The following is a 112,918-nucleotide window of genomic DNA, read 5'->3' on the forward strand; positions in this document are numbered from 1 at the left end:
TTGTCTCCACGGTCCGCGTCATCACTTCGTCGACGTAATGCCGTTCGAGCGGATCGACGCTGTATTCGCGGTAAATGTGGTAGCCGCGCCGCGCAATCTTCTCGGTCAGAATCGAGCGGCGCATGATCAGCACAGTCAGCCCATACGCGACCGCAGCGGCAGTCAGCAGCGGAAGCAGCGCGTTGGCGTCGCCGGTCAGTTCGAATGCGAAGACTGCTGCCATGACGGGCGAACGCATCATGCCGCCGAGCGCGGCGGCCATGAAGACGAGCGGCCAGATCGCGGGTTGCCCTCCGGGCATGTACGGCGCGACGACTGCGCCTACACCCGCGCCCATCATCAGCAATGGAGCCAGCACGCCGCCCGACGTGCCGGAGGCGAGCGCGATGACCCAGATCACCGCCTTGACCAGCACGATCGAGATCACCACGCCGATCGCCAGATGATTCAGCAGCAGATCGCCGATCACGTCATAGCCGACGCCCAGCGTGCGCGGCTGGCAATACCCGCCGATCCCCACTGCGATCGCGCCGAGCGCCGGCCACCACATCCAGTGGATCGGCAGCTTGCCGAAGAGGTCCTCGACCTTGTAGAGCGTCGTCGAGAGGCCCCACGACAAAGTGCCTGCGATCACCCCGGCAATGCTCGACGACACGAAGCCGATCGGGCCGAGGGGCAACGTGTGCAACGGAAACATCGGCCCGCTGCCGAGCAGCAGCGGGCGCGCGAAGCCGGCCACCGCACACGCGATCGCCACCGGCAACAGGCTGCGGGGCCGCAGCTCGAACAACAGCAATTCGATCGCGAGCAGGACCGCCGCGATCGGCGTGCCGAACACCGCGGTCATCCCCGCCACCGCGCCCGCCACGAGCAGCGCCTTGCGCTCGGCACTCGTCAGATGGAAGTGCTGCGCGATCAGCGAGCCGATCGCGCCGCCTGTCATGATGATCGGGCCTTCGGCGCCGAATGGACCGCCGCTGCCGATCGCGATCGCCGACGCCAGCGGCTTCAGAACGGCCAGTTTCGACGACATCCTGCTCTTTCCGAACAGGATCGCTTCGATCGCTTCAGGGATCCCGTGACCGCGCACCTGCTCCGAGCCATAGCGTGCAATGAGGCCCACCAGCAGACCGCCGACCACCGGTGCCACCACCACGAACAGCCCCAGCGTGTTCTGCGAAGGCGAGTGGTTGGCGGTGGAGATCGTCTGGAAGAAAAACAGGTTGGTGAAGAAGCGGATCAGATGCAGCAGGAAATCAGCCGCCACCGTACTCAACAGGCCGCCGACCGCCGCGATGGCGCTGATGCGCAGAAGTCGAATGTCCGCCGCGAAGTCGCCTCTGTCTTCGTTCGTCATGGTGTGTCCGGTCGCTGAAGATCGTTCGTTCTGCTCTCCGTCGACGCCGGATCGCTTTCACGCTGCGGATTCGCACGCCGCCGCGACGCATTGGCAATGGCGGCGCAGCAACACGCTCTATGCTGAATACCGGTTTGAAAATTGGCAAATGAATTATTATTTCTGATAACTGCAAAAAAAATGCACTGATCCGATGGATATCGACCTTGCACGAACCTTCCTCGAAATTGCAGACAGCGGCAGCTTCGTCGCGGCGGCCGAGCGCCTGCATCTGACGCAAACGGCGGTCGGCGCGCGCATCCGGTCGCTCGAAGAGCAACTCGGGCGAGCACTCTTCATTCGCAACAAGGCGGGGGCGCGGCTCACGCCGGCGGGAGAGCGGTTCGTCCGCTACGCGACCAGCCTGGTCCAGGGCTGGGAACGCGCACGGCAGCACGTCGCGCTGCCGCCGGGAAGAAAAGCGGGGATCAGCGTCGGCGGCGAGCCCAGCATCTGGCATCCGCTGCTCGCCGACTGGCTGGTATGGATGCACGACGCGTGCCCCGATGTGGCGTTGCGCGCCGACGTCGACGCCCCGAACCGCCTGCTCGAACGGGTCGAGGACGGCTCACTCGACCTTGCGCTGGTCTACAACCCGCCCCGGCAGTCGGGGCTCGTCTGCGAACTGCTGCTGGAAGAAAAGCTCGTGATGGTCACGAATGCCGCACACCGCCGGTTCAACCCGAAGCACTATGTCTACGTTGACTGGGGGCCCGATTTCGCCTCGAATCATCGCGCGGCGTTTCCGGATCACCCCAATCCGCCGGTCACCATTTCGTTTGGACCGCTCGCGCTGATCTATCTTTTGTCGGTGGGTGGAACGGGCTATTTTCGGGCAGGCACGGTGGCGCCGTTCCTCCAGAAAGGCGAGCTCTTTCTGGTGCGAGGCGCGCCCGCTTTTTCCCACTCCGCGTACGCGGTGTACGCAGCGCAATACGACGGCGACGTGCTGTCGCGCGCACGCGCCGGGTTGCGGATCGTCGCGAACCAGGCGAGCATCGGACCGACCCAACCCATCGGCGCGCGTCCGCGCCGCTCGCAGTCGCGGCGCGCCGCGCTGTCGTCCGCGCCTAAAGCGCGCTGAGCGCCCGGCGCGGCGCGGGTGCACCGCTATGCCTGGCCGGACTTGCGGGTCGGCAGGAAGCGGCGCTTGCGCGGCGAAACCGGGATGAGCCGCCGGAACCGCTCGCGCTTGTGCTCTTCCTCGAAGTGCGCAAGCGACGGCTTGATCAGATCGCTTCGCGACACGAGTCCGACCAGCGCAAGCGAACGGTGATCCGCCACCACCGGCAAGCGTTCGACGCCGTGCACGGCCATTCGCGTGGCAACCAGCCGGCATGTTTCGTCCGGCAGCGCATAGAGGGGTGGGTGATGGCGGAACATCGCGGCGAGTGTCGTATCGGGTCCGCCGGCGGGCGCGTCGCGACTGGCCGCGTCGAGCACCGCGCGATCGACCACGCCCACCAGCGCGCCGTGATCGACAACCGGATACGCACGACGCCGCTGCGACGAGTCGAAGAAGCGCGCGAGCGTTTCACCCACCGTTTCGCTCGCTTCGACCGACTCCACCGAGCGCGTCATCACTTCGTCCACGTCATGCCGTTCGAGCGGATCCACGCCGTACTCGCGGTAGATGTGATACCCGCGGCGCGCAATCTTCTCGGTCATGATCGAGCGCTTCATCAGGAGAATGGCCAGTCCGTGTGCCACCAGCGTCGCGGTGAGAAGCGGCAAAAGCGCGTTGCTGTCGTGCGTCAGTCCGAACGCGAACACGATGGCCGTCAACGGTGCGCCCAGCGTTGCACCGAGCGTCGCTGCCATGCAGACGAGCGGCCAGAGCGCCGGCTCGTTGCCGGGCAGGTAATGCGACAGCACGGTGCCGAGCCCCGCACCGAGCATCAACAGCGGCGCGAGCACACCGCCGGACGTGCCGGAACCCAGCGCGAACACCCACATGATGGCCTTGACCGTCAGCAGCGCGAGCGCGATCTGCAACGCAATGTGCTGATGCAGCAGATCGCCGATCACGTCGTACCCGACCCCGAGCGCGCGCGGCTGGAGCCACCCGCCGAAACCGACGACGAGCCCGCCGATCGCGGGCCACCACATCCAGTGCAAGGGCAGCTTGCCGAACAGATCCTCGATCTTGTAGAGGCCGGCCGACAGCACCGAAGCCAGCGCGCCTGAAAGCGCGCCTGCCACGATGCAGGACGCGAACGACTGAAAGTCCGCCGCGGGCGTCTGGAGCGGAAATAGCGGCCCCATGCCGAAAAAAGCAGCCCGCGCAAAGCCGGCGACCGCACAGGCCACCGCGACCGGGAGCAGGCTACGCGGGCGCCACTCGAACAGCAGAAGCTCCACCGCCAGCAGAACCGCCGCGACAGGTGTGCCGAAAACGGCGGTCATCCCTGCGGCGGCGCCCGCCACGAGCAACGTCTTGCGTTCGGCGGCGGTCACCTTCACGCATTGCGCGATCAGGGAACCCAGCGCGCCGCCCGTCATGATGATCGGGCCTTCCGCGCCAAATGGGCCGCCGCTGCCGATCACGATGCCGGACGACAGCGGCTTGAGAATCGCGACTTTCGGCGACATCTTGCTCTTGCCGAACAGGATCGCCTCGATCGCTTCAGGAATGCCGTGGCCGCGGATCTTCTCCGACCCGTAGCGGGCCATCAGGCCGACGATCAACCCGCCGATCACGGGAATCACGATGACCCACGCCCCTAGCGTGTTGTTCGCCGGCGAGCGGTTCGCGAACGAAAACGACCCGTAGAAAAACAGGTTCGTGAACAGGTAGATCAGGTTCAGCAGCACGAACGCCGCGAGGGTGCTGAGAAGGCCAATGCCGGTCGCCATGCCCAGCATCCAGGGCAAACGGGCGTTGAGAGAAAAATCGCGCTTGTGCGAATGACTGCTCATGACTATTCGAGGTCGACGTGTGGAATCCGGAAAGCACCCTGAAGCGATTTCAACTCGGCCCGGTGCAATTGCGCGAGCCGCGCCAGCACCTTCTCACCCGCGCGTTCGAGATGAACTTCGACCCGCCTGTGATCCGCGTCGCTCACCTGACGGCGCACGAGGCCGAGCGCCTCGCAGCGGGTCACGAGCGCGACGACGCCGTGATGATGCGCCTGCAGCCGCTCCGCCAGTTCGCCGATGCTCGCCCAGTCGCGTTCCGGATAGCCCTTCACATGCAGCAGCAGCAGGTACTGCAGCGGGGTGATTCCTTCGTCGTGGGCGGCCTGCTCCGAAAATCGCTCGAAGCGCCGCATCTGATAGCGAAACCCGGAAAGCTGCTCGAAGTCGGCGCGGGTCAGCGTACGGGCGGATTCGTTCATGGCGTTCGTCGATGCTGTCGGAGGTGGAATATATCATAGCGCGATATATCCGGCATATCGGCACGATCGCATCAGGCCCCTTCTTACATCACAACATGATATATACTGAAGTATCGGAGACATCTGCGGACAACGTGCCACACCTGCGCAATCCCGCTGCGTACCGGCGGAAAGGCAGGAGGAAAGAAGCGACATGTCGACCTTCAGACGAATGCTGTTGTGCTATGACGCCACCCACGAGGGTCAATGCGCGCTCAGGGAAGCCGGCGTACTCGCGCAGCGAATGGGCGCGCAGGTGCATGTGCTCTCCATCCTGAACATGCAGCAATGGACGCAGGGAGCCGACATCATGTCCGAGGTCCCGTTCGAGGCAGTCAACGACGCCGCACGCGCGTTGCTGGCAGAAGGCGTTCGCCGCCTGACCGAAAGCGGCATCCGTGCGGTCGGACACTTCACCACGGGGGATCCTCTGGTGCAGATTCCCCGCTTCGCAACCGAGTTCGACATCGACCTGATCGTCGTTGGCCATCGCCGCAGCTCGCGAATTGCGCGCTGGTGGTCGGGTGCGACAGACCGGCTGCTGCTCGACCGGGTTGCTTGCAGCGTGCTTGTCGCAACCGGCTCACAAGACGAAAGCGACGACACCGGCAGTCGCCCCGCCCCACCCGAACCCACCTGACCGGCGGGCTCGGTCCTCTTTCCATTCCGACGACATGCCCTACGCAACGATCGATTCCGTTATCGGCAACACACCCCTCGTTCAACTGGTTCGCCTTCCGGACGAATCCGTCCGGATGCGACGCAACGTCATCCTTGCGAAACTGGAGGGCAACAACCCGGCCGGCTCGGTCAAGGATCGGGCGGCGCATTCGATGATCGCCGGCGCGGAAATGCGCGGTGAGATTCACCCCGGCGACGTGCTGATCGAAGCAACGAGCGGAAATACCGGCATCGCCCTCGCAATGGTCGCCGCGCTGCGCGGATACCGGATGATCCTCGTGATGCCGGAGGACGTGTCCGTCGAGCGCCGCTGCAGCATGTCGGCCTACGGCGCGGAACTGGTGCTGACGTCCAGCAAGGGCGGCATGGAGCACGCGCGCGATGTCGCCGCGGAACTGGCGGCGAAAGGCACGGGCAAAATACTCAATCAGTTTTCGAATCCGGACAACCCGCTCGCGCATTACGTCGGCACAGGACCCGAAATATGGCGGCAGACGAATGGGCGCATCACCCACTTTGTTTCCGCAATGGGCACGACGGGCACGATCATGGGTACGGGCCGGTTTCTGGTCGAGAAGAATCCCCGCGTCGCGATCGTCGGCGTCCAGCCCGAAGAGCATGCGCGAATCCCCGGCATTCGCGCATGGTCGGAAGGGTATCTTCCCGCGTTCTACGAACCGGCGCGCGTGGACCGGATCGAATCGGTCAGCCAGAGCGCGGCCGAAGTCACCGCGCGCCGCCTCGCATCGATCGAGGGGATTTTTTGCGGCATGTCGTCCGGGGGCGCTTGCGCGGCCGCGCTCGCGCTTGCCCGCGAGGTTGAGGATGCAACGATCGTGTTCATCGTCTGCGACCGGGGCGACCGGTATCTGTCGACGGGCGCGTTTCCAACGTGATGCGGTGAGGCGCCGCGCGCCGCTGCGCCCCATGTCGCGGGCAAACAGCGCTTACCCGAGCGCGACGGACGACGAACGCAACGCGTCGGGCCGGCAATACCCACCCGGCACGCCGCGCTTCGACAACACCCACTGCCAGAGCTGATTTTCGCGGGCGCGAAACGATCCGGCGCAGGACAGCAGGTAGTACCGCCACATCCGGCAGAACCGCTCGCCCATTGCCGGCGCAAAGCGAGACCAGTTCTGCGCGAAATTCTCGTGCCACGCCATCAGCGTGCGATCGTAGCCGGCACCGAAGTTGTGCAGGTCTTCGACGACGAACAGTCCGTCCGTTGCATCGGCGATCGCGCCGATCGAGGGTATTTCGCCGTTTGGAAAAATATAGCGGTCGATCCACGGGTCCGGACGCGAGTCGCGGCGATTCTTTCCGATCGTATGCAGCAGGAACAGGCCGTCGTCGTCGAGGCAACGTCTTGCAACCTCCATGAACTGACGATAGTTATGGTGGCCGACGTGCTCGAACATGCCGACGCTCGCAATCCGGTCGAAGCGCTCGTTCAGCGTGCGGTAATCCTGGAGCCGGAATTCGACAGGCAGGCCCGCGTAGCGGCGTTCACCCCAGGCGGCCTGCTCGCGGGAAACCGTCACGCCGACGCATTGCACCCCGTAATGTTGCGCGGCATACCCCATCAGGCTTCCCCAGCCGCATCCGATGTCCAGCACGCGCATGCCCGGCTGCAACCGGAGTTTGCGGCAGATGAGGTCGAGTTTCGCCTCCTGCGCATCGGCAAGCGTCGTCGCGCCTTCCGACCAGTATCCACAGGAATAGGTCATCCGCGCATCGAGCATCGCCTCATAGAAGTCATTGCCGATGTCGTAGTGCACACGGCCCACCTGCCAGGCACGCGTCGCGCTTTGCCGGTTGAAGTAGCGATAGCGCAGCGCGGACCACATGAGACCGAACGGCTTGACCCGCTCGTCGAGGTGCGCGGCGAGCGCCTTCGCGAAGAACTCGTCCAGCCGCTCACATTCCCAGTGACCGTCCAGATAGGCCTCGCCGAGTCCGAGGCTGCCATGCGCCAGCGCGCGCTCCGGCACACCCGGCCGCAGAAAGCGGATGTCCCACGGCCGGTCGCCGCCGATGCGAATGTCGGCTTCCCGCAGCAACGCCTCCGCCTGACGATAGGCTCTCGACGGCCTCGCGCGCGAACCGCCGCTGGTTTTCGTGTGTCCGTTCACGTCGGTCAGCATGGCATTCCCTCATCGTCGAACTGCGGGTATGGCCCGTCGCCGGAAAAGACTTCGCTGCGCTTGCCCGTGGCCGGCCGGATTCTGGTGTGACGACGGGCTCGCAAGATAGGCCAAACAATATCATGTTGTGATGTATAATTGAATCGCCGGAGTTTCCGATTCCGGATCGCGCTGAAGTCCCTCACCGTGCCGGATCGGAGGGGAGGGAATGTCATGGTTATCAGCAACGACTTCGAAATCGGATACCTGCTTGTGGTATTCGCTCTGCTCGGAAGCATTCTGATCGGCGCGCTGCTCGGCGTACTCCACCTGGACAGCTGGCATCCCAATGTTATCGGCGCGGCGGCAGGCACCCTGCTGTGCGTTGCGCTGATCGAGGCACTGCCTGCGCTGATCTGAGACAGGTTCGCCCGGACACCCGGGCGAATGGCTCAGACTCCCCAGACAATGTTACCGCCCTCCGCCCGGGTGCTGCGCATCATCTCGAGAAATGGCCACGCCCGCTGCGCGAGGCCACACTGCGCCTCTTCGAGGTAGCCATGTGCGGCGCGCGCGGAATGCGGGCGCCGTTCCCGATCGTCCTTCTCCTCGCGGATGACGGCTTCGAGTCGTGCGATTGCCGCGGGCAAGTCCTCCTGACGCAATACGCCCACCGTCTGGAAATTTTTGCCCACGAGGCCGAGGAGAAACTGGGCGAGGTTTCGCTGCATCATGACATCGGGCGCGGCTGCCGAATGAAATTTGATGAATATATCGCAATCCTTAACATCTTGATTCCGGATTTCTCTCGCCTCTTTCAGGCGAGGTGCCCCGGCGGCACGCTGCGCAACGCCCGCTCGCGCGGACGCCGGCCTGCGATCGTCCGGCCGGGAGACCTCCCTCTATTTTATATCACTTCATGATATTTTAACAATCGGCTGGGCAAGGCGCGGGTCTGGTCGAACTGACGACGATCACGCATTCACCAGGCCGATACGCACCCGCCGGTTGTGGCGGCCCTTGTTGTCGATTTTCAGAATCCGGATCGGCCGCGACGCGCCGGTTTCGCCCAGATGCGTGCCGCCGCACGCCTGGCGATCGAGGCCGACGATGTCGACAATGCGGATCAGTCCGTCCGTCGTCGGTGGCGGGGCGACCGATTTCGAGCGGATCAGCCCGTGTTCGCCGCTTGCCTGCGCGAGCGGGAGATAGACGTCGCGTACCGGCAGGTTCTGCCGGATCGCGTCGTTGATCGGTCCTTCCAGCGCGCGCAGCGTGTCGTTGTCCGCGTCGGGCACGTCGAAATCCATGCGCGCGGTGCCGTCGTCGTTCATCTGCACACCGGTCACGAGGGCGCCATCGAACGCCTGAAACACGAATGCGTTGAGCACGTGCGTGCCGGTGTGCAACTCGCGCATCATCTGACGGAATGCGGTGTCGGCCACGGCTTCGACGGGGCCGCTGATTTCCGCTGCCGCGTCTGCCAGCAGAATCCACGTGCCGCCGCCTGCGCTTTCGAAGCCGGACACGGCCAGTTCGCCGCCGTTCCAGCGCAGCATGCCGCGATCGGGCAGTTGCCCGCCGCCGCCGGGATAAAACGGCGATACGTCCAGCAGCACGCGGCCCGGCCGCGCATCGACAACGGTCGACTCCAGACGGTGAACGTCAGGGTTCAGATGGTAGAAAGGGCGTGCGGGCATGATCGGTTCCAGAGTGATGTTGCTCGCAGTGTCGCGCGCCCCCCACTGCCGGTATTGGTCAAAATTGCGATCTGGAACGCGCACGCACCGCTGCCGTGTCCTCAGGCGGCGCTCCCGCCGTCCGCGCGCGCCGCCTTCGCGTACTGCAGCGGCGTAATGCCGTAGCAGCGCTTGAAGTATTTGCTCAATGCGCTCTGGTCATAGAACCCTGTGGCGGCGGCCACCCGCGCGATCGGCATCGCGCGGTGCAGCAGCGCGCACGCGTGTTTCAGGCGCGCCTGGATCAGATACGCGTGCGGTGTCATGCCAACGCCGCGCTTGAACAGACCGATCAGCTGAAACGGCGTCAGCCCCACGGCGGCGCTCAATGCTTCGAGGCGCAGATCCTGTGCATGACATTCGTCGATCAGCTCCGTGACGACCCGCAGCCGCTGCCGGTCGCGCGGGGCTACGCCGATGCGTGCGCCGCCGTCCCCATGACGCCGATAAAGCTGCCCGAACGTCGAGAACAGCAGTTCGCGCTCCCGGAACAGATCGCGCCCGTCCTCGATTGCGCGATGCAGCGCGAGAAAGCGCTCGACGAGATTCGCATCGTCGAACCGGTTCGTCATGAAGTACGGAACGCGCTCGATGCCGAGGCCGCGCGCCACCGCGTCGATGGCCGGCTGCGCGAGGTAGAACGAGCGGTATCGCCAGCGTTCGCTGCTGCCCATCCAGCCGGAGTGCGCTTCGGCCGGATTGAAGACGTACAGCGTCGACGCGCGCGCCTCCTCGACCACGCCGCGGCTCTTGATCACGGAACCGCCGGTCTCGGTGACCGCGATCACCAGCCCGTCGTGCGTATGCGGCGCGTAAGACTGCGTGGTGAAATCCGCGCACATGAGACTGAGCCCGGACGTATGCGGGTCCCACCAGTATCGGGCCAGATTTTTCGGATCGCTGCGTGACATCGCCTGATTTCTCCCGGCGGGTCCCACGCGCACCCGCGCCGGACGAACCGGACGCCGGTGCCGCAGGAGCCCTCGACAGGGGCAGTCTACCGCGCCCCGCTACCCGCGCGAATCGCGCGGCCATGATCGAACGCCGCGAGCGGGCATGCGTCCCGTGCTCGGTATTAACCCTGGCTGTCCGCCACATATGACAACGCTACCATTGCGAATTATTGTCCCAGCCTCATTTTTACCGTTTGATTTTTGCTTAGATGGTAACGTTATCAAAGGAGAAGCCGTTGTCCTCGAACCGCAAGAAGCCCGAAGCGCTGCGCAGCTACCGCTGGTACGGGGTCAACGACCTCCGTTCGTTCGGTCACCGTTCGCGCACCGCGCAGATGGGCTATCACGCCTCCGATTACATGGGCAAGCCGGTGATCGCCGTCGTCAATACGTGGAGCGAAATCAATTCGTGCCACACGCACTTCAAGCAGCGCGTGGAGGAGGTGAAGCGCGGCATCTGGCAGGCGGGCGGCTTCCCGGTCGAGATGCCGGTGATGACGCTTGCCGAGCCCTTCCAGAAGCCGACCACGATGCTCTACCGCAACTTCCTCGCGATGGAGACCGAGGAGTTGCTGAAGTCCTACCCGTTCGACGGCTGCGTGCTGATGGGCGGCTGCGACAAGACCACACCGGGCCTGCTGATGGGCGCGATCAGCATGAACCTGCCGGCGATCTACCTGCCCGCCGGCCCGATGCTGCGCGGCAACTGGAACGGCCGCACGCTCGGCAGCGGCTCCGACACGTGGAAATACTGGGCGGAACTGCGCGCGGGAAAGATCACCGAGGACGAGTGGAAGGGCATCGAAAGCGGTATCGCGCGCTCGCCCGGCCATTGCATGACGATGGGCACCGCCTCGACGATGACGAGCGCCACCGAAGCGCTCGGCCTCACGCTGCCCGGCTTCTCGTCGATTCCGGCGGCCGACTCGCGGCATGCGCAGTATGCGTCGCTTACTGGCCAGCGCATCGTCGAGATGGTGTGGACCGACCAGAAGCCCTCGGACATCCTCACCGCGAAATCATTCGACAACGCGGTGACCACCGTGCTCGCGATGTCCGGCTCGACCAACGCGATCGTCCACCTGGTCGCCGTCGCGCGCCGCGCGGGCATCGATCTGGGCACCGCGCGCTTCGACGAACTCGCGCGCATCACGCCCGTGCTCGGCAACATTCGCCCGGCCGGCCAGTATCTGATGGAAGACTTCTATTACGCAGGCGGCCTGCGCGCGCTGCTCGCGGAACTCGGCGAGCTGATCGACGGCACGCAGATGACCGTCAGCGGCGCGACCCTCGGCGAAAACATCGCGGGCGCGCAGATCTTCGACACGGACGTGATCCGCCCGCGCGACAACCCGCTCGTTGCGCGGGACGGCCTCGCGGTCCTCACCGGCAACCTCGCGCCGGACGGCGCGGTGATCAAGCCCGCGGCGATGGAAGCGCATCTGCTGCGGCACCGCGGCCCCGCCGTCGTGTTCAAGGATTACAACGACATGGCCGCGCGCATCGACAGCGAAACGCTCGACGTGAGCGCGGATTCGGTGATCGTGCTGCAGCACGCCGGCCCCGTCGGCGCACCCGGCATGCCCGAATGGGGCCAGTTGCCGATTCCGCAAAAGCTGCTGAAACAGGGCGTGCGCGACATGTTGCGCATCTCCGATGCGCGCATGAGCGGCACGAGCTATGGCGCGTGCGTGCTGCACGTCGCGCCCGAATCGTTCGTCGGCGGACCGCTCGCGCTCGTGAAGGACGGCGATATCATCGAACTCGACGTCGCGCAGCGCCGTCTGCATCTGCACGTGAGCGAGGCCGAACTCGCCGCCCGCAAAGCCGCGTGGACGCCGCCGCCGCGGCCGTTCGAACGCGGCTTCGGCGTGATGCATCAACTGCACGTGACCCAGGCGAACAAGGGCTGCGACTTCGACTTCCTCGAAGAAAAACTCACCGCCGCACCCGCCGGCACGGAACCCGAAATCCATTGACGCAAAGGCATCCGATCATGACTTCTCCTGCTTTTCCGGTCAGCGAGGCGACGCTCGAACAGCTTCGCCACGTCAGCACGGCGACGCTCACCACCCAGCTTTTCAAGCGCGGCCTGCGCAATGTCTTCCTGCAGGGGGTCGCCCCGCTCGTGAAGCCCGAGCCGGGCACGCCGAACGTCGTCGGTCCCGCGTTCACGCTGCGCAACATCCCGGCGCGCGAGGATCTCGACCACGTCGGCGTGTTCCAGGATCCCGATCATCCGCAGCGCAAGGCGATCGAAACGGCGCCGCCCGGCAGCGTGCTGGTGCAGGACTGCCGCGGCGACACGACCGTTGCGTCGGTCGGCTCGATTCTCGCGCTGCGCCTTGCCAAACGCGGCGTCGCCGGCATGGTGTCGGACGGTCCGGTACGCGACAGCGGCACGATCGCCGCGCTCGGCCTGCCGATCTGGTGCGCCGGCGCGAGCGCGCCGCTCAATCTGGCGAAGCATCACGCGGTCGACATGAACGTGCCGATCGCCTGCGGCGGCGTGCCGGTGTACCCCGGCGACATCGTCGTCGCGGACGTGGACGGCGTCGTGATCGTGCCGCACGAAATGGCCGAAGCGGTCGCCCGTGACGCGCTGGAGCAGGAGCGTCTCGAAGCGTTCATCACCTCGCGCATCGCCGAAGGCCGGCCGCTGCGCGGCACCTATCCGCCCGACGAAGCCACGCTCGCCGACTATCGCGCCGCCGGCGAAACGCCCCGCTAAGACCAACGGCCGCCGCCCGCGTGCGGCGGCCTCCACCATAACAACGCCCGCCGCCACGGCGGGTTCAGGAGACGTCGTGAATCAGACCCCTTCCGCCATCGACGAGTCTCGCCTCGTCAACCGCCTCGGGCTGCGGCTCATGCCGATGCTCGGGCTGCTCTATCTGGTCGCCTACATCGACCGCTCGAACATCGCGTTTGCGAAGCTGCAGATGCTCGGCAGCCTGCATCTGTCCGAAGTCGCGTATGGGCTGGGCGCGTCGCTGTTCTTCATCGGCTACCTGCTGTTCGAGGTGCCGAGCAACGTGATGCTGCACCGCTTCGGCGCGCCGCGCTGGATGGCGCGCATCATGTTCACATGGGGCGTCGTGACGATCCTGCTCGCGTTCACGCGCAACGCGACGATGTTCTACGTGCTGCGCTTTCTGCTCGGCGCCTCCGAGGCGGGCCTCTATCCGGGCGTGATCTACTACCTGACGCTGTGGTTTCCGCAACGCCACCGCGTGCGCATGCTCGGCTATTTCACGGTAGGCAGCAGCCTCGGCAACATGATCGGCGCGCCGATCTGCGGCTGGCTGCTCGACAAGGGCGGCCTGTTCGGCCTGCACGGCTGGCAGCTCGTGTTCGTCGTGACGGGCGTTCCGTCCGTACTCCTCGCGTTTGTCGTGATCTTTTTGCTGCCTGTCTCGCCGCGTACCGCCGCATTCCTGTCGACGGCCGAACGCAGCTGGCTCGTCAGTACGCTCGACGCCGAAAATGCGCGCACCCGGGCCAACCCGACAGCGCATGCATCGCTGCTGCGCGTGATCACCGGACCTCGCGTGCTCGGCATGGCGTTCTACTACATGATGCTGTCGATCTCCGTGTACGGCGTGAGCTACTGGCTGCCGACGCTCGTGAAGGGCTTCGGCGTCACCAATACGACCAACGGCCTGCTCAACATCATCCCGTGGCTCGTCGCGACGCTCGTGCTCGCCACGCTGCCCACGCGCCTGCGCGGCGGCAACCGCGCGGTCGTCGCGATGATCGCGTCGGCGCTGCTCGGCATGGTGTTCTTCCTCGCATCGGTGTTCCTGCCGACCAATACGCTGCGCTTTGCCGCGCTGTGTCTCGGCGCACCGTGCATGTACCTGCTGATTCCGTGCTTCTGGACGCTGCCGCCGAAGTTCTTCGTCGGCGCTAGCGCGGCAGCGGGCATCGCGGCCATCAACTCGCTCGGCAACATCGGCGGCTTCATTGCGCAGAACCTCGTGCCGATCGTGCGCGAAGCGAGCGGCAGCACGCGCGCGCCGATGCTGATTCCGGCGTCGTGCATGCTGATCTTCGCGCTCAGCTCGACGCTGGTCCTCTACTTCGGCAGCCGCCGCGGCGGGTCCGTCCAGCCCACACCCGTCACCGAATAATCCGTCGTCGCCGCGCGTCCGCGCGGTTTCGACGCCCACCGATGACAACGTTACCATCGGGCGCTCCGCCCGGTGGTGGCCGACGTCGACCCCGCGACCTGGAGACAGTCGCGTTCCCCCTGCGTGCGCCGGGCCCGATGCCCGCGCGCCGCACATAGAACGATGAGGAGAATACGCAGTGAAATACAGCCGGTTGATTCCATTTGGTCTGCTCGGGCTTGCGGCAGGCGTCGCGCACGCGCAGAGCTCGGTGACGCTATACGGTGTCGTCGATCAGGGCGTGAGCTATACGAGCAACGTGGGCGGCAAGAGCCAGTGGAGCATGGCGGGCGGCGTGCTGCAGGGCGACCGTTGGGGCCTGCGCGGCGCGGAGGATCTCGGCGGCGGGCTGAAGTCGATCTTCGTGCTCGAAAACGGCTTCGACGCGAGCACCGGCAAGGCCGCGCAAGGGGGCCTCGAATTCGGCCGCGAGGCCTACGTCGGCCTCGCCGACGCGCGGCTCGGCACCGTCACGCTCGGCCGCCAGTATGACGAGGTCGTCGAGCATGCGGGCATCTTCGCCGATCGCGCGGTGGGCGGCGGCTATATCGCCGCGCACCCGGGCGACATCGACAACTTCAACAACGCGTACCGCACCGACAACTCGATCCGCTACGAAAGCCCGAACGACAACGGCCTGCAGGCGGGGGCGATGTACAGCCTCGGCGGCGCGGCCGGCGACTTCACGCGCAACCAGGCATGGTCGCTCGGCGCAAGCTACGAGAACGGACCGTTCTCCGCGGGCGCAGCCTACATGAACGTGCGCAACCCGAACGTCAGCTTCTTCGGCAACAGCACGACCGGCACGCCGAGTGCGGCGACCTCGAACATCTCGTCGCCGGTGTACAGCGGCTTCGCGTCCGCGCACACGTATCAGGTGATCGCGGCCGGCGGCGCGTACCGGATCGGCGCGGCCACCGTCGGCGCGACGTACTCGAACATCCAGTTCATCGGGCTCGGCGACACGGCGCAATCCGGTGTGAACCCGTCCGGCTACAGCGGCTCCGTGCATTTCAACAACGCGGAAATCAACCTGCGCTACCGCTTCACGCCGGCATTCTCGATGACCGCCGCGTACGACTACATGAAAAGCGGCAGCGTCGCGGCGGCAAGCGGCGTGAACCCCGGCGCAACCTATCAGCAGGGCACGCTGAGCGCGGATTACCTGCTGTCGAAGCGCACTGACGTGTACATCATCGGCGTCTACCAGCATGCCGGCGGCACGGACTCGCGCGACGCGCCCGCGGTCGCCGCGATCAACGGGCTGAGCGCTTCGTCGAACGACCGCCAGATGACCGTGCACATCGGTCTGCGGCACCGCTTCTGACGCCGCGCGCGTGCGCACCTCGCACGGCGCACGCGCTTTCCCCCAGGCGGCGCCTTCGCGCCGCACCCGACCTCTCGACAAGGAGCATCATCCATGCGGATCACCGGCGACATGCTGATCGGACAATCGACTGTGCGCGGCACCGGGACAGTTGTGCACGCAATCAATCCGGCCACGGGCGAGCCGCTCGCCGAACCCGGCTTCGCGGCCGGCGACAGGAATCTCGTCGAGCGCGCGTGCGCGCTGGCGCACGCGGCGTTCGATCCGTTCCGGCACGCGCCGCTCGCCACGCGCGCGGCGTTCCTCGAAACGATTGCCGACGGCATCGCCGCGCTCGGCGATGCGCTGATCGAGCGCGCGCAAGCGGAAACGGGCTTGCCGGCAGCGCGACTCGAAGGCGAGCGCGCCCGCACGACGGGCCAGTTGAGGCTCTTTGCCCAGGTGGTGCGCGACGGCCGCTGGCTCGGTGCGACGCTCGACTCCGCGCTGCCCGCGCGCAAACCGTTGCCGCGCGCCGATCTGCGGATGCAGAAGATCCCGGTCGGGCCGGTCGCCGTATTCGGCGCCAGCAATTTTCCGCTCGCGTTTTCCGTCGCGGGCGGCGACACCGCATCCGCTTTCGCAGCAGGCTGTCCGGTCGTCGTGAAGGCGCATCGCGCGCATCCCGGCACGTCGGAGATGGTCGGGCGCGTCGTGCAGCAGGCGGTCGCCGCATGCGGCCTGCCCGAGGGCACGTTCTCGATGATCATCGGCGAAGGCGCGAGCGTGGGCGAAGCGCTCGTCGCGCACCCGGCGATCCGCGCGGTCGGCTTCACGGGCTCGCGTGCCGGCGGACTGTCGCTGATGCGCGTGGCCGCGGCGCGCCCCGAACCGATTCCGGTCTATGCGGAGATGAGCAGCATCAATCCGCTGTTCGTGCTGCCCGCCGCGCTCGCGCAGCGCACCGAGGCGATCGCGCAAGGCTTCGTGGATTCGCTCGTGCTCGGCGCCGGACAGTTCTGTACGAACCCGGGGCTCGTGGTCGCGATCGACGGGGCGCCGCTCGCGGTGTTCATCGAGCACGCCGGCAGCGCGCTGCGCACCCGGGCCGCGCAGACGATGCTCACGCCCGGCATTCACGACGCGTACACGCGCGGCGTCGAACGGCTCGGCGCGCAGGCGGGCGTCGCGCTAACCGCGCGCGGCGCGGCACAACACGGCCCCAACGATGCATGCGCGGCGTTGTTCGTGACGACGGCCGACACGTTCCTGTCGAATCACACGCTGAACGAAGAGATTTTCGGGCCGGCGTCGACGGTGATCCGCTGCGACGACGCCGCGCAGTTGCTGAACGTCGCCGCGGCGCTCGAAGGCCAGTTGACCGCGTCGCTGCATCTGGACGCCGGCGATGCGCACGACCTCGCGCTCGCGCGCTCGCTGCTGCCCACGCTCGAACGCAAGGCAGGCCGCGTGCTCGCGAACGGCTTCCCGACCGGCGTCGAGGTGGCGCATGCGATGGTGCACGGCGGTCCGTTCCCGGCGACGTCCGACAGCCGCGTGACGTCGGTGGGCGCCACCGCGCTCGAACGCTTCCTGCGGCCGGTGTGCTACCAGGACCTGCCGCCCGCGCTGCTCGCCGACGCGCTGCGCGACGACAACCCGCTCGGCCTCTGGCGTCTGCAGGACGGCCGGTTGACGCGGCCGCACGCCGCCACGGACGCCGGCTGACGCGGCGCCGCGACGCGGACACCACCCCGCATTGGCTACAATAGGTTCCGCTCGCCTCTCTCCCGCTCACGCCTATGCCGACCGCCAAGCGCACCGCCCCATCCGTCGATGTCCCGGATGCCCCCGCGATGCCGGCCGCCGCGCCCGTCAAACGCACGCGCGGCGGCCCGAAGGGTCTGCGCATCACCGACGTCGCGGCGCAAGCGGGCGTCTCGCCGATCACCGTGTCGCGCGTGTTCAACAACCCCGAGTCCGTCGCGCCGGAAACGCTCGAACGCGTGCGGCAGGTGGTGCAAAAGCTCGGCTATGTGCCGAACCGGCTCGCGGGCGGCCTGTCGTCGGCCCGTTCGCGCCTGATCGCCGCGATCGTGCCGACCATCGCGCACTCGCTGTTCTCCGAAACGATCCAGGTGTTTAGCGAAACGATGTCGCGCGCCGGCTATGAAGTGCTGCTTGCGCTGAGCGGCTACAGCGATGCGAACGAAGAAAGCCTGCTCGACGCGGTGCTGAGCCGCCGCCCCGAAGGGGTGCTGCTGACCGGCGTCGCGCACACGGATTCGCTGCGCGAGCGGCTGAAGAACGTGCGTATTCCGGTCATCGAGACGTGGGACATGACCGACGCGCCGATCGACATGCTGGTCGGCTTCTCGCACTACCAGATCGGCGAGGCGGTGGCGCAGCACTTTCTCGCGCGCGGCGTCAGGCGGCCGGCGCTGATCTCCGCGAACGACGCGCGTGCGCTCGCGCGCCGCGCCGGGTTTCGCGACCGGCTCGCGCAAGCGGGCATCACCGACGTGGCGGAGAAGCTTGTCGCGCCGCCCAGCTCCGTTGCGCTCGGCAAGGCGGCGCTGCCCGAACTCATGGAGCAGGTGTCCGGCATCGACGCGGTGTTCTGCGGCTCGGACCTGCTCGCGATCGGCGCGCTCGGGGCGGCCCGGCAACGGGGTCTACAGGTGCCCGCGCAACTGGCGATCTGCGGTTTCGGCGACCTCGAATTCGCCACCGAAACCACGCCGCAGTTGACCACCGTGCGCGTCGACGGCACGCGCATCGGTCAGAATGCGGCGCGCTTTCTGCTCGACCGGCTCGATGGCGCGCGAAGCCGCGGCTTTCTCGACGTGGGGTTCAGCATGGTCGTGCGCGAGTCCGCGTAGCGCGCCGTCAGCCGTGCATGCGCCCGCGAGCCGCGCGCGGCCCGGCGATACCGAAATGCGCCGCGAGCGTATCGACGACGTTTTCCGCCATGCCGCGCCGCGTTTCCTCGGTGGCCGAGCCGATGTGCGGCGTGCGCTCCGGCAGGGCGCCCTGCCGTCACGACACCTTGCCTGCCGTCCCCGCGGGAACAAGCCCGCCGCGCCCCTCACTTCACCGATACGTCGATATCGCCAAGGTACTTCTTCGCCAGCGCCTTCACCGTGCCGTCGGCCTGCAACTTCTCGATTGCGGTGTTCAGTTCGCTACGCAATTGCGGATCGTCCTTGCGAATGCCGAATGCGATCCCGCTGCCGAGAATCTGGTCGTCGCGAACCGGCTTGCCGACGAACGCGAAGCCCTTGCCGTCGGGTCGCGACAGGAAGCCGGTCTGGCCCGCCGGCGCAAGCACGAGCGTGCCGTCGAGGCGCCCCGACATGAGGTCGGCGTAGATCTGGTTCTGATCCTGATACGACACGACGCTCACGCCGCGCGGTTCCCAATGCACCTTCGCATAGGTTTCCTGGATCGAGCCCTGCAGCACGCCAATGCGTTTGCCCTTCAGCGATGCAGCGGTCGGTTCGAGGCCGCTGTTGCTGCGCGCGATCAGCTGGCTCGGCACACGGTAGATGATATCGGTGAAGTCGATCGCTTCGCGGCGCTTCGGCGTCGCGTTCATGGCCGAGTTGATCGCATCGAACTTGCGGCCTTCCAGCGCTGGAATCAGCCCGTCGAACGATGTCTCGACCCACGAGCAGCTCAGATGCGCGGTCGCGCAAACGGCCTTGCCGATATCGATGTCGAGCCCCTGAAGCTGTCCGTTCGGCCCCTTCGATTCGAACGGCGGATATTGCGCCTCAAGGCCGAAGCGCAGGGTGCCGCCGGCAGCGAGCGCCGGAACCGACGCGAGCGCGCAGGCCAGTGCGAGCAGAGTTTTGTGCAGTTTCATCGGGAGTCCCCCTGGTCGTTGAAATCGGGTTGCGGCTGCGAAGTCACGTCCGGTGGCGTCGCGAGGCGGCGATGTTCGAGCACCGGCAGCCGGCCGCGAACCTGGTCGAGCACGCTGCGCGAAAGCGTCGCGACGGCTATCCCCGCGCCGTCTTCGCGGCACGCCAGCACCTCGCCCCACGGTGCCACGATCATACTGTGACCGAACGTGCGCCAGCCGTTAGGATGGGTGCCGAACTGACCGGACGCGAGCACGTACGCCTGATTCTCCACTGCCCGCGCCCGCAGCAGCAAGGCCCAGTGCGCGAGGCCGGTGGTGTGCGTGAACGCGGCCGGTACCGCGATCACATCGGCGGCGGGCCCCACCCGGTACAGCTCGGGAAAGCGCAGGTCGTAGCAGACCGACAGGCGCATCGTCCCGAACGGCCCGCTTACGCTGCCCACCTGCGTGCCGCCGAGCATCGTGTCGCCTTCCGCGTGCTGCTCCGCGCCCTGGCTGAAGCTGAACAGATGGATCTTGTCGTAGCGCGCACGGCATTGTCCGGACGGATCGAACGTCAACGCCGTGTTGTACGCGTGCGTGCCCGCGTACGGACCGCCGTCGGGCCGGATCGGCACCGTGCCGCCCACGAGCCATGTTCCCGTTTCGCGCGCCAGGTGCGCCAGCGCCTGCTGGATCGGGCCGTCGCCGAAGGGCTCGGCGAGCGCGACGCGTGCGCGCTCGTCGGTGCCGATCCAGCAGAAGTACTCGGGCAGACAGACCAGTTGTGCGCCCGCGCGCGCGGCCTCTTCGACCCAGCGGCGCGCCTCGCCGAGATTGCGTGCGACGTCGTCGGTGCTGCTCATCTGCACGACGGCGGCTTCCACCGTCTCCTGCATCGGGTTCATGGGCGTCCCTTCATTTGCGTCCCCTGCATTTGCGTCCCCTTCATTTGCGTCCCCTCGTTGACGCCCCTCACGCGACCGTGCACAGGCGCCGTGCCCCTTCGACGAGCGTCGCATCGTCCTTCGAGAAGCTCAGGCGCACGAGGCCCGCGTCGGTGCCGTCCGTGTAGAACGCGGAGAGCGGGATCGTCGCCACCTGGTAGTCGCGGATCAGCCGCAGCACGAAGTCGCTGTCGCGCTCGTCGGAGAAGCCGCGAAAACGCGCGAGCATGAAAAAGCTCCCTTCGCTCGGCAACAGTTCGAAGCGCGATTCGCGCAATGCGTCCGTCAGCAGGTCGCGTTTGCGCTGGTAGAACGCGGACAGATCGAGGTAGCCCTGCGGCTGGGCGAGCGCTTCGGCAAACGCGTACTGCATGGGCGTATCCGCCGAAAACACCATGAATTGATGGACCTTGCGGATTTCGCTCATCAGCGCCGCAGGAGCGAGGCAGTACCCCACGCGCCAGCCAGTCACGTGATACGACTTGCCGAACGACGACACGATCACACTGCGCGCGGCCAGTTCCGCGTGGCACGCCATGCTGTGATGCAGCGCGCCGTCGAACACGACGTGCTCGTACACCTCGTCGGACAGGATCACGATGCCGGTGTTGCGCGTGAGCGCGGTCAGCCGCTCGATGTCGTGATCGCGAAACACGGTCGCGGTCGGATTGTGCGGCGTGTTGACGATGATCATCCGCGTTTTCGGCGTGATCGCCGCGGCGACTTCGTCCCAGTTCACGCGGAAGCCGTCCGCCGTGAGCTTGATCGCCACCGGCGTCGCGCCCTGCAGGCGCACGATCGGCGCGTAGCTGTCGAACGACGGCTCGAAGTAGATCACCTCGTCGCCCGGATGCACGAGCGCGCTGATTGTCGAATAGAGCCCTTCGCTCGCGCTCGCGAGCACGGTGACTTCGTTCGCCGGATCGTAGCGCGCGCCGTACAGCGTTTCGACTTTCGCGGCGAGCGCTTCGCGCAGCGCCGCAATGCCGGCCATCGGCGCGTACTGGTTATGGCCGGCGCGCATCGCGCGCGCGACGCCTTCGACGAGCGCTGCGTCCGGCGCGAAATTGGGAGCGCCCTGCGACAGGTTCAGGGCATCGTGCTGGGCGGCCAGCTGGCCAATCACGGTAAAGATCGTCGTGCCGACATCGGGCAGTTTCGAGCGGGCTTGCATGGCGCTCTGCATCGCATTTCTCCATCTGACAACGATGGCTGCGCAGCGCACACGTCGGGCGTCGCACCGCAGCCGGTATGCCGATTAGGCATCAGCCGGCGTGCGGTCACAATCGATTGTTTGTCATGCACCGCATGCAAATACGTCATGGCGAATGCAGCGGTATGTGCGAAGGCCGCTGCGGCGCGCGGATTTCGGGCGAACGCCCATGATGAAACGTGATGCCGCGACGCCCGCCGCGCGGCTCAGTCGTCCATCAGGCGCGCCTTGACCTTTTTGCCCTTCAGCTTGCCGGCGTTGAGCCGGCGCTGCGCATCGCGCGCGATGCCGCGCTCGACCGCGACGTAGGTCGAGAAGTCGGTGACGTTGATCTTGCCGATCTGCGCCGCCGCGAAGCCGGCTTCGCCAGTGAGCGCGCCCAGCACGTCGCCCGGCCGGATCTTGTCCTTGCGGCCGCCGAGAATCTGCAGCGTCGCCATCGGCGGCAGCAGCGGTCCACCGCCCTGGTCCGACAGCTCCGCAAGCGGCCGCCACTCGACTTCGCGGCCCTGCGCCTGCTCGATGCCGCCGACGCGGCCCATCTCGTCCATGCTCGCGAGGCTGAGCGCCCAGCCGTCCTGATCCGCGCGTCCGGTGCGGCCGATGCGATGCACGTGCACCTCGGGATCCGGCGTGACGTCCACGTTGATCACCGCTTCCAGCTGCGCGATATCGAGCCCGCGCGCGGCGACGTCGGTCGCGACGAGCACCGAGCAACTGCGATTCGCGAACTGGATCAGCACCTGATCGCGCTCGCGCTGGTCGAGCTCGCCATGCAGCGCGAGCGCATGAACGCCCTGTGCGCGCAGCACGTCGAGCAGATCGCGGCACTGCTGACGCGTATTGCAGAACGCGAGCGTACTGACCGGCCGGTAGTGGTTGAGCAGCAGCCCCACCGCATGCAGGCGCTCCTCTTCGCTCACCTCGTAGAAGCGCTGGCGGATCTTGCTGCTGTCGTGCTGGGCCGCGAGCTTGATTTCCTTCGGACTGCGCATGAATTGCCGGCTCAGCTTGCCGATTCCGTCCGGGTAGGTCGCGGAGAACAGCAGCGTCTGGCGCTGCGCGGGACAGCGGCGAACGACGCTTGCGATGTCGTCGAAAAAGCCCATGTCGAGCATCCGGTCCGCCTCGTCGAGCACCAGCGTCTTCAGACCGTCGAGCGCGAGGCTGCCGCGTTCGAGGTGATCCATGATGCGCCCCGGGGTGCCGACGATCACGTGCGCGCCCTGTTCGAGGCTCGCCGTTTGCGGGCGCATCGGCGTGCCGCCGCATAGCGTCAGCACCTTGACGTTCTGCTCCGCGCGCGCGAGACGGCGCACTTCCTGCGTGACCTGATCGGCAAGCTCGCGGGTCGGGCAGAGCACCATCGCCTGCACCGCGAAGTCGCGCGCATCGAGCCGCGCGAGCAGCGCGAGCGCGAACGCCGCGGTCTTGCCGCTGCCGGTCTTCGCCTGCGCGAGCAGGTCGTGACCGGCCAGCGCGAGCGGCAGGCTCGCGGCCTGGATCGGCGTCATCTCGACATAGCCGAGTTGTGCGAGATTGGCGAGAACGGCCTCGGGGAGGTCCAGCGCGGCGAAAGACGCCGCGTTTGTCGGTTGATTCATGCGTGAGAGGCTCGCGGGTACTTACTGGAAGGGCCGGCCTTCGATCTGCTCGTAGACGGCCGTGCCGTCTTCGGCGTCGAAACGCTCGACATAATTGCGCGCCCCGCACAGCGGGCAGCGGAACAGCAGCCCCTGCCCCTCGTTCTTGATGACGACGTCGGATAGCGCCCACTGCGCTTCACAGGACTGGTTTCTGCATTTGAACACGGTGTTTCTCCTACTTCGATGCGGTTATTCGGGTCCGCGCGGGTCCGCGCGCGCGTGCGCGCCGCTCACCCGAGGTGCGTGTGGCGCACGCGCGGCACGCTCACTTCCACGTCTGTCAGCCCATGAACGATTCCGCACTCGCCGACCGAGCGCTCGCTGCTGCACTGCTCGCGCAGCACGCCCAGTTGCGCCTTGAGCTGCGTGAGCTCCTCGATGCGTGCGTCGACGTGCGCGATGTGCTCGTCGATCAGTGCGTTGATGGCGCCGCAGCTGTCGTCCGGCGCATCGGTCAGCCGCAGCAACGCACGGATTTCGTCGTGCGTCATGTCGAGCGCGCGACAGTTGCGGATGAAGCGCAGCCGCTCCACGTGCCGCGCGGTATAGCTGCGGTAATTCGCTTCGGTGCGCCCGGTTTCCGGCAACAGCCCCTCTTTCTCGTAGAAACGGATCGTTTCGGTCGTGCAGTGGGCAATTTTCGCGAGTTCGCCGATCTTCATGGTGCCTCCGGCCGGGGCCTTGACCTTGTAGTGGCTTCAAGGTGTTTACTAGACCACAAATCCCGCCAGGAAGCCACCATGCGCTACACCCGCCATGAAAATCCCGCCGGCGCCCATGCCGGTTCCGCCGCGCCGCGACCCGTTTCGGGCTGCTGCGGGGAGCACGGCGACCACGCCGAAGCCGAGGCGCGCGGCCACGAATCCGCGCCGCTTGCGGGCGCGCATCGGCACGATCATGCGCACGCGCACGCCGGGGCGCATTCGCACGACCACGGCCACAACCACGGACACGACGCCTGCTGCGATACGGCTGCGGCCGTGCTCGCGCCGCTCGCCCCGGCGGCGCACGTCGCCGATGGCCGCGTACGCACGGCGATCCGCATCATGCAGATGGACTGCCCGACCGAAGAAGCGCTGATCCGCAAGAAGCTCGGCCAGATGCCCTCGGTGCACGCGCTCGACTTCAACCTGATGCAGCGCGTGCTGACCGTTGTGCACGCACCCAATGCGCTCGCAACGATCCTCGCCGCGCTGCGTACGCTCGATTTCACACCCGAACTCGCGCAGTCGGGTGCGCCACCCGCGCCCGCCGCGCCGCGCCGGCGCGTCCTGCCGCTCGCGATCGCCGCCTGTGCCGCCGCGGCGGCCGAGGCGGCAAGCTGGTCGGGGGCGCCCGCATGGCTGACGGCGATGCTTGCGATCGCAGCCATCGCCGTCTGCGGACTCGGCACGTATCGCAAGGGCTGGATCGCGCTGCGCCACCTCAACCTGAATATCAACGCGCTGATGAGCCTCGCGGTGACCGGTGCCTTGATCCTCGGCCAATGGCCGGAAGCCGCGATGGTGATGGTGCTGTTCACGCTGGCGGAGCTGATCGAAGCCCGCTCGCTCGAACGGGCGCGCCACGCGATCAGCACGCTGATGCAGCTCGCGCCGCCCCAGGCCACCGTGCAGCAGCCGGACGGAAGCTGGCGCACGCTCGACGTCGCGCAGGTCGCGCCCGGCCAGATCGTGCGGGTGAAGCCGGGCGAGCGGATCGCGCTCGACGGCGAGATCGTCGCCGGGCGGTCGAGCATCGATCAGGCGCCGATCACCGGCGAAAGCCTGCCGGTGGACAAAGCGCCCGGCGATGCGGTGTTCGCCGGCACGATCAACGGCGCGGTTGCGATCGACTTCCGCGTGCGCACCGCCGCCGCCGATTCGACGCTCGCGCGCATCATTCACGCAGTCGAGGCCGCGCAAGGCGCAAAAGCGCCGACGCAGCGCTTCGTCGACCGCTTCGCGCGCATCTACACGCCGATCGTGTTCGCGCTCGCGCTGTGCGTCGCGGTCGCGGGGCCGCTGCTGACGGGCGGCGCGTGGCACGCGTGGATCTACAAGGCGCTCGTGATGCTGGTCATCGCCTGCCCGTGCGCACTCGTCATCTCGACGCCGGTGACGATCGTCAGCGGCCTCGCCGCGGCCGCGCGTCACGGCATTCTGGTGAAGGGCGGCGCCTACCTCGAACAGGGACGGCGCATCGGGTGGCTCGCGCTCGACAAGACCGGCACGATCACGCGGGGCAAGCCCGTGCAGACCGATGCCGAAGCATGCTCCGACACGAGCCTCGCGCGCTGCCGGATCCTTGCCGCAAGCCTCGCGGCGCGCTCGGATCACCCCGTGTCGCAAGCCCTCGCGGCGGCCGCGCGTGCCGGGCGCATCGCGCCCGCGGACGTACAGGCGTTCGAAGCGCTGCCCGGCAGCGGCGTGCGCGGCACCATCGACGGCGCCGACTACTGGCTCGGCAATCACCGGCTCGTCGAGACGCTCGGCCGCTGCACGCCGGCGCTCGAAGCACGGCTCGACGTGCTCGAACGCGAGGGCAAGACGGTCGTGATGCTGATGGACGCGCAGCAGGTGCTTGCGCTCTTCGGCGTCGCCGATGCGGTGAAGGACAGCAGCCGCGCCGCGATCGCGAGCCTGCACGCGCTCGGCGTGCGCACCGCGATGCTGACGGGCGACAACCCGCACACGGCGGCTGCGATCGCCGGCGAGGTCGGCATCGATGCGGTGCACGGCAACCAGATGCCTGAAGACAAGCTTGCCGCCGTCGAAGCACTGATGAAGGACGGCGCGACGGTGGCGATGGTCGGCGACGGAATCAACGATGCGCCGGCGCTCGCCCGCGCGGACATCGGCATTGCGATGGGCGCGATGGGCACGGATACTGCGATCGAAACCGCCGACGTCGCGCTGATGGACGACGATCTGCGCAAGCTCGCAACGTTCATCCGGCTGTCGCGCGCAACGCACGGCGTGCTGGTGCAGAACATCGCGCTCGCGCTCGGCATCAAGGTGGTGTTCCTCGCGCTCACGCTGATGGGCTACGGCACGATGTGGATGGCCGTGTTCGCCGACGCGGGCGCGAGCCTGCTGGTAGTCGGCAACGGGCTGAGGCTGCTGCGCAGATAGCGCGCGGCAGCGTCGCGTGCGTCGCGTGCGTTGCGTGCGTTGCGTGCGTTACATGCGGCGACGCGCTCGCGCCCTCGCGCGCTCCGCTACGTCTGCGGCGGCAACGACGCTGGACCCGCGACGCCCGCCGCGTCGCCCAACACCGTGTCGCTGTCGTCTTTGAGCCCCACGCCGGTGAGCCCGAGGCGCCGCGCATGCGTGAGCAGATACTGCAGCTTGTGCGCGGCGGCCTCGTAGCCGAGGCCCTCGGGACGCACGTTCGAGATGCAGTTGCGCTGCGCGTCGTGACACCCCACTTTCGGCGCGTGCGTGATATAGATGCCGAGGCTATCCGGCGAACTGAGGCCCGGACGTTCACCGATCAGCATCACGACGAGCGCGGCGTGCAGCAGTTCACCTATCTCGTCGCCGAGCGCGACGCGCGCTTCGCGCGCCACCACGACCGGGCCGATGTGCCAGCCGTCGAGCCGCGGCCGTACCGCGAGCAGCAGCGGCACCGCTTGCCGCGCCGCGGCGAACGCCGACAGCCCGTCGCCGATCGCGAACACCACATCCGCCGGCTCGACGGCGCGCTGCGCGAGCGCGGCGCGGCTGTCGTCCGACAGGCGCCGGCCGAGATCGGGCCGGCGCAGATAGTGCTGACGATCGGGCGCGGCGCTGTGCACGTCGAGCGTCGCAAAAGCATGCGCGCGCAACTGGGCGTGCAGCGCGTCGACGTCGAGCGGCTGATGGACCGCGTCGCGCGCCTGCGCATGCGCGAGGCTGAACGCGAGCAGCGGCGCGGTCGGCACACTGTTGCCCGCGCGCCCGAGCGCAATGCGCGCATTCGTGAACTGGCGCAGCGCGCTCCACGGATTCGGGTCGAGATAATCGCGATTCATGCGTGCCCCATCCATTCGCGCGCGTCGGCGAGCAGCGGTTGCGTCGGCGAATGGCCGAGCAGACGCCCTTTCGTATCGGTGATCCGCATCGACTCCAGCCATGCTTCGAACTCGGGGGCGCGGCGCAAGCCGAGCACGTCGCGCACATAGAGGGCGTCGTGAAAGGACGTGCTCTGATAGTTCAGCATTACGTCGTCCGCGCCGGGCACGCCCATGATGAAGTTGATGCCGGCGACGCCGAGCAGCGTCAGCAGGGTGTCCATATCGTCCTGATCGGCCTCCGCGTGGTTCGTGTAGCAGATGTCGCAGCCCATCGGCACGCCGAGCAGCTTGCCGCAGAAGTGGTCTTCGAGTCCCGCGCGGATGATCTGCTTGCCGTCGTACAGATACTCGGGCCCGATGAAGCCGACCACCGTGTTGACGAGAAAGGGCTTGAACCGACGCGCAACCGCATACGCGCGCGCCTCGCAGGTCTGCTGGTCGACGCCGTGATGCGCGTTCGCGGAGAGCGCGCTGCCCTGACCGGTTTCGAAGTACATCACGTTGTCGCCGACGGTGCCGCGCCCGAGCGACAACGCGGCCTCATGGGCCTCTTGCAGCAGCGCGAGCGAGATGCCGAAACCGGCGTTGGCCTGCTGCGTGCCGGCGATCGACTGGAACACGAGATCCACCGGCGCGCCTTTTTCGATGGCGGCGATCGTGTTGGTGACGTGCGTGAGCACGCACGACTGGGTGGGCACCTGATAGCGTTCGCGAAACGTGTCGACCATGCGCAGCAGCGTGATGATTGCCGCGAGACTGTCGGATGCGGGGTTGATGCCGATCAGCGCGTCGCCGCAGCCGTACAGCAGGCCGTCGAGCATCGACGCGGCGATGCCTTTCACGTCGTCGGTCGGATGATTGGGTTGCAGACGCACCGACATGCGTCCCGGCAGCCCCACGGTGTTGCGAAAGCGCGTGACGACCCGCCGCTTGCGCGCGACGGCGATCAGGTCCTGGTTGCGCATCAGCTTCGAGACGGCGGCGACCATCTCGGGGGTGAGCCCGATGGCGATACGGCCGAGCGCGTCGGCGTCCGCGTCATCCGAGAGCAGCCAGTTGCGGAAATCGCCCACCGTCAGATGCGCGATTTCGGCGAACGCCTGCGGCGCGTGGCCGTCGATCACGAGCCGCGTGACTTCGTCGCTCTCGTAGGGGATCAGCGCCTCGTCGAGGAAACGCCGCAGCGGCACCTGGGCGAGCGCCATTTTCGCGGCGACGCGCTCCTCCTCGCTCGCGGCCGCGATGCCCGCAAGCTCGTCGCCGGAGCGCAGCGGGCTCGCGCGCGCCATCAGCGTTTTCAGGTCGGCGAAGCGGTAGGTGCGGGGGCCGATGGTTTCCGAGTAGGGCATCTTTGTCGCTCCTGCGGGGCTGCGGGGCTGCGGGGCTGCGGCGGGCGGGGGGCCCCTGGTGGAGCGTGGGCTCGGCGGGGGGATGGGTGGGTGCCCGCTTTGGGGAATGGTAATGGGTCAAAAAAGGGGAGGAGGAGGATCGAACGCCCGACCTTCGCATTGCGAATACGAGTCTATGCTATTCGTGTGTCATCCAAAGCGGCTAAACTCTCCTTGGGAGCATGTTATGCCTTAAACACGAAATTCCCGACAGGCCCAATAAATGTCACCCCTATAGAAAAATGGGTCTGTAAGTATCTCGACTTACAGACCCGGCGGTCTCTGTACAGAGCTATCTATGCCACCAACTATCAGCGGCTATTGAAAAGCGAAATCCATAAATTTCTCAGTTTATGCATCCGTTTTTCTCAGGTTATGAGTCCGTCTACTGTCGGGCGTCAGTATTAGTGAAAAACGATGGCCTGATTTTATAGGAATTTTTCACTAATACTGACGCGCTCCTTTCGCCCCCGCGTCACGAATGATGAAAAAACTCGGCGGACACGCCACAAAACGTGAAAATTCTCGAGGGTGGGTCGCTGAGGCCCGTGCAGCAAGGCTCTGACGAGCCTGCTCGCCTCAGAGCAACGGGCACCATCCGCGATACGCGTATGGAGTCCCGCCATGAATCCGGATCGGATTTGCGCTGCCTGCGGTGCAGCATTCACGCCACTCGTGCACGTTCCCGCGCAACGCTACTGCTCATCTAGGGCCTGCCAACTCGCCCGGCGCCGAGCTTGGCAGCAGCAACGGCTGCGTACCGATCCGGATTATCGCGAAAACCAGATCCGCGCGCAGGATGGCTGGAGCGCCAGGCATCCCGACTACTGGCGACTGTACCGCGAGACCCACCCCGCCTATTGCGAGCGCAATAACGCGATGCAACGCGTCCGGAACCAACGGCGCGATACAAGTTCGATTGCAAAGATGGACGTGTTACCCAGCGGACCGCCGCTTGCGTCCGGCTTCTATCTTCTCAGCAACATCGGCGGACCAATTGCAAAGATGGACGCGTGGACCGTACATATTGCCGTTCTGTCTGGGACTCCGGCATTTTCCGCGTGATTGCAAAGAGATGACGTGATTGATTCTGTCCCTGCTCCTGCTACCGTTGCTCTGTACCCGCTCGCATCGTCCGATGCTGCCATCTACTGCAACTGCAGCACCGGCGGACGTCGATAAGAGCCCCCGAACGCAATATTGCCGGGGCGACGCGGCGAGGAGTGGTTGCTGGCTGGAGCAGAATCGTGGACCTCGATTGCACAGGCGAATCGGTTACCGCGCAAACCCCATCGATGCGCGCGGCGGAGTATGTCCGCATGTCCACCGAACACCAGCAGTACTCGACGGAGAATCAGCGCGACCGGATACGTGAATATGCCGCGCACCGCGGCCTCGAAATTGTGCGGACCTATGCCGACGAGGGCAAAAGTGGTTTGCGCATCGATGGGCGCCAGGCATTACAGACACTGATAAGGGACGTAGAGGGCGGTACCGCAGATTTTCAGGTGATCCTCGTCTACGACGTGAGTCGCTGGGGGAGATTTCAGGATGCGGATGAAAGTGCCTACTACGAATACATCTGCCGGCGTGCTGGCATCCAGGTTGCGTACTGCGCAGAACAGTTCGAGAACGACGGATCGCCGGTTTCCACGATCGTCAAAGGCGTCAAGCGTGCCATGGCTGGTGAATACAGCCGAGAGCTGTCAGCGAAGGTCTTCGCCGGTCAGTGCCGCCTGATCGAGCTCGGTTTCCGGCAAGGCGGCCCTGCAGGATATGGATTGCGCCGGGTCCTCGTCGATCAGCATGGATTGATGAAGGCGGAATTGCAGCGCGGCGAACATAAATCCTTGCAGACTGATCGGGTCATCCTGATGCCGGGCCCGGAAAACGAAATCCGGATCGTCAATCTGATCTACAACTGGTTCGTTGAGGAGTCGCTGAACGAGTACGAGATCGCTGCCCGCCTTAACGCAATGCGCGTTCAGACGGATCTCGGGCGGGACTGGACCCGGGCCACCATCAGGGAGGTACTGACCAACGAGAAATACATCGGCAACAACGTCTACAACCGCGTTTCGTTCAAGCTGAAAAAAACGCGTGTCGTGAATCCCCAGGATATGTGGATCCGCAAAGAGGGCGCATTCCAGTCAATTGTTCCGAGTGAAACGTTCTATACGGCGCAGGGCATCATGCGGGCGCGCGCCCGGCGCTATTCGAATGAGGAGTTGATCGAACGCCTGCGCAATCTGTACCACAGCCGTGGTTTCCTGTCCGGTGTCGTGATCGACGAAACCGACGGTATGCCTTCGACCTCGGTCTACGTTTACCGGTTTGGCAGTCTGATCCGGGCATATCAAACTGTCGGATTCACGCCCGGCCGTGATTACCGCTATATCGAGACCAATCGCTTCCTCCGTCAGCTGCATCCGGAGATCGTGACCGAGACGGAACGCAAAATCGCTGAACTCGGCGGTAGCGTTGCCCGCGATCCTGCAACTGACTTGCTTACGGTCAACAGCGAATTCACCGCCTGCATTGTCCTCTCGCGTTGCCAGCCACATGACACGGGACACAATCACTGGAAGGTGCGGTTCGATACCAGCCTGCTGCCGGATATCACTGTGGCCGTGCGGCTCGACCACACGAATGCCGCGGCACTCGACTACTACCTTCTTCCACGACTGGATTTTGGTCAACCACGGATTCGTCTGGGCGACTGGAATCCGGTCGAATTTGAAAGCTATCGCTTCGATACGCTGGACTATCTGTATGGAATGGCGCAGCGTGCCCGCCTGAGGAGGGTTGCATGAACTCAGGTGCCCAGACCGGCGAAGTGCGGATGATCCCCATCGATCAAATCGACGTCATTAATCCACGAGAGCGGAATAGCCGTGTCTTCGAGGAAATCGTCGGCAACATCAAGGCCATCGGTCTGAAAAAGCCAATCGTGGTTACACCTCGGGAAACGGCAACCGGAGCGGAAAAATATCTGCTTGTCTGCGGCGAAGGGCGACTCAAGGCATTCCGCTCGCTTGGTGAGTCAACCATTCCTGCGCTCGTTGTCAGCGTGAGCGACGAAGACGCCTTCATCATGAGTCTGACTGAGAATATCGCGCGTCGTCAGTGTCGGCCACTCGAACTACTCGCCGGTATCCGGGAACTTCAGGATCGCGGTTACACCCCGAAAGTCATCGCCACCAAAACGGGCCTCACGATGCAATATGTGCAAAGCATTCTGACGTTACTCCGTCATGGCGAAGAGCGACTGGTGATCGCGGTCGAGAAAGGTCAAATCCCGCTGAATGCTGCGCTATCTATCGTGAGTGCTGGCGATAATGATGAAGCTATCCAGATGGCCCTTCAGGAAGCGTACGAGTCCGGCAATCTGCGCGGAAGGCAGCTCATGGACGCTCGCCGAATTATCGAACGTCGGAAGGTTCTTGGACGATCAGCCGGCCGCAACATGTCACGCAAGACGGCAGATATCACTTCGTCCAGCCTGATTCGCACCTATCACCGTGAAGTGGAGCGCCAGAAGGCCATCGTCAAAAAAGCCGAATTCACGCAGCAACGATTGATGTTTGTTGTCGGGGCCCTTCGGCAACTGTTCACCGACGAAAATTTCGTCAATCTCCTGCGGGCAGAGGGGTTGGCAACCCTGCCCAAATATCTGGCAGAACGCGTCTGGCCGAATGGGAGTCCGGTATGACAGGCATAGCCTTGGGATTCATACCCGAGCCGCTTTCGGTTCTGGTCACCAATATTCTGCCGTCACGTCGTACACCTGCCGGTACGGTGACCTCCCGAAAATTCAACCAGATAAAGGCGTCGATCGAAGAAATCGGACTGATTGAACCACTATCGGTCATGCCTGTCGATCCAACCTCGGGACAACATGTTTTGCTCGATGGGCACCTACGACTGATTGCACTCCAGGATCTGCACTTCGACACTGCGTCCTGCCTTATCGCGACGGATGACGAAAGCTACACCTACAACAACCGGGTCAATCGGTTATCGACGATCCAGGAGCATTTCATGATCAGGCGCGCAGTCGAACGCGGTGTTTCTCCCGAGCGACTGGCGAAAGCACTATCGCTCGATGTATCGCAAATTCTGAAACGCATGGCGCTGCTGGACGGGATTTGCCCGGAAGCGGCCGAATTGCTAAAGGACCGGCAGTTTTCACCGGAGCTAGTTCGAGCGTTACGCAAGATGAAGCCGACCCGGCAGGTCGAGTGCGTCGAACTCATGGTTTCGGCAAACAATGTCACCGTATCGTATGCCGAAGCCCTGCTCGTAGCGACGCCGGCATCCCGTTTGGTTGACGGGAAAAAGCCGCCGAAACTCACGGGTGTAGGCCCTGAGCAGATGGCGAAGATGGAGCGCGAGATGAGCAACCTACAGGGACAATACAAGCTTGTAGAGCAGACCTATGGACAGGACGTGCTCAATCTCGTGCTCGCAAAAGGCTACCTGGCTCGACTTCTCGAGAACGAAGCCGTTCATCAATATCTGCAGTCGCAACAAGAGGATCTACTGACCGAATTCCAGACAATCGTAGATACGATCGCGCTTGATCAATCCAATCTGGAAGTCATTACCTAAAACTCCCGTTGCTACAACGAGAGCGTGGCGTACCCGACTGCCGATGACCAAATCTGCCGCGTCGGTATTCCACGCATATCTCAGTATTTAAATTGCGGTGCCTGCCAAACCCGATCAGCGTGATCGTCCTCATCCGGTACGTCTGCGGTGATAACCGTCAGCGTCTTCCCATAGTCTCCGAGCCCAACTACCTCTTCCGAGGCTTCGATTTCGTCGTCGATATGGAACCACAAGCCCAGTTCGGTATCGTTGCTATCTTCGGCGGCAGAATCGATCTTCCCCGTATCTTGATTAAACTCCCTGGTCAATGAATCGCGGGGAAGGTTACTGCCTTTCTTCAGGTGGCGGTAGCCTTTAATTCCACGCATTGCCTGCGAGGAAAAGCAATAGTCAACCGTCGAGCCATGGCTGACGATGATAGCGACAGCGGCCTCCGTCAACTCAGCGTATCGGATGGCAGATGCCGTGAGCGAGGTTTGACAGTTGATCGCCAGGCCTCTCACTGCCGCCATTCCATCGGAAAATTGTGCGACAGCCGCCCCGAATAGGTGACTCGGCATGAGAAGGCCCGCAGCGAAATGATCAGCCTCTAATTCATACTGATCAGACGAGCCAAAGCCAGCCCGTGATTCGTGAACCTCTCCATTGCGGAACACCGCTTCTGGATGTCCCTCCAGAAAATAATGGCCGAGCTCATGAGCAATGCTGAAGCGTTGAAATCCTTCGCTCGTAATATGCGTGGCATATGCAATCGCGAATCCCTCTCCGGATCGGATGAGCATGCCCGATACACCTTGAGCGCTGGGTGGCTTGGCAACCACCTGTATATCCCGACTAGCCGCAAGCAATAGAACGTCAACTGGCAGTGTTAAGCCTTCATCCCGAACAATTTTTTCGGCGACTTGCTCAGCATCTCGTAGCTTGCGTTCTATCACGACCACTCCTCAGGAGCGATTTCGCTCCGCCAGTTGCTTGATCAGACTCTCTGCAATCGCCCTATCCGCCTCACTGAGTGATTTCACGTCGCGATAGAGCTGCTCATCCAGCGCCGTATTTCCGTGCAAGTCACCAGTCCTGCCGAGCAGGTAATCGGTGGTCACGTCGAGCGCCTTTGCGAGCGCACGCAGATTGTCGAAGGACGGCTTCCTGGTCCCATCCTCTTTCTCAAAGTGCGAAATCGAGGTAGCAGGCAGGTTACACAAACGGCCGAGCTCTGCCTGTGTGAGAGAGCGAATGTCTTCCCGGACATGGCGCAAACGCTGGGCAAACAGCGTGCGGCTGGAATCTTCCATTTGTCGAAAATGAAATAACTATGTTGACGAACTCGTAAAGTGTCGATAGAGTCAGGGGTAACTTGCCAAAATCGACAAGTTCAGTGTAGCACGAGAATTCTCCGTGGGGGGCCCATAGGCGGTTCTACCGGAATCCGGCGGCTTGCCAGGCTGTTGTGACCAAGGAGCGAGTTATGCCGACAGGCGATGTACGAAATAAGTTGCTCCAGATCGCGCGGTTGCTGGATTCGGGATCGTATCCAGTTGTCAAAAATGGCGGGCTTGTCGTGCCCGGGGAGCACGCCATTTCTCCTTTCGTCCTGGGCCAGGAGTTGCACCATGTCGAACCAGGAAAAAAGGGACCAAAGGCCCGAGCACGAACATCAGCACCGGGAACCGGACCACAAGAGCCATTCCCCGGGCGGGCATCACCATACGCCCGACCCGGGCCGCCAAATCCCGCCACATCGCTCTTCGTCCCAAACCTTCGGGACAAGTATCTGAACGAGCTTGGCACGATCAAGCGCGCTTACCCCGGTACGCAGCATTGGCTCAGTGACGATGGACTATGGCTTATCGTCGAGAGCTCGCTGCTACCGGGCTTTTTGCAGAAGGCGACTTTTGTTGTTGCAACGCACTTTGCTCGCGGATTGGTTCGTGCCTGGGGATTTTGGGGGACATCGATCATCGGATACGAATGGATTGGCCCAAGACATACAAACTTTCCGGACGGTTCGATCTGCGCATTTGAGCCAACCGACGGAACATGGACTGCCCATGGCTCACTAGTAGTACTACTTGATTTATATACGTTGTGGTCGGTAAGGCAACTGCACCTGCAGATTTTTGGACGTTGGCCGGGCTACCAATCTGTCCGCTACCCATATGAACGAATACTCGAGCTACGTGACGACGAGTTCTGCGGTTGTGGGCAAGGAAATCTTCAGTACGGGAAATGTTGCCAGCAAGAAGATCTAGCCTTGAATCAAGTTAACGAGGCTCTGCAATTTACGTGGTTCATGCGGGGTGGCATACGACGGCCACCATTATCAGTTATCGATTTTTTGAAGTATCGATCCCAGCTACCGGATATGGAAAAGATTTTTTCCTGAGAATCCCTGTACCGAAACTGAACGTCCTGGAGCTACCCATGCAACCGCCCGCCGCATCAAACATCGTAGAAGCTCAGCCTGATCGGCTTCCGAATGGCCTAACGAAATCTCAACTCAAGGCGTTGCGCCGGCTATTCACGGTAATTGTGATCATCATGGCACTGTGTCTCGCCGATTTCTATTGGCATTGGTCATCCTCGAATTGGCAAGGCTTATCACAAGGCGTATTCGGCGGAGTCATCGGAGTATTTCCATACGTGTACCGGTTGATGCTGGATGACAATTTATTCACGCTGACCGAGCATGGTAGTGCCCCTACGAAGGATGGAAACATTGCATACCTTCGGGGACGACTGACCATTGGTATTCCGTCCGGATTTGTTCTATCCGCTATCGCAGCATCTGTTTATCCTCATTGCACAGATGCCTGCCTCGTGGCGCTCGGCATCTTGGGCGCATCGTCTCCTCAGTTCCTCGAGAAGCTTGCGGACACCTTGATTGGTTTTCGGCGGAGAACTCGCTCGGAAAATAGGAAAGGAAAGGGGAAAAACCACTCTCAGCCGGGGGACGAAGACTCAGCGTGATGAATCCGAGCATCCGCCGCAGCGCCGGATCGAAATACTGGATCTGCTTACATAGGGACGGGGATAGCAGCGATGATGTCATCTTCTTTGATACCTAACTGCATCAGGGCCTGGCCGCGGGTCGCGGTCTCGAAGAGGAAGTAATGCAGGCCGTCCTGCCCCTGGTGCCAGGCCACGGCCGGACCATCCTGGGCCGAGCGAGCGCCCGCAAAAGCGTCGACGGCGATCTCGCCCAGCACGCCAATCCAGTCGGCGGCCACCGAGTCGGTATCCCAGATCGATTCGAGGCTGGGCGCGTCGACCGCCGCACGCGGCGCGGGCCGCGAGTAATCGCGCGTCACGATCAGGTCGATGCCCGGCAGCAGATCGCTGACGAGCAGCGGGCTCTCTGCCACCGCGACGGCCGTGTCGATTGCGGTGATCGCTGCCGTGATGCGCGAAGCCACTATCGGACCGAACGCCGACGGCCCGGATTCGGGCGAGACGTTCGCCAGTCTGGCGATCACGCGCTGGGCAATAGTGAGACGTTCGGCCGGCTGCATGAATTTCCTTGCAAGGTCTGATGTGTCGGCGGAATGAGTTTATGGAGCGAAGCCAGGTCGATTACGGCGTTGCTCATCAAGTTCGCCGGCCACAATCACATTACCGTTCTGGTCACTGATTCCGCGTAGCCCAACGCCAAATGCCCGGAAACCATTTTTCGCATCGGCTGCGCGGTAGTCCAGCCGCATCATGGTGATGCGCATGGAACGATTGCTTTACATTCAGTAGCTGCGCGAGTTCACGGATTGCCGTGAATCCATACGGGTGGCAATCCGGAGCCTCGTGCGTTACCAGGTTGTCAGCAGGTCCGGCTAACAGGAGTGCGTCATAATCGACCGGGAAGATCGTGCTTCGATGCTAGCGAGGAAGCCCGCCGCGCCATAGATTGTTCCGCCCGCACTGGGCAGCGTATTCCGCCTGGGTATGCACACAGGGTTGCTGAGGTGGTTCCCATACCTGTCTCCGAAAGATCCCTCCCAGTCCGGCTATCCGCACCCCGGCAACAGTGACAATGCGTCCATGCAGATTGCGTTCGGTGAGTCCGGATTCGAACACGTTGTCGAAATCGCTATCGCAATCTGTGTCGTGGTTGCCGTGGATCCACCACAGTTCGGTCATGTCGTGCACCGGACGAAGTACTTCGTCGAGTGGCGTGCGAGGTTGAAGATCGCCGAGCAGAACCACAGCATCAGGTCGATGCTGCTGCACGGCCGAAGCGATATGGCCAAAGCGGCCGTGCGTATCCCCGCAGAAAAAGATGGTACGGCTCACCTAGGCTTTCCTGTCACGGGTTGGTCGCCTCGAGCGAGCCATTCTGGAACATCGGCGAGATCGAGAATCGTCAGTTTGTTGCCAAATACCGCACCCGTATCGATATCAATCACGTTGCCGCGCTGGGCAACCTCGTAAGTGGGCGTATGGCCGACGATCACGGCCGCAACACCGTGGACGTGCGCGAATGACCCACGCCCCTTCCAGCGACGGCGATCCCATATCAGTTGTTCTCGCTCATACCCCGTGATCGAGTCGTTGGTGAGGCTCCACGTCAAGTCGTCCCATTCCTCGCAAACAGGTTCGGCGTGGACGATGCCAGCCCTGTCGTGCGTTGTCTCGATCTCGATCGCGTAGGGCAACGCGACGAAGCAGCTCACGATGCGTTGCATGCGCTCGCGCGCCTCGTTATCTGGCGCGCAGTACAGTTCAAGAAACCATTGTCCACCGTTGTGGACGAGTTGACTTGTGCTGCTGTCGTAATAGGCCCACTCGGCGATCGCCTGGTCGGGGTTTTCGCGCACGGCCTTGATGCGCCCATGATCGTTCTCGCATTCGCGGTCTGCAAGCCAGTCCAGAATGCCCTGCTCATGGTTGCCGCGTACTGCCTTGATCTGGTGACGATGGATTGCGTCCAGCACTGCGGGAGACTCACTTCCGCGATCAACCAGATCGCCGACGCTGAACAGCCTGTCACGCTCTGGATCGAAATCGAGTCTGACCAGTTCGGTGTCCAGCATCGTGAAGCAGCCGTGAATGTCACCGACCACGAAGTCACGGCCGCGTGAGTTGAGTGGATAGCGGTGTACTGGCTGATAAAAATCCATGGCGATCATAGTCCGTCACCGATCCAGAATTGATCGGGATGTGGCAGTCGTGGCAAGACCATCGATGGGCGTGAGAACGGCCTGTCAGACCAGTGATGTGGATTACGTTGCCGCTGAATCAGAACAGCACGCATACCCATGCCCTGCGGGCCAATATGGTCGTTGGTGAAACTGTCGCCGACCCACAGCACCGTGTCTGGAGAATCTCGTTCGGCACCCTCGTCGAGTTCTTGCAGTACCCAGTCATAAACGGCCGAATCGGGTTTCCTGGCACCGATCTGGAAGGACCAGCCGTATGCGTCCAGTTCATAAGGTAGCAGCTTGAGCAACGGTGCGGCGTAGGGTATCGCAAGGTTCGATCCGACCGCGATCTTGACGCCGAGCGCTTTCCATCCGCGTAGTACGTCCAGTACTTCTGGATACAGTTCAATGCTGGCCAGCTCGGCTGCCAGATCCACCTCTAGTTCGTCGATTGCTTCCTCGTCGTGAAAATCCAGTTGATAAGCCGCTTCGCGTAGCGTCAGTGGCTGGGTCATGATGAGGCGGATTGCCGCCGACGTATCGCCATACTGCCGCACCAGTCTTGCATAGGGATTGCGCTTGTCCCGAATCTCACAGAGCATGCCGAAGGCGTCGAACACCACCGCATCGATTGCAGTAATGTTCCGCATCGGCAGCCTGACTGCCTCACCCTGCAACCGATCCTGTAGCCATGCCGTGAATTCGATATGGGCCTGCACGGTCATCGCGCGACCTTTGGGGCCAAAGATTGACCGGTCACGCGGCCAGGCCTCAAGCCACGCGCGTGCAATCTGCTGAAGGGGGCCAGGCAGATCGCTGGGATAGATGAGGCTGTTTTCATGGTCGTTGTTCATGGTGTAGCTCGTATTCAGACGTCCACCAACAATGCCGGATTGAAATCCGGATTCAGATGCTTCGGCGCGTAGCCCCTCGGATTGCAGATCACGCGAGTACCGGAGGTTTCAGGTGTATCTGAAACCACATAGTCAAAGCTCGTGTGCATATGCCCATGTGCCCAGAGTTGAACCGTCGGCCCCATCAGCACCTCGAGATCCGATGCATAGGCGGGCGTCAGTTCATCGTCCCGGTACTCTTCCTCGACAGAGCGTGGCGATGGCGCATGATGGGTCACGACAACCGTCTTCCCGTCGAACGGTGTGGCAAGCATGTTTTTCAGCCACGCACGCGACTGCTCATGCCGGCGCACGGTGTCCGATGGGTAAAGCTTCCGGTACGACGATGTCGCACGGATTTTCCGGAAGTCGTTCATTGACTCCTGCGCGCGGCGCATGGACAGGACAGCCGAGACGTCGCTAACACCCAGATGAAAGTCGGTCCAGAGTGTGCTGCCAAGGAATCTGACGCCGCCGATCACGACAGCCTCATCTTCGAGAAAATGAATATTCGTTCCCTGAGCAGCCTGCCGCAGCTTGTCGAGCGTATAGGTGAAGTGACCGCCGTAGAACTCGTGATTGCCTGCCACCATGATCACGGGCTTGTCCTGATCGCCGACAAAATTTCTGGCCCATTCCACGCTGCGGTCCTTCGTATGAATGTCGCCAGCCAGCACAACGACGTCGGCTTCGGCGATGGCGGAAGGCGCGGCCGCAAGCGACTCAAACTCGTTATGCAGGTCGGACAGGATCAGGAGCTTCATTGTTGTTTCCGTTCTATTGAGACTTTCTTGCTTCCATCCAGGCGAGCCATCCCATCCGGTACGCGCGGGCGTCGACGAGCGCGTGATGTACACGGGGATCCGTCCGGTAATAGCGGGCAACCGTCTGGTCGTAGATCGTTGTGTCGATCAGGGGCCGCGGGTCGTAGTAGCGGTCCGACAGGCTGGAAGGTAATGGCGTACCCAGCAGATCAAGCAAAAATCGCCAGTCTGTTTCCGAGTCACAGGCAACCTGTACAGCGCGCGGCGCATCATCAAGCCAGGCGCGCAGGGCGGCGCTGGCTTCAACGTACGGGACGCGCGGGCCAGCGCAAAGCAGCAACACATCATGCAGCACGAACGCTGAGCAGTCTGCGACCGTCCACGTGTCGGACAGTTCGATATAGAACTCACGCGAGCCGTCCCCGGCGACCAGTGCGAGACTGATAAATCGCGGCTGGGCCTGCCGACGGCCCGTGTATTCCGTATCGAGAAAAAGCAGCATGGCTGTTTGTCTGGCTATGTCCTGGAGAAGGCAAACGCATTGGCGCGCGCGTCGTGCAGTGCATGGTGATCGCTCAGGCCGGTGTTCATGAAAAAGCGCTCTACCTCAAGGTCATCGAGCCGTTTCCAGATGTTCTCGGTCTTCCACGGCTTGGGCAATGGACCGCCGATCAGGTGCTCGAGCAACTTCAGATCGCCGTCGAAGTCAAAACACAGCACCGGCCGTGGTTTGGCAGGAACTCCTCCAAGCCACGACAGGACCTCGCGGCGCAGCTGATAAAACGGCATCGCACGGCCGGGTGGCTGGCCCAGTTGAGGCAGAACGGTTTGCCGCACGAAATCGCTGCACAGGGCGCGATTGAAATCAGTCACCTCGCCATAGAACTCCCGCCTGTCCTCGCCGACGATAGCGATGCTGATCAGCTGACAGTCGATGAAGGACGTAAATTCGGTATCAAGGAAGTAGCGCGGCGTCTGCGGATCTCGTGGGTGCGGCGCACCAAACTCGCGCCCGACAGGCGGTGTATCAAGCCACGCCTGAATGTCTGCGAGCGTCTGTCGACCTGTTTTACGCGAGTTGCTCATCAATTACTCCATCGTCTCCGGCGCACTACGAGCCTTACCGCAGGGCCATTGGGTCAAGCCCATGCCCAGCTACGTCTGTTAGGCAAAGTGGCTTCTCAACGCACGCAGACTAATATTTCATATTTTCTGGTATTAATCTACGGGAGTATTGAGGGAGCTTTCTTGTTCCGAATTGTGAAATTTAGGGTCTTAAGTGTGTGGATCTACTGCGTACAAGGGACACCGGCGTCGATACGGCCTAACATGTGCACAGGAACCACCAGGAATGACCGCATCGGAGTCACTTGTGCATCTGTACGCCCTTTCTCTTGACGTCTCTGAAGCACTCGCCGCTGCGAAAACGGGGGGCATAGTCTGCGCAACAATTCGCGCGGAAAACGGCACTTTTTTTGTCGAACTGGAACTACGCGATAACCGTTTTGCCGACCTCGTGGTTTCGAATGGCCGGGAGCGGCGCCTGTTCCGGGATCCAGGTCATGCCCTGAAGGTCGTCCGCGAAATCGGTATCACCAGTGGGCGGTTTGAACTGGAGGAGTGGGATACCAAGGCTCCCAAGGCGCCTGCATGGACGCGCCCAGATCAGGCCGAAGCGATGAAGACACGACACAGGCGCGCCGAGCAGGATGCCGAGTTCGAGGCCGAGATCCAGGCTGAACTGGACAAAGCCGACGATCCTGGTGTCCAGTGGGTTCCCCACGAAAAGCTCATGAACAAACTGGAACAGAGACTGGGCGCCATCGAGGTAGATGCCATGCTCACCGCGCTCAGTAAGTCCCGCTCATCTTCCCCACGGAAAGGCTCTGCCGAATGATCCGCGAGCAGTGCTGCAACAGCAGACGACTGCCTGGCACTTGATATCCGGGAAAGAGAGATGCCGCTCAAGGTTTTCATTGATACCGAGTTCACGGACTTCATCGACTGTCATCTGATCAGCCTCGGCATGGCCGCTGAGTCAGGGGAGGAGTTTTACGCTGAGGTCCCTTACCCCGACAAGGCATGCAGCGCATTCGTGCGTGAGGCTGTCATTCCCCTGCTGGGACGGATCCCGTACGCTGCGTGCGCTTTCGATGACCTGCGTGTGCGAATCATCAAGTGGCTGGAGATCGTCAGGCTCGGTGATGAAAACGTCGAAATCTGCTTCGATTACCAGACAGACTGGGATCTGTTCATTGATGCGCTCGACTACCGCGTTCCTCCGTGGTGCGCTCCGCTACCTGTAGCCAGCAACATCAATGAGTTGCTGCTCTACGATTTTCATCAGAAGCATGCGCTGCCCAGCCATCATGCGCTTTACGATGCACAGGCAAACCGGTACGCGTATCGTTCCCGGCCAGTTGATCAGCACCCACCCGTTCGCTGAATGAGCACGCACCGACGTATGGAAAAAAACATCGCATGGTCCAGTGCAGCAAGCCTACGCTTGCTGGAAATTATTGAGATGGTCAGCAAGACCCAGCCAGATAAAGCCTATGAACTGGGCAAGCTGATACACGCCAAGGTCGACGCGCTTGCGATTCAGTCTAACCGCCATCGCGCGGGCCGCATCACCGGCACGCGAGAAATGGCCGTGCGTCCTAACTATGTGGTGGTGTACCGGGTGACCGATGCGGAGGTGCAGGTACTTTCGATTCGGTCCGTGACTACACCGACGCCGAATTAAGACCTCCTATTCCCCCGCAGACTCGCGCATCATCATCTTGTAGTGAGGCAGGTGTTCAGACACACGGAAAATTTCCTTGAACACGTGCAGATGACGCTCTATGGATGAATCATCCAGCGCCAAATGGAGATCATCGAGGGTGCCGTGCGAGCCAGCGTTGACCCACGAGAAAAGTGACTTGCAGATGGGTTGATCTGCAGGCTCGAACTTCTCCCATATCCTGTTTAGATCCCAACCGCCCAAGATCTTGAAGTAGGTCTCAAGGATGCGCCTCAGGGTATTCTGAATTCCGGGAGCATGAGGCCCCGGGCGCCGCAACTCGGCCCACAGCATTTCATAGGAACTCGAGACCGGATTCCCATCGTGAAACTCCGCGCGTGAGCGTCCGCCGATTTTCCTCACTACCCAGAAGGTCTCGTCCGACAGGGAAACCGCGCCACGCCTCGTGTCAAAAGAAACTTCTTTGTGAAAGTGAACGTTGTGCGTAAGCACGAAGATCTGTTTGACCGGACTTGCGCCGCTTCGCATGGATTCGATCATACGATGGATCAAGCTGCTAACGATGAACAGCACATCGCTGTCGAGACTGGAAATTGGATCATCAAGTACGACGACCCGGTCGCTCTGCGTACCGGTTCCGCTTGATCCACCCAGCGTGAGGAAATAAAAATAGAGGAACGTGATGAACGTCCGTTCGCCCTCGCTTAGCGTCTTGCTTGCGCTGGATCCGTCAGCACGACGGAGACGATAGCGGTCACGAGTCCCGTCCCGCTCGATGGAAAAGCTATTAAAACCGTACGATGCCAGCAGCTTGTTGATGTCATCGACCGTCGGTTGCACGCTCGTTGTCTCTTTCTCCAGACCTTGAATCTGCGTTTCCACAGCCCGATGGCTGGCCTCCAAGGTCGAAATCTGTTCTTTCAGGCTCGCGATGGCCCGTTCGACTCCGGTGGCACGTTCGAAATGATTATCCAGATCCACCTTTAACTCGGTATCGACGATATATCGCCACACCTGCGTGGTCAGACGAGCCTTCTCGGTGGCCAGATTGGCAACCGTCGCGTTGTGCGACTGTATGAGCGTGTTCGCCTCGGACAGTGGTTCGACGGTAGCCGCTGTGGCATCCGCCAAACCCTGAAGGGCAATGGGGCGACTCGGTTCTCGGCGTTTGGCCGCGATCAAGAGCAGGTTAGCGTCAATGCGAGCCGCCGCGGCGTCTCGAAGCACCCGCAGCCTGTCCAGATCAACGCGCGAATGCTTGGCGTCGAGTGGCACACTCACCGCCGCCAACCAATTCCGTGCCTCCCGCTGATACGACTCCTCCAGTGCCGCGATTGCAGCCGTGTCGGCGAGAAACGTCTCGTCAAAATATTCCGATAAGCTGGCCTCAAGGGTAGGCGGCAAGGTTTGCTGGCAAAAGGGGCATTCGCCATCGCTCGCAGCCAAATATGGCTGGCCTTGCTTGACCCAATCGCTATTTCCCAGCTTCTCTATGAGTGCGGCAACATCTACATCCTTCTTGCCGACAACCACTTTTGCCAGGATGGGCGAAGCTTCAAGGGCGACCAGTTTTTGCGCCGACGGGATCGCTATCAGGCTCTCGGCGAAGCGCGACGGCCCGTAAACAGTCTTGGCTCGTTCGTGCAGATCATCAAGGCTCGCCAAAACAAAATCGGCTGCGGGTTTCGCCGCACGAGTCTCCAGCACTTTCCTGAGAAACCGGCTCTTGTCTCCACGGTAGCCTTCCAGCGCGCCAGCTAGTTCGCCCTCGTGCTTGATCTTCTGCTGCCAGCATTTTTGCTGGAGCTTCCTGGTCAATTCGGCCAGATCACCGAGCTTACCGCCCTCCACGTCGGGATCCGTGCCGCGCAACGTCGCGCGCCGATCCGCAATCTTGCCAATCACCTCAGCTAACTGGATTCTCAGTCGAGCGATCTCCTGCGCGGCTTCTACGCTACGCTTACCAATCGTAAATACGCCCTTGATGTCCTCACCGCCGAAATTCGCCTCGACGAAGTCGCGGTTATAGACGAGAGCCTCGAGTGGCAGCCCGCTTTTCCAGACAATGCGGCAACAACTATGGTGGGGGTTCCCCGGATCCGCAATCACCCGCGAAATTGTCGTCTTGCCAGAGCCGTTGGCGCCGTAAAAGTAGTTCACTTTTCTCAGCGCGCCCAGCGACTGCGCTTCCAGCGCGTAAGTCGCCACGTCAGACAAGTGGATTGCTTCGATCATGTGTGTCCCCGGGTGCACCTGACCGCAGCAAGCGGTGCTCTCGATTCTGGTTGCGATTGATGGTAACGATACCCGACTTTGCATCGTGACCTGAATCTTGGCAAGCCGACAATCGATTTGGCACGGTGCAACGTGAAGTCGCACCGTGCCCAGCGGCTACGCTCTCTTTTCAGAATACCGGGCCTCGATACTCCACCTAACGGCGGTCGCGATATCTACCGACCGGTAAAAGTACTGTCGTGCGCCGTCAACCGACGGCCCCGTTGCGGGATGAAAGCCGTGTCTGAATAGCCATCGGCAGGCTGCGCTCGGCGACGTTCGCTGATACTTCGCAAACGCCACCAGCGAAGTGTAGTCCCTCTGGAACTGCTGCAATCCGGTTTCCGAAACCAGCCGGATTGCCCGCCCGTTCAGATGGTGGTCGTAGCTCTCCAGCAAACCCGAACGAATGAGCTGGTAGGCGACCTCCTCCTTGACCGAAAGTCGCTGCGCCGCCACCTGTGCGGTCATCCCGTCCACTGGAAGACGCGATGCGTCAGCGACAGCCAGCTCCACGTCTGCCTTGCTTATGAGAAACGCCGACATCCCCCTCATCCCCGAGGCTCGCCCAACGCTTTTGATCGCTCCATCAAGCAGCGCACGCATGAATCCCGTGAACGTCGCATGATCCCGACATCGGTGCCTCAAGACATGTGCCAACGTCCATGTCGCAACCGGTTCAAGATCATCGCGTCGCACAACTGGCAGCCCCAACAGGCGATTGATCTCTGCCTTGGGAATGGCCCATCTGCCTTTACCATTCCGGCGATGCGGCTGGGTTCCGATCAACCCAGCCCCGATCAGGACTCGAATTCGCTTCTGGCTCACGCCCAGTTCCCGACTGGCGATACGTAGGGTGACGAGATTGCTCAACGTTCTCCGTGCAAGCTGGACACTGTACCGGTCGGAAATCGGAAACATGCGTCCCGCTGGGCTACGGATCAGATAACCCTTCAGTGTTCCCGCCTCTATAAGCTGACGAAGTGTTTCGCGCGAACACCTTATCTGCGCACGCATCGCCTTACCAGACATAACCGGAGATTTACGTTGGAGACGAAACGCACGATGTCGACCATCAATCGGACCATACCAGTGACCATCGAGAAATGATTCGAACTCACGGCGCATGAAGTCGAACTCTCGTCCCGGCAAATTTTTGTATAGCACGCGATACAGCGGCCCAAAGTGTCGACGAACACTTGTCCCCGCCAAGGTGGGGTCAAGGTATCGTTTCATGAGAGCGTGGAATCCATCTGGCCAGGGCAACAGGAGTTTTGTGCAATGCCTGATATAGTCCGTCGCGCGCTTCAGATCGGACAGCCCCGGGACACTCCCTGGTCGGCTCTGCGCATGCTCTGAAATTAACGGCGCCAGATGACTCAGCAATTTCAGCATGCCGGTGCCAGACAGACGAATTAGCGGTGATGCACGGCCAGTGGGCCCGGCTGTATGCTTATTCGCGCCGTCTGACGATGATTGGCAGAAGTTCATCAACGTGACCACGGCGTGCTCAGCCTCGTCGGCGCGCATTTCAGCAAGCAACCGGCCGCACCGGCATTTCCTGAATGGTCCAGTTTGCCAGGAATATGTAGCCCCACACGTATCGCATGAGTCTCGAAGCATCGCTCCGTGCTGCGGACAGGCGACAAACAGCTTGGCAGACCAGATCGAGCGCATATAGCCTGCCTCCCGAAGACAGGCGGGGCACCACCGCATCCGTTGCCGGTTGTGCCATATGCTATTTGCCGCGTCGTGCTTCGGGTACTTCGCCGATTTCTCGGCAATCCAGGCAGGCCACGGCTCGTACAATGCGCCGAGTCGATCTGCATCGATGCCGATTAAATTGGCTATGGCCCCGATATCAAGCGACATCTCGCCCAAGGCGCCCGGGATGAAGTTAAGGCCGCCACCATAGCCATTGATGTCCGCAACGCGACGCAGATATTCAGCCATGGTTTCGTCGCCACGCGGCTGCTCGCGAATTAACAGTTTTGCGGTCATCACTCGCCCTCCCGCGCACGGCCTGAGCGCGAACCACGACCACCGTCTGCGCTCCCGGTGCCACCACCGTGGAAAGGTTCTCCAAACTTGTCGAGCCGACGCCCACAAAAATCCCGATTGAATGGATTGAGTTTTCCGACGCCGAGCCTCCATATCTCGGCGGTGAAGGCAGCTTCCAAAATGGATTTATCGATCGGGCAATCACCGGCCTGAAATGAAATTTTCAACGCGCGCTCGAACAGCGGCATCAGATAACCCACCCGCCCATCGGTAGCGAAATACAAGTGTTCGACCACATCGTATGACTGGAGATCACACTTAAACCGGACTGGTAGTGCGTCACAGACGGTAGATACGAACTGACGAAACTCAATGAAAGACTCGTCCTGATCGATCGTCATCCGGTCAAGCATCAGGCTAGAGCTAAAACGTCGACGCAACTGCTCATTTGTATCGACGAGCGTTTGGGCTCGCGGAATGCCGACCAGTACAACCGGACAGGGGATCCGATCTGACAAATCCTTGATCCAGTCGCCAACCCCGTAGACTGTCGCCAACCGTCCACGATCATGGACATGCTGTAGTTCATCCAGAATAACAATAAGTACACCACATCGAATAATCAACTCGATCAGCCTCGCCGTCTTTGATGAATTGGTTCCGCGCGTAGGGAACGGATCCTTCATCGCTGTCAACAGTGCTTCAACGACGGAGCTGATGGTCGCCTGAGCTGGAATCGAGGCGTAAAGTATCGGTACCACGTCCTGTTCAGGTGTTATTACGCGTGGATGATCCGCTCGAACAATTTTGCAAACGGTCGTCTTGCCGCAACCTGTCTCACCATAGATGGCGAGATGATTGGCGAGCCCTGTTGACCGGTACATGTCAAGCAACTCAGAAACCCGCCCGTATACAGCGTCGAATTGCGGGAACATGATTGTCTCGCTGCGGAATTTCAACAACGCATCATGATGACGCGATGTAAATTGATAATTCTCGTCCATCACCGTCCCCATTAAATAATCTTGCGCTGAATGCGTGCGAACTTCTTTTCGGAAGGCGAAAGAACGGGGCGCGCCCTCGGGCGCGCCTTCGGTTGATTGGGCACAGCACCCATCTTGATGCCGGATGGTCTCTCCCCGCTCACCCCTGCGGTCTTTGCTGCTCTGCGGCGCAATTTCAATTTACTTGAACGTGCCATCTCATCCACCGCGTCGGATAAATCGATGCGAGCCTGCATCAGGCTGCTCTCTCTGTCCTTGTTATGCGCCTGAGCTCGGCGATGCTTCCTGACCAGCTTGTGCTGCTTGTGCCTCAATCCTTCAGCGTATTCGTGTTCGATGGCTGGAACCCGAATTCGGTCCTGCGATTCGGGTGGCCAAACCCAGATGGCTCCCAGGTCATCAGGATCCCATGTGACCCGGACTAGCACGCCTTCCCCGTACGCCCGAATGATTGGCAGAAGTTCATCGCTGACGTATCGCAGTCCATGGATAAATATTCCATCGTGGCGAAGACGTCGCTCGGCATTTAGCCCCAACGCCATAACAGTTTTCTCGGCACTCGGCGGTAACTCAAGCGTTACGCTCGCCATGCCTTCGTGCCATTTCTGCCACGGCGTAGTTTCGATACCGCTGTGCATCGTTTGGGCGTATATATCGAGGTTCCACTTTTCGAAAAGTTGGATGAACTCTCCAACAAGGCATACCGAGTGCTTAAGCGGATCGTAATCGCCCCGATCGGCAAGCTGAGAGAGACTGGCCCCCGGAATCTTGTGCGCCAAGCTGTGGTTCACGGTTTTTATATATCGTTCAATAGCCCCCTTGTGCTCGGGTGTTCTGGCAGGGCAGAACATGAGCTCGATCGCCAGATCAAAGCAGGCGGCCATCAGTGAATCGCTATGAAACTCGGCGCCGTTATCACAAACCAGTGTTTCCGGCCGTCCATAGCAAGGCCATTCATGATGAACCTGGAGCTTTGGCAAGTACGTTTTCGCGGGCTTTTTTGGCAAAATCGCATGACGGAGGGCGCGCATGACTGCCAGAATCGAAGTGTCGTCGTAGCTGACGTAATACCCGAGTAGCATGCGACTGAACTTGTCGATCAGCAGCGTGATGGTCGGTCGACCGCATGGCAGCCCCGTGTTCTCATCGATGAGAAACAAATCAAGCGGCGTGTGATCCACCTCGACACGCTCGAGGATCCGACTGACCGGGACTCCAACGTGCGTAATACGGAATCTCCGGTCTGCTTCTGCCTTTCCCTCCTTGAGAACCGTAATGTCGTACTCGTCGACCCGCTTGATAAGACGATGCAAAGTCTTGTCGCTGGGTAGCTTCAGTTGCTTTCCGTCGAGAGACGAACGGTTTTCTTGATTCAACCGCTTCGCCAGTCTTGCCTTCACGTCGGTGATCGACCAGCGCGGCGATACGGCGGCTGTGTCGCACAGGCTGGCCATCAGTAACTCAATCACCTGTGGATCCGTTCGCGGACCACGTGGACCACGACGGTCGTACCGTGGAACGAGACAACGCGGATCTCCAGAGTAGCGGTAGTCCCTATACCACCTGTACACAGTCGTGGGACTGGGCGGCGCGGGATCCGCAAATGCTGCGGCAATCTCGGCGATAAGCGGTGCGATTACCTTGGGTGTAAACGACGGGCGACCGCACGCGATCAGCCTGTCGACGTAATGCTTGCGACGATGCGCGGCCTTCTGGACCTTGGGGTCAAGCTCCGAAAAAGGACGACCATATGCTTGATGAGCGTAACGGCGATATTCTGCCGTACTGCCATTTTCGTCTCCCGCGACGTCGACAACGATTCGGTGGTCAACGTAGGCCTCAAGCAGCGCTTGCTTCTTCGTCACGTGCTGCTCGGCCGTTGCCACATTTTCGAGTGTGACATCGCCGCTTTCGAGGAGATGTACGATACGTACCTCGGCGCCGTCCAGCTTAAAAACCATGTTTTTTCGAAATGAAAAACCACGCATGATCTTTCTCCAGAGAAAACGTGATGGGGGTATCGTCAGTAATCGCGTCATCGAGAGGACACGTTGCGAGTCCATGCGTGAAGAGCGAGAAGAGAACATCGCTCCCCACGACGAGCCGCGCGTGGCCGGGGGTGTCAGGAATTCCGTGTTCAAGGCGGGGTTGAGAATCACACGGATGGCCGAACAAATCGATCCGCGTAGAGGATAGCGAATTGGTTCATGGCCGCTTTCCAGTCTTTTGCTGCGCGTCCCCAGTCGGCGGTGATATTCCGCAATGCCAGCCAGATGAGCTTGGTCGCGGCATCGTCGCTTGGGAAATGGCCGCGCGTCTTGATGATCTTGCGTAGTTGCGAGTTGACATTCTCGATGGCGTTCGTAGTGTATATAACCTTGCGAATGTCCGGGGGGAACGCGAAGAACGGAATCACGCGGTCCCAGGCGCTGCGCCAGGCAACACTGACTGTCGGGAATTTCTGACCCCACGGGCTTTCGGCAAAGGCATCGAGTTCGGCCTGCGCGGCTTCGGCGCTCGGCGCAGTGTAGATCGGCCGGATCGCGGCCGCCAGCGCCTTGCGGTCCTTCCAGCTCGCGTAGGCCAGGCTATTGCGAATCAGATGGACAATACAGGTTTGCAGCGTCGTTGCAGGAAACACAGCTGCCAGCGCCTCGGGCATGCCTTTGAGGCCGTCGGTCACGGCAATCAGAATGTCGCCAATGCCGCGCGTCTTCAAATCATTGAATACCTTCATCCAGAATTTGGCGCCTTCGGTGTTCTCGATCCACAAACCGAGAATGTCACGCGAACCATCGGGCAGCACGCCCAAGGCCAGATAGACAGCCTTGTTGCGGACCACGGCGTCTTCGCGGATCTTGACGCGCAAGGCGTCGAAGAACACGACCGGATACATCGGCTCAAGCGGTCGGCTTTGCCAGGCGGTGACTTCGGCCATGACTTCGTCGGTGACGGAGCTGATGAAGTCGGGCGAGACTTCGGTGCCGTATTGCTCAAGCAGGAAGCCCTGGATTTCCCGGACCGTCATGCCGCGGGCGTACATGGCGACGATCTTGTCGTCGAAGCCGGTGAAGCGTCGCTCGTGTTTGGGTATCAGGATCGGCTGGAAGCTACCGTCACGATCGCGCGGTACCTCGATACGGACAGGACCATGCTCGGTCAGAACCGTCTTGCCACCCCGGCCGTTACGCTGGTTGGTAACGTCGGCCGGCCTGGCCGCGCCAGTGGGATAACCGAGATGATGGTTCATCTCTCCGTTCAGCGCACGCTCGATCAGGGCCTTCTTGAAGGCCATCGTCGCAGCGCTAATGGTTTCGGCTGTCATCGGGCCGTTGCCGAACTGCTCAAGCAACTCGGCGGGAATCGCCGGCAGATCCGCCGGCTGGGCTTTAGGTTTGCGAGGCATAAACTCTCCTTGGGAGCATGTTATGCCTTAAACACGAAATTCCCGACAGGCCCGCGTGGCCCAACGTTTTTACTGATTCGCTCATGAGCCTTCGCAAGCTGCTGCACATCACGTCCGGTGTGACGCAGTACAAAGGACGGTCGCGTAGCAGCAATCCCAGATTCGTGAAACGAGGCTGTAACCGGATAACGTCTTCGGTAAGAACAACATATGGCCGTCCGACCTCGGTCATATGCTCCGAGATACGTTCGAGGGTTTCTCGTACGTTGGGGCGCGCCAGTTGCCTTTTGGATTTGATTTCAACGAGGATGAACTGACCATCGGTCGTTTCAATTTCGTAATCGGGTGTATATCGGCGCACGCGATCTTGATCGCGGTAATGAATACGCTCGGGCTGTGCAGCGTACGCACGGACGAACGGCGACATCTCGAAGAGGCGTAGAGCGGCTTTTTCCAGGAGATGCTCGAATACGACCATTCGGCCGTTCTTGAGGGAAGGGAAATAGCCGCGAGGCATTGAACCCGAGCGCGTTACTACCGTGCGCACAGGCCCGGAATCCGTCCGGCGACGGGTCTTCGAACGTCTTCGCTGAGCGGATCTCAACGTCGGCTGCTTGATGTTCAGTCTAAGTATCTTTTTGAGCTTTTCAGCCACATCCGTTCCTTTTTCAGACGTAAAGCGGCCCCCTCGATAAACGGGTATCAAGAAAGGCAGTGCATGGACGAGCGCGTCCCACGGACTCGACGAAAATTCGTCGAATCTCGATAGGCAGCGAAATTAAAGAAAAAGAGGGAGCTTGACTCTCGAGCCGAAAAGGAGGAGATTATGAATTGGCCATTCGTTGATCACCCCGATCTTCGGACCCGAAGAGCGCTGCAAGCCCCTCCAGGTTTGTGGCGCTTTTGGGTTTACATGGCTCTGCCTCCCTGATGAATGGGTTGAAGGTTGATGACAGCGGACTGCCGGGTTCTTGCGATAACCGTGTGCAGTGCCGCGATGGCCTCAATGTCTGTCGCTGTTAGGGTTACATCATTCGCGAGTGCTTTAAGCACCTCCTGCTTTCTCGCGAGGGTTCCCTGTGGCAAGCGGAGCACAAGCTGTGATGTCTGCGCGGCGTAAACCAGTTCCGCCGCCTGTCCGTCATCGAGCTCAAGTGCCAGGCATAGTGCATCGAGAAATTCAGCCCTATCTGGCGTTCGTTTTCCGGTCTCGATTGCGCTGACATATGTGTCGTCGATACCCAGCCTCTTCGCCAGGTCCTCCTGGAACAGTCCTAGCTGCTTCCTGCGATGGCGTATGAATTTACCGAGGGGGCTCATGGCGGCCGACGAGAATCCGTCAAGTTTTGAATCTGCTCAGGCTAATGGAACATGTCCTGCATTGCAAACTCGCACATGACATTTTTATTTGCTTCCGAAGCGAACCATTTTCAACATTTATTTTTCGATTGATTTTGATTGAAAAAAGAATATTTTTTCTTATCCTATCTTGAGATTTTCCTGAAAATTTGGGAGTTGACGATGGGGACGGCGAATCGAGCTCGCATATCTGCCTCGTTCGGGAAGCGCGTCGTGGATGACTGGTACATCCATCGGGATGCGCTCGACTATCTGGATGCCACCACCAAAGCGACTATCACGACCGCAATTGCGTCTGCGCCAGCTGCGGCTCGTGAACGTGGAAACGTTCTCAAGCTGAACCTCGACTCACTGAGGCTTTCTCTACTTCGATACGATGCCTTCTTTGAGGAGCCGTTCCCAATCTTGCAGGAGGCGTGGAGTTTGCCAACACCTGAGGACCGATCGGTCTCTTACCGCTCGTACCTGAACTCGCTTAACCCACCCGTTCTTCACCGCAAAGAGCTTCTTCTCCCCCCATCCCACCCACTGCGCCCAGCGTTTGAGGAGGTCACACGGCAGGCGGAAGAGCTGGGCTTGTTTGACGAGCCAATCAAGATTGGCTTTCGGGAAAATTGGCTGGATGTAGTAGCAAGCAAAGGTTACAAGATAGCCGATGGAACGTTCATACCGGTTGGCAATGTTGAGCCCGTGTCCAGTGATCAAGCAGCCGACGTTCTGGAAGATGCCCAGGTTCTTCGTCACCTGACTGCGCTCAGCAGAAACAATCTTTCCGCGCCGATGCAGCTACTAATTCGGCATGGATTCATATCGACCGGCAGAGCCATATTCGACTACGGATGTGGCAAGGGGGACGATGTTAATGAGTTGAGCTCACAAGGCTTCGCCATCTCAGGATGGGACCCTTTTTACGCTGCAAATAGCGAGATCCGGGGCGCGCAGGTAGTTAATCTCGGGTTCGTCCTGAACGTGATTGAAGATCCTGACGAAAGGCGGGAAGCATTACACCGTGCATTCAGTCTCGCCGATGAGGTGCTCGCAGTCTCGGTCATGCTCACAGGTAGCATCATGCCTGGCCGCCCATATCGAGACGGCGTCCTGACCAGCCGGAATACCTTTCAAAAATATTTTTCCCAGGAAGAATTTAAACAATATCTCCAGCGGGAGCTGGGTGAAGAAATATTTCTCGTCGGTCCCGGAGTCGGGTTCGTTTTCAAGGATAAAGACCTGGAGCAACGCTTTGTTGCCAATCGCTATCGCCGCCGAGACCTGGCAACCCGCGTTCTTCGGCTTCCGAACCGCATCACACCCACGCGAAGTCGCGCAGCCCGAACCACGGGCAAAACTCTGTCTGAGGAGGCCCGCAATTGTGTAGCAAGGCTCTGGAGAACAACTCTCGACCTTGGGCGCTCACCGGAACGCGATGAAATCGACTTTCTGCCAGAGCTGGAGTGCCATGTGGGCTCGTTGAGACGAGCACGACACATCATGGAGACGGCCTTCGATCCTGATCAGCTGAATTTAGCTGCTGCGGCCCGAACTGATGACCTACGTCTGTTTTTCGCGATGGGACATTTCGAGAGAAGGCCGCCATATAAAAGCCTTGAAATGCGCCTGCGGAGAGACATCAAAGCATTTTTCGCCGACTATCGATCAGCGCAGGCAGCAGGCATTCGCCTGCTTCACGAGGCCGCCGTCCCGGAAGCAATCCGGGCAGCATGCTGTGAGGCTGCCGAACAGGGCATGGGTTGGTTGGACAGGGAAGGGGCTCTGCACCTGCACATCTCGGTGGTGGATCAGCTTCCTGTGATCCTGCGAGCCTATGTTGGCTGCGGACTTCTTATTTACAGCGAAGCCAGTGAGGCGCAACTCATCAAGGTCCATTCGCAGTCTGGCAAGCTTACCCTGCTTGAATACGAGGAATTTGATACCTCCCCGCTGCCACTCATGAAGAGGCGAGTAAAAATCAACATCCGGAGGCAGGACTACGAGATCTTTGAATACGGTGGAGAATTTGAGAAACCACCTCTATATTACAAATCCCGTTATCTTAATGAGGAATACCCTGGATACGTCGAGCAGTTGGCGTTCGATGATAAGCTCATTCAGCTTCAGCTCTTCGATCCCAACGGGCACGGAATCTCGGCGCGCGCACTCACCGAGCAGCTCGAACTGTGCCGACGGACGATCCAGGGATTCGAGTTGCAACGAAGCAATACGATTCCGGCGCTAGATCAACCGTGCGGACAGAACTTTTGCTACCGAGATTTCATTGAGTGCGGACACACCCAGGTGAGTACCCAAACGGGAAACATCCCCCGGCAGCCAGAATCGTTTAATGCCCTCTACGATCTGGCAACCCGGATTCTTGATCCCCTCATCGGCTACTTTGGCGGCATCCAGTTGACATATGGCTTTTGCTCGCATGCGTTAGGCAAGCTCATCAAGACACGCATTGCTCCACCGCTCGATCAACACGCAGCTTATGAACGCGGTGCGACAGGAAAATTGATCTGCGACAGGGGGGGAGCTGCCTGTGACTTTATCGTTGCGGATGAAGACATGGAGGAGGTGAGCCGCTGGATCATGAGCAATCTGCCATTTGATCGGCTGTATTTTTATGGGAAGACACGCCCCATTCATGTCAGCTATTCCGACAACCCAGTTGGTGCAGCATATGAAATGAAGGAAACCGCTAACGGACGACGTATTCCTCGCCCGATGTCCCCAAACTAACGCCGACTGGCACACAACCCGCTCCGACAAGGGGGTACGTTACCCCGGGTCAAAGACCACCCGGCCGACTCAACAAACGTTTGTGTGTCGATAAACAAACTGCTAGAATCGCCCCCATCATGGCGGACGATTTCTCATATGTTTTCCCGGCGATCAGAGGGGTACAGGCGGGGCGTGAGTACTACGTCTCCATGTGCCCCATGCGGCTATTGCCGCGCCTCTTCCGGTTTGATGATGAAGAGCTGGTCCCTGAGCTCAGGGCGCAGCGCACGCTGAACAAAGCCCGTATCCCGGAAATTGTTCGGTACATCGTCGAAAACAAAAACAGCTACACCTTCTCCGCGATTACAGCATCCGTTGACGGAGGCATCGCGTTCAGCCCAATGGGGTCCGACTCCTCAACTTCATTCCGCATGGGAACGCTGTCCGTTTCCATGGATGCAAAGTTCATCGTGAACGATGGGCAGCATCGCCGTGCGGCGATTGAGCAGGCTCTCGCCGCAGCTCCAGAGCTCGGCGATGAAACCATTGCCGTTGTATTTTTTCTCGATCGTGGGTTGGAGCGGTGCCAGCAGATGTTCGCCGATCTCAATCGGTATGCGGTCAAACCTTCTGCCTCACTGGGTATTCTCTATGACCATCGAAGTGCCGCTGCAAGTGTAGCTCGGCATCTCAGCCTGACGTCCGATGTTTTCAAAAACCTCATCGAGACGGAACGTTCATCCCTGTCGGAACGATCCCGAAAGCTATTCACGCTGAGCGCATTGCATTACTCAATTGTGGAGTTGCTGACCGAGCATGAGCTTGAAGATTTCTCCGGCGCCACGAAGAAGTGCCTCGAATTCTGGAAGCTTGTTGGTGACCAGATCCCCGAGTGGATCTACGTACGGGAATCGAAAATGACCTCAGGTGAGGTCCGGCGTGATTTCATTCACTCACATGCGATCGTCTTGCAAGCACTGGGCCGAGCGGGCCGAGCAATTTTTGAGTTGCCCAAGCCCGATCTGGCAAAGCGAATCAAACGGCTGCGTACTATCGATTGGTCGAGAAAAAACGCTGCGACCTGGGAAGGTCGCGCCATGGTAGGTGGATCGATGGCCAAGTCAGGTCAGAACATCACTCTTACGACCAACGAACTCAAGCGTGTGCTCGGCCTGCCCCTCTCTGAGGATGAGACTACCGCTGAACAGGCATTGCTGGCTGCCAGACAAAAGCCCCAACGCAAAAGACCGACGGCAAAAGATACAACGTGACAACTCCTGCATCTGACATCATCAAAGAGATCCAGAATCTCTACCTTTCGGATCCGGTACCCTGGATTATTGGGTATAGCGGAGGCAAGGACTCGACCGCATCGCTTCAGCTAGTCTGGAACGCGATCGCAGCCCTGCCGAAGGAGCGTCGACACAAAACGGTTCACGTAATCAGTACGGACACGCTCGTTGAGAATCCAATCATTGCGGCATGGGTAGCGAATTCGCTCCTGTGTATCAAGCTGGCTGCGGCCAATCAGGATCTCCCGTTCAAGGCACATCGCCTGACCCCGGCACTGGAGAACCGGTTCTGGGTCAACCTCATCGGTAAGGGCTATCCGGCACCTCGCCCGAAATTCAGGTGGTGTACTGATCGTCTGAAGATCAGCGCGTCAACGCAGTTCATCCATGATCTGTCTGAATCAAGTGGCGAGGCGATTCTCGTACTCGGACAGCGTCGCGGCGAAAGCGCTGCCCGTGACAAAGTGATGGATCAATATAGCGGTAGTACGCGTGAGCGCCTGAGCCGCAATAAAGATCCCAAACTGGCACGCGTCTGGGTCTATCTCCCGATCGAAACCTGGAGCAGTGACGACGTCTGGGAATACATCATCACTGAGCCCAATCCATGGGGCGTCGACAATCAAGAACTGTTCAGCATCTACCGTGGTGCCACGGCGGATGCTGAGTGTCCTGTGGTGGTAGATAAATCGACGCCGAGTTGTGGTGACAGCCGGTTCGGTTGTTACGTCTGCACAATGGTCACGCAGGATAAATCCATGCAGGCCATGATTCAGAACGACGAGCAGAAGCAGTGGATGCAACCCATCCTCGTTTATCGGAACACCTATCTTGCAGTCAAAGATCGCCCGTTGCGCGACTTCCGCCGGATGAATGGTCGCCTGACGGTTTTTAAGGATGAGCTGGTACATGGTCCGTACAAGCAGGACTATCGTGCGGAACTGCTTCGAGAACTATTGCGAACTCAAAAGGAAGTCCAGGATGCTGCCCGCAATCAAGGAAGCGGGGCCATTGAGCTGATTTCCCTGGAAGAGCTCGATGAAATCCGTCGCATCTGGGTCGAGGAAAAGCGTGAGATCGAAGATCTTGTTCCTGTCGTCTACGAAGAGATCTATGGCCAGCCCTATCCGGGACGTGAGATTGAACCATTGCCTCTGGATCGTGCCGATCTCTCTCTTTTGAGAGAGGTCGCTAGCGAACTCGATCAAGATGCAGCGGAAGAGCTCTACAAGCTCACACGCTCGCTACTCGGTACTCAATTCCAGACGATGCAGACACAGAAGCGCTCCAAGCACCTCGACAAACTTGAAGAAATTCTCCAGTTCCACGCATTCAGGAATGAAGACGAGGCACTTGAGTTTGCGCTCGCTGACAGTGACTCGGATGCGAAACTGGCGGTGAGCGACACCGCACTGGAGAATCTGGAACCAGAGATCGCATCTGCCCAGGCAGATTCCACAGAATTTATAGACGAGCCCGTTAAACAGGCTCCTCTTCGCTCGTAATTTCCTGCCCATGGCAAAGATCACTTTTTCGAGTATCTCGATCGAAAATATCGGCCCGTTCCGAGATCGGCAGACGCTTGAGCTATCCGTTTCCTCTTCCCGCCCGGTCATTCTGGTTAAGGCGCTGAACGGAAGTGGGAAAACCACGCTGCTGACTGCGTTACAGATTGGGCTCTATGGTGCCGGGGCAATCAGCTCCGGACGCCGCGCTGAATACGAACAACTGGTTCAATCGTTGCAGCGAGCAGACGCCGCGGACAGCGCGGTGATCAGCATCGAGCTGCTCATTGACATCAGCGGCACTCGGCAGAAAGTAACGGTGCGTCGGGAGTGGCTGCGACGCAGTACTTTCATGGAGCGTTTCTCCGTTCTCGTTGATGGTACGGAGGACATGGAATTCACCGCAGAGTGGGGGCGATTCATCAGTGACATTCTCCCCGCGGAGCTCGTGCAGCTATTCCTCTTCGATGGCGAAAAAATTGAAGCGCTGGCTAATCCCGAGCGGCTTCCCGATCTGTTACGACGCGCAACGGAGGTCTTCCTCGGCATTGGCGGGATCGATGTGCTGGGCAATGACCTAAAGGCTGTCGAGCGAAGAGCTGCACTGCGCGGCAAAGATGGCTCTTCCCAATATGAGTCCGCGAAAACGAATTTGCTGGAGCTGGAAAGTCAGTTTGAATCGCTAGAGCGTGCTCATGCTGATCAATTGCAGGAGCAAGCGGCTGCGCAGAATACGTTGGACCAAGCTCGGTTGATGCTGGAGCGGTATGTCGCAGAAGCCAAGAAGAATGGTCTGTCTGCATATGAACAGGCTGCGAAAATCCGGAGCAATGCGACCAACGCGCGTATGCAGGCGAAAGCAGCTCGGCATACGTTGATTGACGCGATGTCCGACCCGTTACTCCCCATCGCATGGCTGGGGGATTTGTGGGTGCACTACGAGCACGAGTGGAGTTCTGATGAACAAAATCGGCATGCTAAGTTGCTCAACGAGGAATTCAGGAAACGCGACCGTCGCATCCTCGCTGCGCTGACCTCGGAAATGCCAGCAAAGTCGCTGGATATTTTAAAGAATCGCTTAACGCAAGACTTGACGCAAACAAAGAATAACCAGCGGCGGAAGACTGTTCTTATTGCTGATGGTAATCCTGCAGACGTCACTACGCACGTTGAAAATGCTCGCGGACGTGTGCGTACTGCAGTGAAGGTGCTGGATGCAACGCAGCGAGCGTTGGATGCTGCTGAACGCGCTTTAGGTGAGATCCCTGCCGACGAGCAACTTGCCGATGTGCTCGTTGCCATGAAGGCTAAGTCGCAAGCCGTAGCACATGCGGAACAGCGCCTCGAAAGTAGCACGACCACGCTGACGGATACGCTGACTAGCTTGACCCATGTTCAAACGCGCTTGAGTGCACTTCGGTCACGAATGAATATGGAATTCAAGGATCGTGCACTTGAGACAAAGGGGCTGGAAGCGGCGGCACGAGCGCGACAAGCACTCGTGCTCTTCAAAGAGCGTCTGCTTGCATCGAAAGCACAGTGGTTATCTGACGTTATTACCACAGAGTTTCGTAACCTTTTGCGAAAGCGGAAACTCGTGTCGCATGTGGTCGTGGATCCCGTTACGTATCAAGTGACGATTGAAGATGGCGGAGGCCAGGAGCTTCCGATGGACCGCATGTCTGCTGGTGAGAGGCAGATGCTTGCCATTTCGGTCTTGAGCGCATTAATCAAGGAGCGAAAGGGGCGTTTCCCCGTCGTTGTCGACACCCCGCTCGCACGTCTCGATGGACAGCATCGAACATCGTTGATCAAGCGGTTCTTCGCAACTGTATCGCATCAGGTGCTGGTCCTTTCGACAGACGAAGAGGTGGAAGGCTCAGCATATGACGTGCTCCGGCCGCATATGAATCGAGAGTACGTCCTGTATTTCGATGATGATCTGGGTCGCACCAACGTTTTGGAAGCTGACACCCGCTCGAACTCGTTGGAGGCCGCATGAGCAGCATTGAACGGGTCAAACTTACGTCCGTTGCGAAAAATCAGTTGATCGCACTTAAACGCAAGACTGGAATCGAGCATAACAACGTGTTGTGTCGGCACGCTCTGTGTCTTTCGCTTGCAAATCCATCCGTTCCTCCGGAGGAAAGCTTTATTTTTGCAGGTGGGCTCGAAATAGATTGGCGCACATTCACCGGCGGCCACGAAAACGTGTATCACAACCTCCTCGTAGTACGGTTACTACGTGATCGGGTGCAGCCGACAACCAATTCGATCCGGCAAGCCCTCCTTCTCCATGTTCACCGTGGGCTCTCTTACCTAGCAAGTCGACGAGAGGACGACCTCTTGGTTGAGCTCGCCCGGACGATGGTGGATACGTCAACAAGCTCTCGCTGAGACGCTGGGGACATATTGTCCTTTAAATACTGTCCTCTGTGCGCTGACTAGTTTCGGCACACTACACAGCCGGTTATCTTGACAAAAGTCCCGCTTTGTTTGCGGGACTTTACAGTCTAGACTGCGCTGGCATCCCCAAGTTGCAAGGCCGACGCTAAGGCGAGCTACCTCATATCTTTAGCCGCGATAAGTCTAATACGGCGGTATCCACCTGCTGTTGTTCGCGCAATGCCGAGACCATAAGCAGTACGGCTTGACTGAGGTCAACGTCCCCGCGGGTTTCATCGCCGATGATCGACAGTCCCGCATTTGCATATTCTTCAAAGATAGCTGCGCGGGTTGAAATCATGTCGTCTGTTTCCTCTAAGACGTTTGCTTCCTTGGTCGCCTCGACGGCAAGCAAGCAAATTAAAGTATCGTATCCCTGACGCTCGAAGACTTCCTGGCGGATGGGCTCGGCGAGGGAATCGGGCAGCGGTTCTCGCCGCTTCCGGAATGCGCCAAGGGACGCAGCAAACGCAAGTACATCAGCTTGAGTTTTAAATGGTCCAGTGCCGTCGTCGGAAGACAGGAGGCGCCGTACAAGGTCTTGCTTCTCCTTGGAAAATCGAATTCTGCGTTCAGCCATGGCTTACCTCTCTAATAGTTGAATACTCGAATTCATTTGGACTTTGCACGACGAGATCGTATCGATGTCCTTGGATATCTATGGCTTCTTTGGCAGTATCGCTCCTAGGAGTCGCATATTCAACTACATAAGATCGGCCTACACGAGAATTAAGAGCACCGGAAACCTCGCCAAGCCATTGAGTGTTGGTAACCATGATGACCACTTGATCGGCTAGGGAGGTGACGCTTTCCGCAACCTGCGTCCGATACGTGGGACCTAGGCTCCCGAAGGGAGAATCCATAACGAGTGGATAAGTGCTAGCCTCCGGCCCCGGCAACCTATCCCTATTCTTTGTGAAATCTCGAGCAACGTCGATAACGGCGCCGATAAACGATAAGCTGAGAATTTGATTCTCGCCTTGGGACGCAGCAACTGGCAACATCGAACCACCAGCACCCTCAAGAAGACGAAGCGAATAGTTATCTGCCACTTCTGGTACATATGGCGTATAGGAGATTTTGCTGAAGATCGCCCTAACCTTTTCAGTTAAAGTGTGCCGAAAACTCGCTTCAAATTTTGTTTTCGATTCGACCAATCGCGATATGGCATCGGTCGTCGCGTTGAGCCGACGCTGCGCCAATTTCTGCTTGTCCTCATTTAACTGACTCTTCCGAACGGCAGATTCACACTCGTTTAACTGCTGCTCCAGTGCTCGCCTCTGAATACCGAATGCGCCGATCGATCGGTTAGCGTCTTCGATATCGCGCACAGTCCGGTCGCGTTGGCTCTCAAGCTCTTGGACTTCTTCTCGAGGATTGCGTTGGAGCCGTTCGTGGATATCTTCAAGCTCCGATTCGACGTGCTTGATCTGCTCGCGCTCGGACACAATCCGCTTTTGAAACCCCTCACTTTGGTCCCAAAAAGCTTCCTCATCAAGCTGAATACGACGAACTTCGCCCCCCATCCTGATCGCCCTATCTTCGACGTCGGCCAACCCAGCTCGAGATTTCCATTTTTCAACTGCGCAGTGCGCCTCGTGGTCTAGTGAGGAGTCGAGTGTTCGCTCACAAATACACATGCGCGTCGTAAGCAAATCGTCGACAAACTGACGCTTTATCCCCGCAGGAAGTTCGCCTTTCCGCCTCAACGTTTCAATCAAGTCAAGATAAGTGCTGGTCACACCCCGCAAGAAAACCTTGTATCCATCGGAACTAACTAGGTCGTTAAGTTGCTGTTTCGTTGTCTTGAGATTCTCATTAGCATTTTTACACCTCAATTCCAACTCGTCACGACGAAGCTGATCGGCCTTTGCTTCTTCCAGCTGCCGAATGCGCGTTGCAAGTTCTTGCAAGCGTTCTTCGTGTCCCTTTAGATTTCTCTCGGTGCGCTCCTGATCTGCGACGAGATTACGAATTTGTTCTTCCAGATCATTTTTCTGTCGGAGCAGGGCTCTCGTTGAATCGTCTCCCACCTGCTCCAAGTCTCGCTCGAGATTTTTTCTTGCCGAGCCCAAATGCCGAATGGCGCGGTCCACCACTTCTAATCGCAGAATCTTCTTGGTTGCATTTCCGATATTCGCTTGTTCTTCGGCGGTCGGTTGCACAATTCGTTCAATTCGTTCGCCGTCGAAGAAGAAGTACGTATGCAAGTCTTGCGGCAAGATTCGGCCAATCACGTCAGCTACATTTCCATCACTGCGCCAAACGCCCGAACTATCGGACCACATGAATTCCTTCGTAAACTCTCCCCTCGAGACTACATCAATGTCACTGCTCCCGCGAATCACCTCAAGGTTCTTTTTTAGTGAATACTGCAATCCGAGGTGCTCGAATTTCAAAAGAACCCATGCCGACACTGTGGACCCTGGCTGGGCTTCACGAAGCGCACGCTTGTTAATGATTTGATCAGGAAGCAGAAAACCTTTGCTTACCGTATCATATAAAGTCCACGTAAAAGCGTTCAGCAGCGCTGTTTTACCGCCACCATTTGCGGCGTGGAAAACCGTAACATTATGAGACCCCTGAGCAAATTGGATTGCCGGCGATGTTCCGTAAAATTGTCTGAAGTTATGGAGCTGGATTTCTAGCAAGATCATTTCACATACTCCTTAATAATGCGGAGAATATCATCGTTAATATGCGGCCGCTCCTGATAGAGGCGCTCGGCCTCCAACTCCAGTACATGCGCAATGATATTCCGCACCTCTTCAGGGTCTCTCATTAGTGGTTCCATCGGATCAGTATTCATTTTTGGCCCCCCGCGCCTAAATATCCATGAGGTCAAACCTCTTTTGAAGATCAAAAACTGTGCGCCTTGCTTCTCCACCATTTTCTGAAAGGTCAGCGAATTCGACGAAGCGAACTAGCTCCTTTCTCAGCAACGTTCGCTCAGATTCAGTAGACTCTGTCTCGATAGGTGGAACGACGATCATGTCGTATATAGTCGCCGACTGTTTCCCTGGCGAACGCCTAAGAATACGACCGCGCCGCTGTATAAACTGTCTTGGGTTCGTGCTACTTGCCAATATTACTGCCGTTTCTACGGAGGGAATATCGACGCCTTCGTCAAGACATCGAATTGCGACTAGCCCCTGTAACTCTCCGCGGGCCAACTTTCCGCGCAGGTCATCCCGCTCTTGAGTGGACTCGTCGGACGTATATTTGGCGACGCGTATCCCGAGTTCGCGCCCAAGTATACGAACAACCTCGTCGATTTGGCGTACCACGTCCTCAGTTGGCTCGCTTTCTACCGTACCATCCCCACAATAGAAGAGCATTTGCTCTTTCTTTTGAAGTGCTGCACCCAAATTCCGCAATGCGGTCAACTTGTTTCTTGCAGACGCAACTAGTCGCGCGCGAGCCAATAGTAGATATGTCGCTGCTTCTGTAAGCTCTCCGTTCGTTGCTGATCGTTTTGCTATCTCGGCGCTGAGGCGGAGATACTCTTCCCGCTCATCCTCATCCAATTCAATGAGTATCGGATAGTAGAAATACGGGGTGAGCACTTTTCTGGTTATCGCTTCACCTAAGGTAAACTTCGGCTCAAGTACCGGGCCGAAATATTCGATTAATCGAGCGGTCCCCTCTGAATCAAACCAGCGCTCCGGCGTTGCGGATAATCCCAAACGTAACGATATATTGTCCGGAAGCGTTTGAGAGAAAATTTCCGAGCCTAGATTGTGAACTTCATCTGCTATTAACAGAGTTTTTTGAGGGAAATAAATTAAACTACTTTGGAATGCGTCAGATGAAAATGTTGAATTTGTCGTAATGATACATAGAAAGCCTCTTTCCTTAACAGATAGGTCGCTAAGCTCGCCTTTCAATCGACCGAGCCAGCTCCGAGTGGATTCAAAGGCTAGGAGTGGATCAAAACCAAATTTCTTTGCCTCATCACTCCATTGCGTTACGAGGTGCCGATACGGACATACGACAACCATCACCTTCAGGTGGAGTTGCTGATAGAGTGCTACCGCTGCGGCTAGCGCAGTAACGGTCTTGCCCGTTCCTGTCGCCATTTGAAGTATTCCTCGGCCGTTGGCCGCAACCCAATTCCGAATTGCGTCGCGTTGATATCCACGCAGTTCGAAAGAATCTGGGATATGTGGCGCGTGCCGTGTGCGTTGCGAAAGGCGTCGCGGTCGCCACGAAAGCTCCTCAGGATCGACAAGAGGTCGCTCTTGGGACTTAAATTTGAGAAGAACCTCTTTAGCAACCTCTGTAAAATCTTCTACAACTACGCCGAGCGAAGTGTCGCCTCCTGACCACAGTTCCTCAAAATCGAGAAGCTTCCCAATTGTTCTTTGATGAGGATCATCCCATGACCAATAGACATCAATAGATTCGAAGTTTGTTACAAATCCGCCTGCAGTCTCGTTCTGCGAGCCTGTAAATGCTACTCGATCACCATTGGCATCTTCAAAGATGCCTATTTTTTCATGGTAGAGACCGCGAGTGAGTTTTCCGCTTCCTGGGTCGACGCGAAATGCTAGGCGGAATTCGAGATGCCCAATCGAAATGAGCCAAGCTAGCGCGCTAAGCCGCTGCAAAATCAACTCGGATTCAATTTTATCTACAGAAGCGAGCAAACATCGATGAGCCGCTGTCGCTCTCGACTCATAGCCGCTTTCGATAGCATTGATGTCGTCCTCAGAAAGATTTGGTGATGCGATGAGCTGGATTTTTCCGCCCGAAGCGATCAGCCTCGCCGCACCTTTTGCCGCGAGGCTTAGGCCTTCGCTTGAGAAATAACCGACCGCACGCCGATATAGCGTGGACCGCTCCATGCAGGGAACGTAGAAGTCTTCCACGACGTTGGAGGTGCCAGACCGGTAGCGAATCTTGAACTTTAGTTCTCGGAGGCTGCTCATCGGTAGCGCAATCCATGTCGTTGAATGGCCGGTGCATCACGCGAATTTGTCTTGGTCGTACGCGCGTCGCGACGTATGGCTAGTAGAGTCGGCTTTGGAGGTCAGTGCAGGCCAGCTGCACTAACTTTGTCGTCCACTAGCAAAAATATGGCGCCAGTAGCAATTACTCCGACACCGTATGCACCGGGCACATTTCTCGAAAATTGCCACTATATGTGGCCACGATTTTCATAAATTGCGCCCGGTTTTTCACGAATAGTGACGCTCGACACTACAAACACCCTCAAACATCAATATTCCCCGCCCTCAACGCATTACTCTCGATAAACGCCCGCCGCGGCTCCACGTCGTCGCCCATCAGCGTCGTAAAGATCCCATCCGCCGCAATCGCATCTTCGATCTGCACGCGCAGCAGCCGGCGCACGCTCGGGTCCATCGTCGTTTCCCAAAGCTGTTCCGGGTTCATCTCGCCGAGCCCCTTATAGCGCTGCTTCGACACATTGCGCTCCGCGTCCGCGATCAGCCATTTCATCGCGCTCTTGAAGTCGCTCACCGCCATGCTGCGCTCGCCGCGCTTGATCACCGCGCCCGTGCCGATCAGCCCCTTGAACGTCAGCGCCGTATTCACCAGTTGCTGGTAGTCGGCGGTCAACTGGAACTCCTCGTCGAGCACCGTCACCTTCAGGTTGCCATGGTGCCGGCGCGACACGTGCAGCGAGCGCAGTTCGCGCACCGCGTCGTACGCCACGCTCACGTGCACATCGGGCTTCAGCGGGTCGTCCCTCAGCTTCTGTTCGAGCGCCGCCGCCGAGGCACCCGCCGCCGCCTCGCTCGACAGGTCGATCACGATGCCGTCCATGATCGCTTCGAGCGCACCCGCGTCGTACAGCCGGCTCAGCCGGTCCACCACCGCCTGCGCAAGCAGGTACGAGCGCGCGAGTTCGCCCAGCGCGTCGCCGGCAATCGGCGTCGCGTTTTCGGACGGCACCAGTTCCGACCCGTTCAGCGCAAGCTTCAGCATGTGCGCGTTCAGTTCGCCCGCGTCCTTCAGATAGCGTTCGTCCTTGCCCGCCTTGATCTTGTATAGCGGCGGCTGCGCAATGTAGATGTAGCCGCGCTCGATCATCTCCGGCATCTGCCGGTAGAAGAACGTCAGCAGCAGCGTGCGGATATGCGCGCCGTCCACGTCCGCATCCGTCATGATGATGATGCGGTGGTAGCGCAGCTTTTCCAGGTTGTAGTCTTCCTTGCCGATGCCGCAGCCGAGCGCGGTAATCAGCGTGACGATCTGCTCCGACGAGAGCAGCTTGTCGTAGCGCGCCTTCTCGACGTTCAGCACCTTGCCGCGCAGCGGCAGGATCGCCTGGAACTTGCGGTCGCGCCCCTGCTTCGCCGACCCGCCCGCCGAGTCGCCCTCGACGATGTAGATCTCCGACTTCGCCGGATCCTTCTCCTGGCAGTCCGCCAGCTTGCCCGGCAGGCCCACGCCGTCGAGCACGCCCTTGCGGCGCGTCATCTCGCGCGCCTTGCGCGCGGCGTCGCGCGCGCGCGCGGCGTCGACAATCTTGCCGCAGATGATCTTCGCGTCGTTCGGCGTTTCCATCAGGAACGTTTCGAGCGCCTTCGCAACCACCTCCTCCACCGGCCCGCGCACTTCCGACGACACCAGCTTGTCCTTCGTCTGCGAGCTGAACTTCGGCTCCGGCACCTTCACCGACAGCACGCACGACAACCCCTCGCGCATGTCGTCGCCCGAGGTTTCGACCTTCGCCTTCTTCGCGATCTCGTGATCGGCGATGTACTTGTTGATCACGCGCGTCATCGCCGCGCGCAGCCCGGTCAGGTGCGTGCCGCCGTCGCGCTGCGGGATGTTGTTCGTGAAGCACAGCACGTTTTCGTTGTAGCTGTCGTTCCACTGCATCGCCACTTCGACGCCCACGCCGTCCTTCTCGCTCGACACGTGGAAAATGCCCGGGTGCAGCACGGCCTTCGTCTTGTTGATGTACTCGACAAAGCCCTTCACGCCGCCGGCGAACGCGAAGTCGTCTTCCTTGCCGGTGCGCTGGTCGGTCAGGCGGATGCGCACGCCGTTGTTCAGGAACGAGAGTTCGCGGATGCGCTTCGCGAGAATATCGTAGTGATATTCGATGTTGCCGAAGATCGATTGGTCCGCGAGGAAGTGCACTTCGGTGCCGCGCTTTTCCGTGTCGCCGACCACCTGCATCGGCGAGATGCGCTCGCCGTCCACGTCCTCGACAATGCGGTTCTGCGGCACGCCGTGGTGAAACTCCATGAAGTGCTTCTTGCCGTCGCGCCGCACCGTGAGGCGCAGCCACGCGGACAGCGCGTTCACGCACGACACGCCCACGCCGTGCAGGCCGCCCGACACCTTGTAGCTGTTCTGGTCGAACTTGCCGCCCGCGTGCAGCTCGGTCATCACGATCTCGGCGGCGCTGCGTTTCGGGTCGTGCTTGTCGTCGTGCTTGACGCCGGTGGGCACGCCGCGGCCGTTGTCGGTGATCGACACCGAGTTGTCCGCGTGGATGATCACCTGGATGTCGTCGCAATGCCCGGCAAGCGCCTCGTCGATCGAGTTGTCGAGCACTTCGAACACGAGATGGTGCAGACCGGTGCCGTCCGACGTATCGCCGATGTACATCCCCGGCCGCTTGCGCACGGCTTCCAGACCTTCGAGGATCTGGATCGAGGAGGCGCCGTAGCTGTTGTCGGGTTGCGCGTTGTTCAGTTCAGTCATGGGTTTTTCCGGTTCTGCATTACTGCGAGGTGGCTGCTCGGGACTTTTCGAAACACCCTATAAAAACGCCAAAGGGGCCGTGCGCCCCTTGGTGTTCTTCGTGATGTCGGCCGCGTCAGATGCGCATCGGCATCACCACGTACTTGAAGTCGTCGTTCTCGGGAATCGTGATCAGCGCGCTGGAACTGGCGTCGCCGAGGCTCACCTCCAGCATGTCGACCTTCAGGTTCGCCAGCACGTCGAGCAGGTACGTGACGTTGAAGCCGATGTCGATGCTGTCGCCGGTGTAGGCGATTTCGAGTTCTTCCTGCGCCTCTTCCTGGTCCGCGTTGGTCGACATGATCTTCAGCTGGCCCGGCTCGATGATGCAGCGCACGCCCTTGAACTTGTCCGAGGTCAGGATTGCCGCGCGCTGCAGCGAGCGCTGCAGTTCCTCGCGGCCGATCACGAACTGGTTCTTGTGCGCCTTCGGAATCACGCGCTGGAAGTCCGGGAACTTGCCTTCGACGAGCTTCGACACCAGTTCGACCTGGCCGAACGTGAACTTCACCTGGGTCTGCGCGATGTCGATCTTCAGCGTGTCGTCGATGTCTTCGAGCAGGCGCTGCAGTTCGAGAATCGTCTTGCGCGGGATGATCACTTCCTGGCGCGGGAACGCGCCTTCGATCTTCATCGACGAATACGCGAGGCGGTGGCCATCCGTCGCGACCGCCATCAGCTTGTCGCCGTCGACCACCAGCAGCATGCCGTTCAGGTAGTAGCGGATGTCCTGCTGGGCCATCGAGAAATGGACCATGCCGAGCAGCTGGCGGAACGTTTTTTGCGGCACTTCGAGGTTCGCGCCGAAGTCTTTCGCCTGCGCGACTGTCGGGAACTCGTCCGCGGCGAGCGTCTGCAGCGCGAAGCGGCTCTTGCCGGACTGCACGGTGAGGCGCTTGTCGTTCAGCGTCAGCGTGACCTGGCCGTCGGGCATCGCGCGCAGGATATCGAGCAGCTTGCGGGCCGCCACCGTGGTCGCAACCGAATCGCTGCCCACGCCGAAGTCGCCGTGCGTGGTGATCTGCAATTCGAGGTCGGTGGACAGGAACGACACATCCGGGCCGTTCTTGGTAATCAGCAAGTTGGCGAGGATCGGCAACGTGTGGCGGCGTTCGACGATGCCGCTCACGGTTTGCAGCGGCCTGAGGAGGTTATCGCGTTCGGTCTTGACCAGTTGCATAGAGTTCCTTCGTTGATGTGACGGCCTGCGCGCCCCGCCCGGCATCTTCGCGTGGCTCCGGCCCCCCGCCGGCGCGTCGCTGCGCCGGTCACGGCGTGACTCCCGCCCCGAGCCGCCGGGCGGTCAAACCTGTATTGTGCCTGAAAACCGCACCACTCCCCTAAAATGGGGGGCGAGTTCGGCAATAAACCGTCCATTTTTGCCGCTTTTTGCCCAGATCCTGAGCAAATCGCGCCTTCCCCGCCTGCCCGCGCGCGTCAGCCTTTCAGCGTCTGCTCGAGCACGTGCAGCTCGTGATTGAGCTGCGCGTCCTTGCTGCGCTCGTCCGCGATCTTGCGCACCGCGTGCAGCACGGTGGTATGGTCGCGCCCGCCGAACAGTTCGCCGATTTCCGGCAGGCTCTTCTGCGTCAGCTCCTTCGCGAGGTACATCGCAATCTGGCGCGGCCGCGCGATATTCGCCGGACGCTTCTTCGAATACATGTCGGCGACCTTGATGCTGTAGAAATCGGCCACCGTCTTCTGGATGTTTTCCACCGAAATCTGCCGGTTCTGCACGGTCAGCAGATCCTTCAGCGCCTCCCGGGTCAGCTCGATCGAGATGTCGCGGCCGTGGAACTTCGAGTACGCGAGGATCTTGCGCAGCGCGCCTTCGAGCTCGCGCACGTTCGAACGCAGGTGCTTCGCGACGAAAAACGCGACGTCCTCGTTCAGGCTCACGCCCTCCGACTGCGCCTTGCGCATCAGGATCGCGACGCGCATTTCGAGCTCGGGCGGCTCGATCGCGACGGTCAGGCCCGAATCGAAGCGCGAGATCAGCCGGTCGTCGATCCCCGAAATCTCCTTCGGGTACGTATCGCTCGTGATGATCACCTGCGCCTTGTTCGCGACCAGCGCCTCGAACGCGTAGAAGAACTCTTCCTGGGTGCGCGACTTGCCGGAGAAGAACTGGATGTCATCGATCAGCAGCAGGTCGAGCGAGTGGTAATAGCGCTTGAAGTCGTCGAACGCCTTGCGCTGGTACGCCTTCACGACGTCCGACACGTACTGCTCCGCGTGGATGTAGCGGATCCGCGCGCCGGCCTTGTCCATCAGCAACTGGTTGCCGATCGCGTGAATCAGGTGGGTCTTGCCGAGGCCGACGCCGCCGTACAGGAACAGCGGGTTATACGACACGCCGGGGTTGTCCGCCACCTGGATCGCAGCCGCGCGGGCAAGCTGGTTGGCCTTGCCGGTCACGAAGTTGTCGAACGTGAGCACCGGGTTCAGCTTCGAGCGCTCGTACATCGAATCGGTGTCGCCCGCGGCCGGGCCCGCGCCCTGGCCGGGGCGCCAGCTGCGGCGCGCGGCCGCGGTTTCGTTGGCGTCGAGGCTGGGCAGGTCGAGTTCGGCCGCTTCCGCGGCGGCGGCCGCCACAGCATGGTTCGCGCGGGCCGCCTGGGCTGCCTGCAGCATGCCCACCGCCGCGTCGACGGCCGTCTGCGGCGCGCGGGGGGCGGGCGCCGCGGCCGGCGCCGGCGCGCGCATGCCCGCCTTCGGGTCGAGAACGAACTGGACGTCGATCGGCGCGCGCCAGAAATCGCGTGCCAGATCGGCGATGCGGCCGGAGAACTGGCTCTTGACCCAGTCAAGCTTGAAGCGGTTGGGCGCAGCAATGCTCAGCGTATTCGCCTGCGCATCGAAGGCAACCGGGGCCAACGGTTTGATCCACGTCACGTACTGCTGGGGCGTCAATTCACGCTCCAGCAATGCGGAACAGTGTTGCCAGAATTCGTTCATCAAGGTGCTGTCGTTATCGGTGTGCACGGCGCCTGATCGCTCCTGTCGCGCACGCACAACAAGGCCCTGAGCGACCAGGCGCAACGGCCCCAGACGCTTGCGCCACAAGGGTTTGCGGGGCAAGCGGGCTGGAGCCGCGTGCGACATTATTCGGGAGTCAGGTCGAGATTCTAACGCCAAAACCTTCGGGAAAGGGAGTTATCCACAGGGACGGATCAGCGCGCGCCGGCCGCCCCGCGCGCCGGGGCACGCGCCTAAACTATTGACGGCCAAGAGAAAACCGGTTTAAATAGCGGGTTCCGCGAAAACCCGTCTCTAAACCACCCGCCATTGCGCTTTCCGCGATGCTCGCGCGGTGACTTCTCTGCCTAGTGAGAGCAACATGAAACGTACTTACCAACCTTCCGTTACCCGTCGCAAGCGCACTCACGGCTTTCGCGTCCGCATGAAGACCGCTGGCGGCCGCAAGGTCATCAACGCCCGCCGCGCGAAGGGCCGCAAGCGCCTCGCCATCTAAGGCTGGCGGGCGGATTGCACGCCGTGTCGGACGCCTGCGGCCACGCGGGAACGGCTGAGGCGCTGCAACCGGGCTCGGTTCCGTTGCGAGCGCAAGCCGCTTTTCCCAAGGCCGCCAGGCTGCTGAAAACGGATGAGTTCTCATCCGTTTTTCGTTTGCGCCCGTGGCGCCGCAGCGCGCACTTCGTCGTGTACGCCCGGCCCACCGGCGGCGCAGCGCGGCTCGGCCTCGTGATCGGCAAGAAGTACGCGCCGCGCGCGGTGACGCGCAATCTGGTGCGCCGCCTTGCGCGCGAAGCCTTCCGGCAGCGGCGCGCGGCGTTCGGCGGCTGGGACGTCCTGCTGCGGCTGCATACGCGCTTTGACCGGCAGGCGCTGCCCGCCGCGGCATCGCCGCCGCTGAAGGTGTTGTGCCGCGGCGAGATCGATGCGCTGCTCGAACGGGCCGCGCGCGAAATCGCCCGGCGCGAAGCGTCGCCCGCCGCGCCATGAGCGGCCGCGCGGGCCCGGTGCCGGCCGGAAGCCGGTCGCGACTTTCGCCGCGCGGCGCAGGCTGGCCGCACTAGTCATGCAAACGGTACTGCTCGCTCTCTTGCGCTTCTACAAGGTTGCCCTGAGCCCTCTGCTCGGCAACCGGTGCCGTTTTTATCCCTCCTGTTCAGATTACGCGCGCGAAGCAATCCAGTATCATGGCGCCGCACGCGGAACTTACCTCGCCGCGAGGCGCCTGTGCCGCTGTCATCCGTTTTCGGCGGGCGGCATCGATCTCGTGCCGCCGCCCACCACCTCTGAAAAGCGCTGACGCGCCGCTCCATCGACACTGAGACAACGCATGGATATCAAACGCACCGTCCTCTGGGTGATCTTCTTCATGTCAGCGGTCATGCTGTTCGACAACTGGCAACGCGACCACGGACGTCCGTCGATGTTCTTCCCGAGCGCCACGCCGACGCAGACTGCTGCGGCCCCGGCCTCCGGAACGGGCACGTCGGACGGCGCGCCGTCGGCCGTGCCGTCGGGCACCCCGCAAGCGGGCGCCGCCTCGACGGCCACCGCGGCGCCGGCCGCGCAGGGCCAGCTGGTCGCGTTCTCGACCGACGTCTTCAAGGGCGAGATCGATACCCGCGGCGGCACGCTGTCGAAGCTCACGCTGATCAACAAGGGCAACGGCTCGCAGCCGGACCTCGTGATCACCCTGTTCGACCACACCGCGGACCACACGTACCTCGCACGCACGGGCCTGCTCGGCGACTACCCGAACCACAACACGATCTTCACGCCGGTGGCCGGCGAGCCGCACGCGCTGGGTGACGACGCGAAGACGCTGCAGATGAGCTTCGCGTCGCCGGCGCAGAACGGCGTCAAGGTCGTGAAGACCTACACGTTCACGCGCGGCAGCTACGTGATCGGCGTCGACACGAAGATCGTCAACGTCGGCACGACGCCCGTCACGCCGACCGTCTACATGGAACTGGTGCGCGACAGCCAGCCGGTGCCCACGCCGCGCTTCTCGCACACGTTCATCGGACCGGCGGTGTACACGGCGCAGCATCACTTCCAGAAGATGACGTTCAGCGACATCGACAAGAACAAGGAAGACTACGCAAGCTCGGCCAATAACGGCTGGATCGCGATGGTGCAGCATTACTTCGCGACCGCATGGATTCCGCAGGAAGGCGTCCAGCGCAAGATCTACGTGCAGAAGATCGATCCGTCGCTGTACCGCATCGGCGTCGAGCAGCCCGTGCCGACGATCGCGCCGGGCCAGTCGGCGGACGTGTCCGCGCGCCTGTTCGCCGGCCCGGACGAAGAGCGCATGCTCGAAAAGATCGCGCCGGGCCTCGACCTCGTCAAGGACTACGGCTGGGTCACGATCATCGCGAAGCCGCTGTTCTGGCTGCTCTCGACGATCCACAACTATGTCGGCAACTGGGGCTGGTCGATCGTGCTGCTGACACTGCTGATCAAGGCGGTGTTCTTCCCGCTGTCGGCGGCGAGCTACAAGTCGATGGCCCGGATGAAGGCGATCACGCCGCGCATGCAGGCGCTGCGCGAGCGCTTCAAGGGCGACCCGCAGAAGATGAACGCGGCGCTGATGGAGCTGTACAAGACCGAGAAGGTCAACCCGTTCGGCGGCTGCCTGCCGGTGGTGATCCAGATTCCGGTGTTCATCTCGCTGTACTGGGTGCTGCTGTCGTCGGTGGAAATGCGCGGCGCGCCGTGGATCCTGTGGATTCACGATCTGTCGCAGCAGGACCCGTACTACATCCTGCCGGTCCTGATGGCGGGCTCGATGTTCCTGCAGACGCGCCTGAACCCGACGCCGCCGGACCCGGTCCAGGCCAAGATGATGATGTTCATGCCGATCGCGTTCTCGGTCATGTTCTTCTTCTTCCCGGCCGGCCTCGTGCTGTACTACGTGGTGAACAACGTGCTGTCGATCGCCCAGCAGTACTACATCACGCGGATGATGGGCCAGTCGAAGACGAAGAAAGCCAGCTAGGCGAAGCCTGTTGCGCGGGCGGGCGCGTCGATGGCGCGCCGGTCCGCGAGCGACGCCCCATAAAAAAGCCGCCCGGTTTGCGCCGGGCGGCTTTTTTTACTGCGGCGCAGAAGGCGTCAAGGCTTGCCGGTGTCGTACAGCCGTTCGACGAACTCTTCGACAAACAGACGATCCTTCGGGTCGAGCGCCTCGATTTTCGACGCCAGTTCGATCACTTCCGGTGTCAGCGGATATTTTTCGCCGGGTGCAAGCGGCTTCTCCTTGGCGGCCGCGCGCGGCGGCGGGCCATAATGCAACCAGTGCACGCCGACGCCGAGCCAGTCCGCTAGCGTCTGCAGCTTGTCGGGCGTCGGGATCGTGCGGCCGGTCAGCCACTTGTGCGCCGTTTGCGGCGAGACCGGCGGTCCCCCGCGATGCAGCAGGTTGAACGCCCTCGCGAGCTGCGTCCCGCCCTTCACATTTTTGCGGGCGATCTGCTCTCGCAGCCTGTTGGCGAACGCCAGTTTTTCGTCGGATGTCGGCATGGGCCAGATTGTGCAATCCGGCGCCCGCTCAGTGGACAACCGTTTGGGCGATAATTTCACGCAATTAGGCTATTTTTCGCTTACGATCGCTGCAAAATCGCGTGTAGCTCTCGCTCTGGCGGGCTCGCCCGGTCCCTTTCGGGTAGCGATTTTCCTGCGCTGTGCGCGCTCGGCAACATGATGCGGCCGATAAGATTTATCTTATCGCGAGCAAGATAAATCCTAGTTTCCGACAAAGCCCCGTCAGCCTCTCCGACCCGAGTGGGACGGACCGCCGCACGTTACAATGCGTCGCGTTTATCGACCGCTGTCCTCCCTCCCGCTCCTGTTCGCCACCGATCCCATGCTCGCCACCGATTCCGATCCGATTGTCGCCATTGCCACCGCTCCGGGTCGCGGCGGAATCGGCGTGGTGCGGATCTCGTTCGGCCGCGCCGGCGCCGAGGCCGTCGAACCGCTGATGCACGCGCTCACCGGCGAAGCGCTCGCGCCGCGCCACGCGCATTACGTGCCTTTTCTCGACGCACACGGCGCCGCGCTCGATCGCGGCATCGCGCTGTACTTTCCGGGGCCGCACTCGTACACCGGCGAGCACGTGCTCGAATTGCAGGGCCACGGCGGCCCGATCGTGCTGCAACTGGTGCTGCAGCGCTGCATCGACGCCGGCCGCGCGCTCGGCTTGCGGCTCGCGCAGCCCGGCGAATTCACGCGCCGCGCGTTCCTGAACGACAAGCTCGACCTCGCGCAGGCCGAGGCGGTCGCCGATCTGATCGAGGCGAGCACCGAGGCGGCCGCGCGCTCGGCGGGCCGCTCGCTCGAAGGCGCGTTTTCGCGTGACATCCATGCGCTGGTCGACGACGTGATTACGCTGCGCATGCTCGTCGAAGCCACCCTCGACTTCCCCGAAGAGGAGATCGACTTTCTCGAAGCCGCCGACGCACGCGGCAAGCTCGCCCGCATTCGCGCGCAGCTTGCGGACGTGCTCTCCGAGGCCCGCCAGGGAGCGTTGCTGCGCGAGGGCCTGTCGGTCGTGCTGGCCGGGCAGCCGAACGTCGGCAAATCGTCGCTGCTGAATGCGCTGGCCGGCGCGGAACTGGCGATCGTCACGCCGATCGCGGGGACGACGCGCGACAAGGTCGCCCAGACCATCCAGATCGAAGGCATTCCGCTGCACGTCATCGACACCGCCGGCCTGCGCGAAACGGAGGACGAGGTCGAGAAGATCGGCATCGCGCGCACGTGGGGGGAAATCGAGCGCGCGGACGTCGTCCTGCACCTGCTCGACGCGCGTACGGGCATGACCCCGGACGACCACGCGATTGCGGCGCGGTTTCCGGCCGGCGTGCCGGTGCTGCGCATCCTGAACAAGACCGACCTGACCGGCCTGCCGGCGGCGGCGAGCCGGCCGGACGAAGCGCCGGAGCTGCGCGAGGTGCGGCTGTCGGCCAAACAGGGCGACGGCATTGGCCTGCTGCGCGCGGAACTGCTGCGCATCGCCGGCTGGCAGGCGGGCGCGGAGAGCGTTTATCTTGCGCGCGAACGGCATCTGATCGCGCTGCGTGCCGCTGCGGACCACCTGTCGACGGCCGCCCAGCATGCGGATCAGAACGCACAGGCGCTCGACCTGTTCGCCGAAGAACTGCGACTCGCGCAGGAGGCGCTGAATGCGATCACCGGTGAGTTTTCGTCGGACGATCTGCTGGGCGTAATTTTCAGCCGGTTCTGTATTGGCAAGTGATCCGCCCGGATGCCGCTTCCACAGCGTCAACAGAATGCCTTACCATAGCGGATAAATCTTCCCCGTTGCGTGAGGAACAGGCCGCCATGAGTGCGCCATCGTAGGTACACAAGACAGCACTTTCACGTAACGCAGCCCACTGTGTACCGAACACGCGCATGCCCAGAATCGTCACGCCGCTCACCGAATCCCAGATCCGCGCAATGACGCCGCGCGCGGCGCGCTACTCGGTTGCCGACGGAAACGGCCTCGTGCTCGAAGTCATGCCGACCGGCACGAAAGTCTGGCGTTTTCGCTACACGCTCGACGGCAAACGGCAGCCGCTCGCGACGATCGGCGACTACCGGCGCATTTCGCTGCGCGTCGCGCGCGAGCGCGCGCGCAAATACGCCGACATGGTCGCGCGCGGCGTGTCGCCCGCCGCTGCCGCGCGGCGCGACCGCGGCGCAGAAAAGCGCGTCGACCTGCTGCGCGACGCCGCCGAGCTTTACATGAGCACCGCCATGGCCGGCAAGTCCGACGAGTATCGCCGCACCGCGCGCCGCGCGCTCGACAAGGACGTGCTGCCGGCCATCGGCGGCAAGCCGCTCGGCGCGGTCAGCGCCGACGATGTCGCCGCCCTCTGCGAGCACATCAAGGCGCGCGGCTCGCCCGCCATGGCGCTGCATACGCGCCACGTGATCCGGCGGCTCTACGCGTTCCTGATCGCACAGCAACTTGCGTCCGGCAATCCCGCCGCCGCCGTGCCCGCCCGCCAAATCGCCACGCCCGCGGCGCGCACGCGCGTCCTGCGCGCCGACGAAATCGGCGCGGTGCTGCGCGGCATCCACGCATCGGGCCTGCGCCGCCCGCTGAAGATCGCACTGCACCTGCTCGCGCTGACGCTCGTGCGCAAGTCCTGGCTGATCGAAGCGAAGTGGGACGAATTCGACCTCGATGCCGCGCGCTGGACCGTTCCCGCCCGCCGTGCGAGCCGCGGCACGGCGCGCGATATCGTCCTGTCGCGCCAGGCCGTCGCGCTATTGCGCGAACTGCGCGAACACGGCGCACGCGCCGGTCGCGCCCTTGTGTTCGCCTTTCCGACCGTGCGCGGCGCGCTCGAACGTCCGATTGCGAAGAGCACACTGAATCAGGCCCTCTCGGCACTCGATCTGAGCGTCGACGATTTCGTCCTCGACGACTGGCGCCGGAGCGCCGCAGCACACCTGCTCGAACAGGGCCACCCAGACGACGCGATCGCGCGGGCGCTGGGGCGCGCGCCGCCACCTTCCTCCCCCGCGCGCGCGGAACACCGGCGCAAGCGCGCCATCCTCGCCACCGGCGAGGATGGCGTGATTCAGGCGTGGGCGGATTTCGTCGACGCACAATGGCTCGCGGATATGCCGGGCCGTCCGAAAGCGGCGGTCTGCTAGGCGCATGCGGATGCCGTGCACCGAGTGGCACGGTTTTTGGTACACACATGCCGCGCCTCTATATCTAATTATTTGAATATTAACTATTTTTACTAGACACACAAGGTTTCCAACGCTACGCGCATCGCCTGCCGCTATTATCCTGTCGGCCGACTACACTTCAGACAGGTTCGACGGCTACAGCGGAGGCGGCCATGACCGACTCGATGTTGGCGATCTCGATGGCAACCATCCTGATCGTGTTCGGCACCGCATTGCACGCGACGCACGTCAACCGCGAGCGGCTAATCCGCTGGTTCGAGAAACACCATATCCGCTGAGGCGGGGCGGGGCGGGGCGGGGCGGGGCACGTCAATGATGGCGGCGCGTGAACTCGTGTAGCCGGCGCCCACGCATGGTGTAAATCATGCGCCGCCGCAGATGTTCGCGCCGATAGTGCGCCGCCACCAGCAGGCTGGCGATCGAAAGCACCGCGACGCCCATGACAACGCCGATCAGGGTTTCGTCCATGGCGGCCTCCGCGAAATTATGCCGTTCACATCGACATCAATATTAGATCGGCACGCGGGTCGCCGGTAGTGGCCTTGTCGCGCGTGGCGCAGCAAAAAAAACGGCCCGCACGAGACAGGCCGAATCACTGCTTACTTTGCACACACACTCTCCGGATACCGGCTAGCGCAACGCCATCCTCGCATCATCTGACAAATGGCTGTGTGCGGCGGCATACCAATCGCGCACGTCCTGCGCTTCCCGTCATGCGATCAGCGGGGGCATGCAGCGGCGCGTCGATCGCCTAAAATGAAATGAGCGCTCGCGCACACGGGCGCGTCGTCGATGGAGGGTGTCATGAGTCAGACGGTAATGGCCTACCTGCTCGGGCCCGTTGTGATGGTGATGCTGGGCGTCGTGCTTTGGCTGCTATCGCATCGCCGTCATGCCGACCAGCGCGGCGATCGCGTCGAGCGCTGGCTGGATGCGCATCACATCGACTGGCTGCGCCATCGTCATTGACGGGGCGCGCGATCCCCGATCAGCCGCGACAATGCCGCAATCGGCCTGTGTGACCGTGGGCGCGAACGAACTACTCGCCGTTGAGCGCACGCAGCACGTCGCGCGCGAAGTCCTCGTCGTACTCGGCCCAGTCGGGCGAGCCGACCGCATAATCGACCGGATTTCTCTTCCCCTGAGCCTTGCGGATAGCCGCCACGCTCAGCGCGAGCGCGCGCGCTTCGAAGTATCCGACATGCGCCGGGCCAGAATAGGAGGGCTCTGTATCGTTCATGACCTCAATGTCGGCCGGCGCAGCCCAAACTTTAGCGCGTACCGCACCGTTTAGATTCAGGCTTCGAATGCCGCCGGCCGGCGCATGACGACGTCCGGCAACGAGCCGCCGCGGCCCGCACAGGCCTGCACTTGGCTGCACTCGCCCGCACAAGCCACACGGGCGCCCGCGCCGGCCCGCGCATTCCCGCGCATTCCCGCACCAGCCCGCACCGCCCCGCACGACACGGCCCAGTTGGTCGGACCGTCGCGCCGACCGTGTCCGGCCTCACCAGGCGGGTGCAGGCGGCGGCGCATAGGCCGCCGGCCCCACCGGCACCGGCGCGCACGGGACGTAGCCGCCGGCGGGCCCGTAGCAGTACTGCGCGGGCGGCGCGGCCGCGACCACCGGCGCCGGATACGCGGCCGCGTAGACGGGCGGCGGTGCGTACACGACCGGCGGCGCCGGATTGAGCGCCGAACTCACGACGGCCCCGATCACCGCCCCTCCGATCAGCGCGCCCACGATGTTCGCGCCGTCGTGCGCGGAAGCCGGCCCTGCGACGGCAATGCCGCCGGCCATCAACAATGCTGCCGCTATCTTTCGCATTTGGTTTCTCCGCTGTCTGACGCTGTCGTCAGGATGGGACCATTGTGGCCACGAAACGCGGAAACAGATGCTGCAAGTGGTAACCCTGCGTTACGCCGGTAAGAAAGCCCGATGCTTGCGGCGGCGGCGGGCTACGGTCATGATGCGGCGATCACCATGCCGTCCATGACGAGGCGCCCGATGACTTACGACAACCACAACCCGTTCGCGAAAATCCTGCGCGGCGAGCTGCCGTGCATCAAGGTGGCGGAGACGCCGGATACGATCGCGTTCATGGATCTGATGCCGCAGGCGGACGGACACGTGCTGGTGGTGCCGAAAGAAGCCGCGGCGCAACTGTTCGAGCTTTCCGAGGACGCGACCGCGGCCTGCATCCGGTTGACCCGCCGGATCGCGATTGCCGTGCGCGCGGCGCTGCAGCCGGACGGCGTCTTCATTGGGCAGTTCAACGGCGCCGCCGCCGGTCAGACGGTCGGCCATGTGCACTTTCATGTGATTCCGCGCTGGGACGGGGTGCCGTTGCGCCTGCACGCGCGCGAGGTGGCCGACGAGGCCACCCTTGAGGCATTCGCGCAGCGCATCCGCGCGTGTCTCGCGGAAAACGCCGCGGGCTAGACGCCGGAGCCTGCGCCAGCGGATTCAGTGCAGTTGAACGCGCGCTTAATGGCGATGCAGCAGACTGCGCAGCGGATGATGCCAGTCCATATGCCACGCGTGCGGACGATGCGCACGGTTCAGATGCTCCTGCCACAGTTCGTCCGAGAACAGGAACGCAACGATCAACAGGGGCACGACCAGAAACGCGCCAAGTATCAGGTGTTCCATGTCTGCTTCCTCCTGTTGCAGAACCCGCGATGCCATTGTAGACGCACTCCGCGTGCCTGTATGGTGGGCTCGCGCGCATAGTCGCGCGAGCTGGTATACGCAGTCGGGCGCGGACACGCAGCGCGTTTTGTTCCTCGGCAAATGCGTCTGCCGGGGAAACGGATTTGCGCAACTGGCATTGTTTTTATTCTGTATCCGGCTGCTTATTTGTCGTGTATTGAATAATCGGTTGAATGAGTTTGTGTGCGGCGCATCAACGCGATTCACAGGGTATTAAGCGACTGGATGATGGCAGCGCGTTTAAACGGATATTCGCGGCACGGCGTGATGCATCGTGGCGCAACGTGATTTCGATCATTCAGGATTCCGTTCTGACTGCCGGCCGTTTACGCATTTCGCGGCAACCGTTCAGCGCGGCTGGAGGCCGCGACCATTTTCCGCTGTTGCAGACGCACACAAGATGCGCTTGTCGTCTGCATGCGTTCTTCTAGAGTGTAGGCTGCGGGTCGGATCTGGAAGTTAAATACATAGCTAACCTGATCAACGACAGCCCGCAAGGAGGCACTCTATGAAAGCGCGAATCGCTCTTCTTGTCGCCATGGCCGCCTTCGCGGCCGCGTCTGCCGCACAGGCCCAGGACGGCATCATCAAGCCGCAGCAGACCATCCAGTTCAAGCCGAATGCGTACGGCTGTCTATCGAAGGACAAGCTCGACGCCGTCGTCCAGCATTCGATGGCCGGCCAGCAGCAGCAAATGCAGGAATATTTCTCCGGCTATCAATGCATCTCGACGCCTGAACACGCGGATTTTCGCGTCGTGCGCGTCGTCGGTCACGACGTCGAATTCGTGAATGCCGGCAATAGCGATACCGAAGGCCTCTGGGCAAACGATCGCTTCATCAAGCAGTAAGCCGGACACCCTTGCAGCAGAGTGCGCGCGATTGCGCCAACGGGCGAATCGTGCGGCCTGTGTGCGCCCGTCCGATCCGGCTTGTCACGGGCGGCGTAAGCTGCGGGCGCTGCGGGCGCTGAATTCAGCGTCGATGCATCGAACAGAACATTGCCGGCGAGCCTCGACGGCGCAGGCGGCTTTCTTCGCGTGCTTTCCTAGGCCAGGTGCGCCAACGGCCCGTCGCCCCGGCATTCGGCCTCGCGCGCCAGAACCCGCCCGTCTTTTCCCATCCGTGATGTAAAAATTGCCGCTCGTCCGCATCGCCCATCGCGGGTATCGCGGCCTTCTCGGCCTTCTCGGCCATCACGACAGGAAGCGCACTGACGGCGCGCCATCGCCGCCATGCGATCGGCGTCGGCCCGTCGCATCAACTGTCATTCAGCGCCGTTATCGTGATCGAGGCCTTGCGTCCGGTGGCCGCGGGCGTGTAAGGTGCGGCCTCCAGGCCGATCACGGCACGCAAACTGCTTCTGGAAAAACGGCGGACGCGGCGCGCTGCATCCGGCAACCCGCTTCCGCAACCCGGCCGGCACGCCGTGCCGCCGCGGCTCTTTTCTCTTGATGGTCCGCCTGCGTGGACCGATGGTGCGGTATGGCTCTCAAATCGACGATATACAAGGCGGAACTCCAGATAGCCGACATGGACCGCCATTACTACGGCGATCACGCGTTGACGATTGCCCGTCACCCGTCGGAAACCGACGAGCGCATGATGGTGCGCGTCGCCGCGTTTGCGCTGTTCGCGCACGAACGGCTCGAATTCTGCAAAGGATTGTCCGACACCGACGAACCCGATCTGTGGCAAAAGGATCTGACGGGCGCGATCGAAACATGGATCGAAGTCGGTCAGCCCGACGAGCGGCGCATCGCGAAGGCAAGCGGCCGCGCCGGCGAGGTCGTCGTCGTCGCGTACGGCGGCAAGGCCACCGATATCTGGTGGCAGGGCGTGCGCCACAAACTCGACCGGCTGCGCAACGTGACCGTGTGGTCGTTCGACGAAGAGGCGGCCGCCGCGCTCGGCCGGCTCGCGGAGCGCACGATGCGCCTGCAATGCACGGTACAGGACGGCGCGGCCTGGCTCGGCAACGCGCAGACGAATCCGGTGCCGATCGAATGGAGCGTCCTGAAGGCGCCGGTGACCGTCTAGCGGCGCCGCCGCGCTCATTGCGGCAAGCCCGCCTCTAGCTCTAGTCCGGCGAGCCTTTCAGTTCGACCCGGTTGCCTTCCGGGTCGAACAGGTACAGCGACGGCCCGAAGCCGTCCGCGCCATAGCGGACCGCCGTCTCGCCGGTACGCACCCCGTGCGCGTCGAAATGGGCGCGCAGCGCGTCGCCGTCGAAAGCCTCGATCCGCAAGCACAGGTGATCCATATTCCGGCCCGCGCCCGGCACGCCGCTCTCAGGCAGGTCGATCGGCGCGCCGGCCTGCAGCAGGTCGATCAGCGAACGGCCCGCCCGGAGCTGGATCAGGCCGAGTTCGGGCTGCTCCTTTTCCACGCTGCAGCCAAGGACATCGCAGTAAAAACGCTTGCAGACCGCCGGATCGGCAACCCGGATCACCACGTGATCGATCTCGCGAATGTGAATCTTCATGGCAGACGCCCCCAAGGCCGATGGTGCCTCACGGTGCCCATGCGCGGGCAGCGGATGTCTGCCAGTGTAGGTGAAACCGCAACCGGCAAATCGCCGGCAAATCGCGGGCAAAAAAAAGCCCGCTCACTGGGAGCGGGCTGAATCCATATCAGGAGGAGACATGGAGGAGACAGGAACCACTATACACACCCGGTTGGTGCGACGCAATAACTTTTTAAGGGAAAACCCGAGGGCGTGGCGCTTTGCCGCGCTTTAACCTGCACCGACCCCTATAAAGATGTCCGGCGGCACCCGCCGCGCCTCCCCAATGACAGAGCAAGAACCGGAGCGTACTGTGACAGGATGGACACTACAGTGGTGAGCATCGCCATTCTCCTCACAGGTGCACGATGAATTCCGCCCTCCCTTCCCAGTGGCCGACCGACGACGAGCGCTGGGCCGCCGTCCGTGCGCACGATGCGCAGGCCGACGGCGCCTTTTTCTACGCGGTGCGCACCACCGGCGTGTTTTGCCGTCCGTCGTGCGCGTCGCGGCCGCCGCGCCGCGAGAACGTCGCGTTCTTCGCCAGCGCGGACGCCGCGCGCGCGGCGGGCTATCGCGACTGCAAGCGCTGTCAGCCGGGCGGCCTGCCGCGCGAACTCGCGATCGTCGCGCGCGCATGCGCCGCGCTCGATGCCGAGCCGCAGCGGCGTCTCACGCTCGCGCAACTGAGCGACGCGGTGCACGTCAGTCCGTTTCATCTGCAGCGTCTGTTCAAGCGCGTGGTCGGCGTGTCGCCGCGGCAGTATCAGGCCGCGCAGCGCGGCGCCGCGCTGCGCGATGCGCTGCAGGACGGCGCCGGCGTCACGCGCGCCAGCGTCGACGCGGGCTTCGGCTCCTCGTCGCGACTGTACGAAAGCGCGCCGACGGAGCTGGGCATGGCCCCGTCCGCGTATCGGCGCAAGGGGGCGGGGCTCACGCTGCACTACACGTGCGCACCGACGTCGCTCGGTGTCGTGCTGATCGCGGCAAGCGCGCGCGGCATCTGCCGGATCGCGTTCGGCGACGATCGCGCCACGCTCGTCGCCGACCTGCGTCACGCATTCGCCCACGCGACGCTGCGGGAGGACACCGCGCACCTCGCGCCATTCGTCGCGCAGATCGACGCCTATCTGCGCGGCACGCGCGAGCGCTTCGAACTGCCGCTCGACATTGCCGCGACCGCGTTCCAGCAGCGCGTGTGGGACGCGTTGCGGCGCATCCCGTATGGTCAGACGCGCAGTTACACCGAGATCGCCGCCGTGCTCGGCACGCCGCGCGCGGTGCGGGCCGTTGCCAGCGCCTGCGCGTCGAATCCGGTTGCGCTCGCGATTCCGTGCCACCGCGTCGTCCAGAAGAGCGGGGCGCTTGCCGGCTATCGCTGGGGGCTCGCGCGCAAGGCGGCGCTGCTCGAAGCCGAGGCGCATCACGCGCAGCAACACGGACACGACGACGCACCCGACGCGAATCGCGACGCCGCGCCGGTCCCGGGTCTGGAGCCGGCTGCGTGAGCGCGCCGGTTGCCGCGATCGTCGAGTTGCCGTACAAGGCACCGTTCGACTGGGCACGCATGCTGCGATTTTTCGCCGGACGGGCGACCCCCGGCGTCGAGGCCGTAGAGGACGGCGCATACCGGCGCGCAATCGAGTGGGCCGGCGCGGCCGGCACGCTCAGCGTGCGTCCGCATCCGCGCAGGCGCTGCCTGATTGCGTGCCTCGAAGGCCCGGTGAGCCAGCACGCGGACGCCATCGCCGCGCCGCTCGCCCGCATGTTCGACGTCCGGATGAAGCCGCGCGCGCTGGCCGCGCACTTCGCGTCCGATCCGTGGCTCGCGCCGCTCATCGCCGCCGCGCCGGGGCTGCGCGTGCCCGGCGCGTGGTCGGCGTTCGAACTGGCGGTGCGCGCGATCGTCGGCCAGCAGATCAGCGTGAAAGCGGCGACGACGATCATCGGCCGGCTCGTGCTGCGCACCGGCGAGCGCATCGATGCCCATCCTCACGAGCACACCGCATGGCGCTTCCCCACACCGGCCGCGCTGGCCGCAGCCGACCTCGCGCAGATCGGCATACCCGGCAAGCGGGTCGCGGCCTTGCAAACGCTCGCGGCCGCGGTCGCGTCGGGCGCGCTGCCGCTCGACGACGCGGGCGCCGACCCGCTCGCGCAACGCGAGGGGCTCCTGGCAATGCCCGGCATCGGCCCGTGGACCGTCGAGTACATCGCGATGCGCGCATGGCGCGACCCGGACGCATGGCCCGCCACCGATCTGGTGTTGATGCAGGTCATCGCCGCACGCGACCCGACGCTCGCACGCGCGTCGCTGCAACGCGCGCGCACCGACGCGTGGCGTCCCTGGCGCGCCTATGCGGCGATGCATCTGTGGAACGAGGTAGCCGACCGCGCGGGCGCCGCGCGCGGCGGATAGCGCGGCACGTCAGGGGCGGGCGGGCGCAGGGCGGCGCACACGCCTGAGCACACGCCTGAGCACACGCCTGAGCGCACGCCTGAGCACACGCCGCAGCGCCGCCAGTCATGCCGCTGCGCGCCGCGCGAACCGGCCCGCGCGGCGGGCGCCGCGTGTCTAAACCCGCGTCAAGCAGGGGTTTGGGCGAGATGTTAAAGTGCCCGCTAATGAAAATGACACCGGACGACGTCATCGCACGCGGCGAACCGCCGATGCGCGGCCCAACGGGGCCGGCGCCGTTCGACCCGCATCGATGCCCAATACGACACCTTCCCGCGTTTCCGATCCGCTGGCGCACCGCCTGTCCGTCCTGACCGGCGACGCGCTCGCACACGGCCTGCGCGGCATCGAAAAGGAGAGCCTGCGCGTCACGCGCGACGGCCATCTCGCGATGACGCCGCATCCGCGCGCGCTCGGCTCGGCGCTCACGCATCCGTCGCTGACCACCGACTATTCGGAAGCGCTCCTCGAACTGATCACGCCCGCCGAGCCCGACCCCGCGCTCACGCTGGAGCGGCTCGACGAGCTGCATCGTTTCGTCTATGCATCGCTCGGCGACGAGATGCTATGGAACAACTCGATGCCCTCGCTGCTGCCCGACACCGACGAGGGCATCCCGATCGCGCGCTACGGCACGTCGAACATCGGCCGGCTGAAATACGTGTACCGGATCGGTCTCGCGCTGCGCTACGGCCGCACGATGCAGACCATCGCCGGCATCCACTACAACTACTCGCTGCACGAGGACGTGTGGCGCCTGCTGCAGGCCGATCAGCGTTCCACGGCAAGCGCGGTGGATTTCCAGTCGGAGCGCTATCTCGCGCTGATCCGCAATTTTCGCCGCACGAACTGGCTGCTGATGTACCTGTTCGGCGCGTCGCCCGCACTCGACCGGCGCTTTCTGCGCGGCCGCGCGCACACGCTGGACACCTTCGACGCCGACACGCTGTACCGCCCGTACGCGACCAGCCTGCGCATGAGCGACCTCGGCTACTCGAACACCACCGGGCAGACCGCACTGCACATCGACTACGACACGCTGCCCGGCTACCTCGACGCGCTCGCGCAAGCCGTCAGCCAGCCGTATCCGCCATACGAGGCCATCGGCACGCAACGCGACGGCGAGTGGGTGCAGATCAACACGAACGTGCTGCAGATCGAAAACGAGTTCTACTCGACGATTCGCCCGAAGCGCGTCACGCATCCGGGCGAGCGGCCGCTGCATGCGCTCGCCGCGCGCGGCGTGCAGTACGTCGAGGTGCGCTGCATGGATATCGATCCGTTCGAGCCGACCGGCATCGCGCTCGATACCGCGCGCTTTCTCGACGCGTATCTGCTCGTCTGCGCACTCGACGACAGCCCGCTGCTGCCGCCGCCCGCCTATGCCGAAGCGAATCGCAATTTCGGCCGCGTGACGATGGAAGGGCGCAAGCCGGACCTGCAACTCGAACGCGACGGCCAGCCCGTCGCGATGCGCGCGTGGGCCGACGAATTGCTCGCGAAAATCGACCTGGCCGCGCGTGCGCTCGATGCGCTGCGCGGCGACGACGCGCACGCGCAAACCGTCGCCACACAGCGCGCGAAGCTCGCGGACCCGTCGCTGACGCCGTCGGCGCGGGTATTGCAGACGATGCGCGAGCGTCAGCAGGGTTTCCTCGCGTTCGGCCTCGCGCAGAGCGCCGCGCATGCCGACCATTTCCGCGCGCGGCCGCTCGATGCCGCACGGCATCAGGCCTTTGTCGCGCTGGCCGCGCAATCGCTCGACGAGCAGGCAAAACTCGAACGCGAAGAAGCGGGCTCATTCGATGCTTTCGTTGCAGCGTACGGTGCGTACACGCTGAATCGCTTCAGCGTCTAGACGGCGCGCACCCTGCAACGCTACCCGCCGCCGCGGGTCCAACAAGAAAGGATCGGCGCTGCGCGCATCCGCGCAACGCGATCAGGGGAGGAAACGCGATGAAAAAGACTCTGTTGGCAACACTGTGCGTGCTGGCCGCGGGCTGCTCGACGAGCGGGCCGATCAATCCGGACGTGATGCAGATCGCCACCACGCCGCTCACCTGCTCGGGCCAGACCGAATGCGATCTGTGGTGGCAGCGTGCGCAGACCTGGGTGACCCAGCACTCGCGCTACAAGATCGAAACCGCGACCGATACGCTGATCCAGACGACCGGTCCGGACGGCGGCAAGCGCGCGCTCGCGTATCAGATCACGCGTACCCGGAACGACGACGGCTCGGCAACCATCGGCTTCGCGGCCCATTGCGACAGCGCGCTCGGCTGCAAACCGAATCCATGGGAAGCGGGGGCCGATTTCAAGGCCTTCGTCAGAAGCGGCGTCGCGAGCGCCGTGCCCGCCGATCCCGGCAGCGCCGCGGCGGCGGCCGCAGCGACGCCGCAGTAAGCGGCACAATCAGCGGCACAATCAGCGTTCTACGCGCCGTCGGCGCGGCACACGGCGCACACGGCCCACGAGGCAGGCCCACGCGGCAGCGGTCGCCGCTCGCCGGCGTGGCCGCGCCGCGTCAGTGGCCGGCGGACGCCGCCACGCCCTTGCGCGGCTTCGTGATCCATACGAGCACGGCGAGCACGAGAAAGGCCGCGCACGAGATCCTGAAGAAATCGTTGGTGGCCATCATGTACGCCTGCTGCGTGACGATCTCGTTCAGCTGGGCCGTCACGCTCTGGCCCGCGAGGCCGAGACTCGCGAGCGAGTCCGAATAGGCAGTCGTATTCGGCGCGTAAGTGCTGACCGATTCGGCCAGCACCGCATGATGGTAGATCGTGTCGTTTTCCCAGTAGGTCGTGCTGATCGCCGTGCCGATCGCCCCGGAGAGCGTGCGGAAGAAATTCGACAGCCCCGATGCGCTTGCGAGCCGCTCGTCCGAAATGCTCGACAGCGTGATCGTCGTCATCGGCACGAAGAAGCACGCCACGCCGATGCCCTGCACGATACGCGGCTCGATCACCTGCCCGAACGGCACGTCGAGCGTAAACGTCGAATTCCACAGCGACACGAACGCGAACACGATGAACGCGAGACTCGCGATCACCCGCAGGTTCAGCCGGTGCATGTTGCGGCCGATCATCGGCGACAGCACCAGCGCGAGCAGTCCGACGGGCGCAGTCGCGAGGCCCGCGAGCCCGGCGGTGTAGCCCATCACGGTCTGCAGCCAGAGCGGAAAGATCACCACCGAGCCGAAGAACGCCATGAAGCCGAACGAGATGATCAGCACGCCGAGTGCGAAATTGCGATCGCGGAACAGCGACAGGTCGACCACTGGTTCCTCCTCGGTCATCTCCCACACCAGCAGGAACGCAATCGCGACGACCGCGATGATCGCCAGCGCGACGATGAAGTGCGAGCTGAACCAGTCGCGGTCCTTGCCGAGGTCAAGCATCATCTGCAGGCACGACACGCCGATCACGAGCAGCGCCAGCCCGACCGCGTCGATGCGCTGGCGGGTCGTCTTCGTTTCGCGCCCGCGCAGCAGCATGAACGAGATGGCCCCCGAAAACACGCCGATCGGCACGTTGATGTAAAAAATCCACGGCCACGTGTAGTTGTCGGTGATCCAGCCGCCCATCACCGGACCGAAGATCGGCGCGACGATCACCGTCATCGCCCACAGGCCGAGCGCAAGGCCGCGCTTGGCGGGCGGATACGAGCGCATCAGGATGGTTTGCGACAGCGGCACCATCGGCCCCGACACGAGCCCCTGAAGCAGCCGGAACGCGATCAGCGATTCGAAGTTGTGCGCGAGGCCGCACATCGCCGAGGCGAGCGAGAACAGCATCACCGACATCGTGAACAGCCGCACCTCGCCGACCCGGCGCGCGAGCCAGCCGGTCAGCGGCACCGCGATCGCGGAAGCCACCGAGTAGGACGAGATCACCCAGGTGCCGTCGCTCGTCGCGACGCCCAGGCTGCCGGAAATGGTCGGCACCGCGACGTTCGCGATCGACGTGTCGAGCACCTCCATGAAGGTCCCGAGCGCGAGGCCAACGGTCAGCAGCGCGAGCGTGCCGCCGGCGAGCGGCGCGGGTTCGTCAGCGGGTGCGGCTACAGCGGGCGCCGAAGCACTCATGATCCACTCTCCACAGGCGACAAAAGGTTGATCCAGCATGCATATCGCACGATGCCACGCAGGCATTTTTATGCCAGATCATCTTCTGCCCAGACAGATATTCAACCGCCGATGCGGCACGGTATCGATAACTTGCCCCTATTCAGGCCTCGTGCTGTTGCAGGCCCCGCAGCACGGACGCGCCCGCCTCGCCCTCGTCCTCATCGCCGGAACCGTTGGCGATCAGGCGGCCGAGCAAAGCGGTCAGCGTGGCCAGTTCAGACTCGCTGAAGCCGCGCAACTGCTCGTTGAGCACCGCCGCGCCGAGCGCCGGCAGCTGCCCGGCGACGTCGCGTCCGTGCTGCGTGAGCGCGAGCCGGACCATCCTGCGGTCGGCGTCGCTGCGCGCGCGCACGACGAAGCCTTTCTTCTCGAGCCGGTCGAGCATGCGCGTCATCGAGCCGCTGTCGTACGACATCGCCCGCGACAGCTCGAATGGCGTGTCCGCGCGGCCGCACGACAGCATCAGGATCACGCCGATCTGCTGCGCGGTCAGCCCGAGCGGCCTGACCGCGCGGTCCGTGCGCGCCACCAGCACGTTGCGCGCCTTCGTCAGGTAATAGCCCAGACTCGATTCGAGGTGAATCTCGTCCGCTCGATAAGGACCGTCGGTCATCGCAAGTCGGCTCGCAACATCAAGGGAAGCCCGGTGGATTCTAGCGGCCCGGGCAACCGGGTCAATCCGGCAACAGGGCGCGCTGCACATGAAAACAACACGGCCCGTTCAATTGCCGCCAGTATCTTGAAATTTGATTGCATAGTCAATATTATGTTGGGCAATGAGTTAAGCACTCAACGAGACCATGTTCTGACCGTTTTGCCGCCCGCCGCCCGCAGCGCCGGGCAGAGGATTCCCGTCATGCTGTACCTGAAACAGAGCCTGAGCGGCATGGGCCGCTCGCTGCACGAGCACGCTGTCACCGCGTTCCACGGGCCTTATCGCTGGCTGAAGCTGGGGATGTACGTCGCGTTGTTCGTCCTGCCGGGGGGCTCCCTCGGGGTGCTGCTGGTCGCATGGCTCGGGCATCGGCGTACGCGCCGCGCGTCCGGATTCCGGCCGCAGACGGCACCGGTTGCGGCGCGCCCGCGCGGCGCCGCCGACGCCCGCTCCCCCCTTTCGCCGACGACAGCCGCCCGCGGCACGGCCTGCCGTGCCGCACCGTGCCGGCACGGCGCCGCGTGCGCGGACGCCACGGCGAGCGCGCGCAGCATCGCCGGCAAGGCCGCGCGGCCGCTCAGCGCACGAAGGTAAGCGCCACTGTGCCGGGTCCGGTCGGACGGCCCAGCAGATTCAGCAATCCCGCCAGATTGTCGCGCTCGTCCGGCGCCGCGCTCGCCGTCCCGTTGAATACCGTCGACGCCGCGCCGACGACGCCGTGCCCGCTCAGCAGCAGCGGCCCTTTCAGCGTCGCGAGGTCGATCGTCGAGCGGTCGCCCTCGGCCTGCAGCACCACGCGGTAGGAGCCGAGCGGCTTCACGCGCGAGACCCGCGAGCTGACGTCGGTCAGCGTCACCGTCAACTGGCCGAACGCGCGGTGACCGAAGCTGCGCCAGTCGCTCCACGCAAGCCGCACCGTGCCGTGCAGATCGAGCGTGTTGAACGGCGCGCCGAGCCCGCTCAGCAGCGCCGCCGGCACCGCCATCTCCCCTTGCGAAACGCGCGCGCCGGTGCGGCTCGCGTCGAGCGTGACCGGCGCGGGCATCGCCTCGCTGTGCGCCATCGTCATCTGCACGCGGCCGGTGAAGAGCGGCCAGAACGCCGTGTGCCATTCGAGCCGTCCCGGCAGCAGCGTTGCCGCGCTCGCATCCGCGCCCGCCGCCAGCATCAGCGCGGCCGAGCCCTGCCACAGCGAGCCGGCCGGCTCGACGAGGTTCACGTGTCCGCCGGACGCCTTCGCAAACTGCGGCGTGATCCACGCCGCCGGCAATAGCGCCAGCATCATCCCGCCGCTCGACAGCAGCGCCACCAGCAGCCACGGCAACGCCGCGCGTAGTCTTCGCATCGTGTTCATCCGCGCTGTCCGCCCGGGGCCGTCACTTGCCGGCATCCGACGGCTGCAGCGTCGCGGTCAGATCGACCTGGCCATCTTCCTTCAACGCGCTGATGTGCGCTTCGGCGACCTGCACCTTGAACTGGCGCCGCACGTCGTCGACCCAACCGGTCCAGGCCGGAAACGACGCGTTCTTCAGCTGGATCTGCACGCCGCTGCCGATCTGCTGCACCTGCAGCGGCGCGAGCCCGTGGCTCGCGAGCGACGTGCTCAAGGCGTCCTTCAGCGCGCCGCCGGTCGGCGCGACGCCCTGCGCGGCGGCCTGCAGGCGGCGTGCTTCCTGCGCCTGCGCGGTCATTTGCGCAAGCTCGCCTTGCAGCGCGGGCAGCGTCTCGCGCAGGTGCGCGCTGCCCTGCTGCGCCGGTGCCCACAGCACCGACCACGCGAACACGACCACCACGGCCGCGCCGCCCCACGTCAACAGGCGCTTTTCGCGCTCGTTGCGCCCGTCCCAGAAGCCGGCCCACGCCTGCGCCAGTTCGCCTTTCATTGTCCGCTCCTGATGGTCCATTTGCCGGTGCTGCTGTCGATCGTGCCGCTCAGCCCGTTGCGCGCGAGACGCTGCGCGAGCGCGGAGTCGACCTTGACCTCCGGCTTGAAGGTGACGTCGAGACGATGGTCGTGATAGTCGAGCGCAGCGATGCCGTTGACCGGCACCGGCCCGAGCGCGCGCGCGAACGCCGCGGCAAGCGACAGGAAATCGTCCGGCGACAGCTCGCCGGCGGCCACGCGCAGTTGCTGCATTTGCCGCGACATCTGTCCGGGCGCATCGAGCACGACGGTCGTTTTCGGAAACGTGTTCAGCAGGGTCTCGGTCATCTGCGCGTCGATCGCGTCGCGCTGCCTCGACAGCATCAGCCATTGCACGTTCGTACCGATGACCGCGATGACGAGCGCGGCCGCCGCGAACGCGATCGGCACGCGCAGACGCCGCAACGTCGCGCGATCGATGCGCCACGGCTGCACCGCGAACTCGAACTGGCACAGGTCGAAGCGGCACGCGAGCGCGCGTCGCGCAAGCGCATCGAACGTCAGCGGCTGCACGCCGCCGATCTGCGCGGCCAGCCCACTGTGCCCGTGCGCGCCGAGCGCGGGTTCGCTGCCCGGCACGTCCGTGAACAGATAGAGCGTGACGGGCGCGGCGCCCGCCAGCGCCGCCAGCGTCGCATGCACGCTCGCGACGGGCACGGCCATGCCTTCCCCGTGCAGCCCGCGCGCGAGCGCCAGCTCCACGCGCACCGAGGACGCAGGCGTCAGCACGTCGTCGACGAGCCCCGGCGCCGTGGAAACCGCGACGCCGAGGACGGCGGCGACCACCGGCTGCGCGGTCGCCGCATCGGCGGCGGCCAGCGCCGTGTCGCCGCTGCCGGTGCCGGTGCCGCTGCCGCTGCCGCTGCCGGTGCCGGTGCCGGTGCCGGTGCCGGTGCCAGTGCCGGTGCCGGTGCCAGTGCCGGTGCCGGTGCCAGCGTCCGTGCCGGCCGGCGTCGGCGCGGCCGGCGCGTCGGGCAGGCAGCGCGTGACCGGCACCGCGCGCAGATTGCGATGGCCCGCCTCGGCAAATGCTTCGCAGAGGTAGCGGAACCAGCCGCGATCGATCACGGCGAGCCGCTGCCGGCCGCCTTCGGGCGGCTCGGGATCGAGCGCGATGTGACAGGTCTGCGGATCCTGGATCAGTTGATCCTCGACCACGTTCGGCAAGGCCTGGCGTAGCCGCTGGCCTTTGAGCGGCGGCAACGCGGCGCTCATCAGCAGCAGGTCGCGCGCGGCGAGCATCAGCACGGTCGACGACGCGCGCGGCAGCAGCCCGAGCGACGAGCGGCCGGCGCGCTGCGTGCGCCCCGATTTGTCGAGCAGCAGGAAGGGCAGTTCCGGCAACTGCCATTCCTGCGACGGCACCGCCGGATCACGCGGCGGCAATAGAACGATCAGCGTGCTCAAAGACCACTCTCTTGGGAAAAGGCGTTGTTCATAGCTGATCCGTGACGCGCACGACGCGTGTCGTATGGGTCAGCGGATCGCGGTAGATCAGCGTCGTGCGGTCCACTTCCGCGCGCTCGTGCTGCACGCGTCCGTGAAGCAGAAAATAGCTGGTATTCACGTCGAACAGGCTCGGATCGATCGCGATCTGCGTGACGCCGACCGCCTGCAACGCGAGCTGCACGTCGCCCACGTTGCGGAAGAACACCGTATCGCGGCGCGCGACGAACGCCTGCGCATTCGACAGGTTCATCCCCGGCACGACCGCGGCGATCACCTCCGCCGACGCGGTGTTCATGTTGACCGCCGTCGTGGTGGGCAGCACGGTCACGAACGGACGCAGGCGCTCGACCATCGCCGGCGTGAAGCCCGGCACGTCGAGCAGCGAGTCGACGCTCGTCATCTGCAGCGGCGCGACCGCCGCGTTGTCGTCATCGTCGTCGAGGCCGGGCTTGTTCGTGAAGGTGTTGCCGCCGACCGCGCCGCCGAGCAGCAGCGGTGTCTGCGCGGTGCCGGCGGCGCCCGTCGTGGCCGGCGCGGTCTGAAAACGCGTGGCCGACAGCGCGAGGCCGTTACGCATCTGCACCGCCACGTTCTTCGCGAGCTGTCCGTTCATGCCGAGCAGCCCGAGCAGGCGCTGGAACGCCGCGATCTGCTCGACGTTCAGTTGCAGCATCCCCGGCGCCGGACTCGCGACGAGATCGCGCAGGTTAAAGCGCGCCTGGGCGTCCTCGATCGAGCCGGACAGATAAGTCTGCGCGCCCTGCTGCGCGCGCACCTCGCCGATCTGGCCCAGAAAATCGGACAGCCGCGTACGCGCGATCGGCACGCTCCAGACGCCGCCGAGATACGTGATGCCGGCCGACGTGTCGGCCTCGGAGCGCAGGATCAGGCGGGTCCACGCGAGCGCGCCGCGCTCGATCCACAATGCCTGCGACAGCAGCCGCTGGTTTTCGATGCGGCGAATCTGCACCTGCTGGCGCCACAGGATGCCGGACACGAGAATTGCCGACAGCGCGACGACGAGCAGCGCGCTGATGATCGCGACGCCGCGCTGCCGCGCTGCCCGCATCGCGAGCGGCGTGTCCGGAACCGGCGGTAACACGGCAAACGGCATCGTTCACTCCCCGACCAGAAACACGCGCGTGACCGGCCGCGCGAGCGAGGGCGCGCCGATCACCACTTCGAGCCCGGTCACCGAGCGCGGCAACGGCGCGTTGCCCAGTTGCGGCACCCGCAGGTTATTGTCGTTCTGCTGGATCGCCTTGCGCACTTCGTTCATCTGCGACGTCCAGCCGACCTTCGGCACGTACATCAGCGCGGAAATCGTGCCGATGCCGCGCATCAGCGGCACCGCGCTCCAGTCGTCGCCCTCGCCGCCGCGCAGCGCGCGCTGCAGCTCGCCCACGTTCGCGAGCGGCGGCGATGCGTAGCGCACCACGCGTCCCTGCGAGATCACGTAGCGGATCACCTGCAGGCGCGGCGCCGTGTCCGGAATCCGCAGCGTGCGCACGATCTGCAGCGCGTTGCCCTGCACCGAGATCGCGGGCGCGCCGGTTTCGTCGTCGCTGGCCGCCTCGCGCGCGTCGATGCGCATCTGGTCGAACAGCTGCGCGAATACCCGCTCGTCCTCCATTGCGCTCGTGATCGTCTGCCGCGCGCGGATGATCTGATCGAGCCCGCGCCACGACAGCACCGCAATCACCGCGAGGATGGCGATCGCCACCATCAGCTCGATCAGCGTGAAGCCGCGCTGCGGCGCGCGCGGGCCGCGCTTACAGCGAACGGTTCGTTTCATTGGCCACCACCGTCACCATCTGGGCGAGACTGCCGGAGCGGCCCGGCGTCGTCACCGACACCTCGACGCGGCGGAATATCGGATTCGGCGTCGCCGTCACGCGTTCCGTACAGAGCAACTGCAGATTCCCCTGCGAGCAGTCGAAGCGGGTGGCTCCGAGTTGCGGCCATGCATGGTCGAGCGCGAGCTGCGCAAGCGCGTTGTCGGCGCTCCACCCGGCGAGCAGCCGCCGGTGCAGCTCGACCTCGCTCGACGCGAGACTGCCCACCGCGCGCAGCGCCGCGGCAAGCGCCACCGCGATGATCGCGAGCGCCACCAGCACCTCGATCATCGTAAAGCCGCGCGCCGCGCCGCGCCGGCCGCAGCGTGCGCGCGCGCGGGACGCCGCCGGGACGCCGCAACCCCGTGCGGGGCCCGCCTGACACGCATGACGCGCCATCTCAGCGCACCTCGTAGCGGCCATTGCCGGTCCCGACGATGGTCGCCTCGCCGGCCGCCGAAAACAGCGTGACCTGCAACGGCGCATCGATGCTCTCCGTGCCGAACACGATGCGCGACGGATGCGCATCCGAACCCGGATAGACGATCGACACGCCGGTCACGCCGCCGTCCCAGCGGCGCGGCCGGAACAGATCGTCGCGCAACGGCCGCCAGCCGTCGCTCGTGCGGATATCGAAGCGAAACCCGCCGTTTTGCGGCTGCCACGCGATCGGCCGCGCGCGGACCTGGGCTTCGTCGCTCGCCGACTCGAACAGCAGCGCAAGACGCTGCGCCTCCTCGTGCAGATCGGCGCGCGGATTGCGCGTCACCGCCAGCGATGCGAGCGACACCAGCAGACCCGCGATCACCAGCACCACCAGCATTTCGAGCAGCGTGAATCCGTCGTGCGCGCGGCGGGTGAGGCGCCCATCGCGCGCACGCCGCCGCGCGGGCGCGTGCGAAGGCGCCGCTGCGCAAGCGCGGGCGAAACCGGGAGGACGGGCGAACGTGCGCATGGGGCCAGCGTCAGTCGGATAGAGGATGGCACAGGAAGGATGGCACAGGACCGTGCGCGAACGGACCGCAGCCTGTTCGCGCAACGGGGTCGTCTATTGCCACGACCCTATATCGGCATCGTTGCCCTCACCCCCGGGCTTGCCGTCGGCGCCATAACTGAACACATCGATCTCGCCGTGCACACCCGGATTCAGGTACTGATACGGATTGCCCCACGGATCGTTCGGCAGGCGTTCGAGATAGCCGCCGTCTTTCCAGTCGTTCGGGATGGGATCGGTTGTCGGCTTCTCGACGAGCGCGCGCAACCCCTGGTCCTGGGTCGGATAGCGGCCGTTATCGAGGCGATACAGCTTTAGCGCCTGCATGATCGTCGCGATGTCCTGCTTCGCGGCAACGCGCCGCGCTTCATCGGGACGACTCATGATCTTCGGCACGATCAGCGCGGCGAGAATGCCGAGAATCGCGATCACGACCATCACTTCGATCAGCGTGAAGCCGCGTTGACGACGGCTGTGCAGACCCGCGACATTGGCGCGGCGAGCGCTCCACATTTGCATAGCTAGCTACCTCTTGACTGAAGATGTTCGATCCCGAAGGCATGGCGCGATTGCGCCGCAAGGTGCGCGACCGCGCCCGGTTTAACACGCCCGGCCGGTCATTTTAATGTCACGCGCCCGAAGGGTTTCACCCCAACGCAAATTTCACAATAGTCCGTACAATGACGCGCATGAACGCCACTCAAATCCGCCTCCTGTCGCTGGCCCTGTTCGCCGTGTTCTGCGCGACGCTCACCTACTGGGTCGTCACGCTCACCGCGCTGTCGGGTGCGCCGGTGCCGGCCGCCGAGGTGCGCGCGCCCGTGCCGGTCGACGAGGCGGGCACGCTGTTCGGCGGACAGCTGCAGCGCACCGCCAACCAGGACATCCACCTGTTCGGCATCCTTGCGCTGCGCGAAGGCGCCGCCGCCATCGTCAGCAGCGGCGGCGAACCGCCGCACGCGGTCGCGCTCGGCGGCCCGATCATGCAGGGCACGAAGCTCGCCGCCGTGCATGCGCGCTCGATCGTGATCGAGCGCAACGGTACGCGCTCCGAAATCTACCTGCCCGCTACCGCCAGCAATACCACCGTCTTCGTTCGCTGAGCGGCGGGCGCGTCGGGCCCGTCGGCAGCGTCGCAACAGCCGCGCGCCGCTCACTGCACGAGGTTGTTCAGTTCGATGATCGGCAGCATCACCGCCAGCACGATCACCAGCACCACGCCCCCCATCGCGAGAATCAGCAGCGGTTCGAGCAGGCTCGTGAGGAACATCGTGCGCCGCTCCAGTTCGCTCGCTTCGCCCTCGGCGGCGCGATCGAGCATGGTCGTCACATCGCCGGTCGCTTCGCCCGAACGGATCAGGTGGACGAGCACCGGCGGAAACGTCTTCGTGTTGCCGAGCGCGCGCGACAGCGACGTGCCTTCGCGCACCCGCACGATCGCCTCTTCGATGTTCGCGTGCATCGCGCGATTGCTGAGCGTTTCGCCGGCCGCCTGCAGCGCGCGCAGGATCGGCACGCCCGCGGCGGTCAGAATGCCGAGCGTGCTCGCGAAGCGCACCGTGTTGTAGCCGCGCACCAGCTTGCCCGCAAGCGGCGCGCCGAGCAGCCAGCGGTCGAACGCGAGACGCGGCCCGGGCTGCGCGAGCACCGAGCGGATCGCGTACCCAAGCACCGCGACGGCGATCAGCACCGCCCACCACCAGTGCCGCACGAAGCCCGACAGCGCCATCATCATCACGGTGACGAGCGGCAACTGCTGCTTCGAGTTCGCGAACACATTGACGACCTGCGGCACCACGTAGCTGAGCAGGAACGTGACGATGCCGAACGCGATCATCGTGACGATCGCCGGATACGTGAACGCGAGCACGATCTTCTGCTTCAGCGCGTTGCGCTGCTCGATGTAGTCGGCGAGGCGCGACAGCACGAGGCCGAGCTTGCCGGTATGCTCGCCGGCCGCGACGAGCGCGCGATAGATCTCCGGGAAATCGCGCGGATGCTGCATCAGCGCGTTCGCGAGCGAGTGGCCGCCCAGCACCTCCGCACGGATCGACGCCATCAGTTCGCGGATGTAGTCGCGCTCCGCCTGCTCGGTCAGCACCGCGAGCGCTTCGTCGAGCGGCAGGCCGGCGATCAGCAGGCTCGCGAGCTGCCGCGTGAGGATCGCCTGCTCGCGCTGCGACAGGCGCCGGCCGAGCGCGAGGCGCTGCTCGCGTTCGCCGCGCGTGCGGCTCGCCGCCGGCTCGACGACGAGCGGCGTCAGCCCCTGGCTGCGCAGATGCGTACGTGCGCCGCGCGCGCTGTCCGCATCGAGCACGCCTTTTTGCGCCTTGCCGGCCGCATCGATTGCTTCAAAGCGAAAAGCTGGCATGCGCTTACGCTCCGCCCGTCACGCGAATCACTTCTTCGAGCGACGTAACGCCGCTCTCGAGCCAGCGCTGCGCGTCCTCGCGCAGCGTCAGCATGCCGTGTGCGCGGCCCGCGGCGAGAATCTCGGCGTCCGCGGCGTTGCGGTGGATCAGCGTGCGGACGGTGTCGTCGATCAGCAGCAGCTCATAGACGCCGCGCCGGCCCACGTAGCCGGAATGGCCGCACTTGTCGCAGCCCACCGGATGCCACGACGTGCGGCCGTCGTCTTCGACGCGCGCTTCGCGGCACGCCGCGCACAGACAGCGCACGAGCCGCTGCGCGAGCACGCCGAGCAGCGACGACGCCAGCAGGTACGGCTCCACGCCCATGTCGGTCAGGCGCGTCACCGCGGATGCCGCATCGTTCGTGTGCAGCGTCGCGAGCACGAGGTGGCCCGTCAGCGACGCCTGCACCGCGATCTGCGCGGTTTCGAGATCGCGGATTTCGCCGATCATGATGATGTCCGGATCCTGACGCAGGATCGAGCGCAGCGCGCGCGCGAAGGTCATGCCGATGCGCTCGTTCACCTGCGTCTGGCCGATGCCCGACAGGTCGTATTCGATCGGATCCTCGACCGTCATGATGTTCGACGTCGTGGTTTCGAGCCGCGAGAGCGACGCATACAGCGTCGTGGTCTTGCCGGAACCGGTCGGCCCGGTGACGAGCACGATTCCGTGCGGCCGCCCGATCAGCCGGTCGAACTTCGCCAGCGTATCCGCGCCCATGCCGAGCGCTTCGAGATTCAGCCGCGTCGCGTCCTTTTCGAGCAGACGCAGCACCGCGCGCTCGCCGTGGCCGGTGGGCAGCGTCGAAACCCGCACGTCGACCGGCCGGCCGCCGACGCGCAGCGTGATGCGGCCGTCCTGCGGCAGGCGCTTTTCGGCGATATCGAGCTGCGCCATGATCTTGATGCGCGAAATCAGCGCGCCGTGCAGCGCCTTTTTCGGACGCACCACGTCGCGCAGCGTGCCGTCGACGCGAAACCGCACCACCGACGCGTTCTCGAACGGCTCGATGTGAATGTCCGACGCCTGCTCGCGCGCGGCCTGCGTGAGCAGCGCGTTGATCATGCGGATGATCGGCGCATCGTCCTCCGACTCCAGCAGATCCTCGACTTCGGGAATCTCCTGCATCAGGCGCGACAGATCGACCTCGCCCTCGACCTCGCCGACGATCTGCGCAGCGCTGCCGTCATGGCGCGCATACGCCTGATTGATCGCCTGCGCGAGTTCGTCGGCCGGCACGCGCACGACCGACAGCGCGCCGAAATTGCGGGCAATCTCGGCGAGCGCGGCATCGCTCGTGCGCTCGCTGATCCACACTTCGAGGCCGTCCGCGTGCTGCTGCGCGACGAGGATCTGGCCGCTGCGCGCGAAGCCGTACGGCACGAGCCGCGCGGCGAGCGGCGAGGGCGTGGCGCGCGCGGCATCCTCTGCGCCCGCAAGCGGCACGGCGGCCGCACCGGACGACGCCGTGGCGGACGACGCGTGACGCGGCGTGTTCACGGCCGCGCTCCGGGCGCGAGCGTCTGCGCCGACGATGCGGCGACGGGCGGCTCGGCGACCGGCTGCAGCGCCGGCACCTGCGCCGGCGGCGACGTCGGCGAGCCCGGCGGCGGCGCTTCCTGCGGCGGGCGCGTCATCTGGTTCATGTTGAACAGCCCGTCGACCGGCGGCGTGCCGGGCGGGGGCGGCGCCGGAATCACCGGCACATCCTTGTCGCGGACCACGCGGTTATCGGTCGTGTAGCCGAGCTGCTGCTCGCGCATGTAGTCGTAGCGCTGCATTGCGATCGCGTCGCTGTCCGCTTCGGAACTGACGATCACCGGGCGCAGGAACACCATCAGGTTGGTCTTCGTGCGCGTCTTGTTCTCCGAGCGGAACAACTGGCCGATCCACGGGATGTCGCCGAGCAGCGGCACCTTGTTCGCGCCGCCCGAGTAGTTATCCTGCATCAGGCCGCCGATCACGATGATCTGGCCGTTGTTCGCGAGCACCGTCGACTGCACCGACTGCTTGTCGATCGTCACGCCGCCCGGATTGTTGATCGTCGTCTGGTCGACGCTCGACACCTCGGTGTAAAGCTCCAGCTTCAGCAGCCCGCCCGCGGTGATCTGCGGCCTCACGTGCAGCACCGTGCCGACGTCCTCGCGGTCGTACGTGTTGAACGCGGTGACCGAACTGCCGGTGGTCGCGGTCGGCGTTGCATAGGAACCAGTTTCGACCGGCACGTTCTGGCCGACGACGATCTTCGCTTCCTGGTTGTCGAGCGTGATCAGGTTCGGCGTCGACAGCACGTCGGCGTCGCTGGACGTCGACAGCGCCTGCAGCAGGCCGCCCAGGCCAAAGTAGCTGCCGAACTTGTGCAGGATGCCGATGTTCAGGCCGTTGTTGAGCAGGCTGGTCGAATTCGACAGCACCGTCGACGGATTCTGTCCGATCAGATAGCCTTCGCCGGTCAGGTTGACGATGCCTTGGCTCGTCGACGTATTGAAGTTGCTGCCGCCGTAGACGCCGTTATTGCCCCCCTGCGACAGCAGCGCGCCCTGCCACTGGATGCCGAGGCTCGAACTCGTCTGCGCGCTCAGTTGCACGATCAGCGCTTCGATATAGACCTGGGTGCGGCGCTGGTCGAGTTCGTCGATCACCGTGCGCAGATTGCGATAGACCGGGTCGGATGCGGTGATGATCAGCGAGTTGGTCGCGGGGTCGGCCTGGATCATGCCGCCGGGCTGATTGTCGGAGGCGTCCTCCTTGTCGCTCGGCAGCTCGGTGTTCGTGCCGCTCGCGCTGCCGCCGCCCATCGGATTGCTGCCGGACGCATTGCCCGACATCGACGTCGGCAGCGGCGGGGTGCCGGACGCGCCGGTCGACCCGCTGCCCGACGTATTGTTCTGGCTGAATTTGCTCGCGCTCGACGACGACGCGCTGCCGCCGCTGTCGCCCTTGCCGAGCATGCCGCGCAGCGTCTTCGCAAGCGCGGTCGCGTCCGCGTTGCGCAGATGGACGACGTGAATGTTGCCCGGTGCCGCGGTCTGCTGGTCGAGCTGCTGCGCGAGTTCGACCGCCGATGCGAGGCGCTGCGCGTTCGATGCGCGCAGCAGCAGAGAGTTGGTGCGCGGATCGGCGACCACCGAAATCTTCAGCGTCGGGTCGGATGCGCCGATCGCGCCCGGATCGAGCATCTTCGCCATTTCCGGCGCGACGTCGAGCGCATTCGCGTTTCTCAGCGGCACGACGCGGACCTGCTGGCCCGCGGCCGTATCGATGCCCTCGATGATCCGCGCGATGCGCCGGACGTTGTCCGCATAATCGGTCACGACGATCGTGTTGTTGGCCGGATACGCGGCGACCGTGTTGCTCGGCGAGATCAGCGGACGCAGGATCGGCAGCACGTTGCTGGCCGATTCGTTCTTCAGCTGGAACACCTGGGTGATCACCTGATCACCCTGCGCAACCGGCTGATTGCCGATGTAAGTCGGCACGCCCTGCAGCTTCGCATCGGCCTCGGGCACGACTTTCAGCACGCCGTGATCCTGCACGAGCGCGAAGCCCTGCATGCGCAGCGCGGCTTGCAGCGTCTTCAGCGCCTGCTCTTCCGGCACCGGATTTTCCGATACGAGGTTCAGCTGACCCTTCACGCGCGGGTCGACGATGATCGTTTTGCCGGTCGCCGCACCGATAGCCTTCGCCACCTGGTCGATGTCGGCGTTGACGAAATTCAGCGTCACCTGGGCGTATGCCAGCTGACAGCTCACCATTCCAGCCACCAGCAGCGCCGTCGCGACGCGACGCAGTGCCTTGCGATTTCTTCTCATGGAGTTCGATGTCGAGACCGGCCACCGTGGCGGCCAGTTGTCATGCGCAGTGGAGCAGGGTGCGCGCCGCCCGGTCTGCCGACCGCCGGTGCATGGACAGGCGCTCGCCACCCCGGCCGCCGTCCGCCCCCGATCCAAAAAAACGAACAGTAACAGTTTTTGATGTCGGATTTGTCACAAAGCCGGCGCTCCGGTGCAATTCTTCTAATCCGATTCACCATGCGTTAATACTTTGTAAGCCATTCCGGTCGCCCGGACGGCCGTCCCCCCACGCGCGCCGCGTCTTTCGCGTTGCCTCTGCCGGCTGGCCAACTTGACGCTTCGGCGCGCCCCGGTATGATACGGGCCGAAGCACATGCCGGACGCCTGTTACGCCACGGGGGTTTTCCCGATGTCCGCCGCGGCCCCGTGCCGCCGCACATCCGGCGCAAGCGCGAGACGTACCGTTTTCTTTCCAAATCTTACCTTGACCCGTTGCTTAGTCATCTTGACCGATGAAGCCGACTTTCGTGACCGTCGTCGCCGTCGCCGCTGTTGCCGCAACGCTTTGCGCAGCGCGGCCGGCGCACGCCGATTGCTTTGACGAGGCGGCGCGCTATCACAAGGTCAATCCGCTGATCCTGCGCGCAATCGCGTGGCAGGAGTCGCACAACCAGCCCGAGGCGCTGCACCGGAACGCGAACGGCTCGACCGATTACGGGCTGATGCAGATCAACTCGGTACATTTGCCCGCGCTCGCGCATTACGGCATTTCCAGAAGCACGCTGATGGAGCCGTGCAAGAACGTCTATATCGCCGCCTGGCACCTGCGCCAGCAGATGGACAAGTACGGCAATACATGGGCGGCGGTGGGCGCCTATCATTCGGAGACGCCGGCGCTGCGCGACCAGTACGCGCATCGGATCGCCGCGATCCTGCGCAAATGGAAGCTGCTGCCGCCTGGACAGTGAGCGTGTGGTGAAGCGGCCGGACGCGCGACGGGCTGCCGGGCGTTTTGATGCACAATGCGGGTTCGTCCCGCGACACGCCGCCGCGCCGCCGCGCCGGATCGCGCGCCCGGCCCGTGCGCCCACCCCTCTTGCTTTTCCGTACTGCGATGAACCAGCCGACTCTGCCCGTCACCGTGCTCTCCGGTTTTCTGGGCGCCGGCAAGACCACGCTCCTGAACCACATTCTCGCGAACCGCGCCGGGCTGCGCGTCGCGGTGATCGTCAACGATCTCGCGGCGGTCAATATCGACGCGGCGCTGGTGCGCGATGCCGCGGCGCTGTCGCACGTCGAGGAGCAACTCGTCGAGATGTCGAACGGCTGCATCTGCTGCACGCTGCGCGACGACCTGCTCACCGAGATACGCCGGCTCGCGGCCGAACAGCGCTTCGACGCGATCCTGATCGAGTCGACCGGCATCGCCGAGCCGATGCCGATTGCCGAAACCTTCACGTTCGTCGATGACGACGGCGTCTCGCTGTCCGATGTCGCGCGGCTCGACACGATGGTCACGGTCGTCGACGCGTTCAATTTCCTGCGCGACTACGGCTCCGCCGACGCGCTCGCCGAGCGCGGAATCGCCGCGAGCGACGAGGACGATCGCACGCTCGTCGAGCTGCTGGTCGAGCAGATCGAGTTCTGCGACGTGCTGGTCGTCAACAAGGCCGATCTCGTCGGCGCCGACGCGCTCGCGCGGCTGCAGCGCATCCTCGCGCGCATCAATCCGCGCGCGGTGCAGATCGTGAGCCGCTTCGGCGTCGTGCCGCTCGACGAAGTGCTCGACACGAAACGCTTCGACTTCGACGCCGCCGCGAGCGCGCCGGGCTGGCTTGCGTCGCTGCATCACGATCACGGTCACAGCGGCGAAGCGGACGAATTCGGCATCGGCCACTTCGTCTACCGGGCGCGCCGTCCGTTCCATCCGGCGCGGCTGTGGACGCTGCTGCACGACGAGTGGCGCGGCGTGCTGCGCAGCAAGGGGTTCTTCTGGCTCGCTACGCGTCACGACCTCGCGGGTTCGCTGTCGCAGGCGGGCGGTGCGTGCCGTCACGGCCCGGCGGGCGTCTGGTGGGCCGCGCAGCCGCGCAGCGAATGGCCGTCGGACGACCCCGAACTCGCGGCTGAAATCGCCGCGGACTGGCACGGCGACCCGGCGGATACGCGCATCGGCGACCGCCGTCAGGAACTGGTGATGATCGGCGTCGACATCGAGCCGGCCGTCTGGCAGGCGAAGTTCGACGCGTGTCTGCTGAACGACGACGAGTACGCGCTCGGCCCGCAGGGCTGGCAGCAGTTCGACGACCCGTTCCCGGCCTGGGAGTCCGACGGCGACGAGCCACACGCGGACAGCGAAATCCTTCACCCGTGACGGCAGCGGCGCGGACCCGCCCGCTCGCGCACTGTCCGCACGGCGGGCAAAAACGGCGGCCAAGCAAGCAGCCAAGCGGCGGTCAAGCAAGCAGCCAAGCGGCGGCCCGAAGAATGAGCCGAAGTGCGGACGAAAAAAAACCCGCCGAAGGCGGGTGTCAACATCCAGGCAGCATGGGGGCCTAGCGCTTGTTGACTGCGTCCTTGAACGCCTTGCCAGCCGTGAACTTGACGGTCTTGGCAGCGGGAATCTTGATGGTTTCGCCGGTCTTCGGATTGCGGCCGGTGCGTGCTGCGCGCTTGCCCGAACCAAAGCTACCAAAACCGATCAGCTGTACGGACTCACCCTTCGACACAGCCTTCTTGATCACTTCGAGCAGCGTGTCCAGCGTTTCGCCGGTTTGAGCCTTGCTGGCGCCCGTCTGTCCTGCGACGGCGTCGATCAGTTCCTGTTTGTTCATTAAGGTTCCTTTCTGGTTTAGGTTGACACGAACAGCGCGAACGCGCCGATTATACGTGCGCCGGCCGCGCCGTCGAGCAGCAACGGTTTCGGAGCAGTCCGGACCCGGCGGCATGGCGGCTCCACACCCGGTCGCCGCGCCGCCGCCGCCCTGCGCGGCGCTTGCTATGATAGCGCAGCGCAAACCCAATCAGGACAAGGGTTTCGCAGAATCGCGCACGGTTTCGTGCGGTTTTCCGGCGAATTAACCCAATTTGTTGTTTCGGTCCGCGCGCGGACCGCGCCACCAGGGTTTCACACCGGGCGCAGCGTTGGGTTTTGCCAACGTCCGGCGGGCTGTCAGGCCCGCCGCCAGCTGGTTTGGCGGCCGTGCCGATGCGCCCGCCACGCTCGTTCAACCGCTTTCTGCCGCGCATGACCGATCCGCTCATTCCCGCCACGCTGGCGTTTCTCGACAACGGCACGCCGTTTTCCCCCCGTCACGACGACATCTATCACAGCGCCGCCGGCGCGCTCGCGCAGGCGCGGCACGTGTTTTTGCGCGGCAACGGGCTGCCCGAACGCTGGCAGGGACGCACCGTTTTCACGGTGCTCGAAACCGGCTTCGGGATGGGCATCAACTTCATGACGACGTGGGCCGCGTGGCGCGACGATCCCGCGCGTTGCGAACGGCTCCATTTCGTATCGACCGAAAAGCATCCTTTTACGCGCGACGATCTGTTGCGCGCGCATGCGACGACCGTTGACGACGCAACCGTCGCCGAACTGGGCCGCCTCCTCGCGAACGCATGGCCGATTCTGGTACCCGGCCTGCACCGGCTCGAATTCGATGGCGGCCGGGTCACGCTGACGCTCGCATTCGGCGACGCCACCACGATGCTGCCCGCGCTCTGGCTGCGCGCCGACGCGTTCTATCTCGACGGTTTCGCGCCCGCGAAAAACCCCGACCTGTGGAGCCCGGCGATTTTCAGGGCGCTCGCGCGCCTCGCCGCCGACGACGCACGCTTTGCCACCTACACGAGCGCGGGCGACGTGAAGCGCGCACTCGAACAGAACGGCTTCGTCTATCGCAAGGAACCCGGCTTTGCCGGCAAGCGCGCGATGCTGTGCGGCCACTTCGCGCCGCGCTGGCGCGTGCGCCGGCACGAACCGCCGCAGCCGCTCGCCGCCGCTGGGCGCCATGCGGTCGTGATCGGCGCGGGCCTGGCGGGCTGCGCGCTGGTCGAACGACTCGCCGCGCGCGGCTGGCACGTCACGCTGCTGGAGCGTCACGCTGCGCTCGCGAGCGAAGCGTCGGGCAATCCGGCGGGTGTCTATCACCCGCTGCTTTCGCGCGACGACAGCGTGGCCTCGCGAATCACGCGCAACGGGTTTTTGTATGCGCTGCGCCGTTGGGCCGCGCTGGAGCAGGCAGGACACACGCTCGTGCGCGGCGCGCACGGGTTGTTGCAGATCGCCGGCAGCGCAGCTGAAGCCGAGCTGGTCGCCGCGGCGATCGACGGTTTCGGCTATCCGCCCGACTATGTGAAAGCGGTCGATCGGGCCGCCGCGCAGCAGATTGCGACGCAGCCCGTTACCCAAGGCGGGTGGTTCTTTCCGCACGGCGGCTGGATCGAGCCCGCCACGCTGTGCGCCGCGCAATGCGCGGCGGCGGGCGAGCGCCTCGATGCACGATTGGGCGTCGATGTCGCGCATATCGAACGCGTGGGCGACCAATGGCAGGTTCTCGACCGCGCGGGCCACGTTGTCGCCTGCGCGCCCGTGGTGATCTTCGCCAATGCCCATCAGGCAGCGACAGTCGGCGGTCTGCACCACGCCCCGACGCGCAGCGTGCGCGGCCAGTTGACCGTCTTGGCGGCGACTGACCGCGCGCCGTTGCGCGTGCCTGTGATCGGCGACGGATATGCGGTCCCGTTACCCGCCCAGCGGACGCTGATCGGCGCCACCTACGAGATCGACGACACCGATCCGCTCACGCGTCCCGCAGGACACGACGAGAACCTGCAGCGGCTCGCGCAGATGCTGCCCACGCTCGCCGCGGCATACCGCGCGCAGCCCCCCCTGCCGCTTGCTGGCCGCGTCGCGTTTCGCTGTGTGACGAGCGACCGTCTGCCGATGCTCGGCGCGCTCGCCGACGAAGCGACAGCGACCCGTGATGCCGCCCGGCTGCGCGGCGCGTGGCCGCTCGATCTGCCGCGCGCGCCGGGCCTGTATGGCGCATTCGCATTCGGTTCGCGCGGTCTCGTGTGGGCAGCGCTCGGCGCCGAACTGATCGCGTCGCAACTCGACGGCGAACCGTGGCCGCTCGAACGGCCACTGGCCGAGGACATCGATCCCGCGCGCTTTCTGCTGCGCGCGCTGCGTCGCGGCAGCGCCATCTGATACACCTCGCCACCCGGCCTCGCCATCGGAACAGGTTATCCACGCAAAGCTGTGGATAACCTGTTCACCCGCGTGCGCAACGCCGGTGAACGGCATGTGGACGTAAACGGGGTAACTTGCGCGCGCATTTTCGGCCGTCAAAGTTACCCGATGAAGCGCACGCGCCGCGCACATCTTTCAACGCCGCTTTTGCATCCGCCAACGCATTGATTAGAAGAAGGAATATCCGGTTATCCACAGAAAGGGGCCAGGCTTGTTAACTGCTACTACGTATACATACGGGTAAACACAAAGCTGAAAAACCCGCCGCGCCGTCGGGCGTGCATCGCAGCCGTTTTCACAGCGGGAGAACCTGTATCGGAGGAAAAGGCGCCCGGCGCGAGGGGGAGACCAAATTCAGTGACTGCAAAAAACCTGTGGCACAATCGCCGTTCCTCTGACGTCGCCCTTCGGGTCGAAGGGCGCACGTTCTCAAAGGAACGACAGCCTGCTTTCGCGACTCTGAAGTCAGGCCGACGACGTTCTTTCATCCGTGTCGGAACGGAACAGGCGCACACGATGCTGACGCAGTCGTTGCGCACATCGCCGCAGTTCCGTGTGTGGATCCGCCTCACCTGGATTTCACCCGATCATTGCCGTTTCGCAACGCCGCTTGGCGCAACGCGAATCTGCCCGCGACGCTGCGGGCATGCGCTCCGGCAGGCCGCGCCGTGTTGCGCGCCTGCCGCGGCTGACAAGGAGACTCCACGACGATGAAGTCGGCATTTTCTTTTTTCCCCGCCTGGCCCCTGTCGCTCGACGCAATTTTCTGGGCAGGGCTCGCACTGCTGGTCGCCGGCGTATGCGGCGAACTGTGCTATCGCGCGTGGCGACTGCCGCGCATCGCCTGCTATGCGGTGATCGGCCTCGTCGCGGGCACGGCCGGCTTCGGAGTGATCGACCTGGGCGCGGTCCGCGCGACGCGGCCGCTGCTCGACGTCGCCCTCGGGCTGCTTGCGTTCGAGCTCGGCGGGCGGCTCGACCTGCGCTGGCTCGGACGCAATCCGTGGCTGATCCTGTCGAGCATCGCCGAATCGGCGCTGACGTTCGTGCTGGTGCTGCCCGTGCTGCTGTTCCTGCATGTGCCGCTGATCGTCGCGCTGGTGGTCGCCGCGATCGCGATCGCCACGTCGCCCGCCATGGTGATCCAGCTCAAGACCGAACTGCGCGCCGAGGGGCAGGTCACGCAGCGGCTGATGACATTGACCGCGCTCAACAGCATTTATGCGGTCGTGATCGAAAAACTCGTCTCGAGCTGGCTGCATCAGGAAACCTACGGCAACGTGTTCGCGACGATCCTGCAGCCGCTCTATCTGCTGATCGGTTCGCTGATCGTCGCGTTCGTGCTCGCGCGGAGCTGCGTGTTTCTGTATCGCCGGATGAACATGCAGGACGAGCATTCGTTCGTCGCGCTGTTCGGTCTCGTGCTGCTCGCGATAGCGATCGCGCATCTGTTCAAGGTGTCCACCATCCTGAGCCTGCTCGCGGCCGGCATCTTCGTGAAGAACCTGGAAGTGCGCCCGCAACTGTGGCCGCAGCATTTCGGCACGGCCGGCTGGCTGCTCACCGTGATCCTCTTCATGCTCACGCTCACGTCGTTCGAATGGCGTGATATCGGTATCGGCGGGCTCGCGGCGCTCGGCCTGATCGTCGCGCGGTTGCTCGCGAAGCTGGTCGGCGTGCTCGCGTTCGCGAAGCCGAGCGGCCTGAACTGGAAGCAGGGCGTCGCGCTCGGGCTTGCGTTGTCGCCGATGTCGGCGCTCGCGTATCTGCTCGTCGACGATACGTACCTGATGTACCCGAATTTCGACCCGTCGCTGCGCGCGATCGTCATGTGTTCGATCGTCGTGCTGCAGATCGTCGGGCCCTGGCTCGTCTATCGCAGTCTCGCGCTCGTGGACGAACGGCGCGCCTGACGCGCCGCGCGGCCAACCCTCCGTTGCGCGCCGGATCCGCTTGCCGGATCCGGCCGATCTGAAGCAGGAAATGCCATGTCACTCGAACCCTTCGTCGATTCGAAACCGTTCACGTTCGGCATCGAACTCGAGATGCAGATCGTCAACACGCATGATTATGATCTGACCAAAGCGGCCTCGGATCTGCTGCGGCTCATCAAGGGCGAGGCGATTCCCGGCAACATCACGCCGGAAATCACCGAAAGCATGATCGAGCTGTCGACTGGCATCTGCACGTCGCACGCCCAGGCGCTCGCGGATCTGCGCACGATCCGCGACACGCTGGTCGCCGCGGCGGACCGCCTGAACGTCGGGCTGTGCGGCGGCGGCACGCATGCATTCCAGCAGTGGAGCGAGCGGCAGATCGTCGATACTCCGCGTTTCCAGTATCTGTCGGAACTGTACGGCTACCTTGCGAAGCAGTTCACCGTGTTCGGCCAGCACGTGCACATCGGCTGCCCGGATCCGGACAGCGCGCTGTACCTGCTGCACGCGATGTCGCGCTTCATTCCGCATTTCATTGCGCTGTCGGCATCGTCGCCGTTCGTGCAGAGCGTCGATACCGGCTTTCATTCGGCACGCCTCAATTCGGTCTTCGCGTTCCCGTTGTCCGGCCGGGCGCCGTTCACGCTCACGTGGAGCAGCTTCGAAGAATATTTTTCGAAGATGGTTCACACGGGTGTCGTCAACAGCATGAAGGACTTTTACTGGGACATTCGCCCGAAGCCGGGTTTCGGAACCATCGAGGTGCGCGTGATGGACACGCCGCTGTCGGTGGACCGTGCCGCCGCGATTGCCTGCTACATCCAGACGCTCGCGCGCCATCTGCTGCTCGACAAGCCGTTCACCCCGCAGGAGGACGATTACCTCGTCTACACGTTTAACCGGTTCGAAGCGTGCCGGTTCGGGCTGGCAGGCACCATCGTCGATCCTCAGACGAGCGAGCGCCGCAGTATTTCGGAAGACATCCTCGCCACGCTCGAACGCATCGCGCCGCACGCGGATGCGCTCGAATCGGGCCGTGCGCTCCAGGAGGTCGGTGCGATCGCCCGCGGACAGATCAACGACGCGACCTGGCTGCGCAATGTGTACGCGCAGGAAAAGTCGCTTCACGAAGCCGTGCGGCAGCAGTGCCTGCAATGGCGGGCATAGCGCGCCTGCCGCGCTGTGCCGCGCACCGCGCGGGAGCGCGGCAACGTTTTTTTTGCGCGGACCGTCCGGCAGCGAGGGTTTTAGGTATTTTGAAAGTTTACGTATATAACCGTAGTAGTAGTTAACAAGCATTGCGCCGGCCTGTGGACAACTGAATAATTCCCTGCAAACTCAAGGCGCTGCGTAAACGATAACCATGCTGCATCAGCACGGATTGCGGCCCGGGACGGCGGATAATCTTCTGAAAGGCAAGACCGCTTGCCGGCTTGTCAAGAATCGATGCACCCGAGTCCCGACGTGTTTTCCCCTACTTATCCACAGGGATCGTTGAATAACTTAGCTGTACGATTTGCCGCTCTCGCATAGAATGTCAGTTTTCTGCCTCTGACAGTGTGCGCGCCTGGCCTGTTCTGTGGGTCAAGCGGGCAAACCGGGCAGGGGCGAGGCTGAAGCAGGCGTACGGGATGAAGGAATACGCAGGGTTTGGCGTACGAAGCAGTAAATTTTTGAGATAGTCGGCCCAATCTGTCCGTTGTCTGGACGAACGGGACCCAAGGGCTGCCGGCGCACCCGGCAGCTGGCCAGGCAGCGGCACGCTGCCCACAACCAACGATAGATTATGAGCGAAGGCGTATACGGAGAGCAGGCGACGGGGCGGGTGACCCACAGCCTTTTGCGACTGAGCACGGCCATGCGTAGCCAGGCATGGGAATGGGCCGAAGGCGCCGGCCTGACGCCGACCCAGGGCGAAATCCTCGTGCTGCTGATGCAGCGCAAGGGGCCGATGCGGCTCGGCGAAATCGCGCGCGAAACCGCGCTGACGGCCGCGACGACGAGCGACGCAGTGAGCACGCTCGAAGGCAAGGGGCTGGTCGAAAAGCGCCGTGCGCTCGACGACGGCCGCGCGCTCGCGGTGCGCCTGACCGCGCGCGGCCGCACGGCCGCCAAGCGGGCGGCGCAATGGCCCGACTTCCTCGCGAAGGCGGTCGGCACGCTGCGCGATGACGAGCAGGCGGTGTTCTACCGTACGCTGCTGAAGACGGTGCGCCAGCTCGAAGCGCAGGAAAACATCCCGCCGCACCGCATGTGCCTGACCTGCGTGCACTTCGTGCCGAGCAAGAATCCGAAGAAAACGCTGCATCACTGCGCGCTGCTCGACCTGGACATGGCGGATACGGACGTGCGTCTCGACTGCTCCGTTCATGAAGCAGCGGACGTGGCGACCCAGAAGAAGACCTGGAAGATTTACGCGCAGTAAGCGCGAGGCGGCCCGCGCTGCCGGGCCGTCCGATGCC

Annotated in this window: 106 protein-coding genes (1 of these 106 cut by a window edge); 48 read left to right on the forward strand and 58 right to left on the reverse strand. The window is 63.0% G+C overall.

All coding sequences use genetic code 11. From position 1 onward, the window contains the following. Positions 1–1,357, reverse strand: the 5' portion of a protein-coding gene (locus tag AC3AP7_RS15785) for a chloride channel protein (RefSeq protein ID WP_475767592.1). The gene continues 455 nt to the left of window position 1, outside the view; the window shows 1,357 of its 1,812 coding nt (coding positions 1–1,357); it begins with the start codon at positions 1,355–1,357; its stop codon lies off the left edge, out of view. A 193-nt stretch (positions 1,358–1,550) separates the two neighbouring features. Here AC3AP7_RS15785 and AC3AP7_RS15790 point away from each other — a divergent pair, with 193 nt between their 5' ends. Further along, positions 1,551–2,480, forward strand: a complete 930-nt coding sequence (locus AC3AP7_RS15790; RefSeq protein ID WP_475767590.1) for a LysR family transcriptional regulator — start codon at positions 1,551–1,553, stop codon at positions 2,478–2,480. A gap of 26 nt (positions 2,481–2,506) precedes the next feature. Here the strand turns inward: AC3AP7_RS15790 and AC3AP7_RS15795 are convergent, their stop codons facing one another. Together AC3AP7_RS15795 and AC3AP7_RS15800 are read right to left on the reverse strand one after the other, a co-directional pair. Beyond that, positions 2,507–4,315, reverse strand: coding sequence for a chloride channel protein (locus AC3AP7_RS15795; protein ID WP_475767588.1), 1,809 nt, complete (start codon positions 4,313–4,315; stop codon positions 2,507–2,509). Between the two features lie 2 nt (positions 4,316–4,317). Further along, entirely contained in the window at positions 4,318–4,734 is a 417-nt protein-coding gene (locus tag AC3AP7_RS15800) for a MarR family winged helix-turn-helix transcriptional regulator (protein WP_475767586.1), read from the reverse strand. 193 nt (positions 4,735–4,927) lie between these two features. On the opposite strand from AC3AP7_RS15800, the gene AC3AP7_RS15805 reads away from it, so the two are divergent. Together AC3AP7_RS15805 and cysM are read left to right on the forward strand one after the other, a co-directional pair. After that, complete coding sequence (locus tag AC3AP7_RS15805) at positions 4,928–5,413, forward strand: universal stress protein (RefSeq protein ID WP_475767584.1); 486 nt, start codon at positions 4,928–4,930, stop codon at positions 5,411–5,413. A 34-nt stretch (positions 5,414–5,447) separates the two neighbouring features. Continuing rightward, positions 5,448–6,350: a cysteine synthase CysM gene (gene cysM, locus AC3AP7_RS15810; protein ID WP_475767891.1), complete on the forward strand. Its 903-nt coding sequence runs from the start codon at positions 5,448–5,450 to the stop codon at positions 6,348–6,350. Positions 6,351–6,401: 51 nt separating this feature from the next. Here cysM and cfa read toward each other — a convergent pair whose 3' ends face one another. Then, positions 6,402–7,601 (reverse strand): cyclopropane fatty acyl phospholipid synthase, encoded by a 1,200-nt coding sequence (gene cfa / locus AC3AP7_RS15815; RefSeq protein ID WP_475767582.1) that lies wholly within the window; start codon positions 7,599–7,601, stop codon positions 6,402–6,404. Between the two features lie 213 nt (positions 7,602–7,814). Between cfa and AC3AP7_RS15820 the strand changes: the two genes are divergently transcribed. After that, positions 7,815–8,000: a hypothetical protein gene (locus AC3AP7_RS15820; RefSeq protein ID WP_475767580.1), complete on the forward strand. Its 186-nt coding sequence runs from the start codon at positions 7,815–7,817 to the stop codon at positions 7,998–8,000. Positions 8,001–8,032: 32 nt separating this feature from the next. On the opposite strand, the gene AC3AP7_RS15825 is transcribed toward AC3AP7_RS15820, so the two are convergent. The 3 genes from AC3AP7_RS15825 to AC3AP7_RS15835 form a co-directional block, all read right to left on the reverse strand. Continuing rightward, positions 8,033–8,401 carry a DUF1840 domain-containing protein gene (locus AC3AP7_RS15825; protein WP_487362704.1) on the reverse strand — a complete coding sequence of 123 codons (369 nt, stop codon included), beginning with the start codon at positions 8,399–8,401 and terminating at the stop codon, positions 8,033–8,035. A gap of 153 nt (positions 8,402–8,554) precedes the next feature. After that, positions 8,555–9,280 carry an alanyl-tRNA editing protein gene (locus AC3AP7_RS15830; protein WP_475767578.1) on the reverse strand — a complete coding sequence of 242 codons (726 nt, stop codon included), beginning with the start codon at positions 9,278–9,280 and terminating at the stop codon, positions 8,555–8,557. A gap of 101 nt (positions 9,281–9,381) precedes the next feature. Continuing rightward, on the reverse strand, positions 9,382–10,230 hold the full coding sequence (locus AC3AP7_RS15835; RefSeq protein WP_475767576.1) for a helix-turn-helix domain-containing protein: 849 nt from the start codon (positions 10,228–10,230) through the stop codon (positions 9,382–9,384). Positions 10,231–10,481: 251 nt separating this feature from the next. Here AC3AP7_RS15835 and araD point away from each other — a divergent pair, with 251 nt between their 5' ends. From araD to AC3AP7_RS15865, 6 genes are all read left to right on the forward strand, one after another. Beyond that, on the forward strand, positions 10,482–12,251 hold the full coding sequence (gene araD / locus AC3AP7_RS15840; protein WP_487362651.1) for an L-arabinonate dehydratase: 1,770 nt from the start codon (positions 10,482–10,484) through the stop codon (positions 12,249–12,251). Between the two features lie 17 nt (positions 12,252–12,268). Continuing rightward, positions 12,269–13,003, forward strand: a complete 735-nt coding sequence (locus AC3AP7_RS15845; protein WP_475767572.1) for a ribonuclease activity regulator RraA — start codon at positions 12,269–12,271, stop codon at positions 13,001–13,003. A gap of 139 nt (positions 13,004–13,142) precedes the next feature. Continuing rightward, complete coding sequence (locus AC3AP7_RS15850; RefSeq protein WP_475767887.1) at positions 13,143–14,405, forward strand: MFS transporter; 1,263 nt, start codon at positions 13,143–13,145, stop codon at positions 14,403–14,405. Positions 14,406–14,583: 178 nt separating this feature from the next. After that, positions 14,584–15,771, forward strand: coding sequence for a porin (locus AC3AP7_RS15855; RefSeq protein WP_475767570.1), 1,188 nt, complete (start codon positions 14,584–14,586; stop codon positions 15,769–15,771). 93 nt (positions 15,772–15,864) lie between these two features. Further along, entirely contained in the window at positions 15,865–17,478 is a 1,614-nt protein-coding gene (locus tag AC3AP7_RS15860) for an aldehyde dehydrogenase (NADP(+)) (RefSeq protein WP_475767568.1), read from the forward strand. 74 nt (positions 17,479–17,552) lie between these two features. Then, positions 17,553–18,632 carry a LacI family DNA-binding transcriptional regulator gene (locus AC3AP7_RS15865; RefSeq protein ID WP_475767566.1) on the forward strand — a complete coding sequence of 360 codons (1,080 nt, stop codon included), beginning with the start codon at positions 17,553–17,555 and terminating at the stop codon, positions 18,630–18,632. Positions 18,633–18,838: 206 nt separating this feature from the next. On the opposite strand, the gene AC3AP7_RS15870 is transcribed toward AC3AP7_RS15865, so the two are convergent. From AC3AP7_RS15870 to cadR, 6 genes are all read right to left on the reverse strand, one after another. Next, positions 18,839–19,618 (reverse strand): ABC transporter substrate-binding protein, encoded by a 780-nt coding sequence (locus tag AC3AP7_RS15870; RefSeq protein ID WP_475767564.1) that lies wholly within the window; start codon positions 19,616–19,618, stop codon positions 18,839–18,841. Next, positions 19,615–20,505: a carbon-nitrogen hydrolase family protein gene (locus tag AC3AP7_RS15875; RefSeq protein ID WP_475767561.1), complete on the reverse strand. Its 891-nt coding sequence runs from the start codon at positions 20,503–20,505 to the stop codon at positions 19,615–19,617. Before AC3AP7_RS15875 ends, AC3AP7_RS15870 begins: the two co-directional genes overlap by 4 nt. A gap of 67 nt (positions 20,506–20,572) precedes the next feature. After that, positions 20,573–21,730, reverse strand: coding sequence for a pyridoxal phosphate-dependent aminotransferase (locus AC3AP7_RS15880; protein ID WP_475767559.1), 1,158 nt, complete (start codon positions 21,728–21,730; stop codon positions 20,573–20,575). A 233-nt stretch (positions 21,731–21,963) separates the two neighbouring features. Then, entirely contained in the window at positions 21,964–23,361 is a 1,398-nt protein-coding gene (dbpA, locus tag AC3AP7_RS15885) for an ATP-dependent RNA helicase DbpA (RefSeq protein WP_475767557.1), read from the reverse strand. Positions 23,362–23,382: 21 nt separating this feature from the next. Then, positions 23,383–23,568, reverse strand: coding sequence for a hypothetical protein (locus AC3AP7_RS15890; RefSeq protein WP_475767555.1), 186 nt, complete (start codon positions 23,566–23,568; stop codon positions 23,383–23,385). Positions 23,569–23,633: 65 nt separating this feature from the next. After that, the gene (gene cadR / locus AC3AP7_RS15895) at positions 23,634–24,065 is read right to left on the reverse strand and encodes a Cd(II)/Pb(II)-responsive transcriptional regulator (RefSeq protein ID WP_475767553.1); all 432 of its coding nucleotides are present in this window, start codon (positions 24,063–24,065) and stop codon (positions 23,634–23,636) included. A 78-nt stretch (positions 24,066–24,143) separates the two neighbouring features. On the opposite strand from cadR, the gene AC3AP7_RS15900 reads away from it, so the two are divergent. Beyond that, positions 24,144–26,516 carry a heavy metal translocating P-type ATPase gene (locus AC3AP7_RS15900; protein ID WP_475767550.1) on the forward strand — a complete coding sequence of 791 codons (2,373 nt, stop codon included), beginning with the start codon at positions 24,144–24,146 and terminating at the stop codon, positions 26,514–26,516. Positions 26,517–26,602: 86 nt separating this feature from the next. On the opposite strand, the gene eutC is transcribed toward AC3AP7_RS15900, so the two are convergent. Beyond that, positions 26,603–27,397, reverse strand: coding sequence for an ethanolamine ammonia-lyase subunit EutC (gene eutC / locus AC3AP7_RS15905; RefSeq protein WP_475767548.1), 795 nt, complete (start codon positions 27,395–27,397; stop codon positions 26,603–26,605). Continuing rightward, positions 27,394–28,788 (reverse strand): ethanolamine ammonia-lyase subunit EutB, encoded by a 1,395-nt coding sequence (locus tag AC3AP7_RS15910; RefSeq protein WP_475767546.1) that lies wholly within the window; start codon positions 28,786–28,788, stop codon positions 27,394–27,396. Before AC3AP7_RS15910 ends, eutC begins: the two co-directional genes overlap by 4 nt. A gap of 663 nt (positions 28,789–29,451) precedes the next feature. Between AC3AP7_RS15910 and AC3AP7_RS15915 the strand changes: the two genes are divergently transcribed. The 4 genes from AC3AP7_RS15915 (at position 29,452) to AC3AP7_RS15930 (ending at position 33,438) form a co-directional block, all read left to right on the forward strand. Next, complete coding sequence (locus AC3AP7_RS15915; protein ID WP_475767544.1) at positions 29,452–29,892, forward strand: hypothetical protein; 441 nt, start codon at positions 29,452–29,454, stop codon at positions 29,890–29,892. Positions 29,893–30,122: 230 nt separating this feature from the next. Next, the gene (locus tag AC3AP7_RS15920) at positions 30,123–31,640 is read left to right on the forward strand and encodes a recombinase family protein (RefSeq protein ID WP_475767886.1); all 1,518 of its coding nucleotides are present in this window, start codon (positions 30,123–30,125) and stop codon (positions 31,638–31,640) included. Continuing rightward, a complete protein-coding gene (locus tag AC3AP7_RS15925) occupies positions 31,637–32,539 on the forward strand; it encodes a plasmid partitioning protein RepB C-terminal domain-containing protein (protein ID WP_475767542.1) in 903 nt (300 codons plus the stop codon). The genes AC3AP7_RS15920 and AC3AP7_RS15925 overlap by 4 nt, the downstream gene beginning before the upstream one ends. Then, a complete protein-coding gene (locus AC3AP7_RS15930) occupies positions 32,536–33,438 on the forward strand; it encodes a plasmid partitioning protein RepB C-terminal domain-containing protein (RefSeq protein ID WP_475767539.1) in 903 nt (300 codons plus the stop codon). Before AC3AP7_RS15925 ends, AC3AP7_RS15930 begins: the two co-directional genes overlap by 4 nt. A gap of 80 nt (positions 33,439–33,518) precedes the next feature. On the opposite strand, the gene AC3AP7_RS15935 is transcribed toward AC3AP7_RS15930, so the two are convergent. Together AC3AP7_RS15935 and AC3AP7_RS15940 are read right to left on the reverse strand one after the other, a co-directional pair. Then, positions 33,519–34,373, reverse strand: a complete 855-nt coding sequence (locus tag AC3AP7_RS15935) for an ImmA/IrrE family metallo-endopeptidase (protein WP_475767537.1) — start codon at positions 34,371–34,373, stop codon at positions 33,519–33,521. A 9-nt stretch (positions 34,374–34,382) separates the two neighbouring features. Continuing rightward, positions 34,383–34,730: a helix-turn-helix domain-containing protein gene (locus tag AC3AP7_RS15940; protein WP_475767535.1), complete on the reverse strand. Its 348-nt coding sequence runs from the start codon at positions 34,728–34,730 to the stop codon at positions 34,383–34,385. Positions 34,731–34,903: 173 nt separating this feature from the next. Here AC3AP7_RS15940 and AC3AP7_RS15945 point away from each other — a divergent pair, with 173 nt between their 5' ends. Together AC3AP7_RS15945 and AC3AP7_RS15950 are read left to right on the forward strand one after the other, a co-directional pair. Next, positions 34,904–35,821, forward strand: coding sequence for a hypothetical protein (locus AC3AP7_RS15945; RefSeq protein WP_475767533.1), 918 nt, complete (start codon positions 34,904–34,906; stop codon positions 35,819–35,821). 38 nt (positions 35,822–35,859) lie between these two features. Then, the gene (locus AC3AP7_RS15950) at positions 35,860–36,405 is read left to right on the forward strand and encodes a hypothetical protein (RefSeq protein ID WP_475767531.1); all 546 of its coding nucleotides are present in this window, start codon (positions 35,860–35,862) and stop codon (positions 36,403–36,405) included. Positions 36,406–36,452: 47 nt separating this feature from the next. Here the strand turns inward: AC3AP7_RS15950 and AC3AP7_RS15955 are convergent, their stop codons facing one another. The 8 genes from AC3AP7_RS15955 to AC3AP7_RS15990 all read right to left on the reverse strand — a co-directional run bounded on the left by AC3AP7_RS15955 (position 36,453) and on the right by AC3AP7_RS15990 (position 41,310). Beyond that, the gene (locus AC3AP7_RS15955; RefSeq protein WP_475767529.1) at positions 36,453–36,947 is read right to left on the reverse strand and encodes a hypothetical protein; all 495 of its coding nucleotides are present in this window, start codon (positions 36,945–36,947) and stop codon (positions 36,453–36,455) included. Positions 36,948–36,986: 39 nt separating this feature from the next. Beyond that, positions 36,987–37,151, reverse strand: coding sequence for a hypothetical protein (locus tag AC3AP7_RS15960; protein WP_475767527.1), 165 nt, complete (start codon positions 37,149–37,151; stop codon positions 36,987–36,989). A gap of 154 nt (positions 37,152–37,305) precedes the next feature. After that, entirely contained in the window at positions 37,306–37,719 is a 414-nt protein-coding gene (locus AC3AP7_RS15965; RefSeq protein ID WP_475767523.1) for a metallophosphoesterase family protein, read from the reverse strand. Beyond that, the gene (locus AC3AP7_RS15970; RefSeq protein WP_475767521.1) at positions 37,716–38,555 is read right to left on the reverse strand and encodes a metallophosphoesterase; all 840 of its coding nucleotides are present in this window, start codon (positions 38,553–38,555) and stop codon (positions 37,716–37,718) included. The genes AC3AP7_RS15965 and AC3AP7_RS15970 overlap by 4 nt, the downstream gene beginning before the upstream one ends. Further along, positions 38,552–39,421: an HAD family hydrolase gene (locus AC3AP7_RS15975; protein ID WP_475767519.1), complete on the reverse strand. Its 870-nt coding sequence runs from the start codon at positions 39,419–39,421 to the stop codon at positions 38,552–38,554. The genes AC3AP7_RS15970 and AC3AP7_RS15975 overlap by 4 nt, the downstream gene beginning before the upstream one ends. A 14-nt stretch (positions 39,422–39,435) precedes the next feature. After that, entirely contained in the window at positions 39,436–40,224 is a 789-nt protein-coding gene (locus AC3AP7_RS15980) for a metallophosphoesterase (protein ID WP_475767517.1), read from the reverse strand. 13 nt (positions 40,225–40,237) lie between these two features. Beyond that, entirely contained in the window at positions 40,238–40,726 is a 489-nt protein-coding gene (locus tag AC3AP7_RS15985) for a hypothetical protein (RefSeq protein WP_475767515.1), read from the reverse strand. A 14-nt stretch (positions 40,727–40,740) separates the two neighbouring features. Then, a complete protein-coding gene (locus AC3AP7_RS15990; protein ID WP_475767513.1) occupies positions 40,741–41,310 on the reverse strand; it encodes a 3'-5' exonuclease family protein in 570 nt (189 codons plus the stop codon). Between the two features lie 265 nt (positions 41,311–41,575). Here AC3AP7_RS15990 and AC3AP7_RS15995 point away from each other — a divergent pair, with 265 nt between their 5' ends. The 3 genes from AC3AP7_RS15995 to AC3AP7_RS16005 are packed head-to-tail and all read left to right on the forward strand — an operon-like array spanning position 41,576 to position 42,970. Continuing rightward, positions 41,576–42,121: a hypothetical protein gene (locus tag AC3AP7_RS15995; RefSeq protein WP_475767511.1), complete on the forward strand. Its 546-nt coding sequence runs from the start codon at positions 41,576–41,578 to the stop codon at positions 42,119–42,121. Between the two features lie 60 nt (positions 42,122–42,181). Beyond that, a complete protein-coding gene (locus AC3AP7_RS16000) occupies positions 42,182–42,670 on the forward strand; it encodes a hypothetical protein (protein ID WP_475767509.1) in 489 nt (162 codons plus the stop codon). 18 nt (positions 42,671–42,688) lie between these two features. After that, entirely contained in the window at positions 42,689–42,970 is a 282-nt protein-coding gene (locus tag AC3AP7_RS16005) for a type II toxin-antitoxin system RelE/ParE family toxin (RefSeq protein WP_475767507.1), read from the forward strand. 6 nt (positions 42,971–42,976) lie between these two features. On the opposite strand, the gene AC3AP7_RS16010 is transcribed toward AC3AP7_RS16005, so the two are convergent. The 7 genes from AC3AP7_RS16010 to AC3AP7_RS16040 form a co-directional block, all read right to left on the reverse strand. Further along, a complete protein-coding gene (locus AC3AP7_RS16010) occupies positions 42,977–45,205 on the reverse strand; it encodes an AAA family ATPase (protein WP_475767505.1) in 2,229 nt (742 codons plus the stop codon). Between the two features lie 156 nt (positions 45,206–45,361). Then, entirely contained in the window at positions 45,362–47,245 is a 1,884-nt protein-coding gene (locus tag AC3AP7_RS16015) for a TniQ family protein (protein ID WP_475767503.1), read from the reverse strand. Continuing rightward, complete coding sequence (locus AC3AP7_RS16020) at positions 47,245–48,249, reverse strand: TniB family NTP-binding protein (protein ID WP_475767501.1); 1,005 nt, start codon at positions 48,247–48,249, stop codon at positions 47,245–47,247. Before AC3AP7_RS16020 ends, AC3AP7_RS16015 begins: the two co-directional genes overlap by 1 nt. A gap of 11 nt (positions 48,250–48,260) precedes the next feature. Further along, the gene (locus AC3AP7_RS16025; RefSeq protein WP_475767499.1) at positions 48,261–50,237 is read right to left on the reverse strand and encodes a Mu transposase C-terminal domain-containing protein; all 1,977 of its coding nucleotides are present in this window, start codon (positions 50,235–50,237) and stop codon (positions 48,261–48,263) included. Between the two features lie 167 nt (positions 50,238–50,404). Beyond that, positions 50,405–51,655, reverse strand: coding sequence for an IS256 family transposase (locus AC3AP7_RS16030; protein WP_475763347.1), 1,251 nt, complete (start codon positions 51,653–51,655; stop codon positions 50,405–50,407). After that, positions 51,639–52,310 carry a TnsA endonuclease N-terminal domain-containing protein gene (locus AC3AP7_RS16035; protein WP_475767497.1) on the reverse strand — a complete coding sequence of 224 codons (672 nt, stop codon included), beginning with the start codon at positions 52,308–52,310 and terminating at the stop codon, positions 51,639–51,641. The genes AC3AP7_RS16030 and AC3AP7_RS16035 overlap by 17 nt, the downstream gene beginning before the upstream one ends. 254 nt (positions 52,311–52,564) lie before the next feature. Continuing rightward, entirely contained in the window at positions 52,565–52,975 is a 411-nt protein-coding gene (locus AC3AP7_RS16040; protein WP_475767495.1) for a helix-turn-helix domain-containing protein, read from the reverse strand. Positions 52,976–53,113: 138 nt separating this feature from the next. Between AC3AP7_RS16040 and AC3AP7_RS16045 the strand changes: the two genes are divergently transcribed. The 5 genes from AC3AP7_RS16045 to dndE all read left to right on the forward strand — a co-directional run bounded on the left by AC3AP7_RS16045 (position 53,114) and on the right by dndE (position 60,926). After that, the gene (locus AC3AP7_RS16045) at positions 53,114–55,750 is read left to right on the forward strand and encodes a DNA phosphorothioation-associated putative methyltransferase (protein ID WP_475767493.1); all 2,637 of its coding nucleotides are present in this window, start codon (positions 53,114–53,116) and stop codon (positions 55,748–55,750) included. Positions 55,751–55,869: 119 nt separating this feature from the next. Next, positions 55,870–57,003 carry a DNA sulfur modification protein DndB gene (gene dndB / locus AC3AP7_RS16050; protein WP_475767491.1) on the forward strand — a complete coding sequence of 378 codons (1,134 nt, stop codon included), beginning with the start codon at positions 55,870–55,872 and terminating at the stop codon, positions 57,001–57,003. Beyond that, the gene (dndC, locus tag AC3AP7_RS16055) at positions 57,000–58,529 is read left to right on the forward strand and encodes a DNA phosphorothioation system sulfurtransferase DndC (RefSeq protein ID WP_475767489.1); all 1,530 of its coding nucleotides are present in this window, start codon (positions 57,000–57,002) and stop codon (positions 58,527–58,529) included. Before dndB ends, dndC begins: the two co-directional genes overlap by 4 nt. A gap of 10 nt (positions 58,530–58,539) precedes the next feature. After that, positions 58,540–60,531, forward strand: a complete 1,992-nt coding sequence (gene dndD, locus AC3AP7_RS16060) for a DNA sulfur modification protein DndD (RefSeq protein WP_475767487.1) — start codon at positions 58,540–58,542, stop codon at positions 60,529–60,531. Then, positions 60,528–60,926: a DNA sulfur modification protein DndE gene (gene dndE / locus AC3AP7_RS16065; protein ID WP_475767485.1), complete on the forward strand. Its 399-nt coding sequence runs from the start codon at positions 60,528–60,530 to the stop codon at positions 60,924–60,926. The genes dndD and dndE overlap by 4 nt, the downstream gene beginning before the upstream one ends. Positions 60,927–61,095: 169 nt before the next feature. Here dndE and AC3AP7_RS16070 read toward each other — a convergent pair whose 3' ends face one another. The 6 genes from AC3AP7_RS16070 to dnaA all read right to left on the reverse strand — a co-directional run bounded on the left by AC3AP7_RS16070 (position 61,096) and on the right by dnaA (position 71,657). After that, on the reverse strand, positions 61,096–61,554 hold the full coding sequence (locus AC3AP7_RS16070; protein WP_475767483.1) for a DNA phosphorothioation-associated protein 4: 459 nt from the start codon (positions 61,552–61,554) through the stop codon (positions 61,096–61,098). Continuing rightward, positions 61,547–63,631, reverse strand: coding sequence for an AAA family ATPase (locus AC3AP7_RS16075; RefSeq protein WP_475767480.1), 2,085 nt, complete (start codon positions 63,629–63,631; stop codon positions 61,547–61,549). Before AC3AP7_RS16075 ends, AC3AP7_RS16070 begins: the two co-directional genes overlap by 8 nt. A gap of 168 nt (positions 63,632–63,799) precedes the next feature. Continuing rightward, positions 63,800–65,905: a DNA phosphorothioation system restriction enzyme gene (locus AC3AP7_RS16080; protein WP_475767478.1), complete on the reverse strand. Its 2,106-nt coding sequence runs from the start codon at positions 65,903–65,905 to the stop codon at positions 63,800–63,802. A 283-nt stretch (positions 65,906–66,188) separates the two neighbouring features. Next, positions 66,189–68,660 (reverse strand): DNA topoisomerase (ATP-hydrolyzing) subunit B, encoded by a 2,472-nt coding sequence (gene gyrB, locus AC3AP7_RS16085; RefSeq protein ID WP_475767476.1) that lies wholly within the window; start codon positions 68,658–68,660, stop codon positions 66,189–66,191. A 115-nt stretch (positions 68,661–68,775) separates the two neighbouring features. Then, on the reverse strand, positions 68,776–69,879 hold the full coding sequence (dnaN, locus tag AC3AP7_RS16090) for a DNA polymerase III subunit beta (RefSeq protein ID WP_475767474.1): 1,104 nt from the start codon (positions 69,877–69,879) through the stop codon (positions 68,776–68,778). A gap of 257 nt (positions 69,880–70,136) precedes the next feature. Next, positions 70,137–71,657, reverse strand: a complete 1,521-nt coding sequence (dnaA, locus tag AC3AP7_RS16095) for a chromosomal replication initiator protein DnaA (RefSeq protein WP_475767472.1) — start codon at positions 71,655–71,657, stop codon at positions 70,137–70,139. Between the two features lie 382 nt (positions 71,658–72,039). Between dnaA and rpmH the strand changes: the two genes are divergently transcribed. The 4 genes from rpmH (at position 72,040) to yidC (ending at position 74,676) form a co-directional block, all read left to right on the forward strand. Continuing rightward, entirely contained in the window at positions 72,040–72,174 is a 135-nt protein-coding gene (gene rpmH, locus AC3AP7_RS16100) for a 50S ribosomal protein L34 (RefSeq protein WP_004198824.1), read from the forward strand. A 23-nt stretch (positions 72,175–72,197) separates the two neighbouring features. Further along, positions 72,198–72,665: a ribonuclease P protein component gene (rnpA, locus tag AC3AP7_RS16105; protein WP_475767470.1), complete on the forward strand. Its 468-nt coding sequence runs from the start codon at positions 72,198–72,200 to the stop codon at positions 72,663–72,665. A gap of 76 nt (positions 72,666–72,741) precedes the next feature. Beyond that, complete coding sequence (gene yidD, locus AC3AP7_RS16110) at positions 72,742–72,975, forward strand: membrane protein insertion efficiency factor YidD (RefSeq protein ID WP_475767468.1); 234 nt, start codon at positions 72,742–72,744, stop codon at positions 72,973–72,975. Between the two features lie 30 nt (positions 72,976–73,005). Continuing rightward, on the forward strand, positions 73,006–74,676 hold the full coding sequence (gene yidC / locus AC3AP7_RS16115) for a membrane protein insertase YidC (RefSeq protein ID WP_475767466.1): 1,671 nt from the start codon (positions 73,006–73,008) through the stop codon (positions 74,674–74,676). Positions 74,677–74,792: 116 nt separating this feature from the next. On the opposite strand, the gene AC3AP7_RS16120 is transcribed toward yidC, so the two are convergent. Continuing rightward, positions 74,793–75,200, reverse strand: coding sequence for a helix-turn-helix domain-containing protein (locus tag AC3AP7_RS16120; RefSeq protein WP_475767463.1), 408 nt, complete (start codon positions 75,198–75,200; stop codon positions 74,793–74,795). Positions 75,201–75,543: 343 nt separating this feature from the next. On the opposite strand from AC3AP7_RS16120, the gene mnmE reads away from it, so the two are divergent. The 3 genes from mnmE to AC3AP7_RS16135 all read left to right on the forward strand — a co-directional run bounded on the left by mnmE (position 75,544) and on the right by AC3AP7_RS16135 (position 78,670). Then, entirely contained in the window at positions 75,544–76,938 is a 1,395-nt protein-coding gene (mnmE, locus tag AC3AP7_RS16125) for a tRNA uridine-5-carboxymethylaminomethyl(34) synthesis GTPase MnmE (protein ID WP_475767461.1), read from the forward strand. A 158-nt stretch (positions 76,939–77,096) separates the two neighbouring features. Then, entirely contained in the window at positions 77,097–78,350 is a 1,254-nt protein-coding gene (locus tag AC3AP7_RS16130) for a tyrosine-type recombinase/integrase (RefSeq protein ID WP_475767459.1), read from the forward strand. Between the two features lie 194 nt (positions 78,351–78,544). Then, a complete protein-coding gene (locus AC3AP7_RS16135) occupies positions 78,545–78,670 on the forward strand; it encodes a hypothetical protein (protein WP_475767457.1) in 126 nt (41 codons plus the stop codon). A gap of 31 nt (positions 78,671–78,701) precedes the next feature. Here the strand turns inward: AC3AP7_RS16135 and AC3AP7_RS16140 are convergent, their stop codons facing one another. Beyond that, positions 78,702–78,860, reverse strand: coding sequence for a hypothetical protein (locus AC3AP7_RS16140; protein WP_475767455.1), 159 nt, complete (start codon positions 78,858–78,860; stop codon positions 78,702–78,704). 336 nt (positions 78,861–79,196) lie between these two features. Here AC3AP7_RS16140 and AC3AP7_RS16145 point away from each other — a divergent pair, with 336 nt between their 5' ends. Further along, entirely contained in the window at positions 79,197–79,361 is a 165-nt protein-coding gene (locus AC3AP7_RS16145; protein WP_475767453.1) for a hypothetical protein, read from the forward strand. Positions 79,362–79,431: 70 nt separating this feature from the next. On the opposite strand, the gene AC3AP7_RS16150 is transcribed toward AC3AP7_RS16145, so the two are convergent. Both AC3AP7_RS16150 and AC3AP7_RS16155 read right to left on the reverse strand, forming a co-directional pair. Further along, positions 79,432–79,632 carry a hypothetical protein gene (locus tag AC3AP7_RS16150; RefSeq protein ID WP_475767451.1) on the reverse strand — a complete coding sequence of 67 codons (201 nt, stop codon included), beginning with the start codon at positions 79,630–79,632 and terminating at the stop codon, positions 79,432–79,434. Between the two features lie 267 nt (positions 79,633–79,899). After that, positions 79,900–80,220: an ecotin precursor gene (locus AC3AP7_RS16155; protein WP_475767449.1), complete on the reverse strand. Its 321-nt coding sequence runs from the start codon at positions 80,218–80,220 to the stop codon at positions 79,900–79,902. 180 nt (positions 80,221–80,400) lie between these two features. On the opposite strand from AC3AP7_RS16155, the gene AC3AP7_RS16160 reads away from it, so the two are divergent. Then, on the forward strand, positions 80,401–80,835 hold the full coding sequence (locus AC3AP7_RS16160) for an HIT family protein (RefSeq protein WP_475767447.1): 435 nt from the start codon (positions 80,401–80,403) through the stop codon (positions 80,833–80,835). 45 nt (positions 80,836–80,880) lie between these two features. Here the strand turns inward: AC3AP7_RS16160 and AC3AP7_RS16165 are convergent, their stop codons facing one another. Next, complete coding sequence (locus AC3AP7_RS16165) at positions 80,881–81,045, reverse strand: hypothetical protein (protein ID WP_475767445.1); 165 nt, start codon at positions 81,043–81,045, stop codon at positions 80,881–80,883. Positions 81,046–81,613: 568 nt separating this feature from the next. On the opposite strand from AC3AP7_RS16165, the gene sap1 reads away from it, so the two are divergent. Then, entirely contained in the window at positions 81,614–81,955 is a 342-nt protein-coding gene (gene sap1, locus AC3AP7_RS16170) for a surface attachment protein Sap1 (RefSeq protein ID WP_475767443.1), read from the forward strand. Between the two features lie 634 nt (positions 81,956–82,589). Next, positions 82,590–83,144 carry a YaeQ family protein gene (locus AC3AP7_RS16175; protein WP_475767441.1) on the forward strand — a complete coding sequence of 185 codons (555 nt, stop codon included), beginning with the start codon at positions 82,590–82,592 and terminating at the stop codon, positions 83,142–83,144. A gap of 40 nt (positions 83,145–83,184) precedes the next feature. Here the strand turns inward: AC3AP7_RS16175 and AC3AP7_RS16180 are convergent, their stop codons facing one another. After that, a complete protein-coding gene (locus tag AC3AP7_RS16180) occupies positions 83,185–83,589 on the reverse strand; it encodes a VOC family protein (RefSeq protein ID WP_475767439.1) in 405 nt (134 codons plus the stop codon). Between the two features lie 389 nt (positions 83,590–83,978). Here AC3AP7_RS16180 and ada point away from each other — a divergent pair, with 389 nt between their 5' ends. The 4 genes from ada to AC3AP7_RS16200 all read left to right on the forward strand — a co-directional run bounded on the left by ada (position 83,979) and on the right by AC3AP7_RS16200 (position 88,471). After that, positions 83,979–85,118, forward strand: a complete 1,140-nt coding sequence (gene ada / locus AC3AP7_RS16185; RefSeq protein WP_475767437.1) for a bifunctional DNA-binding transcriptional regulator/O6-methylguanine-DNA methyltransferase Ada — start codon at positions 83,979–83,981, stop codon at positions 85,116–85,118. Next, complete coding sequence (locus AC3AP7_RS16190; protein ID WP_475767435.1) at positions 85,115–86,029, forward strand: DNA-3-methyladenine glycosylase family protein; 915 nt, start codon at positions 85,115–85,117, stop codon at positions 86,027–86,029. The genes ada and AC3AP7_RS16190 overlap by 4 nt, the downstream gene beginning before the upstream one ends. 292 nt (positions 86,030–86,321) lie before the next feature. Next, positions 86,322–87,926 (forward strand): glutamate--cysteine ligase, encoded by a 1,605-nt coding sequence (gene gshA / locus AC3AP7_RS16195; protein ID WP_475767433.1) that lies wholly within the window; start codon positions 86,322–86,324, stop codon positions 87,924–87,926. Between the two features lie 98 nt (positions 87,927–88,024). Beyond that, positions 88,025–88,471: a hypothetical protein gene (locus AC3AP7_RS16200; RefSeq protein WP_475767431.1), complete on the forward strand. Its 447-nt coding sequence runs from the start codon at positions 88,025–88,027 to the stop codon at positions 88,469–88,471. A gap of 121 nt (positions 88,472–88,592) precedes the next feature. Here the strand turns inward: AC3AP7_RS16200 and AC3AP7_RS16205 are convergent, their stop codons facing one another. Further along, positions 88,593–90,155, reverse strand: a complete 1,563-nt coding sequence (locus AC3AP7_RS16205; protein ID WP_475767429.1) for a DHA2 family efflux MFS transporter permease subunit — start codon at positions 90,153–90,155, stop codon at positions 88,593–88,595. A 142-nt stretch (positions 90,156–90,297) separates the two neighbouring features. Continuing rightward, the gene (locus tag AC3AP7_RS16210; protein ID WP_475767427.1) at positions 90,298–90,810 is read right to left on the reverse strand and encodes a MarR family winged helix-turn-helix transcriptional regulator; all 513 of its coding nucleotides are present in this window, start codon (positions 90,808–90,810) and stop codon (positions 90,298–90,300) included. Positions 90,811–91,053: 243 nt separating this feature from the next. Here AC3AP7_RS16210 and AC3AP7_RS16215 point away from each other — a divergent pair, with 243 nt between their 5' ends. After that, entirely contained in the window at positions 91,054–91,446 is a 393-nt protein-coding gene (locus tag AC3AP7_RS16215) for a hypothetical protein (RefSeq protein WP_475767425.1), read from the forward strand. Here AC3AP7_RS16215 and AC3AP7_RS16220 read toward each other — a convergent pair. From AC3AP7_RS16220 to gspG, 8 genes are all read right to left on the reverse strand, one after another. Continuing rightward, positions 91,430–92,197: a type II secretion system protein N gene (locus AC3AP7_RS16220; RefSeq protein ID WP_475767423.1), complete on the reverse strand. Its 768-nt coding sequence runs from the start codon at positions 92,195–92,197 to the stop codon at positions 91,430–91,432. The two genes, AC3AP7_RS16215 and AC3AP7_RS16220, sit on opposite strands and share 17 nt — an antisense overlap. Positions 92,198–92,228: 31 nt before the next feature. Then, on the reverse strand, positions 92,229–92,735 hold the full coding sequence (locus AC3AP7_RS16225) for a type II secretion system protein M (RefSeq protein ID WP_475767421.1): 507 nt from the start codon (positions 92,733–92,735) through the stop codon (positions 92,229–92,231). Then, on the reverse strand, positions 92,732–94,183 hold the full coding sequence (gspL, locus tag AC3AP7_RS16230; RefSeq protein ID WP_475767419.1) for a type II secretion system protein GspL: 1,452 nt from the start codon (positions 94,181–94,183) through the stop codon (positions 92,732–92,734). Before gspL ends, AC3AP7_RS16225 begins: the two co-directional genes overlap by 4 nt. A 28-nt stretch (positions 94,184–94,211) precedes the next feature. Beyond that, the gene (gene gspK / locus AC3AP7_RS16235; protein WP_475767417.1) at positions 94,212–95,339 is read right to left on the reverse strand and encodes a type II secretion system minor pseudopilin GspK; all 1,128 of its coding nucleotides are present in this window, start codon (positions 95,337–95,339) and stop codon (positions 94,212–94,214) included. 3 nt (positions 95,340–95,342) lie between these two features. After that, on the reverse strand, positions 95,343–96,020 hold the full coding sequence (locus AC3AP7_RS16240; protein ID WP_475767415.1) for a PulJ/GspJ family protein: 678 nt from the start codon (positions 96,018–96,020) through the stop codon (positions 95,343–95,345). After that, positions 95,998–96,351, reverse strand: coding sequence for a type II secretion system minor pseudopilin GspI (gene gspI / locus AC3AP7_RS16245; RefSeq protein WP_475767413.1), 354 nt, complete (start codon positions 96,349–96,351; stop codon positions 95,998–96,000). The genes AC3AP7_RS16240 and gspI overlap by 23 nt, the downstream gene beginning before the upstream one ends. 109 nt (positions 96,352–96,460) lie before the next feature. After that, positions 96,461–97,015 (reverse strand): GspH/FimT family pseudopilin, encoded by a 555-nt coding sequence (locus AC3AP7_RS16250; RefSeq protein ID WP_475767411.1) that lies wholly within the window; start codon positions 97,013–97,015, stop codon positions 96,461–96,463. 93 nt (positions 97,016–97,108) lie between these two features. After that, on the reverse strand, positions 97,109–97,573 hold the full coding sequence (gene gspG / locus AC3AP7_RS16255; protein ID WP_475767409.1) for a type II secretion system major pseudopilin GspG: 465 nt from the start codon (positions 97,571–97,573) through the stop codon (positions 97,109–97,111). Between the two features lie 170 nt (positions 97,574–97,743). On the opposite strand from gspG, the gene AC3AP7_RS16260 reads away from it, so the two are divergent. Beyond that, positions 97,744–98,157, forward strand: coding sequence for a hypothetical protein (locus AC3AP7_RS16260; protein WP_475767407.1), 414 nt, complete (start codon positions 97,744–97,746; stop codon positions 98,155–98,157). A 50-nt stretch (positions 98,158–98,207) separates the two neighbouring features. On the opposite strand, the gene gspF is transcribed toward AC3AP7_RS16260, so the two are convergent. Genes gspF through gspD form a run of 3 tightly spaced genes read right to left on the reverse strand, consistent with a single transcriptional unit; the run spans position 98,208 to position 103,280 of the window. Then, entirely contained in the window at positions 98,208–99,425 is a 1,218-nt protein-coding gene (gene gspF, locus AC3AP7_RS16265; protein ID WP_475767405.1) for a type II secretion system inner membrane protein GspF, read from the reverse strand. A 4-nt stretch (positions 99,426–99,429) separates the two neighbouring features. Next, positions 99,430–100,968 (reverse strand): type II secretion system ATPase GspE, encoded by a 1,539-nt coding sequence (gene gspE, locus AC3AP7_RS16270; protein ID WP_475767403.1) that lies wholly within the window; start codon positions 100,966–100,968, stop codon positions 99,430–99,432. Next, positions 100,965–103,280: a type II secretion system secretin GspD gene (gene gspD, locus AC3AP7_RS16275; RefSeq protein ID WP_475767400.1), complete on the reverse strand. Its 2,316-nt coding sequence runs from the start codon at positions 103,278–103,280 to the stop codon at positions 100,965–100,967. The genes gspE and gspD overlap by 4 nt, the downstream gene beginning before the upstream one ends. Before the next feature lie 494 nt (positions 103,281–103,774). Here gspD and AC3AP7_RS16280 point away from each other — a divergent pair, with 494 nt between their 5' ends. Together AC3AP7_RS16280 and AC3AP7_RS16285 are read left to right on the forward strand one after the other, a co-directional pair. Next, positions 103,775–104,230, forward strand: a complete 456-nt coding sequence (locus AC3AP7_RS16280) for a lytic transglycosylase domain-containing protein (RefSeq protein ID WP_475767398.1) — start codon at positions 103,775–103,777, stop codon at positions 104,228–104,230. Positions 104,231–104,376: 146 nt separating this feature from the next. Next, positions 104,377–105,636 (forward strand): GTP-binding protein, encoded by a 1,260-nt coding sequence (locus AC3AP7_RS16285; RefSeq protein ID WP_475767395.1) that lies wholly within the window; start codon positions 104,377–104,379, stop codon positions 105,634–105,636. Between the two features lie 181 nt (positions 105,637–105,817). Here the strand turns inward: AC3AP7_RS16285 and AC3AP7_RS16290 are convergent, their stop codons facing one another. Beyond that, a complete protein-coding gene (locus AC3AP7_RS16290) occupies positions 105,818–106,210 on the reverse strand; it encodes an HU family DNA-binding protein (protein WP_475767393.1) in 393 nt (130 codons plus the stop codon). Positions 106,211–106,509: 299 nt separating this feature from the next. Here AC3AP7_RS16290 and mnmC point away from each other — a divergent pair, with 299 nt between their 5' ends. The 4 genes from mnmC to AC3AP7_RS16310 all read left to right on the forward strand — a co-directional run bounded on the left by mnmC (position 106,510) and on the right by AC3AP7_RS16310 (position 112,881). Beyond that, complete coding sequence (mnmC, locus tag AC3AP7_RS16295) at positions 106,510–108,477, forward strand: bifunctional tRNA (5-methylaminomethyl-2-thiouridine)(34)-methyltransferase MnmC2/FAD-dependent 5-carboxymethylaminomethyl-2-thiouridine(34) oxidoreductase MnmC1 (protein ID WP_475767391.1); 1,968 nt, start codon at positions 106,510–106,512, stop codon at positions 108,475–108,477. Between the two features lie 752 nt (positions 108,478–109,229). Continuing rightward, positions 109,230–110,432: a cation:proton antiporter gene (locus tag AC3AP7_RS16300; RefSeq protein WP_475767389.1), complete on the forward strand. Its 1,203-nt coding sequence runs from the start codon at positions 109,230–109,232 to the stop codon at positions 110,430–110,432. A gap of 75 nt (positions 110,433–110,507) precedes the next feature. Continuing rightward, entirely contained in the window at positions 110,508–111,623 is a 1,116-nt protein-coding gene (locus tag AC3AP7_RS16305) for a YbdK family carboxylate-amine ligase (protein ID WP_475767387.1), read from the forward strand. 619 nt (positions 111,624–112,242) lie between these two features. Beyond that, the gene (locus tag AC3AP7_RS16310; protein WP_475767384.1) at positions 112,243–112,881 is read left to right on the forward strand and encodes a MarR family winged helix-turn-helix transcriptional regulator; all 639 of its coding nucleotides are present in this window, start codon (positions 112,243–112,245) and stop codon (positions 112,879–112,881) included. Positions 112,882–112,918: the final 37 nt, after the last annotated feature.

Source organism: Paraburkholderia sp. PAMB 6770, from assembly GCF_057748135.1.

Excerpts from the sequence above, each read along its gene's own strand:
- AC3AP7_RS15790 (WP_475767590.1), top strand. The coding sequence starts at position 1,551 with ATGGATATCGACCTTGCACGAACCTTCCTCGAAATTGCAGACAGCGGC.
- AC3AP7_RS15795 (WP_475767588.1), bottom strand. The coding sequence starts at position 4,315 with ATGAGCAGTCATTCGCACAAGCGCGATTTTTCTCTCAACGCCCGTTTG.
- AC3AP7_RS15800 (WP_475767586.1), bottom strand. The coding sequence starts at position 4,734 with ATGAACGAATCCGCCCGTACGCTGACCCGCGCCGACTTCGAGCAGCTT.
- AC3AP7_RS15805 (WP_475767584.1), top strand. The coding sequence starts at position 4,928 with ATGTCGACCTTCAGACGAATGCTGTTGTGCTATGACGCCACCCACGAG.
- cysM (WP_475767891.1), top strand. The coding sequence starts at position 5,448 with ATGCCCTACGCAACGATCGATTCCGTTATCGGCAACACACCCCTCGTT.
- cfa (WP_475767582.1), bottom strand. The coding sequence starts at position 7,601 with ATGCTGACCGACGTGAACGGACACACGAAAACCAGCGGCGGTTCGCGC.
- AC3AP7_RS15820 (WP_475767580.1), top strand. The coding sequence starts at position 7,815 with ATGGTTATCAGCAACGACTTCGAAATCGGATACCTGCTTGTGGTATTC.
- AC3AP7_RS15830 (WP_475767578.1), bottom strand. The coding sequence starts at position 9,280 with ATGCCCGCACGCCCTTTCTACCATCTGAACCCTGACGTTCACCGTCTG.
- AC3AP7_RS15835 (WP_475767576.1), bottom strand. The coding sequence starts at position 10,230 with ATGTCACGCAGCGATCCGAAAAATCTGGCCCGATACTGGTGGGACCCG.
- araD (WP_487362651.1), top strand. The coding sequence starts at position 10,482 with ATGGTAACGTTATCAAAGGAGAAGCCGTTGTCCTCGAACCGCAAGAAG.
- AC3AP7_RS15845 (WP_475767572.1), top strand. The coding sequence starts at position 12,269 with ATGACTTCTCCTGCTTTTCCGGTCAGCGAGGCGACGCTCGAACAGCTT.
- AC3AP7_RS15850 (WP_475767887.1), top strand. The coding sequence starts at position 13,143 with ATGCCGATGCTCGGGCTGCTCTATCTGGTCGCCTACATCGACCGCTCG.
- AC3AP7_RS15860 (WP_475767568.1), top strand. The coding sequence starts at position 15,865 with ATGCGGATCACCGGCGACATGCTGATCGGACAATCGACTGTGCGCGGC.
- AC3AP7_RS15865 (WP_475767566.1), top strand. The coding sequence starts at position 17,553 with ATGCCGACCGCCAAGCGCACCGCCCCATCCGTCGATGTCCCGGATGCC.
- AC3AP7_RS15870 (WP_475767564.1), bottom strand. The coding sequence starts at position 19,618 with ATGAAACTGCACAAAACTCTGCTCGCACTGGCCTGCGCGCTCGCGTCG.
- AC3AP7_RS15875 (WP_475767561.1), bottom strand. The coding sequence starts at position 20,505 with ATGAACCCGATGCAGGAGACGGTGGAAGCCGCCGTCGTGCAGATGAGC.
- AC3AP7_RS15880 (WP_475767559.1), bottom strand. The coding sequence starts at position 21,730 with ATGCAGAGCGCCATGCAAGCCCGCTCGAAACTGCCCGATGTCGGCACG.
- dbpA (WP_475767557.1), bottom strand. The coding sequence starts at position 23,361 with ATGAATCAACCGACAAACGCGGCGTCTTTCGCCGCGCTGGACCTCCCC.
- cadR (WP_475767553.1), bottom strand. The coding sequence starts at position 24,065 with ATGAAGATCGGCGAACTCGCGAAAATTGCCCACTGCACGACCGAAACG.
- AC3AP7_RS15900 (WP_475767550.1), top strand. The coding sequence starts at position 24,144 with ATGCGCTACACCCGCCATGAAAATCCCGCCGGCGCCCATGCCGGTTCC.
- eutC (WP_475767548.1), bottom strand. The coding sequence starts at position 27,397 with ATGAATCGCGATTATCTCGACCCGAATCCGTGGAGCGCGCTGCGCCAG.
- AC3AP7_RS15910 (WP_475767546.1), bottom strand. The coding sequence starts at position 28,788 with ATGCCCTACTCGGAAACCATCGGCCCCCGCACCTACCGCTTCGCCGAC.
- AC3AP7_RS15915 (WP_475767544.1), top strand. The coding sequence starts at position 29,452 with ATGAATCCGGATCGGATTTGCGCTGCCTGCGGTGCAGCATTCACGCCA.
- AC3AP7_RS15920 (WP_475767886.1), top strand. The coding sequence starts at position 30,123 with ATGCGCGCGGCGGAGTATGTCCGCATGTCCACCGAACACCAGCAGTAC.
- AC3AP7_RS15925 (WP_475767542.1), top strand. The coding sequence starts at position 31,637 with ATGAACTCAGGTGCCCAGACCGGCGAAGTGCGGATGATCCCCATCGAT.
- AC3AP7_RS15930 (WP_475767539.1), top strand. The coding sequence starts at position 32,536 with ATGACAGGCATAGCCTTGGGATTCATACCCGAGCCGCTTTCGGTTCTG.
- AC3AP7_RS15940 (WP_475767535.1), bottom strand. The coding sequence starts at position 34,730 with ATGGAAGATTCCAGCCGCACGCTGTTTGCCCAGCGTTTGCGCCATGTC.
- AC3AP7_RS15945 (WP_475767533.1), top strand. The coding sequence starts at position 34,904 with ATGCCGACAGGCGATGTACGAAATAAGTTGCTCCAGATCGCGCGGTTG.
- AC3AP7_RS15950 (WP_475767531.1), top strand. The coding sequence starts at position 35,860 with ATGCAACCGCCCGCCGCATCAAACATCGTAGAAGCTCAGCCTGATCGG.
- AC3AP7_RS15955 (WP_475767529.1), bottom strand. The coding sequence starts at position 36,947 with ATGCAGCCGGCCGAACGTCTCACTATTGCCCAGCGCGTGATCGCCAGA.
- AC3AP7_RS15960 (WP_475767527.1), bottom strand. The coding sequence starts at position 37,151 with ATGCGCATCACCATGATGCGGCTGGACTACCGCGCAGCCGATGCGAAA.
- AC3AP7_RS15970 (WP_475767521.1), bottom strand. The coding sequence starts at position 38,555 with ATGATCGCCATGGATTTTTATCAGCCAGTACACCGCTATCCACTCAAC.
- AC3AP7_RS15975 (WP_475767519.1), bottom strand. The coding sequence starts at position 39,421 with ATGAACAACGACCATGAAAACAGCCTCATCTATCCCAGCGATCTGCCT.
- AC3AP7_RS15980 (WP_475767517.1), bottom strand. The coding sequence starts at position 40,224 with ATGAAGCTCCTGATCCTGTCCGACCTGCATAACGAGTTTGAGTCGCTT.
- AC3AP7_RS15985 (WP_475767515.1), bottom strand. The coding sequence starts at position 40,726 with ATGCTGCTTTTTCTCGATACGGAATACACGGGCCGTCGGCAGGCCCAG.
- AC3AP7_RS15990 (WP_475767513.1), bottom strand. The coding sequence starts at position 41,310 with ATGAGCAACTCGCGTAAAACAGGTCGACAGACGCTCGCAGACATTCAG.
- AC3AP7_RS15995 (WP_475767511.1), top strand. The coding sequence starts at position 41,576 with ATGACCGCATCGGAGTCACTTGTGCATCTGTACGCCCTTTCTCTTGAC.
- AC3AP7_RS16000 (WP_475767509.1), top strand. The coding sequence starts at position 42,182 with ATGCCGCTCAAGGTTTTCATTGATACCGAGTTCACGGACTTCATCGAC.
- AC3AP7_RS16005 (WP_475767507.1), top strand. The coding sequence starts at position 42,689 with ATGGAAAAAAACATCGCATGGTCCAGTGCAGCAAGCCTACGCTTGCTG.
- AC3AP7_RS16010 (WP_475767505.1), bottom strand. The coding sequence starts at position 45,205 with ATGATCGAAGCAATCCACTTGTCTGACGTGGCGACTTACGCGCTGGAA.
- AC3AP7_RS16015 (WP_475767503.1), bottom strand. The coding sequence starts at position 47,245 with ATGACCGCAAAACTGTTAATTCGCGAGCAGCCGCGTGGCGACGAAACC.
- AC3AP7_RS16020 (WP_475767501.1), bottom strand. The coding sequence starts at position 48,249 with ATGGACGAGAATTATCAATTTACATCGCGTCATCATGATGCGTTGTTG.
- AC3AP7_RS16025 (WP_475767499.1), bottom strand. The coding sequence starts at position 50,237 with ATGCGTGGTTTTTCATTTCGAAAAAACATGGTTTTTAAGCTGGACGGC.
- AC3AP7_RS16030 (WP_475763347.1), bottom strand. The coding sequence starts at position 51,655 with ATGCCTCGCAAACCTAAAGCCCAGCCGGCGGATCTGCCGGCGATTCCC.
- AC3AP7_RS16040 (WP_475767495.1), bottom strand. The coding sequence starts at position 52,975 with ATGAGCCCCCTCGGTAAATTCATACGCCATCGCAGGAAGCAGCTAGGA.
- dndB (WP_475767491.1), top strand. The coding sequence starts at position 55,870 with ATGGCGGACGATTTCTCATATGTTTTCCCGGCGATCAGAGGGGTACAG.
- dndD (WP_475767487.1), top strand. The coding sequence starts at position 58,540 with ATGGCAAAGATCACTTTTTCGAGTATCTCGATCGAAAATATCGGCCCG.
- dndE (WP_475767485.1), top strand. The coding sequence starts at position 60,528 with ATGAGCAGCATTGAACGGGTCAAACTTACGTCCGTTGCGAAAAATCAG.
- AC3AP7_RS16070 (WP_475767483.1), bottom strand. The coding sequence starts at position 61,554 with ATGGCTGAACGCAGAATTCGATTTTCCAAGGAGAAGCAAGACCTTGTA.
- AC3AP7_RS16075 (WP_475767480.1), bottom strand. The coding sequence starts at position 63,631 with ATGATCTTGCTAGAAATCCAGCTCCATAACTTCAGACAATTTTACGGA.
- AC3AP7_RS16080 (WP_475767478.1), bottom strand. The coding sequence starts at position 65,905 with ATGAGCAGCCTCCGAGAACTAAAGTTCAAGATTCGCTACCGGTCTGGC.
- gyrB (WP_475767476.1), bottom strand. The coding sequence starts at position 68,660 with ATGACTGAACTGAACAACGCGCAACCCGACAACAGCTACGGCGCCTCC.
- dnaN (WP_475767474.1), bottom strand. The coding sequence starts at position 69,879 with ATGCAACTGGTCAAGACCGAACGCGATAACCTCCTCAGGCCGCTGCAA.
- dnaA (WP_475767472.1), bottom strand. The coding sequence starts at position 71,657 with ATGAACGAATTCTGGCAACACTGTTCCGCATTGCTGGAGCGTGAATTG.
- rpmH (WP_004198824.1), top strand. The coding sequence starts at position 72,040 with ATGAAACGTACTTACCAACCTTCCGTTACCCGTCGCAAGCGCACTCAC.
- yidD (WP_475767468.1), top strand. The coding sequence starts at position 72,742 with ATGCAAACGGTACTGCTCGCTCTCTTGCGCTTCTACAAGGTTGCCCTG.
- yidC (WP_475767466.1), top strand. The coding sequence starts at position 73,006 with ATGGATATCAAACGCACCGTCCTCTGGGTGATCTTCTTCATGTCAGCG.
- AC3AP7_RS16120 (WP_475767463.1), bottom strand. The coding sequence starts at position 75,200 with ATGCCGACATCCGACGAAAAACTGGCGTTCGCCAACAGGCTGCGAGAG.
- mnmE (WP_475767461.1), top strand. The coding sequence starts at position 75,544 with ATGCTCGCCACCGATTCCGATCCGATTGTCGCCATTGCCACCGCTCCG.
- AC3AP7_RS16130 (WP_475767459.1), top strand. The coding sequence starts at position 77,097 with ATGCCCAGAATCGTCACGCCGCTCACCGAATCCCAGATCCGCGCAATG.
- AC3AP7_RS16135 (WP_475767457.1), top strand. The coding sequence starts at position 78,545 with ATGACCGACTCGATGTTGGCGATCTCGATGGCAACCATCCTGATCGTG.
- AC3AP7_RS16140 (WP_475767455.1), bottom strand. The coding sequence starts at position 78,860 with ATGGACGAAACCCTGATCGGCGTTGTCATGGGCGTCGCGGTGCTTTCG.
- AC3AP7_RS16145 (WP_475767453.1), top strand. The coding sequence starts at position 79,197 with ATGAGTCAGACGGTAATGGCCTACCTGCTCGGGCCCGTTGTGATGGTG.
- AC3AP7_RS16150 (WP_475767451.1), bottom strand. The coding sequence starts at position 79,632 with ATGAACGATACAGAGCCCTCCTATTCTGGCCCGGCGCATGTCGGATAC.
- AC3AP7_RS16155 (WP_475767449.1), bottom strand. The coding sequence starts at position 80,220 with ATGCGAAAGATAGCGGCAGCATTGTTGATGGCCGGCGGCATTGCCGTC.
- AC3AP7_RS16160 (WP_475767447.1), top strand. The coding sequence starts at position 80,401 with ATGACTTACGACAACCACAACCCGTTCGCGAAAATCCTGCGCGGCGAG.
- AC3AP7_RS16165 (WP_475767445.1), bottom strand. The coding sequence starts at position 81,045 with ATGGAACACCTGATACTTGGCGCGTTTCTGGTCGTGCCCCTGTTGATC.
- sap1 (WP_475767443.1), top strand. The coding sequence starts at position 81,614 with ATGAAAGCGCGAATCGCTCTTCTTGTCGCCATGGCCGCCTTCGCGGCC.
- AC3AP7_RS16175 (WP_475767441.1), top strand. The coding sequence starts at position 82,590 with ATGGCTCTCAAATCGACGATATACAAGGCGGAACTCCAGATAGCCGAC.
- AC3AP7_RS16180 (WP_475767439.1), bottom strand. The coding sequence starts at position 83,589 with ATGAAGATTCACATTCGCGAGATCGATCACGTGGTGATCCGGGTTGCC.
- ada (WP_475767437.1), top strand. The coding sequence starts at position 83,979 with ATGAATTCCGCCCTCCCTTCCCAGTGGCCGACCGACGACGAGCGCTGG.
- gshA (WP_475767433.1), top strand. The coding sequence starts at position 86,322 with ATGCCCAATACGACACCTTCCCGCGTTTCCGATCCGCTGGCGCACCGC.
- AC3AP7_RS16200 (WP_475767431.1), top strand. The coding sequence starts at position 88,025 with ATGAAAAAGACTCTGTTGGCAACACTGTGCGTGCTGGCCGCGGGCTGC.
- AC3AP7_RS16205 (WP_475767429.1), bottom strand. The coding sequence starts at position 90,155 with ATGAGTGCTTCGGCGCCCGCTGTAGCCGCACCCGCTGACGAACCCGCG.
- AC3AP7_RS16210 (WP_475767427.1), bottom strand. The coding sequence starts at position 90,810 with ATGACCGACGGTCCTTATCGAGCGGACGAGATTCACCTCGAATCGAGT.
- AC3AP7_RS16215 (WP_475767425.1), top strand. The coding sequence starts at position 91,054 with ATGCTGTACCTGAAACAGAGCCTGAGCGGCATGGGCCGCTCGCTGCAC.
- AC3AP7_RS16220 (WP_475767423.1), bottom strand. The coding sequence starts at position 92,197 with ATGCGAAGACTACGCGCGGCGTTGCCGTGGCTGCTGGTGGCGCTGCTG.
- AC3AP7_RS16225 (WP_475767421.1), bottom strand. The coding sequence starts at position 92,735 with ATGAAAGGCGAACTGGCGCAGGCGTGGGCCGGCTTCTGGGACGGGCGC.
- gspK (WP_475767417.1), bottom strand. The coding sequence starts at position 95,339 with ATGCCGTTTGCCGTGTTACCGCCGGTTCCGGACACGCCGCTCGCGATG.
- AC3AP7_RS16240 (WP_475767415.1), bottom strand. The coding sequence starts at position 96,020 with ATGAAACGAACCGTTCGCTGTAAGCGCGGCCCGCGCGCGCCGCAGCGC.
- gspI (WP_475767413.1), bottom strand. The coding sequence starts at position 96,351 with ATGATCGAGGTGCTGGTGGCGCTCGCGATCATCGCGGTGGCGCTTGCC.
- AC3AP7_RS16250 (WP_475767411.1), bottom strand. The coding sequence starts at position 97,015 with ATGCGCACGTTCGCCCGTCCTCCCGGTTTCGCCCGCGCTTGCGCAGCG.
- gspG (WP_475767409.1), bottom strand. The coding sequence starts at position 97,573 with ATGCAAATGTGGAGCGCTCGCCGCGCCAATGTCGCGGGTCTGCACAGC.
- AC3AP7_RS16260 (WP_475767407.1), top strand. The coding sequence starts at position 97,744 with ATGAACGCCACTCAAATCCGCCTCCTGTCGCTGGCCCTGTTCGCCGTG.
- gspF (WP_475767405.1), bottom strand. The coding sequence starts at position 99,425 with ATGCCAGCTTTTCGCTTTGAAGCAATCGATGCGGCCGGCAAGGCGCAA.
- gspD (WP_475767400.1), bottom strand. The coding sequence starts at position 103,280 with ATGAGAAGAAATCGCAAGGCACTGCGTCGCGTCGCGACGGCGCTGCTG.
- AC3AP7_RS16280 (WP_475767398.1), top strand. The coding sequence starts at position 103,775 with ATGAAGCCGACTTTCGTGACCGTCGTCGCCGTCGCCGCTGTTGCCGCA.
- AC3AP7_RS16285 (WP_475767395.1), top strand. The coding sequence starts at position 104,377 with ATGAACCAGCCGACTCTGCCCGTCACCGTGCTCTCCGGTTTTCTGGGC.
- AC3AP7_RS16290 (WP_475767393.1), bottom strand. The coding sequence starts at position 106,210 with ATGCCGCCGGGTCCGGACTGCTCCGAAACCGTTGCTGCTCGACGGCGC.
- mnmC (WP_475767391.1), top strand. The coding sequence starts at position 106,510 with ATGACCGATCCGCTCATTCCCGCCACGCTGGCGTTTCTCGACAACGGC.
- AC3AP7_RS16300 (WP_475767389.1), top strand. The coding sequence starts at position 109,230 with ATGAAGTCGGCATTTTCTTTTTTCCCCGCCTGGCCCCTGTCGCTCGAC.
- AC3AP7_RS16305 (WP_475767387.1), top strand. The coding sequence starts at position 110,508 with ATGTCACTCGAACCCTTCGTCGATTCGAAACCGTTCACGTTCGGCATC.
- AC3AP7_RS16310 (WP_475767384.1), top strand. The coding sequence starts at position 112,243 with ATGAGCGAAGGCGTATACGGAGAGCAGGCGACGGGGCGGGTGACCCAC.